The following is a 115,343-nucleotide window of genomic DNA, read 5'->3' as shown; positions in this document are numbered from 1 at the left end:
GCAGAAGGCCGAAAGAACTAACAAACTGAAAACCTTGTTGAGCGAAGCGATCAACCAAAGGGATGCAAATAGGATACGCTTTAATGTGCAACAGAGAAATATAGATAAAGCCATCGAAGCAGAAAAAATCCTTATTAAAAGTTACGAAACGGGAACTATTGATTTTAATGATGTACTCGATGTTCAGGAACTGCAATTGAAGTTCCAGATAAATCAAATCGAATCCATTAAAGGATACTATATACAATCGTCGAACATCAATTACTTAAAAAGTTAGAAATAGAATCACATAGGGTAAGGCATGAGCAACTGAACGGTTATTTTCTATTGACTGTGAACTTAAAAATTAACACCTATGAATACTAAAATAACGACACTACTGATTTCTTTGATGTCACTGGCAATCAATGCACAATTCGTAGCGAACGACACTGAAGAAAACATTGACAACTGGCCAGAACGGGTCTATGATTTGACCATTGGTTACGAAACGGTCAACTATACAGGGAAGGATGTAAAGGCGATGACTATAAATGGTGGTATTCCCGGGCCAAATCTTGAATTTAACGAAGGTGAATTCGCCATTATCAACGTGACCAACAAAATGGATGAGGAGACCTCCGTGCATTGGCACGGTTTAATTCTTCCAAACTTTTACGATGGCGTTCCTTATCTCACAACACCACCCATAAAACCGGGCGAAACCCAACAATACAAATTTGCGCTAAAGCAATCAGGTACTTACTGGTACCATTCACATACAGGTCTACAAGAACAAAGGGGCGTTTATGGCTCAATCCAAATCAATCCTAAAGATACTGATTTGGAATATGATAAAGATTTAGTGCTTGTCCTTTCCGATTGGATGGACGAAAATCCTAAAACGCAGCTTAAAAATTTAAAGCGGGGCAATGAATGGTATCTCATCAAGAAAAACCAGGTACAAAGCTGGGATAAGGTTATTGCCAAGGGTGCCGTTGGTGCCAAACTGAAAATGATGTGGCAGCGTATGCCCGATATGGCCATACTTGACAATTATTATGACCTGTTCTTTATCAACGGACGGGCAGAACAGAACTATCCCGATTTCAAACCTGGCGAAAAGGTCCGTGTACGATTTGTAAATGCCGCGGCTGCCACCTACTTCTGGCTCACGTTTGGGGGCGAGGACCCTATGCTGATTTCTGCGGACGGTTTGGACGTAGTCCCCGTAAAGAAAAATAAAACCCTTATCGGCGTTGCCGAAACCTATGACTTTATCGTAACCGTTCCCGAAAGCGGTAAATTGGAAATCCGTGTCACCTCACAAGACGGTTCCGGACAGGCTTCCGCCTATATGGGGACAGGCGATATCTTGAAGGCACCCGATGTACCCGTACCTGACCTTATAAAACAAATGCAGCAACTCATGTCAATGGATATGAAGATGGGTGCCCCTGCCGCTAAGTTGAATCCTTCAAAAAACGATTCCATTAAAAAGATGATGAAATATGCCATGAAGATGGATGGAATGCAAATGGATGGGATGAAAAAGGACAAAGATTCCACCAAAATGAAGGGCGACGGAATGGCTCATCAGGATATGAAGTTGAAGGAAGACAAAATGCAAATGGACGGTGGAATGAATATGGGCTATATGGTGCCGCAGGACAAAGTGATCGGTGATAATATGAAAACAGGTGGTAATCCAGAGTTCAACTATCATTATCTAGAAGCTCCCGGCACTACCGAGTTTGAAGAGGGTAAACCTGTGCGAGAGATGCTGTTCAACCTTACCGGGAATATGAACCGCTACGTTTGGTCAATCAACGGTGTGCCGCTTTCGGAAACCGATAAGATTAAAATCAATCAGGGCGAAGTCGTGCGCATTACACTTAACAATATGACGATGATGCACCACCCGATGCACCTGCACGGGCACTTTTTTAGGGTGCTGAATGAAAATGGTGATCGCAGTCCGTTGAAACATACGGTAAACGTCGCACCGATGCAGAAAGTAGTTATCGAATTTGACGCTGTTGAGTACGGCGACTGGTTCTTCCATTGCCACGTTCTTTACCATATGAATAGTGGTATGGCGAGAGTGTTCAGTTATGATACCCCTCGTGATGAACGCTTAACGGGCTATCCACTTTCCAACTTGACTACTGAAGCTGACCACATCTGGACGTGGGGCGAGGTAACGACGGCCAGTCACCTGAGCGAACTTTTTCTTACGGCCACCAACATTCGCAATCAGTTTATCCTTCGTGGCGAATACGGTTGGAACGAAAACTTGGAAGCTGAGTTTACATATGAACGTTGGCTCAATAGCTACTTCAGGGTGTTTGGAGGAGTAAACATGGAAAATGAGATGGAAGATAGTATGGATGAGATTTCCACAACAGGTGTCGTGGGTGTACGCTATTTGCTTCCACTGTTAATCGATTCAGATTTACGCATCGATAACAAATTGCGACCTACCATTTCATTATCTACAGCCACGATGATTTTTAGAAATGTGGCCCTCTATGGTGAATATGAATATCAAATGGATTTTGGTTGGGTCAATGACTTTGAACCAGGAACCGATTTTGAAAAAGAGGTTACCTGGCAAGTAGGCCTCGAATTTGTTTTAAGTAGGGATTTTTCGTTAATGGGAAGTTACGACAACCGCTTCGGCGCGGGTGGTGGCCTGTCATTAAGATTTTAACTAATGGCACAATACAAAAAAAATAGCCTGAGCTTGACCGGAGCTGTATCCTTGGGTACGGGTGTAATGATCGGTGCGGGAATTTTTGCCCTTTTGGGCCAAGTGGCTGAGTTATCCGGGCAATGGTTTCCCATTGCATTTTTGGTCGGTGCCATTATTTCAGGGTTTAGTGCATACTCCTATATAAAAATGTCAAATGCCTATCCATCCGCAGGTGGAATAGCCAATTACCTGAAAAAGATTTATGGTAAGAGTGCATTGACCGCTTCCGGAGCCTTATTGATGGCCTTCTCAATGGTCATTAATGAAAGTCTGGTCGCACGAACATTTGGCTCGTATACTTTACAATTGTTCGATGTGGGCGATGATAGTATTTGGGTTCCGATTTTGGGTGTTCTGCTATTGGTCGTAGCCTTTTTGATCAATATTTCAGGAAACAATGTTATTGGCAAATCATCCTTGGTCATGGCCATCTTGAAGATTGGCGGTATTTCCATTTTTGCCATTGGTGGACTTTGGGCCGCCGGATATTCTTTTGGCGAGGTACTACCATCCGGCGATTTGGGCGAGTATCCAATAACAAGTTATTTAGGGGCTTTGGCCTTATCGATTTTGGCGTACAAGGGGTTTACCACGATAACCAATAGCGGGGACGAAATTGTAAATCCAAATAAAAATGTAGGCAGGGCCATTATCATTTCTTTGGGCATTTGCACCTTGGTATACCTATTGGTCGCGTTTGCGGTATCATCTAATCTTTCCATAGAAGAAATTATAAAAGCCAAAGATTACTCATTGGCAGAAGCGTCAAAACCGGCCTTTGGCAAGTATGGTCTTTGGTTTACGGTAGGTATCGCAATTGTAGCCACGATTTCCGGAGTCGTGGCAAGTGTTTTTGCGGTATCTAGAATGACGGCCATGCTTACCGATATGGAGCTTATTCCCCATAACCATTTTGGTATGTCGGGTGGTATCCAAAGGCATATGTTGGTATACACCGTTGTCTTAGCCATCACCTTGACCGTTTTGTTCGACCTCACACGAATCGCCTCCTTGGGGGCGATCCTCTATCTGATTATGGATATCGGAATCCATTGGGGCATCTTAAAAAATCTGAAAAAGGAAATAAAGGCAAATACCTACATAATCGCAACTGCCATCTTTCTGGATTTTATCGTTCTGGGAGCTTTTCTGTATATAAAGGCATTGAGCGATATACTGGTGGTAGTCGTGGCAGCAGTACTGATGGTACTCATATTTACAGGGGAAAAATGGTTTTTGAAAAGAAAAGATTAGTCCGATATAAAATCGGACACAGTATAGAAGATTTATTAATCCAAAAAATTGGAAAACATGAAAACGACAGTAAAGATTTTAGTAGTAATCGGATTTATTGGAACAATTACGGGATGTAAATCAACTTTCAATGCTTCCGAGACCATGCAGGTCGAAGAAAATAGAAATGCCATTTACCAGGAAATTATCTCGAACCCGGTACAGTTTACAAACTTCATCAGTGAGGCTCGGAAAAACGAAGAGGCCAAAAAGATATTGATGAAGACCCATATGGAACAGATGGAGTCGGGAAATATGAAAATGATGATGGACAAGAATCCTGAAATGAAGGAAAAAATGCAGGCCCATATGCAGCAAATGATGGAAAAGAATCCTGAAATGAAAAAAAAGATGCATTCCAAAATGCTGGATAAAATGATGGAAAGCGAAAAGGGCCGCAAGATGATGATGGAAAAAATGCACAACAATGAAATGATGAAAAAGGAAATGAAGGAAAGAATGAAAAAAATGATGGAAGCAAATCCTGACATGATGGAAGAAATGATGCAGAAGATGATGGAAAAAAATCCCGGAATGATGCAAAAAATGAAAGAGAAAATGAAGAATAAAGGGCAGTAAACACCCGAATTCCATTGGAAATGAGAACAATTTATGTAACAATTAAAAGATACAGCTATGATGATGTGGTGGTGGATACTGATACCGATCATTTTGATATTGGCCATATTCCTTTTCAGAGGAGGAAGTCCGCGAAGCTCTAAAAGCAAGGAAAATCCAATGGCTATCCTTGACAACCGTTTCGCAAAGGGCGAAATGTCAAAAGAGGAATACGAAGAACAAAAACGAACGATTAATTCTAAAAACTAAGAAGATGAACTATTATTTCAATAAAACGCTGAACGAAGACTTTGACAAAGTAATCGAAAAGGTTACCGAGGAACTAAAAAACGAAGGTTTTGGTATTCTGACCGAAATCGATGTCAAGGAAACCTTGAAAAAGAAATTGGACGTCGATTTCAAAAAGTATAAAATTCTGGGTGCCTGTAACCCGCCCTACGCACATAAAGCATTGGAGGCCGAAGATAAGATAGGCACTATGCTTCCTTGCAACGTAATCGTGCAGGAAATCGAGGAATGTACGGTAGAAGTTGCCGCGGTAAACCCGATGGCCTCGATGCAAGCAGTAGAAAATGAAAAATTGACCGAGGTGGCCGATGAGATAACTTCCAGGCTTGAGCATGTGATCGGAAAACTTTAAAAACGAGAGGATGGAAAACGGCAAAGACAAAAGGGAGATTCCCAATCAAAATTATAGCGAGAGCATGAATACCCGCTATTGTGTAACAGAAAGATATAATCTCACTTTTGGGGAAGCGGTCAAGAATGTGAAGGATCAACTTGATAGGTTGGGCCTTGATATCGTGGCCGAATTCGATGTTAAGGAATATTTGGGCGTAATAATGAAAGATATGCCCAAGCATCTTATTCTCTTGGTCTGTGACCAAGATACCGCCGCTGACCTAATCGCCAACGATATTCAAATGGGCATCTTGTTTCCCTGTAACGTGACCATTAAAGAGATAGAGGATGAATCGGTGGTAGAGGTTTCAATGGAGGATACTTCGGTTACCTGGTCTTCTTCCCTTAAAAAGGATGTCGAAGAAATAGCAAAAAAAACAAAGGAAAATCTAAAAAAGGTCCTTGACAATATCGGACAAACAAATTTTAAACTGTAAATCTAAAATCAAAACCGAAAATGAAAAAAGCAAACGTAACAACCGGAATCTTGGCCATGGCAATCATAGCCCTAATGGCCACATCTTGTAAAGACAAGAATAAGGAGCAAGAAAACCAAGAAGGCCACAATACCGAACATCTGGATGACAGCGGCCACATGGACGGTACCATGGAAGACCATTCACAAATGGACCAAGATAATATGAACCAGGGCGGAATGGCTATGATGTCATCAGAAGTCGTCGCGGATTATCTAGCGCTCAAAAACGCCCTTGTATCAGATGATAAAGACGGTGCAGCAACGGCAGGGGAAAAGCTGGAAGGTAGTCTTAAGGATTTTGACACGAGCAAATTTTCAGTCCAACAACGGGCCGAGTTAGCAGACATTATTGAAGATGCCACAGAGCATGCGGAACATATAGCCAAAAGCGACATCGGGCACCAACGCGAGCACTTTGATATTTTGAGCAAAGATGTCATTGACCTATTGGCTATAACAGGTTCGGAAAGAACACTTTACCAAGCCTATTGTCCCATGTACAACAATAATAAGGGAGCACAATGGTTGAGTGCCACTGAAGAAATAAAAAACCCTTATTACGGAAGTAAAATGATGACCTGCGGTAGTGTACAAAAGCAGATCAATTAAGTGAAGGCGGTAAAGGTCACAGGATGGATTTTGCTGGTTGCATTGGTGGGCATCCAATTTGTGCCCACCGAACGCAATAAAAGCGATGTGGTACCAAAAACGGACTTTATGGTCGTAAACGAGGTGCCAAAAAATGTTGAGAGCATCATTAAGACCTCTTGTTATGACTGCCACAGTAACAATACCGACTATCCTTGGTACAACAAGGTGCAACCGGTAGCGTGGTACTTGGAAGACCATGTGGAGCATGGCAAGGAAGAATTGAATTTTAATGAATGGGATTCCTATTCATCGCGAAGAAAGAATAGCAAACTAAAATCCATTATAAGCCAAATCGAGGATGATGAAATGCCCCTTACATCGTACACCCTCATCCATAGGGATGCAAGACTTTCGGACACCGAAAAGAAAATCGTTTTGGATTGGGTATCAAAATTAAAGGACAGTCTATAATTGAATAACTTAAAAAGGGTAACAATGAAAATTTTGAAAAACGGGGTTTCAGCCGTTGTGATACTGACCCTTACTTTTTCTTACGCACAGGAAAAGATAAAGTTGAACCATGACCATAGCAAAATGGAAATGAAGCAAACGCCTGTTGAGTTCGGTAATGAGAATGTGGCCTATGCCTACGAACATTATGAGCACGTAAAAAATGATCTGGTCGGTTCAAATCCTGGAGATGCCCAAAAGGGTGCTGAGATGTTGAACGAAGCACTTGGTAAAGTTGAAGGTGCCGATGCCGCATTATCGGCATCACAAAAGATTGCCGCTACGGATATCTTAAAGGTACAGCGAAAAGCATTTTCAGAACTGAGCACTGAAATGGAAGCACTTTTGAGAGGAAAAATAACATCCGGCAAATTGTATAAGGATTTTTGTCCTATGGCCTTGAATGGGGGCGCCTATTGGTTATCCTCTGTCGAGGACATCCGTAACCCATATTACGGCGCCCAAATGCTCAGTTGTGGAAAGGTGGCGGAAGTAATCGAATAATTAAAGCCTGATATGGGAAGGGGCGATTTAGTTTGGTTGGTTAGTTGGTTAGCCCCTTCCCTTTCAGGTAATATCCGGTTGGTATTGGCCATAGAATTGAACGCCAATTTTAGTGCTACAAAAGCAGTCTAAATAGAAAATAAATGGAAGAATTAACCCTTGGCATTTTCGTTGTGCCCACCATAGTGTTGACTTTGGTCATTTTGGGCTATTTATATTTTGCGAAACAGGTAAAAGACGAAGGGGAATATAAGAGGTTTGTGTTTGCAGTGGCAGTAACGGCTTTTATGTTGAATTTTATATGGGAGCTAACTCAGGGCCCACTGTACGAAGGGTTCGAATACGATTTGAAACATATTTCCTTCTGTGCTTTGGCATCCGTCGCCGATATGTTGATGGTATTCATACTTCTTTTTGCATTCGGACTCATTTTTAAAGATGTGTATTGGATGCAAAATTGGGGGTTGAAAAGAATATTGTTCTTGGTCCTTGTCGGATTTTTCGGGGCGATCCTGGCTGAGGTTTGGCATACCGCTAGGGGTGATTGGTCCTATGCCGATGCCATGCCGCGATTGCCAATAGTAGAAGTGGGCCTGTCTCCCGTACTTCAGTTTACAATATTGCCATGGCTGATTTTTTTGATTTGCAAGAAGTTTATAAAGGAAAAAGTATAGTAAGATATAGCTCTAGGCGGGCTTGGGAAGCGTTTTTATTTGGTTAATTATTTAGCATTTCCCATTTCTGCCCAGACAATAGTGTCGATGAACAAAGTCCTGTTATGGGAAGGGAATATTTAGTAAATGGTTAGTGTTTAATGCCCTTCCCTTGACAGGCACAAAGAATGAATAGCATGAAAGATTGTTGCGATACAAGCAATAACAAACAGCAAAACAAAACAATTTCTTTTGGCCAAATTGACCCTTGCCAGTATATTTTTTCATCTTGGTTTATTGGGACGTATGTGGCCAGTATTTGGGTACATCGGCGTTCAGAGGGATTAACAGAAATGGCAAAACGTGTATTGGCATAACACGATTAATATGCCGATTGAACACTATGGTCAAGTGTCCTTGCTGCTAATCTGAAAATAATAAGCCTGTTTTGGATCAAAATGCACCGTGGATTTGAAATAGCATTGTCCGAGGCAGGACATCATGGTTCGCAGTTGGATTATATAGAAGGCTGGACTACAATGAAAGTGATAGGCATTTTAACGAATCAAGGACAATGAGAAGAGGATTTATTATTATGAGCGTTTTATTGGTTTTGGTATTGGCAGCCATGCTCATTTTGTACCCTTTATGGTGGGGTGTCGCTTTAATAATAATTCCTTTGTTGATTTTAGGACTGATCGATTATTGTCAGAAATCCAACAACATAAGGCGTACCTATCCATTATTTGGAAGAATAACCAATCTTCTGGAAAAACAACGGCATGTATTCCAAGAAATCGTTCTCCTGAACAGGGCGGAAGGAAAGCCCTTTAACTGGATACAAAAGGAAATAATCTATAAGCGTGCCGCGGATGCTAATAAAAGCCAGCCTTTTGGCACACAAATACCGTATGATAAGGTGGGTCGTGAATGGTTTACACATTCCACCTATCCGGTAAAAGAAGTAAACGATGATTTCAGGGTAACGGTGGGTAGTTCTTTGTGCACACAGCCCTATTCTTCAAGCATACTAAATCTGTCAGGAATGAGCTACGGCTCAATTAGCAAAAACGCAACCTTGGCCCTTAATGGCGGTGCTAAAATTGCTGGTTTTGCCCAGAATACGGGCGAAGGTGGTTTTACGCCTTATCACCAAGAATATGGTGCTGATATCATATTTCAAATCGGAACCGGTTACTTCGGATGCCGTACCAAAGAAGGTAATTTTGACACTGAAAAGTTTAGGGATATCGCCTTGCATGAGGTAGTAAAAATGATCGAGATCAAAATTTCACAAGGGGCCAAACCAGGATTTGGTGCGATACTACCTGCAAAGAAAAACACAGAAGAAATTGCAAAATTCAGGGTTGTTGAAAAGGGTAAACAAATTTTATCACCTCCGCATCACTCAGCCTTTGGAAGCGATGAGGAAATGATTTTTTTCATTGATAAATTGAGAAAACTTTCCAATGGCAAACCTATAGGAATAAAACTATGTATCGGGCAGAAAGATGAATTTGATAGTATGGCTCAAAGTTTGGCTAAAAATCAAAATTATCCAGACTTCATAGCCATCGATGGTGCCGAAGGAGGTACGGGCGCTGCCCATATGGAATCCCTACATTGGGCAGGGCTGCCAATAGTAGAGGCCATTCATTTTGCGCATTCTACGTTAGTAAAACACAAGATTCGCGATGAGATAAAATTAATGGCTGCAGGGAAAATCATTTCGGCTTTTGATATCTATCGAATGCTCGCACTTGGAGCAGATGCATGCTATAGTGCCAGAGGAATGATGTTTGCCCTGGGCTGTGTACAATCGTTAAAATGCAATTTGGACAAATGTCCTACGGGAATTACCACAATGGAGCCGTCGAGGGTAAAATCTTTAGTTGTGGAAGATAAGAAGGCCAAAGTGGCAAATTACCATAAAAACACGATGGAAGCTTTTAAAGAGTTACTGGGTTCAATGGGCCTTGAAAATAGGAAGGGCATACAAAAAAAATACATTGTTAGGCGTATAAACGAAACCGAGACAAAGACTTATGACGAAATTTTTGTAAACCCCTCAAAGGAGTGAGTGAAGAAAAAGATATAGAAACCACAGCTGCCTTTTATTGGCAACTTTTCAATAGTTCAAAGTACGTACTATTGATTGTGCTTCTTGCTACTGCTATCGGGCTCTATGTCCTGCCTAATATTGATGCTTCTTATGTTGTGATTATACTTTTAGCACTTACGCTAAGTAAGATAGGTTTTATAATAGCCTTATCCTTTAATCAATTGATGAAAATTATTGGTCAGAGCCATTTATTGAGCCACGTTTTGGTTTTGTTCGGATATCTAATCATACTGATAGTTTTTTCATTTGCAATAGATTACACGGCATTACACCTTATTGATTCTGCTCATTTTAAAATAAATAATAGTTCGGGAAGTAATGGACTGTTGGCATTTTTCAACATGTCCTATTTCAGTTTGATTACATTCTCATCTGTGGGATACGGCGATATAGTTCCAATAACCGTTACAGCTAAAACCTTGGTGGTCCTTGAAGTGGCCCTTAGATTTTTTGTGCTCGTCTTTGGTATTGCAAATGTGAATAGAATTCGAGTAAATAACCTTAAAACTTAAAAAGATGAGAAAATTAACTACAATCTTAACGCTTTTCGCAATAACCACGAGTCAAGTGTACTGTCAAAATGCGAAGAAGGAAAAAGAAGCTGTGCTTAAAGTAATGAAATCATATAAAGAGGCCCTACAAAACCTTACGACCGAAGGTACTTACGAGTTATTTGCAAGCGACTCAGAAGTATTTGAATCCGGTGGAGTCGAGGGCTCCTATGCGCACTACATAGAACATCACCTAGGACCAGAATTAGAGCATTTCAAAAAGTTTGATTTTTCAGATTATCAAATTGATGTAGAAGTGGACTTGCCCTACGCATTTACTACTGAAACCTACATCTACACCATCGTTCTCAACCCAAATGATAAAGGCGAGGGTAGAACGATAAAGAAAAAGGGGGTGGCAACTTCTATCCTTAAAAGGGTAGATGGTAAATGGCAGATAATAAAAACACATTCATCATCCAGAAATGCAAAATAATAAAATTTAACCTGTGAGTGAATTTTTACAACAATGGGGAGAAGCAGCCTATACGACTACCGGGTTTTTCTGGATGGCGCTTTGGGCATTCATTTTGGGCTACATCATAAGTAGTATGATACAGATATTTGTGACCGAAAAACGAATGCAGAGAACTATGGGAAAAGACGAATCCAAAAGTGTGCTGTTGGGTACGTTTTTCGGGTTCATTAGCAGCTCGTGTAGTTTTGCGGCTTTGGCAAGTGCAAAGTCTCTATTTAAGAAGGGGGCGAGCTTTGTCTCTTCTGTCGCATTCTTATTGGCATCGACCAATTTAGTTATAGAATTAGGAATTATCATTTCAATTTTTTTAGGATGGCAATTTGTGGTCGGTGAATATATGGGGGGCTTGTTATTGATATTAATTTCGTGGATTCTCATCCGTACTGTCAACCCCATAAAACTGATTGAAGAAGCACGTAAAAATCTAGAAGGGCAGGAAGATGATGAAATGTCTGACAACCAAGACTGGAAAAAGCAGATTCAGCAAGAGAATAGCTGGGCACGAGTTGCCAAGAAATACAAGATGGAATGGCAGATGGTGTGGAAAGACGTAACCGTAGGCTTTACAATTGCCGGAATAGTAGCAGCATTCGTCCCTGATTCATTTTTCCAAACACTATTCATAAATAGTGGCCAGGGAAATACCGATTTTACATTTTTGGAAATACTCGAACATGTCATCGTTGGGCCTGTCGCAGCATTTTTAACTTTCATTGGGTCTATGGGCAACATTCCTTTGGCAGCATTACTATTTGGCAAGGGCGTGAGTTTTGCTGGGGTTATGGCCTTTATTTTTAGCGACTTGGTGGTCTTTCCAGTACTGCGAATCAACGCTAAATATTACGGCTGGAAAATGTCGATTTTTATTTTATTCCTATTATTCACCGCATTAATAGTAGCCTCATTGGTGTTGCATTACTCTTTTGACCTGATGAGTATATTGCCAGACCCCTCACAGGTCAAGTTTCAGGATAAGGATCATTTCAAAATTGACTATACCTTCTATTTAAACATTTCCTTCCTCGCAATTTCAGCATTTCTGATATACTTGGGGTTTTTCAAGAGGAAGGATGTAGAGCACTCAATGAGCGAAATGGCACCGAAGAGCCCATTTCTGGAAAGCGTTCTAAAATATGCTGCTTATATCTGTTATGTGTGGTTGGTAGGTGGACTGATTGTAAAATTCTTTATAAAGTAATTATGAAACACACTTATCACATACAAGGGATGACCTGCAATGGTTGTCGTACTAGTGTTGAGGATAAGCTTTCAAAAGTAAGCGGTGTCACAAACGCATCCGTAAACCTCGAAAAGGAAGAAGCCGTTATACAAATGGATAGCTATATTGATACTGCAACATTTCAAAAAGTTCTTTCCGAAAAATATACCATTTCAGAAAAGAGGGCAGAGAAAAATGCTTTGGTGAGTACTGATAATGATGCAAATAACTTTTTCGCGAAGGGGGAGACTGAAAAATCAAAACTACAACAGCTCAAACCCTTGCTCATCATTTTAGGGTATATCGCTATTGCAACAATATTACTGAACTATCAGCGGGAAAATTGGAATAGTGCAATGCTCGACTTTATGGGGTTGTTTTTCATTGTTTTCAGCTTCTTTAAGATTTTGGACTTGAAAGGCTTTCCAGATAGTTTTAGAATGTATGACCCGCTTGCAAAAGTAGTGCCAGCCTATGCCTGGGTATATCCATTTATCGAATCAGCGCTGGGATTGATGTTCTTGATACGTTTTGAAATACCTATCGCATTGATTGCTACGCTAGTCATTTTGGGAATTACAACCGTGGGCGTTACCAAAATATTACTGGACAAAAAATCAATACAATGCGCTTGTCTGGGGACAGCACTCAAACTACCAATGACCGAAGCTACCTTTATCGAAAACGCCATTATGATTGCAATGGCAGTCGTTATGTTAACAAGAATACTTTAGGGATACACAAATTAAGAGCATCACGAATGAAAAACATGATAGTAGTATTTGGTATTTTCCTTATCGCTTCCTGCAAACAAGAATGTAAAGGGCCCAAAGAAAATGTGACGAAAGAAGTAGAAACAGTTTCTCAAGCCGCTGAATCCGATAAGAAAAAACCATTTAGTCCGCATACCGAAACAATGACTATGGTGGGCGATGCGCAAATTCCTATTGATTATTCGTCGCCAGGAGTTCGAAACCGCAAAATTTTTGGTGGTTTACTTCCCTTTAATGCAAGTGATGTTGTATTAAGGTTAAAAGTCACGCCTAAGATTACAGAAGAAATCAAGGAACATTTGGAGTATAGAATCGTTAAAGCAACAGAAACCTCTGGAACAATCTCAATGAGTTGGAAAAAAGTCACGATCGAATTTCCTTTTGATATAAAGTAGGATGGTCAGTAGAAAAACAGCAAAATGGATTAGAAAAACACACCGCTACTTGGGCCTCTTTTTAGGTGTTCAGTTTCTGATATGGACAATAAGTGGTATGTATTTCAGCTGGACAGACATAGACGAGATACACGGTGATCATTATAAAAAGGCATCACCTGTGCAGACTTCTTTTAATGATTTGCTCGGCACATCCCAACTTGCCACAAAAGAACCCGTCCAATCTTTGGAACTACTGGAAATAGCAAATGAGCCCTACTATTGGATTAATGAAGCACAGCTTTATAATGCTAGAACAGGTCGAAAGAAAAATGGAATCTCTAAAGAAGAGGCACAGCAAGTTGCAAGTAGGTATATGTTAGCCGATTTAAAAATAGCTGAAATTCAACGAATCGATACGGTAGATAAACATCACGAATATCGAGGTCGTCCACTTCCGGCTTATGAAATTTCGTATGAAACACCTCAAAATTTAAAGGCCTATGTTGCTATTGAAAATGGTGCATTTCAAACCGTAAGACACAGGGATTGGCGTTGGTTTGATTTCCTTTGGATGACTCATACAATGGATTATCAGGGAAGGGATGATTTCAACACGGTCCTATTAAGGGCATTTTCACTTTTAGGATTGATAACAGTCTTAAGTGGTTTTGTACTATGGTACATCAGTTCCCTATCAATCAGAAAACTGAAGAAGAAATTTAAATAATTAGTAATAAAATAACCAAAAAGCATGAATTCAATCGAAAACACAACTTCAGGAAAATCAAAAAATCAGTATACACGCTTTGTTGCAATGCTTTCCTGCTCCTTTTTGGCCATGTATATCACCATGTATCTGAACACCTATGAATGGGACCATGTTTGGTTTAGCCTTACGCGATTCTATATGGTTTGCCTTGGTATCGCAGCTATGGCCATCATAATGTTTGTAGCAATGCGTGGTATGTACCAAAATAAAACGAAGAATGTGGCTATAGTTCTGGGAAGTATTATCCTCTTTACAGGGGCTTTGATCTTGGTAAGGGAGCAACGTTCTACTGTCGGTGACATACTTTGGATGAAAGCGATGATACCACACCACTCTATAGCCATTTTAACAAGTGAAAGAGCCGATTTAAAAGACCCGGAAGTAAAAAAACTGGCTGAAGAAATCATTAGAGCCCAAGAGAGAGAAATTTCTGAAATGAAAGCAATGATAAATCGCCTTCAGGAAGAATAACATTGTAGAACAATACAACAAACAAGTTATGAACAAAAATATCATTTATATTGGAACGGCCCTTATCGTAGGACTCTTGGCGGGATACTTTATTTTCAGCATTTCGGCGGAGGATGAGATAGCGGTAAAGGACTTGTCAGATATGTCAGATACGCACGACCACTCTGGCGAAACGGCCGAACAAATGTGGACCTGCTCTATGCATCCACAAATTATGCAGCCAGAACCTGGCGATTGTCCTATTTGTGGAATGGATTTGATTCCAGCGGATACCGGGACCGAAGGTCTTAGTGCCAATGAAATTAGGATGACCGAAAATGCTATGGCCTTGGCCAACATACGTACTACTGTGGTCGGTGTGGGCGGCATGGATGGAAATTCCTTAAAACTTTCAGGGAAGATTAGGGAAAACGAAGAGGCCAACGCTGTACAGGCTACTTATTTTGGAGGCAGGATTGAAAGATTGTATGTAAACTATGCCGGAGAAAGGGTGGCGAAAGGAAGACTACTTGCTACAATTTATTCCCCTGAACTGGTGTCGGCACAGCAGGAATTGTTAACCGCGACATCGTTGAAAGAATCCCAGCCTGCTTTATACAAGGCCGTCCGTAACAAGCTAAAATTATGGAAGCTATCTGATAAACAAATCAATGGTATTGAGGAGTCAGGACAAGTTCAAGAAAACTTTCCCGTTTATGCCACTGTATCTGGAACGGTAACAGAAAAACTGGTCGAAGAAGGAGACTATGTTAAACAGGGCCAGCCTCTCTATAAAATAGCAAACCTGAATTCTGTCTGGGCGGTATTTGATGCCTATGAAAATCAGATAGCATCCCTAAAGACAGGTCAAATAATCAAGCTTACTACCAATGCATATCCGAACAAAGAATTTACGGCAAAGGTATCGTTTGTGGATCCACTGTTGAATTCCACTACGAGAACGGTAATGGTCCGTGCTGTACTTAACAATTCGGAAGGCCTATTAAAACCTGGGATGTTCGTAGAGGGAAGAATAGATATGCCGAACGATGAGTCGGGTAAAGTGATAAGCGTTCCCTCAACCGCGGTGATGTGGACGGGCGAACGTTCTGTCGTCTATGTAAAGACCAACCCCGACGAACCGATTTTTGAAATGAGGGAAGTCTCATTGGGAAATACCAACGGCGAAAGTTTTACCATTTTGAGCGGACTGGAAGGCGGCGATGAAATAGTGACCAACGGAACCTTTACAGTGGATGCCGCTGCCCAGTTGCAAGGAAAAAAATCGATGATGAATGCAAAAGGCGGCAAGACGATGACGGGTCACGAAGGACATTTAGGAATGCAACCAGAAAGTAGCGAAACGTCCGAACCTACTGTTGATCATGCCAAAATGGACAAGCGTTTAAAGGTTTCCAATAATTTTCAAGAGCAGCTGAAAGTTGTTTTTGAAGGGTACACGCTTTTAAAAGATGCCTTGGTCGCCGACAACGCGGGTAAAGCCCAGTCTTCTGCAAAAGAAATCGGGAAAAGCCTTGACGGGGTAGATATGAAATTACTTGAAAATGATAAGGCTCATAACCATTGGATGACTCTTCAAAAGGAAATAAGAGCCTCTGCCAATGCTATTGCAATTGCCACTGAAATTGCTGAACAAAGAAGTCATTTCAAGCATTTATCGGCCCATATGATAAGCACAATACAGCTTTTCGGCATTAATCAAACCGTTTTCAGCAATTACTGTCCAATGGCAGATAGCAACAATGGTGCATACTGGGTAAGTCTGGAAAAGGAGATTCGTAATCCGTATTACGGAGAGGAAATGTTAACCTGCGGAGAAATAACGGCCACATTACGTTAATCAAATACAGTCCAAGGGGTTATATTTTAGAAAGGTCAGGAATCCAAAAGAAGAAGATGGAAAAATTAAGAGTTATGCCAAATAACATAACTACGGCAAAAGTCGGTCTATATACCCCTCATATGTATGTGATATAAACTCTGGTAACGCTGTTTATCATGACTAATTGGAGTAAGTATAAATATTGGAGTAAGTATAAATAGTCGCATAGCGGCATTAAGTCATTTAAGATTAAGAACGACGCTGAAATCACTCTGAATTTTTAATTGTATGATGATGAGCGAGAATCGAAGGAAACGAAGAAAAAATAAAAGAAAACCCACAAAAGATGGTATTAGTAGGAAAGACAGAGTTTATGGCATACTTGCCATAGTGCTTTTGTTCTTGATAACGACAATATTGGTTTTTGTACTTGCTTTTTCCTAGAACAAGAAGTTGATTTTTTGGGAAGTCTACACCTGAATATGGATGAATATGCTTTTAAAACAATCATCGATAAAGATAACAATACCATTTTGGGCGCACATCTTATCGGGCCTCATTGTGAAGAAACCATCAATCTTTTCGCAATGGCGATAAAGACCAAGATGACCATAAGCGATTTGCGGACAATGATATTTTCATATCCTACAATGGCATCTGACCTAACCTATATGCTCTAACTATTATTTATGGAAACTACTATATTAAAATCCACGATTACCTGCCCAGAATGTGGCCACAAAAAAGAAGAAGAAATGCCAACAACGGCCTGTCAATTCTTTTATGAATGTGATAATTGCAATCAAGTATTAAAACCAAATGACGGGGATTGCTGTGTATTCTGTTCTTACGGTACTGTGGCCTGTCCACCTATTCAGCAGAACTCCTCGTGTTGTTAACTTTAGTTTATTGCGACCTCTCGATTTACCGTTGAGGTATGTGTATAAAAATACTATCCATAATCTTCATTGATATCTTACAAGATATAATATATCAAAACTCAATTCCGTAGCATCATGGGTAAGCGAAATGGTTTTGACAGCGTTCTCAATGTGAAATCAGTCAATTTGAAGAACCGGTAATTTGTCGATCGCCTCGTCTTGTAGTTTTTGCACATAATTCAGGTATTTCAAGGTACTTTGTGTTGAGCTGTGACCCATGGCATCTGCTACGGTCTTTAAATTCGCACCGTGAATAAGGAGCTGGCAGGCGAACGTGTGCCGGGCACAATAGAAGGTAATGTGCTTTTGGATCCCTGCCCGTTTCACCCAGTATTCAATTGCTTTATTTACCCCGTTGTTACTCAACTTTTGCAATTGAAAAACAAATTCATTTCGACCTTTTGGTTCACCTAAAATGATTAGGGCTGTTGGATTCAGGCGATTATTGATTATTTCTCCCGTTTTGTTTCGGTATGTAATCAAGCGGCCTTTATTGATGTTCGACCATTTCAGTAGCTTAATTTCTGCCAGGCCCAGGGAAGTATAACAGGCAAAGAGGAAAGCTCGCTTTACTTCTGAATTTCCGCAGTGAGTTGTAGCCAGAATCTGTAATTCTTTCGTATCAAGAACTTGTTTCCGGATCGTATCGTCCTTATTCGGATTCGCAAAGCGAATATCAGCCGTAGGCATTTCCCTTAAATATCCTTTAATTTTGGCCGCCTTTAAAATTTTCTTGAAACGAGTGAAATAGTTATGCGCGGTTTCGCCCGTAAGCCCGGATTCATGAATCAGATAGTCCTTAAAAGCTTCCATGACCTTAGGGGTAATTTGGGCAAAAGTCAATCTGGTATTTCCCAAAGCCACTTTGAATTTTTGAACGGCATTATGTACAATTCGAACATCCTTAAATGGATAATTGCTGAGATAATTCTCGGCAAAGTCAAAAAAGTTCAAGTTCGTAAGGTGACTTGGAATATGTCCGGTTGACTGGGAGAGGAGTTCCAATTCTCTATTAGCCCTAATTCTTTCTGCAATTCGTTTTTTCTCCGTCCGATCAGAATCCTTAGGGGAAATACGTATTTTTAAGAATTCCCTCCAACGATCGCCATGGTGGTGAATGTCCAAATAGAGACTTCTATCTCCCGATTTCAGTTTTCGACTTCTTAGATGTACGGCCATTTTCAGGTGACGGAAAAGTGACGGTTTAGGACTAAAAATAGGAAATAGAAGGAAATCAGCAGAGAACTTTAACAATTTAAAAATCTGATAAACAGATAAATAGAGGCATTTTGAGTCAAAAAAAATGAATTCATAAATCCCACCCGAGGTACGAATAAACCAAAAAAAGAGTGAAATGCGAGCGGGCTTCCAAAAAGGAAGCTCGCTTCTTTTTTGGAAGTAAGCGAAGCGTTTCTTTTTTTGGTTTTCAAAACGAGCGAGTAGGGAAGCTTGCCGTCAGGCAAGCAATCCCACCGCGAAGTTTTGACTTGTTCCTTATTGAGAATGTGTTGATGGAGCGAGCAGGGAAGCTTGCCGCCAGGCAAGCAATCCCACCGCGAAGTTTTGACTTGTTCCTTATTGAGAATGTGTTGATGGAGCGAGCAGGGAAGCTTGCCGCCAGGCAAGCAATCCCACCGCGAAGTTTTGACTTCTCCCTATTCTACTCTTTTAATACCCGGCCTGAATATGCTCCGTTTTGGGTTAACCTGCCGTCTTACCATGGTGACGCATGGGGTGTCATGTTCTATGTATTTACGGAAAACCATATCTGAAGAAACGGGAAAAATAATAACTTGAGGGAGTTCTTGCGATTTTCCAGCAGGGCATCTGTATACCCGATAAAGCGACCCACGCAGGTCGCTTCCGTTTTGCCTAAATCAGCATCTGCGAAATTCTGAAAATGGACGGGTCTGAGAACTCTTAAATGAGTCTGTTTAATTTTAAGGCATAAAAAAGCCCCCGTAGAAAGGCGAGGGCGTCCTTAGATGTTTTCACAACGGAATAATCCTTATTGTGAATTGCTTTCAGACTCTAAATCTAATAAAAGCCAACTAATAAACAAAATGAAACGAATTCTGGGATTGGATTTAGGAACTAATTCAATTGGATGGGCTTTAGTGAATGAGAAAGAAGCCAAATATGAAAATTCATCAATTGTTAAACTAGGTGTTCGGGTTAATCCGCTAACGGTAGATGAAAAGACGGATTTTGAAAAAGGAAGGCCGTTGACGACTAATGCCAGTCGCACCCTAAAAAGAAGTATGCGTAGAAATCTTCAACGATATAAACTACGTCGGAATGATTTAATAGCAATCATGAAAGAGAATGGGTGGATCAGCCGAGATACGCCCCTGACCGAAATAGGTAAAGATACAACCCACCAGACACTTGCACTTCGCGCTAAAGCGGCAAGAGAAAAAGTTGATTTGGAGGATTTAGCCAAAATCCTTCTATCAATAAACAAGAAAAGAGGATATAAGAGCAACAGAAAAGTAAAAGATGATGACCAGGGGTTATCAATAGATGGTATGGCCATTGCCAAAAAACTATATGATGAAAACCTTACGCCTGGGCAATATGTTCTGAGAGTTCTGAAAGCAGGGAGGAAGTATATTCCTGATTTTTATCGTTCCGATTTAATTACTGAATTCAATAGGGTTTGGAATAAGCAGATAGAATTCTATCCTGGTGTCATGACAAATAGTTTGTACCATGAAGTTTTAGGTAAGAATAAGAAACAAACGTGGGCTATTTGTGAGAAGCCATTCAATATCGTGGGTGTAAAAAGAAAGGGTTCATTCGCGGAGAAAAAGCTGGAGAATTTTGAGTGGAGGGTAAAGGCATTAAGCGAGGAAATCGAACTTGAGAAATTGGTGATAGTTCTTCAGGAAATAAATAATGACCTAAATAAGTCTAGCGGTTATTTGGGGGCTATATCTGACCGCAGTAAGAAGCTGTATTTCAATCGGCAAACCGTCGGGGAATATTTATATAATCAGCTTCAACAAGATCCACATACATCCTTAAAAAATCAAGTCTTCTACCGACAGGATTATTTAGATGAGTTTGAACGAATCTGGGAAACTCAAGCGCAGCACTACAGCCAACTGACGCCTAAGTTAAAAGAGGAAATACGGGATACAATTATTTTTTTCCAACGCAAACTGAAATCTCAAAAGGGACAATTAAGTTATTGTCAATTTGAAAGATGGGAGCAGCAATACGAAGACCCTGATACCGGTTCGCCTAAAAAGCGGACAATAGGACGCCCTGTTATTCCTAAAGCCTCACCACTTTTTCAAGAGTTTAAAATATGGCAGAATCTTAATTCCCTGGTTTTTTCGAACACAGAGGAAAGCCAGGAGATTAAAGTCAAAGACCTGGATTGCGAGATTCGTCAGGAGCTTTTCGACCATCTAACAATACGTGGCGCATCCAAACCGGTTGAATTATTGAGAATTTTAAAAAGGCACATAAAGCTAGGCAGGATCAGTAAGTGGAAAGCCAATTATGATAAGATAGAAGGAAACTCAACGAATGCCACATTATTTAATTGTTATCAAAGAATATCGGAAAACGAGGGATATGGAATTGATTGGAATAGTGCTGACGCTCAATCGATATTACACGAATTAAAAAACACCCTTCCTGAAATAGGAATCAATCCTTCAATATTGACTTTTGATTCTGAAAAAAAGAATATTGATAAGCAATTGAGCTATCAGTTATGGCATTTGCTGTATTCCGCGGAGGAGGATTTTAAAATTGAAGAGAAGGATAAAATCGTTTACGGTAATTCGGCCGTTTCATTGAAGAAGAAGCTCCATAATAAGTTTGGTTTTAAACCGGATTATGCCAAAATGTTGGCGAATATTTCCTTCTCACAAGACTATGGTAATCTATCGGCAAAGGCAATCCGTAAAATATTACCCTTTCTAAAGGATGGACATGTTTATTCGGAGGCCTGCAGGCTGGCGGGGTATAATCACTCGAGTAGCCTGACATCGGAGCAATTGAAAAATCGCGAATTAAAACCGCATCTTGAGCTTCTGTCAAAGAATAGCCTTCGAAACCCGGTGGTTGAGAAAATCTTGAACCAGATGGTCAATGTGGTCAATCAGATTATAGAAACTTATGGTAAACCGGATGAAGTGCGAATTGAGTTGGCACGGGAACTTAAGAAGTCTGCGAAGGAACGTGCGGAGATGGCAAAAGGCATCGGGGAGGCGACACGACGGAATGAAGATATTCGGAAATTGATTATCAAAAAGTTTGGCATACCTAGTCCCACAAAAAATGACATCGTTAGGTACCGATTATATCAAGAATTAGAATCCAGAGGGTTTAAGGAGGTGTTTACAGATCGATATATTGCGCCTGATCAAATTTTTTCAAAGGAAATAGATATTGAACACATTATTCCGAAAGCTCTTTTATTCGATGACTCGTACTCAAACAAAACACTAGCATTTAAGGAGATAAACCTAAAAAAAGGAAATAGGACAGCATTGGATTTTATCTCCGAGGAATTCAACCAGAATCTAGAGAGTTATAGGTCTAGGGTAGAAGAGCTATATAAATCAGGGAGCATTACCAAAGGGAAGAGAAATAAACTGTTGTTGGCGCAAAGCGAGATATCCGATGGGTTTATTGAACGTGATCTTCGAAATAGTCAATATATAGCACGAAAAGCAAGGGAGATGCTTTTTGAGGTTTTCGCCGACGTAACGGTAACAACAGGTAGTATAACGGAAAAGCTTCGAAAAGATTGGGATTTGGTTAATGTGATGAAAGAGTTGAACATGCCGAAGTATAAAGCAGCGGGATTGACGATATATGAGGAGCGATTGGATATCGGTACTGGAAAATTTAAGAAGTATGAAATCATCAAAGACTGGAGTAAGAGAAATGATCATCGGCACCATGCTATGGATGCTCTTACCGTAGCATTTACCACGAAAAATCACATCCAGTATATCAATAATCTAAATGCTAGAAGAGATACAAGTAAAGATAACCACCCGATAATTAGGAATATTGAAAATCAGATTACCGAAATCAATATGCGGGGTAAACGAATTTTTAGACCGCCACTCAATAATTTTAGAACTGAAGCAAAAGATCATATTGAATCAATTCTTGTAAGTTTTAAGACCAAGAACAAAGTCGTAACCAGAAACGTAAATAAGACCCAAAGGAAAAATGGTAAGTTGAATTACAAAGTCCAACTTACGCCACGCGGGCAACTTCATAAAGAAACTGTATACGGTAAGTCAAAAAGGCTCTTGGCAAAACCCACACGATTGAATAAAAGATTTTCCTTAGAGCAGGCTCAATTAATTGCTGATAAAAAGCAAAGAGAAGCCGTATTAAAACACTTGAAGGAATATGAAGGCAATTCGGAAAAAGCATTTAGCACCAATTCTTTAAAGACTAGACCTTTGTGTGTAGATGGAGAAGAGCTGAAAGAAGTATTGTGTTATGAAGAAATATTTACCATTCGAAAAGATGTTACTCCAAATAATTTCAAGAACGATAAGTTGATAGAAAAAATTATCGATCAAGGGGTACGTAATGTGATGAAAAACCGTCTTGCAGAGTATAAGGGAGATTACAAAAGAGCCTTTTCGGATCTGGATACCAACCCTATTTATCTTAATAAGACCAAAGGCATTAAAATTAAACGAGTCACCATAACAGGCGTCAGTAATGCGGAGCCTCTACATTTTGCGAATGATCATTTGGGGCGAGTATTGAAGCAAGAAAACGGTCATTTAAAACCTGTAGACTACGTGAGTACCGGGAATAACCATCATGTTGCAATTTACAAGGACGGGGACGGTAACCTTCAAGAAGAAGTGGTGTCTTTCTTTGAGGCAGTTACCCGAAAAAACCAGGGGCAAGATGTCATTCAGAGGGAACATCCGAAAGGTTGGAAATTCCTCTTTACAATGAAGCAGAATGAGATGTTTGTATTTCCCAATGAGGGCTTTAATCCTGGTGATATCGATTTACTGGATGAATCAAATGCCAAGGTTATTAGTGAAAATTTATTTCGCGTTCAGAAAATTGCAACTAAGAACTACTTTTTTAGACACCATTTAGAAACTACGGTTGAGCAGATTAAAGAACTTAAGAATTTGACATATAAACCGCAACTAGGACTCAATGCAATTCATGGTATAGTTAAGGTGAGAATTAACCATTTAGGAAAGATTATTCACGTAGGGGAGTACTGAGTATATGATCAAACGAACTCTATTTTTTGGTAACCCCGCCTACCTCAGTACTCGAAATGAGCAACTAGTTGTTAGTTTTCCAGATCAACAAGATAACGAGAAAACCATTCCTATCGAAGATTTGGGATATGTAGTTCTTGAGGATCCCCAGATAACCGTCACGAATGGCCTTTTGATGAAACTCGTTCAGAATAAGACTGCCGTGATTACATGTGACTGTCAGCACATGCCCTCAGGATTTCTACAAGCCATTGTGGGTCATACAGAGCAGACTGAACGTATGCGAGCCCAACTAAGTGCCAGTGTGCCTCTTAAAAAGCAACTGTGGCAACAGACGGTATCATCCAAAATTGGAAACCAAGCTGGGCATTTGCTGCAACTCGGCAAGAATGCTTTGAAGCTAAAACGCTGGGCCAGGGAGGTTAAAAGCGGGGATGGGGAAAATCATGAGGCCATTGCCGCGGCCTATTACTTCCAAAACCTTTTTGATATTCCCGGCTTCAGCCGGAATCAAAAAGGGATTCCTCCAAATAATCTCTTGAATTACGGCTATGCCATACTTCGGGCAGTAGCAGCCCGGGCAATTAGCAGTAGTGGGTTGTTGCCTTCATTGGGAATTTTTCATAAGAATAAGTATAACGCCTTTTGCTTGGCTGACGACATCATGGAGCCCTATCGCCCTTATGTCGATTCATTGGTTTATGATATAGTGGATTCTGGTTGTCAGATTGAAGACCTTAATAAGAATCTTAAAAGTGAGTTATTGCGCATTCCGGCGATAGATGTGATGATCGATGGTAGGCAGAGCCCGCTAATGAATGCCATGAGCCGAACAACAAATAGCCTATATACCTGTTTTGTGGGAAGCAGTCGAAAATTGCTGTATCCTGAATTCTAATAACGTGTATTGGAAAGCCTGCCCAGTTCAATATGACTGTAAATCGATTTTCTCGCTTAAACCAATACCGTAGTATGTGGGTACTTGTGTTTTTTGACTTGCCGACGGAAACGCTAACGGAACGAAAGGTAGCTGCCCGGTTTAGAAAGAATTTGTTGAATGACGGATTCGCAATGTTTCAATTCAGTATTTACATGCGTTTCTGCCCGAGTCGAGAAAATGCGGCAGTTCATATTCGAAGGACAAAAAACGCGTTGCCCAAAAAGGGGAAGGTGGGAATCATGCAAGTTACCGATAAGCAATTTGGAATGATTGAGTTATTCCATGGACAAAAAGAAGTTGAACCGGAATCGCCAAGCCAGCAATTGGAGCTTTTCTGAATTGAAAAACTTTCTAAATACCCTTAAATCAATCTTTAACATCTTTCATATTCAATAATCCTGGCGGTATATATAACAAACAGGATACCAGTCTGTTGTGGCTGGTATCCTGTGAATCATACCTAAAATTAGGATTCTGAAAGCAATTCACAACAAGAGCGGCCTTGTTCTTTTTCTTGGTTGGCCTGTGAATCATACCTAAAATTAGGATTCTGAAAGCAATTCACAACTGAACGGCATTACGAACAACAAAAAAATTCCTGTGAATCATACCTAAAATTAGGATTCTGAAAGCAATTCACAACATTGAAGCGGTGGCCGACGCTGCTGTTAATCCTGTGAATCATACCTAAAATTAGGATTCTGAAAGCAATTCACAACGATTGAATAGCTTATGAGCTTATCCACAACCTGTGAATCATACCTAAAATTAGGATTCTGAAAGCAATTCACAACGGAACCCTGCCGGTTTGATCAAACCGGAAACCTGTGAATCATACCTAAAATTAGGATTCTGAAAGCAATTCACAACTGCCATTAACCGACTGCTTTTCGCTGAATTCCTGTGAATCATACCTAAAATTAGGATTCTGAAAGCAATTCACAACGTAGCCCGTCACGGTGGTCCCGCTACGGCACCTGTGAATCATACCTAAAATTAGGATTCTGAAAGCAATTCACAACCCTACCCGCTGCAACTCCCACTCGGTATGCCTGTGAATCATACCTAAAATTAGGATTCTGAAAGCAATTCACAACAGGGGTTGCCAAAATCCTCGTACACTATTTCCTGTGAATCATACCTAAAATTAGGATTCTGAAAGCAATTCACAACGCTCTCTGAATTCATCTCTTGTCATTTTTTCCTGTGAATCATACCTAAAATTAGGATTCTGAAAGCAATTCACAACTATAAATACGATATATCGTGAGTTATTCAACCTGTGAATCATACCTAAAATTAGGATTCTGAAAGCAATTCACAACTCACTCCGGCCGAGTTCAGCCCGCCGGTTCCTGTGAATCATACCTAAAATTAGGATTCTGAAAGCAATTCACAACTATGGGCACAGCCCGGTCAGGGCGGCGCTCCTGTGAATCATACCTAAAATTAGGATTCTGAAAGCAATTCACAACTTGGCTTCATGGCTTGCGTATTGCAGGTTCCTGTGAATCATACCTAAAATTAGGATTCTGAAAGCAATTCACAACGCATCACTCATTCTTCCGATATCGGCTACGCCTGTGAATCATACCTAAAATTAGGATTCTGAAAGCAATTCACAACCTAAAAGACAGCAAGGAATGAAAGCTGAACCTGTGAATCATACCTAAAATTAGGATTCTGAAAGCAATTCACAACCTAAAAGACAGCAAGGAATGAAAGCTGAACCTGTGAATCATACCTAAAATTAGGATTCTGAAAGCAATTCACAACCATATCGAAAGATAATACGGTTTACCACTCCTGTGAATCATACCTAAAATTAGGATAGGGCCAACTCGATATATAACTTTGAGGCTAATGCGGATTCCTACTTTATTCCGTTTGTTTTCCCATCGCCCCTCAGGTTTGTTATATAATTCAAATAATTTCAGGTATTTGGGCCGAGCTATAATACATGACATTTGCTACGGTTTTAAATGTGCTCCGTTGAAACTAAGTAGGCATTCGAACGTGAGCCGGGTATACTAGGGAGTAGCGTGTTTATTGATCCCTACCCACCTAAGCTCAGTATTCAGAGTAATAGTATACCCATCGCGATTATCCAACCTCCCCAACTTTAGAATCGATCCAGCCAAAAACGAGGTTCACCACCACCACAAAGGCTGTCAGCACTACCAGCTCGGCGTACATCTGCGTCCCGGCCAGGCAACCCGCGGCAGCCGCACACCAAACTGTGGCAGCAGTGGTGAGGCCCTTAATTTTGTTGCCTTTTTGCAGGATCACCCCGCCGCCCAGAAAACCGATACCGATGACCACCTGGCTTAGCACACGGGTCATATCCACATATTCCTCCCCGGCATAATTCATGGACAGGCTCACAAAGGTACAGGCGCCCAATGCTACCAGGCCCTGGGTTTTCAAGCCGGCACTTTTGCCCTTGTATTCCCGTTCCAGACCCATTAAAAGCCCGGAAACCAGGGCAAGTCCTATTTGCATTGTGAAAATTCCGATTTCCATTTGCATTGAATTTGCAACGACACATTAATTATGAAAAAAACCAGCCTTCAGGGGCTGGTTTTATAATTGCGGGTAGCGGGGGAACTAACCCGCAGTTCTAAGTTACCAGGTTTCGATCTCCTTGCGGATTTCTTCCTTGCGCTTCCCGGTTTTTTCCTGGATGCGCCCAAGCATTTCGTCGAACTTGCCTTCTGAGAAGGTGACGTCGTCGTCCGTCAGGTTGCCATAGCGTTGCTTGAACTTGCCTTTCACCTGATTCCATTTTCCTTTCAATTCTTCATTCGTCATGATATGGGTTTTTGTTGTTATTAACTTGAATACCCATAAGATAAGATGATCACAGGGGACAGGGGTGCCCGGACGGTTCGAATATTTGCTCCAATGGATTTGCTGCCACTATTCGCTCCGATAGGGAGCATAAATAAGCCCCAACGGCATTCCGCTGGGGCTTCATTCAGATATTTGATCCGGTTTTATCCGGGGTTACAACGTCCCGGTTACGGTTACGTTCGCGCTGAGTTGCAGGGCGGCGGACAGGGTCAGTGCCCCGAGGTTCAGCCCGGTGGTGGATTCCACTTCCAGGAGGGTTGCAAAATTCACGCTGCCTTCGGTTTCCTCATAGGATGCAAAGACCAGCTCGTAAGTGCCTTCCTCCAGGAAATTCAGGCTGTAGGAATTGTCCAGGCCGCTCACCTTGCTGCTGGTCACCGCATTGGCAAATTGCACTTCGCCCTGGGTTTCAGCCTCCGCATTGAAGGTCCCTTCCGGGTAGGCGTAAACGATAATGGTTTCTGCGTAGTCCTGGGAATCGGTAACAGTACCTTCAATCTCGCCGGTTGCCTGTTCGTTAACCACGCGGATACCTGCCTCGAGCTGGCTCGTGGAGGCAAAGGCGTAATCGGCCTCCAGGGCCCCCTGCGACTTGGTGATGGTTTTCCGCAGGTCAAAATCGATGACGATTTCGTTGGCTGCACCGGCGATGACCTCAAAGCCGTCGGTCACGCGGATGGTTTCGGCCGAAGCCTCGAGCTCCTCTTTTGTCCCGTTGGCCAGGGCGATGTAATTGGCCGGGGTGTTCCCGGCCGCATCGGTTTGCGTATCCAGGACCAGTTCCAGGGAGGAATAGCTGTCCGCAGCCAGGTCGAGCTCCCCGAGTGTCAGGGTTTGCCCTTCCACCAGGGCGGAAAGTTCGATGGTGGTCTTGGAGAATCCCTCCAGGGACTGCCCGTCGACGCGGACGTCGGCCAGGGTGACAAAGACGCCTTCCACCTGGGCGTCGTCAATAGGGGCATCGGTGATTTTAAAGGTTGTCTGCGAGGTTTCCTCCGGCATGGATTCACCTCCGTCGTCGCTGCTGCATGCAGTAAAAGCGGTTACTGCCGTTGCGAGGATTACAGATTGAATCGTTCGTTTCATGTTTACTCGTTTCATGGTGTGTTGTTTTTTGGGGTTATAACAGTTATATACCCGTTTACCCTATCCGCTGGATGTTAAAATTTTTTTAAGGGTTTTCTATCTCCCTGGCGCCCAGAATTTTATTTTTTTGAGATTTTTTTCCGGGCACGCCCCTGGTTTTTTAGCACACACCCTGCCGATTTTTTCTGCTTTTGTGCTGCCCGCCCGCCCCACTTTCAACCTATAATCGGAAAAATGAAAAGTACACGATTTGTAAATTGAATAGTACACTGAAAAATACACACGCTGAGGGAGAGGATTCTACAAAACCTGGTGTATACCCTATCCTACGCGAAGATGTGAATTTGCCAGAATGTCCCATCGTAAATGCATAGGAATGCCTCTCCTACGCTTCCAATACCAAGTGAAGTGCCCTCATTTTGATCGTGGTACAAGTCAATTGTTCCTCCGCTGACAAATACCCCTCCGGTATTTGCCCGCTTAACCACATAGGTGTCGCCGACAACAGGATTCGCGGGAAGAGTGATTGTTATTGCGCTACCGGTGTTCTTCACCATCACGAAATAGTCCGTGCGTGAAAGCGTATTGTTGGTGGTAACACTCTTGATCTTATTGGTCACGCGGCCTCCGATACGAATTCCTTCGAAGTACCCACCATAGGCCGGAGCTGGATTACTCCCCTCCGTATTGTTGGCATTGCCATAGATTGCAGCTATGTATTCGGTTTGAACCGCATAACGTTGCCGGGCGCTTACGTCCGCTTCAATTCCTATTCGCTGACCCAAATAAACATCACCGCCACCCTTTGACTGGGCGCCAGTGATTCTCACATGGTCCGGGCGAATTCGTACCTCAGAGGCAGGTTGATCACTCGCAGCTGGTCGAAAGGCTCTAAATCCACCATAAACAGCATCTAATTCAATGGTATGGGCGACCCCACCAGTGGGGCTGCCCGTGGTGTTATAAACTGTGGATTCGTTGTAGAGTGTAATTTTCCCGTTGTTGCCATCTAACACCGCTTTCGGGGTACCATCTACCTCCTGTTGAGAACTGATTTTGCCTGATTTAATACGCCAATCGGCGATGTTTGCCTGCTCGGCCAAAAGCAGGTCCGTTGCCACGGAGGTAAATTGCGCTCCAAAGTTTTCCCAGTTGGATATATTGAATGTTCCGGATCCACCGTCTACCCCATTGTATAGGTAATATACCCCTGAATGTAATACGACATCCCGACGAAGGGGATTGTTGTAATATACGGCAGTTGCGCTATGGGATCCTCGATAGACGATCCCAGGTCCGTCATTTCCATCCTGGCCGTCAGCACCGTCAGCACCAGCAGGTCCCTGTGGACCTTGTGCTCCATCAGCGCCGTCTGCACCCTGCGGCAAAAAGAGTTCCCAATGGGTGCCATTGGTAGGTAGTATGCCTGTTGTGGCAGCCGTCGTGATATTGCGGTAGCTATCTCCCAGGTAGGTAACTACGTCTCCCTCGAAGTAACTGGCGGCCCCGCTGTAAGCACCGCGCAGATTAGGCAGTACGACCGGATCTCCGGCAGGAGTTTGTATGATGCTTCCTCTGATGGTCAGCCTCCCAGGGTTTGTAACATTCCAATCAAATGAATACTGGCCATCCCCTACAAATAGTTTTCCTTCAGTAAGGTTGAAATAACAGAGACCGTCAAGGCTTTTTATTGTGCCTGTGGTGATGGTATCGCCATTTATGAAAGTCATCCCGTTGGTAAAGTCAAAATCTCTACGTCCATCGGCTACTGGGTAGAGAATTCCGAGTGCGAAGTGATACTGCCCGGTAATGTCTTCCGCACCAATAGATACCTCGCTCAATTCCCAAACCCCAGTTAATGCGGCTGTGCTACATTTGGCATAGAGATAATAGGGCTTGAGAGGATCGAGACCAGCGAAATTCCTGGGATCCATCACCCAGATATATCCAAGACCTTCAATCTCAATCTCGTAATGCACCAGCTGACCGGCGGTAATGTTCAATGCATTGGGGTCGCCTCCAGCATTAGGCAAAAGGGCAACGGACATGAGTCCAAAGTTTTGGCTTTTCGCCCCTACAGAAAGCATGAGGGTCTCAATGCTCAATGGTTTGATATTGACAGGGTCGAAGTAGCCGTCCGGATCAAAAACCAAGTCCTGTAATTTTCGCAGACGGGCGGTAGAACGTCGGGCGAGCTCGGCGCGTCTTCGATCTACATTTTTGGTAAGAGTCACATTATCAACCGCAGTGGCAATAAGCCGTTCCTGGGTGGTATAGGGTATGGTGTCAGAGAACGTAGCTGCGATTTGAGATGGGTTCACCAGTGGAAAGCCAACCTCGGTAACTCGAATGTCAGCATCGACTCCAAGATCCGGGTCAGTTACATTGACAATGTCCCCAGGGCGAAGTGTAACGCCCTGCGCCTTCACGTATTTTTCATCAATGGTGATGCTATAGGTCACCCGGGGAACGCTATTCTCATCGAGATATTCCTGTGTCCTTTGCTGCAGAATAGCCTCGGCTGCATCGATGTATGTTTGCGGCATCCGAATATCAACCAATGTATACTGATCATTGATATCGGGTTTATTTAGAGCATTGGGCAATTCGTAACCGTTCTCTTCCTGGAAGGGCAGAAAGGTGATGGTTTTTGTCGCATGACTGTAACGCTCAATTTCAAACTCATATCCCGCCAAAGCACCGGTCTTGAATACAACTTTGGCCACCGTCCCTTCAATTAGGTAATCATCCAGGTCAAAATCCAGGGTGTTATCAGTGATCTCCAGGGGATCTCCTGCGTCAATTGCAGTCACCGTGCTGGTGCGCTGCGGAAAAATATCATCAAAAGTTACAGCGCCTTCCCGGATGCCGTAAAGCGCCTGATTATTCTCCAAAAATCGGTCCTCAAATACCAGGCGTGTCGCTCCATTTCGGTAACTCGTGTCGATATTCTTTCTAGCGCCAAAACCAAATACCCTTGTCAGCAACCCTTTTTCATCTACCGTTTCCCTGTTAAGGCTGTAGAGCCCTTTCCCTCGCCCGTACTCGAACGAATAGGCTGTTTGGGCCCCTACGCTCTTTTGCAAGTAAATGGCCTTCCCTGAGAGTCTGTATTCCATTTCAAAGGCCTCGGCTACTTTGGTTAATGCTTGCCGACAGGTATCATTCGCAAATGAAAGGGTTTGAGCTTCAGCCACATCAACAGCGGCTATAGACCATCCCGGTTGGATTTCAGTGATATTGGTCAAAAGCAACTGCAGAAACGCATTTGGATCTCCATGGTAGCTGAAGTCGGCCTGACCCTCATCCATGAATATCTTGTTGTAGAGGAAATAGATCTCACCCTCGAGGTCAATTAACTGGCGGTGGGTAAAGTTACTGAGCTTCTCAACGTTTGGAGCAGAATTCAGGTAGAACCGCTCAGTGCCATAATCGATGTAATCTCCGATTTGAATAGGCAATGGGCTGGGGGTCACGACCTCCATGCGAATTCGATGTTCCCCCATGAGTTTCTGAGAGTACACGGTAGTCTCATCAATAGCTACTGAAGCTACCTGTTGGCCACTTCTATGGAATACGATTGTCATTATTGATCTGTTGAATCCCGGTAGGCAATCCCTGAGATGAAGATAGGTTCATCTTCAAAGAAGACGGGGTATTTATTGATATTCCAAAGTCTCTGTCGGCCAGTCGAATCCAAAACAAATGATTTGCCTCTAAATGGCCTTTTAGTAGCGAATACAAGACTATCTCTGGACCGGAAGATTTGAGCCTGAGTTGAATCCCAAACCGCAAAATCGTTTTCGCCTAAGTAGTATTTTGGATCAATTCCATTGGGCCTTAAAAACACATCGACGAATGCTGGATTGAACCATCTCATGATATAATCATCCCCAACAACTTTTTTGGACCATTGGGGAACCGGGCTGTGGTAGGATGCCTGTACCAGGGCATTGAATTCGTAAATCGCAATGGTTTTCTCCAGCAACTCTTTACGGAGTTGGGTTATGACGGAGTCTTGGCGTTCGATTTGAACCTGTTGATCCTTTATCTGCCGATCCTGTTGGCAACTTTCAATGTTGAGAAAGAAAACAGAGATAATCAACCCCACATTTATGATCCGAAAAAGCCTTTGAGTGGGGTTATCCGGATGGGTGAATCGCCAGATCCATTTTTTAATTCCAGGTATGTTCATTCCTCCCTTCGCTTTTCGCGTATTATCTCCTCCCGGGTAGGCATCCCGGCCTTTTTCCTAAAAAGGTCTATTACGGCCATTGGTACGGCGATTAGAAGCCCGCCCAGCACTAGTGCCCCAAGGGGAACTATTAATTCGGGGGTTTCTTCCCAGCTGTCTATATGATCAAATTGCCCAAATAGGTACTGCAACAATACCCGGGTTGTAACAGCCAATCCAAATACGAATGCCACCCATTCCCATGGGCCGTATTTTGCGAATGATTCTTTGAGTTTTTTCATATTACTATTTATCCTCCCAACAAAAGGGAATTCGAGCTTTTTTTAGTTTGAGCCTCAGTGCTTGTGCCTTGGCCTGGATTGGCGGTAAATGGTATTTCATCACCGTGCAAAGTATTTCGTTCAATGACATAGGCTTCGGCGTGATTCGTGCTTCCATCACGTGGGGTGAACAAATTTGCAAACACCTTGGTCATGTCAGGGTTGGCGCTGGCATAGTGATTTACCACGCGGTTTCCCCCCGTGCTTTTGGTACCACTTACATGTCCGATGGCATAGAATCGGGCCACAGCATTTTGATTGCGAATGTCTGCGCTTTCGTCAATGGCAACAGCCCATATTTTATTATAGTACATATTGAAATCGCCGGACGTCCCAGGGTGACCACCATCTGTTCCTGTATCAACCAAAACCCATCCACGATGCAGATACCAGTTCGTTCCTACGTGGGCCGTTTCCGGCTTGCGTATCGCGCTTGACACTTCAATAAGGTTCAGCGTCTGCCCGGCAAGCGGACCCCGGAAAGGGGCAAATACGAGATTCCCCCCCTTGCGACCCACAATCCCGCAGTTCCCCTGCTGAGAAATACCGACGTCTGCGTGTCCGGTATAATCACCTACATTGGTGCCTCCAGCTGTATTGTTTTCAAAATTACCCAGGTAATTTCCAGTAGCTACATCATAGACGTGGATGGCAGCCCCAGTTCCCGACCCCTGGTCATTGTTGAACATCACGCAATCCCCTTTCGGACAAACGTCAAACTGACCGTTTCCGATAAGGAAGCCTGCCGGAGGCGTAAAGGTGCGTTCTACGGCGTCCGCCTCAATGTCGTAAAGTACGCCCACGGGCTGGTCGCTGTAAGGGTCGCTGCTGCCGCTGGTGTATTCCTCGGTGGCAAAGTATTTCATGTCCCACGAAAAGCGGTTTTCCCCACTTCGGAATATTCCACTGGCCCCATTCCCGGAAACTCGGGGGGAGGATGAGTAAATTGTCGATCCGGCACCATTGGTGTATTTTACAACTGTATTTACCTCTTCATTACCTCCTTCATCATCCCAAAAAATTGTATCCGTTACATCTACTCGTAAGGGTACATAGGTCTCAAAGAAGTGGTTTTTCAAATCATAACTATCGTCGTCCGTTCGTAGAACAATCCGGTTGGATCCAAATTCGTGAGGCTGGATATACTCGTACCCGTTGACCCTCCTTTTTGTGCGGTTTCGCTTCGGATAACCCATTGATACGCCTCTGTCGTTCCCATCTCGGGTCCGGTCGGTAATCTTCCGCTCCCGATTTCCAAATGGATTGATCCACCAGGCAAAACTACCTTGAGAAGGCTCCGTGCTGCGACGGATATTTATCCAGGGAGTATTGTCATACACTGTGGTCTCAGGTGGGAACAACCCGGTACGAGCCGATAGATGATAGCTTGGGGTAGTATTATAGTCGTTGTTGGTGGCGTTTACAGCAGTCACACGAATGTAGTAGGTGGTGTTTTCAGTCAAACCGTAGGCAATGCCATGCGTTCCGCTCACGCAAACAGTTGGTGTGTTACTGCCCTTTGAAGTGGTGGCGTTCACGCAATTTCGGGGCCATTCTGTGAACCCCCCTGTATTCGCCGCTTCGTTGTAATACCCATTGGCATCCGGCCATACCTTGCCTTCAATTATGTAACCGGTTGCTCCAGGTACGGCTTCCCAGTCGAATTCCACGTGCCATTTTCTTTCCTTATCAATGCGGAGCTCTCGCCATGGTCCGGTATACACGCCATTGGTATATTGGGCTTGGCAAAACAGCGGGAAAAGTAATAATAGTGCTAGGTACCTCATTACATGTTGTTTGCTGTTAATATTGCCTCAATTGCCGCGCGATCTGTAGCATTCGGAGCTGGACTTACTACTACAATGCGTCTGACAGTACCGCCATAGTAGCTTCCAGGATCTGATCGCGCACCAATTACAAAGTCACGAGTAGAACTATTATACCCGCCAATTGGATCGTTGTTGCCAAGAGAGCCGTTGGTATAAGTCTGTACATCAGTTGTAGAAGCCACTACTGTTAGTAGAACTGGAGCCGTCGTGCTAAGACCACTCTCAAAAACCTGATGGGTAGATGTACCGACTTGAATGATAAAATTACTCGTCCCGGTCTGTCCAATGTTCAAATCTCTGGCCGAACCTTCTCGATCTGAAAAAATCCCCGTGGTACCACCGGGGCCTGGATCTGCTCCTCGCACTACAAATACCGCGAAGGTGTCCGTTCCAATTGCTGGATCAAAATCACTTTGAGATCCTAGCGACAAGAAGTCATCAACCCCGTCAAAATCAACTGCTAAATGTCCGTCACCTTCTGTAACAACACTAGGTTGTAGCGATCCGGTGGCTTGATCTGCTGATGCGGTACCACTGCTATTGGGATCCGTCGCCCATGATGATATAGAAGCCCCATTGGTGAGATTCTCAGCATTATAATCAAGCACAACATTATATCCCTGAAGATCATATGAGTTTTCAGTGTGTTCAGTGAGTTGCCCCTGAAGAAAAAAAGTATTTGAGGCTACGGCAGATGATATCCGCTTTACGAAAATCGGTTTGCGAGCATAAGCAATGTATCCATCTGCGGACAACACACCGTCCTCAGTCTCCAATGTGTAAGATGCTCCAGGCTTTATATAAACAGAGTCCAGCCTGGATTGAATGTAAAAAGGGTGTTCATCAAGGGTTATCCCAGCCCCTAGTGTAATCGTGTCATTGGCAGTGTGATAATTCCATACTTTTTCACCATTTGCAATTCCGGCTCCTGCAACATTGCCATTGCCATAAACCACATTTGTCCCAGTATTCTCAATATTCGGAGCGTAATCACTCCCCGAATCAGATGCAGCACTAACCCCATCGATCTCGTCCTCCAATTCATCAATGGCGTTTTGAACATTAGTGGCCAGTAATCCGGACCCTGTATTGTCATAGGGAACTTCGCCGGCAATCTGATCATCTGTGCTGCCAGAGACGCCATCCAATTCATTCTGTAGTTCATTAAGGGCATCCTGGACGTTTGTTGCAACTAGATTGCCCTGGGGAGTACTAGGGACTTCAGCTGCGACCTGATCGTCTGTGCCACTTGCTGCTAATGCGAGTATCGCCTGGTAGATGCGCTGAGGCGTCCATCGATACACAGTGGTAGATGTTCCCGCCTCGGCGACCGCCTGGGAAACGATAGGAACCTGCAGGTTGTAAAAATTCTCTACTTCCGATTGAGATAACTGGGTATTATCATCTCCATCTGCGATATCAGCCGGGATGCCGGTGAGGTCTCCCCAGTCAGTCGATCCCCCACCGCCGACTACATCCACAATCCAGGTACTGCCATTCCACCGGTAATAAAACCCGTCCGAGTTTAGATACTTCTCATTGATGATCGGATTGGCAGGAGGCGTAGCCGAGGCTACATGGATTATCGATTTGACAATCGGACGTGAGGCCGGTGGATCCTGGGCAAATAAGGAGGCCGAAATCAGTAATAAAATGGCGATTAAAAGGTGCTTTTTCATTTTTTGATGCTTGTGATGAATACTCCGTCTTGGTCCCGAAATACATATCTGTCGTGATACTCCTCCCGGACGATGTGCCGCTTGCGGGCGGCGCGTATTGCGATGGCCAACGCCACCAAACTGATGGACAGGGCCACCAGGGAAATAGTTAGTACTGTCATAATTGTGAGCTTGAAGTGATAACTGTATCAGTATCCGGATCCACTACCGGTGCATTCTTAATCCATCCAGTCACCCGGTACCCCGGGTACCAATCACCGACCCCGGAAAACTCATCGTATTGTTGCCAGGTCGCCTCATCCTTGTTTCCGGCCGCTTTAGTTACACGATACCCATTGAGCACGATGGGTTCTGTTGCCAAGAAATCCCGCACATCTTGCAAGTCTGTGTATTGGGGATCCGACTGATCCTGTTTGCCCACCATCAGCTTGTCGGTGAGTAGCAGGGCCGATTTGACCCGCTTGGTCATGGTGCTCCAAAAACTTAATCCGGCCATGTTATCCTAATTTTATGGGTTGTAGTTTATCATCAAGTATGTTATAGCCCCGGTCGTCCCAGAGCTCGAGGTACTGTTTTCGGTCGATCTGAATGAAACGCCCCTGGTCATCGAGAATCCCTTGGAGTTTATTATCCAGGAGGTACTCATTGACCAACGGAGTGCCCGCAAATGCCATGAGCAACTTCACGCGGACCTGTGCCAGGCATTGGCCGGGGGCGTTGCGAATTCGAGCAACAGTAAATCCGTCAACAGCAAAACCCTCACGTTCGGTATCGTCAATATTGATGGTTCGGGTACCAGGAGCAGCTAAAAGGGCGTGTAATCGTCCAACATTGGCTTGTAGGGAAGGCATATCAGTGGCTACAAACCAAATCACCAAGTCGATCTCCGATTGTCCGATTTTGGTCAGCTGATAACCTTCCTGGTTGTAGCTAGTGAATTCAGCCGCCTTGAGCTCCGGGCGATCATACTGCCCGGAGGTATCAGCTATGAACGCTCCAAAGGCTGAAAATGGCACATAGTCGATGTGATATTGGGCGATGGTTCGCTCCTCAGGAAGGGGATCTGCCGGTAAGGGTACCACGGGTTGCTGCAGGCGCATGGTGATTTGCGCCCAGCCCTGGCCCACATATCGGACCTGAATTTTCTCTTTGAGGTAAACCTGAAAGTCCCCCCAGTCCGTAGAAAGGGTCACCAGTTCTGTGATGCGGCCAAAATCCTCGTAGAGTTCTCTCAGCTTGAGCACCGCATCCTGCTGGTTTTCCCCCGCAAGGAGTCCATAAAAGGTTATGGTTCGTCCGGCGAAGAATATTTCATCGGCCTCCACGTATGGCTCAAGGCCTTCGTCATCCAGCCAGTCATGGAAGGTTTTGCCCAAACGCTCAGGCATATCCAAAAAACCCTCCAGAGCCACATTGGACAGTGGAGCCCTGCCAGGATGGATCCCGTAGTTTACAAGCGGTATGCCGTTGAGTTTATACATTACCTTCCTATGTCCCTGGCGCTTCCGCCTCCAGGTTTTTCCGTGTTCTTATTGATTCCCTTGAGCTCTACTACTGCCAGTTGCAGTTCAGTTACTGTTGCAGCCGTATTGGCCTCAATGCGGGCTGTGGCAGTAAGCATATCTATCATGGCACTGTAGCCCTTCTCCTCCAGGAGGAAGCGTCGTTCATCGAGCTGAAAATGCTGCTTGGTGATGTCGAATTGGCCCCGGAAGAGTCCGGTGAGTTCACTGGCTGTGGTCTCTGTAAGCTCCCTTCGGATCGCTCCCTGCAGGCCACGCTGCTGGGTACCGGTATCCAGTTCGTCGAGATCGAGTACGTCGGTCAGCTGGTTGTACCTATCCAGGGCTGCCTGTACCTGGGCATTGTAAGAGTCCCGGATTGCCTGGACTTCTCTCTCTGAGAGTTCGCCTTCACTCTCGGCAAAAGCCGCGAATTCTTCAAATAGACGCTGGAGGGGCTCCTCCAGGAGTTGATATTTGATGCTGTTGAAGATTGCCTGCTGCAGGATCCGCTCGATATCCCCGGCGAAATCTTCAAAGGAGTCATAGCCGCGCTTGAGGCCCTCGATGATACTATCGGCAATGGCGTCGCTGGTGGTACCGGTAAATAATTCATTGGCCTGGCCCTCCAGGTCACCCAAAAGCCTATTGATATCTTCCCCTTCCTCGCGTAGCTGCCGCAACTGCTCGAAGAGCTCTTTGGCACGGTCCGTCAGCTGGCCACGCTCGTAGAGGCGTTCAATCTCTTCAAAGGTGAGCCCCAGAAGATCCGCATACTCATTGACCACTTTGGTCTTCCTTCCAATGCCTAAAAAGCCCCCATACTTTTCAGTCCGGCTCGAGGCGATGTACTGCTCGTTTCGGAGTTCCTGCAGGAGCAACCTTTCATCCTGGCGTAACTGTTCCTGTGCCAATTTAAGGGCTTCACGGCGGGCCTGGATGTTCTTCAGGGAAAGTTCTACCTCCTCGGCCAGTGCTATGTTACGTTCGCGCTGCAGGGCATTAAGCCTTCGCTCACCGTCTTCGGCCAGTTGTTGAAGTCGGAGTATTTCAGCTCGTGCCTTCCGGGCGCTTTCACGAGCGCGGCGACCAATTGAGAATATACCGGTAATGGCATTTATGGCAGAAGTGAACCCCCCAACAATGTCACCTGTTGAAAATTTAGTATAAGCCTGAACAGCATCGCCAGCAACTTGACCGAGTTCTCCAATTGTAGAAATGGTATCGCCCAGGCCCTGATCAAAATAGGAAACTTCATCGCCCAATCTTTGGAAGGCGTCCGAAATGGCATAAATGTCATTGGCGATTTTCTGAAGTTTATCAGAAGCATCGGAATCAATGTCCTCCTCCAGGGCGTTAATCTTCTGGTTGATTTCCTGCGCCACCTCTTCGCTGAGTTGACCAGCGGCTAAGAGGGCATTGACCATCCTTCGGGCATTCTCAACAACGGAACGGGCAGCCGTTTCGCTGAGGCCTTCCACGCCACGCATAAGGGCCTTATATTCGTCCGTCTCCTTTGCAAATGCCTCGTCCAGGGCATCCAACTCATTCTTAACCTGCTTTTTGAGTTCTTCAGCTGCAGACACAGCTCCTTCAGCCAATAGTTGATTTCGCTGGACCTGGTAATCCGACAGAATCCGATTGCGACGTTCCTCGTAGGATTGCAAGCTGGCCAGTAAATCATTGTACTTATCACGCTGGGCTCGGTTGGCGGCGGCGAGCTCCTGATCAAGCAGACGGACGCGTTCGGCCTGGGCACCAGTGGCATAATTTTCGGCTACCGCCGCGTAGCTGTCTTCATTCTCGGCAATACGTGATCGCAGGTATTCAGCATAGGTATCGAATTCTCCCAGCTGACCTTGGTACATCTCTCGGGCCTTTTCTATACCGAACTGCTTTTTGGCCTCCTCGAAGTCCTTGAAAAGGCGCTCCTGCTCCTGGAGCTCTTCCTTGAGTGCACGGGTCTGTTGTTTGAATTGCAGATCTGCTTCAGAGACGCGCTGAAGCTCCTCCAGACCAGAGAGATCGATTTGAACGTTGGCATTCTTGGGATCTTGATTGAATTCCTCCACAAGCCTTCGCACTTTGTCGAACTTGTCCCGCAGAGCCTGAAGTTCTTGCTCATCACGATCAAATTGCTTGCGGGAGTATTCCGCATCCAGGGCAGCAAGTCTTTCCAGGAGTGATTTCCGTTGTTTGAGTATTTCGGGAGAATCTGAATCACCTCCTGGGGTGAGGTCAAAGCCATAGGCTTTTGCTATTTCTGCCGCTTTACCGCTGAGTTTGGTGAAAACGTTGACGGCGTCCTCCTGAAGCTTATTCTGCTCTTCAATGAGTTCATTGATTTCTGTTTGAAGAGTTGATATCCGACCCTGGGCAGCCGTTTCTTCAATATTGGTAAAGATTCCCTGGGCCTGCTTGGAACTGCCTACTCCTTTGCGACGTGCCTCCTCAAGTTCCACTTGCTTATCGGCAATCTCTTGTTCGATTTCCAGTTGGCGCTGAGCACTTTCGGCCAGGGCTTTGGCCGCATCTGCAGAGGATTGCGCGGCTGCGGCTTTGTAGAGGGTCATCTCAATATAGGCCGGGGCATTCTTGATGAGTTCCTTTTCAGCCTGGTCCAGGGTCTCAACCTCACCGGTGGTAAGACCAAGTGTCTTGTTGTACTCCTTGAGGACGTCATCCTTATCCAATAGGCCGTCTTTTGCCAACTTAATGCTTGCCTGCAGGTCATTGACGTTCTGGATAGCCTTGATGTACTCAGTTGACTCAAAGGCTTTATTAAGAGCCTCCTGAGCCTTTTTCGTGGCATCAAGCTCATCTTTTGTTTTTACCAGATTGGATATAAGTGTAACCAGTTTTCCTCCATAGACAGTGAGAAGCGTTACCCCAAGGGTGAGGACGGTATTCCAGGAAAAGAGTCCAGAGGCTACTTGCCTCCATACGGGGATGGTGGCCTTGCCTTCAGCCGCTAGGGCAGTATTCTGAACTCGTAGGCGGGCAATTTCATCGGCCAGGATGGGAATGTTGTTTGATATGGCCAGAAAACCTGTCTGTGCGTTAAAGGCGAAGTTGGGTAGTTCCCGGGTTACCTGATTGATAGAATTCCCCAGGCTATTCCATTGGCGACCCTGACGGGCAATTGAGGCGGTGGTTTTATTCACCTCAATATCGGCATTCTTAAGGCCCCCGCTGATTTGTTGATTCACATCAGATGATACGTCCTCTGCCTCCTGAGCAATGCCCCGAAGATGCTTCTTGACCCTATCAGAATCTTTTTTGACCTGAGGTTCATTGATCAGGAATTCTACATCTATCGGATCGAATTTCTCCATCACCTGGCCTTACGGGCTTTTAAGCGTTTTGCGAGTCCTTGACCGGTATCCTCTACCACTTTTTCCTCGCCATCGGGTTTCGTTTTAAATACACTGCGGTCGGCAATCATCAGCATTATGTTGGCGCGTGACACCTTCCAGAGTATGTAATGCCAGCTCCAGCCCGTTTCTTTTACGATCTGGTAGATGACTCCCCAGGGGCTATGCATGCCGGTATGGCTTAACTCCCCTGATTTTTCGGATCGTCCTGATCCTTTTGGCCCAGATTTGGTCGGGTGATCGTCATCTGCCGTACCGATCTGGTAGTAGTCATAAAATCCTTTACTCCCCCGTAAACGAGCAGGGCTGATGCCAAGGTCATTATCTGTTGGGGAGTTGCTTTCCACCGGAGGTACCGGGCCAGAGGTCTTGTAAGGATCTTCCCGGACCAGTACCCATTCAAAATCGCTACGGCCACCGCTTTGCTGATGGACTTCCCGTGGACTTGGAGAAGGACCTGCGCCTGCTCGAAGGTGATTTTCTCCAGTTTGTCATCAGTGATCCCTGTGCTGGTGTAGTAAGCCGATACGCGCATCAAAGTGCCCATCGAGGGACACCTGAGCCTGAGCGTTATCGATTTTCGTATCCACCGGATAAACCAAGGGGCGGGAATTTTTACCTTCACGCCCCTGTGCAAAATGGTTTCTGCAGCCAGTCTTTCGACTGCAGGATTCTCACTTTTCTGACTCATCCTACACGGTAGGCTCCTTGATGTCCATCGGTGCCAGGGCGGGGAACTCAGGAGTGAGTGGCGTGAGGCTCACATCCAGGGTCCAGATGTTGTTGCGCCGGAACTGGAAGTTCTTGGCCCCTACCACCTTCGCCCGGGGAATGACCATAATGGTGCCATCGAGCAGCGTGATAGTCACATGCTTGTAGATAATTCCCTGGTTGGCGGGCTTGCTCCAGATCTTCTCCTGCCCGACGGTGTTAACCTCTCCTCCGAGGAAGAGCTTCAGACGATCAGGCGAGGTATCCATGTACTCGAAAGAGAGCGTTTCGGCCCCCGGCTCACGAAAGGCCACTTTGGGGGTGTTGTTCATCTCGGCGTAAAGGTTCGTTTCGGTACCTTCTTCTTCGGTCATGTCAAAGGTGTCCCGGAAGATATCATCGAAAATATCCACCTCGGATCCGGCCAGCGCCCCACCATTGGCCGGGTCGATATCGGCGATCACGAAAGCACTGAATCCGTATTTATACTTGGTTGCAGGCATGATTTATTGCGTTTTAATGGGTTATTGTATGGTTATACTTGCTCAGGATCGTTTACCTTCAGATCGGCCGGATCTTTCCCTCCATCACCGGACTTATTCGGATCCTCACCGCTATCGCCGGAATCCTCCTGATTGTCCTCGTTACCGGCAGCGCCAGTATCGCTAGTGGCATCCGTATCGCTTTTCTTGGTGTCGGCCCCTGCAGCAAAGTGGGCGGCAATAGCCTGCCGGTAGGCCTCCTTGGACTGTTTCCCTTCCACGGTAACCTCCAGGCGCTCGGCCAGGGCCTTAAGCAATTTGAGTTTTGTGAGGGATTCCAGGTAATTCGCCATTTCTTCCGCGCTCAAGGCATCCAAGGCCATCACCTCGGCAGACTTATTTGGCTGGGCCTCCTTTTTGGACTTGTCATCGCTTTCCTGGAAAATCGGGTCCTTCTGCTTTATCTCCTGCTCCCCGTGACGAATGTCCAGGACTTTGACCTCTTCCTTGTCTCTGCTGTGAACCTCGATTTTACCATCCTTCAAACGGGAAGCAAAGGCTTCCGCTTCGTGTTGGGTGAAAAAGGCACGGCCATCACTTGCGATGAATACCTTATCAGCTTTGGGGTTGCGGGAAAAGACGAATTCGGCTACTTTATTGATTTTGCTCATGCTAAATGGCTTTTAAATGAGTTCATAAACTGCCCGAGATTATCCGGCCGGGCAGCTTTCGTATGTATAGAAATGCCAGGAGAAAAGTCCCCACGACAAATACAATTCCCAGATAGAGAAAGGGCTTCATCCACCCGGGTATTTCCTTCTCCACCACCGTCTGAGTGGTGTCGGTCCGGGTTTCCTTCTCCCGGTAGAATTCGATGATTTCTTTGTATAGAGTAACGGCCGCTTTGAGCTCCTCGCACTCGCATTTGGCATCGATCTGATTGCCATTCCTGGAGAGTGATAGGGTAGCCCCACCGGAGGTTTTCGTTGTGGGCTTTGGTCCCAGTCGATCCAAAACCTCGGACAGACTCACTGAGTCCTTCGGACGGGCTGTAAGCACCGTATCCTTCGCCTCCATCCGGGTGCTGACTGAATCCCTTTGAGTTGTTGTAGTTTGCGTGACTGGGGGTAGGTTGCTGGCACTCTTGCAAGAGGCTAACCCCAAGGATAATGATAGCAGCAAATACCAGGTTTTCGATAAGTATTCTGACATGGGGGTTAATCTTGCATTTCATAGTGCGGTACATCTAGCTGGTGTGAAGGGAAGTTCCCGCCCCACCGGTTATCTTCGTGCAAGGACTCCCAGTAATCGCCCAGGGCCTGCAAGTCTTCTTTTCGCCAGGTGAGATCTTTGCCACCATTGATAAAGTGGTTCAGATCGATTGCCAGGCGTTTGTGATGCTGGCTATCCATGGTCCAGCTCCGTTTGCGGGTCTGCTCAAGACGAATCTGATCATCGAAAGTCAGCCCGTAGTAGTATAGGATTTGCTGATCCTTGGAGCGCCAAGCTTCCCCGAATGTGACACCGATATCGAGGGCAGCCCAGGCGTAGGCAATAAGCCTGGCCACGTTTTGGCTGAATATCTGTTGTCTCTCGCTCCTTTTCATACTTTGACCCCCGTAGGGAAGATCCGCTACCGCTTTGGCAGCGGATCCTTTTCTAACTAATCCAAATCCAAAGGGGTCCCCCCCTCAGGTCTTTTAGGCCGTCGGCTCTTCCCGTAAGAGGGCGATACCCTTGTAATCCGCCCGGCGGGCCCGGGAACCGGTCCGTGCCAGGAAGGAGTAGATATCTCCGTAGAACTCGGGATCCCTCAGGCGCTCGAAGGCTTCTACCCCGCCAAAGGCAAACTCAACAGCCTCCTTGTACCAGAACACGCTGGCCTCGCTGTCGGTGGCAGCGGCAGCTTCCCCGGGGGCCGCCACCGTGTCATCGCTCTTGGTTACCAGGGCGGCGCTGCGGGACATGATATTCCAGCCATTGGCCTTGTAGAGGATTCCCTTGCGGCGCTCCTCCTCGGTAACATTCTGGGAGTAGGTAGCCGTCACAATGCTATCGGCCGGGAACATCTCGGCCAGGGCTGTCGGCGAAAGCAGGCAATACATCATGCCATCCAACCAGCGGTCTTCCTGCATGAACTTGGTCTGCATACGCTGCAGATCGTTGCGAGTATATGCTTTCCGGTTGCCGGTTGCTCCCGGGGCTACTCCTGCCCGGGCGGCACCTGTGGTATAGACCAGGTTACCTACGGGGATGGCACTGGCAGAATAGGCTCCCACGTTCGGGGAGTTGGTCCAGTTGTACAGGGTCCAGTTGGCAATAACCTGCCGGATTTTGGCAACATCCTCGGAGAGGACACTCTGTCGTTTGTCATACGACAATTCCTTGGTATCCGCGTGCGGGATGTGAACCGGATCGGTGGTGTATTCATCCAACGGATACACGATGTCGGTATCGGTACGCTTGCGGATGGTAGCCGGTAGGGTGGTCCGGTTTTTGACAACATTGCCCGATCCTCCTGACTGCGGTATGTGGACTACTTTCGAGTTAATAACATTGTCATCCGCATTGTGGGAGGCCCGTAGGAATTCGTTGTTCTTGAATATCTCCTCCTCGATGTGATTCTGCCAGATCTCTACCTGGATAGCCCGTAGGGTACCGGCAAAGTCGCCGAATGAGAAGATTGTCCCCAGGACAAATGCCGCACCGGCCGAGGCGGCCAACACACTGACGCTGGGCTCAAAGAGCAGCGTGGCCACAAAGAAGTACACCAGGGTCAGGTACAGGAAATTCAGCGGTTTGAAGGTTAAGTTTTTCATGGGTTCTCGTGCTTTTGCTATTCGCGTTTTGATTTGTGATTTATGGCAACCTGAAGGCCCAGGGGCTATCCGGCGTACTCCGTATTGAATCGGGCCTTGTACTTCTCTTTGAAGGCTTCCGGGTTCTCGCTCTTGAGCTGAACCAGCTTGCCCGCCTTGTCAAGCTCGTCCCAGGATAGCTTCAGGAGCTCAGAGTCTCCTTCTTTACCTGCCTTGGAGGCCAGGGTCTCCGCTACGCTCTTTTGTGCGGGTTTGGCGTCCAAAATAGCTTTGACGCTATCCAGATCGGACTTGCCGAGTTTGAGATAGTGCGGCTTCTCATCGGCGGTGATCTTGTGATCCTCCACGGCCTTGTCCAGAAGACTGTTCAGGGTAACAGTGGCCTGCTCCTCCCGGAGTGTCTTCAGGTTGGTTTCCGCTGTTTCTTTGGCGGTTGAGAGCTCAGTGATCTTGGCAGCCTGATCGGTGGCCAGGGTGACCAGTTTTTGCATCACCTCGGTAGGATCCATTTCGGCCCCTTCAGAAAGGGTCAACAGTTTGGCCGCTGAGGCCGATAGTTTGATTTTAGTCATGGGTTCGATTTTTGTTGTGTCAAATTGCTCGTATGCCTGGGAAAGTGTAACCATTTCCCCTTTTTCATTGTACAGCTGTACGGCCAGGGCTTCCGGGTTGCTGCCTGCATCTACAATGCTGGCCTCAATCATCCGGCTTTTGGTAAGCCAGATCTGCCCGTCAACGTTTTCCATCTCCAGGGGCAAGAGCCCGGCGCTGGCCATTCGGATCGTGCCGTTCTCAACCTTGTTGGCAATCTTCAGAGCGAAGTCGTCCGTATCATCAAATTGCGGTACTGCTGTAATGGCCGCCCCGTCGAGTTTGATCTCTGCCCAATTCCCCAGGGGCAATACTTCATCCCGGGACTCCCCACTAGGACGCTTGTGCATCCAAAGCATAATCGGGTTGTTGTTAAACAGGGAAAGGTCAATGCCCGAAGTGCGCACACGGAAGCCCTTATCATTGAGGGCTTCGGTAGTAAGGGTAAGTCGCTTGTTGCTCTTTTTCATGCACTGGGATGATCAGGGTTCCAGACAGATTTACGAGCAAAATAAAGGGCCTTTTCACGGGCTTAAAAATTCAACTTTCTGTTTATATAAAACTTTAGGTACCCGAGGTTACTTGTTTGTTTATCAATAGAAAATTGATTTTTACCCAGTACCGTTTAAGGTGCAAATTTGCCCTATGCCGACAAAGGAGAGTATTCAGCGCAAAAAGGAGTTTGCCCGCCTGCTTTACACCATGGAGGGGGTAACCACCCAGAAGGAACTGGCCGGCCGTACTGGGGTCAGTGAGCAGACCATCAGCAAATGGGTCCGGGAGGAAAATTGGAAGCAGTTCCGGGCTTCAGTGATCATCACCAAGGAGGAAGAACTCAAGCGGCTTTACAACCAGGTAGTTGAACTCAATGACGCCATTGAGCAAAAAGAACCTGGCCAGCGTTACGCCACCAGTCGGGAAGCAGACACTATTACCAAACTCACTTCTGCCATTCGCCAGCTGGAGACTGACACCTCGGTATCCGATGCCCTTTCCGTGCTGAAGGACTTTATCATTTTCGTGCGGGAAGACGATCCGAACCAGGCCCTGGAGCTCACCTCCTGGGCCGATGCCTTTGTACGAACGCTGATTAAGTAAATGGGAAGATACGAGAACAAAAAAGCCCTGATCGATTGGGAGGAGTTCGTCGAAGAGATGAACCGGCAGGCCCCGGTAAACCTTTTGGAATCCCCTTCAGAGAAACGTGCCCGCATCGCTCGATTGGAAAAGGACGATGAGGCCTGGTTCAAATACTATTTTCCGACTTACTACACCGCTGAGCCCGCTACCTTCCACAAGCGCAGTACCCGGCGGATCATGAATAACCCGGAATTCATCGAAGTGCGCGCCTGGTCTCGGGAGCTGGCCAAATCCGGACGGACCATGATGGAGGTGCTCAAGTTGGCCCTTACCGGTAAGAAGCACACCATTATCCTGACCTCCAACTCCAAGGACAATGCTGTGCGGCTGCTCACCCCTTACAAGGTGTCCCTGGAGAAGAACAACCGAATCATTCACGACTACGGCGACCAGGTCCGGCACGGTTCCTGGAGCGATGAGGAGTTTAAAACCCGCAGTGGCGTGTCCTTCCGAGCCCTGGGAAAGGGTCAGTCCCCCCGAGGATCCCGCAATGAGGCAAAGCGGCCGGACGTACTGCTGGTAGATGACTTTGATACGGATGAGGACTGCCGCAACCCGGATATCGTCAAAAAATATTGGGATTGGCTCGAGCGTGCCTTCTATGCCACCCGGTCCATCAGCAACCCACTGCTGATGATCTTCTGTGGAAACATCATTGCCGAGGACTGCACCATTACCCGGGCCATGAAAATTGCCGACCGCGCCGAGGTCATCAATATCCGGGACCGAAAAGGGAAATCTACCTGGCCGGAGAAGAACACCGAAAAGATGATCGACCGGGTTCTCTCGAAGATATCCTACAATGCGGCCCAGGGGGAGTACTTCAATAACCCGATCACCCAGGGACAGGTATTCGACCACCTGAACTACAAAAAGCTGCCGCCACTCAGCCGCTACGCCTTTTTGGTCGTCTATACGGATCCCAGCTACAAATCAGGCAAGAAAAACGACTACAAAGCCACCATTGCGGTAGGCCGGTACAAGGACGAATACCACGTGCGGTTCGTCCGGTGTGCCCAAGGTACCACCGCTCAAATGCTTGACTGGCATTACGAGGTGATCAAAGAGGTGGCCGGAAAAACGGCCCTCTTCCATTGGATTGAATGGCCTGCTATCGATGATACATTAAAGCGGGAGATTGCCAAAGCCAATCATAGGCACCGGGTCACCCTGCCGCTCAAGGCCGATGTGCGGAAAAAACCGGATAAGTTCTTCCGGATCGAATCCCTATTGGAGCCGCTAAACCGTAACGAGAAACTCTGGTTTGATAAAAAGCTGCAGGACTCTGAGCATATGCGGGTGATGGAAGCCCAGTTTCTGGCTTTATCGCCTACAAGCCGAGCCCATGATGACGGTCCGGATGCCGTGGAAGGTGGTGTATTTATTGTAAACAAAAAGACCAGCAATAACGCCCAAAAGATTCGGGTATTATCCTCTGGTTATGTAAATCCTAAACGCTGGTAATATGCTGACCCCTGATGATTTCAATACCCACCTGTACTCCGAGCTGATCACTGCGATTGGAAGGAATGAACCTGCAGTACTTCAGGCTGCTATCGATGCGGCCAAAGGTGAGGCCGAAGGCTATCTGTCCCGGTTTGATGTTCAAAGCCTGTACGCGGAAGTAGCAGCAGACCGTGATCCGGTTCTTCTAATGCGTCTGAAGGATATTGCTGCCTGGCACTTTATCAACCTGGCTAATGCGGATATAGATCTGGAGCTTCGCAAAACACGTTACGAGGAGGCCATTAAATGGCTCAAGGATGTGCAGCGCGGAATTGTATCGATGCCCGATTGGCCGCTGCCAGTAGAGGAGGATCCTTCAGACTATGACGTTCTACGAATAAGTTCCCGCACCCGCCGCGAAACCAATTATTAACCACTCAAGTACCGCTTAAATGGCAAAAAAGACCAATATATCTGGCCTGCAACCCGAGAAGAACCCTGCCGGGGAGCCTATGCAGATTATCCTGCAGAAGATCGATGTGCGCAAACCCATGCGCACCGAACAGGATATTCCCAAATGGCGGCAGGCGCTACGTTCTGCCGAAGGAATCAACCCCAGGCGGCAATTGCTCTATTCTCTCTATGCCGATGTGGAGATCGATGGGCACGTGGAGAGTGTGGTAGGCAAGCGAAAGGATGCCGTCACAGGAGCGAACTGGCAGTTTGTAGACAAGGATGGGCAGGCGCTCGAGGAGATCAATGAACTTATTGACACTACTGGATTTGATGAATTGCTGCAGGAAATCGTCAATACGCGATTCTGGGGGTATTCCATCTTAGAGCCCAAATTTTGGAAAGGGGTGGATGATACCAATGAGATGAGTGCCGGACTTTTGCCACGGTACCACTACCGGGTGGAGAAGGGTATAATTTCCTATGATGCAATCGGGGACGAAGGTATCAATATTCGGGAGGGCATCTACCTGAAAACGGTTATGGAAGTGGGCAATGTCGCAGATTTGGGCCTCTACCTCAAGGCAGCCCCATATCAAATTCTCAAGCGCGGCGGTGTGGGAGACTGGGCCGCATTTATCCAGGTCTTTGGAAGTCCCCTGGTGGACGCTGTATGGGACGGGGTGGATGAAAAAGCCAAGAAGGCACTGCAGGATGCCCTTACCGGTCTGGGTCCCGGCGGCAGTATTATACGTCCTGCAGGTACGGAGGTGGAACTCAAAGAGAATCGGGCTAAAGATACCGGGGATGCCCACGGGAATTTCATGGCTTTCCTCAATCGGGAAATTTCCAAAGCACTGCTCGGTACCACCGAGACTACCGAGTCCAGCACGTCCTCCGGATACGCACAAAGCAAGACGCATGCCGATGAGGATGACTCCAAGCACGAGAACGATATCACCTACGTGCGTAAGGTGCTCAATTCCCGTTTTATCCGAATTCTCCAGGCGCATGGTTTTGATACCAAGGGCGGCCGTTTCATTGTCCAAGGTGAGACCCAGGAGCTTACCAAAAAAGAGAGTTTCGACATCCATAAATCCCTACGTAATGACCTGAAGCTGCCCATCGATGATGACTTTTTCTATGAGACCTACGATGTCCCACGCCCGGATAACTACGATGCTCTAAAACAGGAGATGGTTGCCCAGCGGCCTCCGGACCCAAATGCCCCGGAGCCTCCCGATAAAAAAAAGAAGACGAAATCGAAAAATCGCAAGGAGGAAAAGGAGGTCGAAGTAGAACTATCCAGTGAGACACCTTCCGATAGTTTTTGGCGTAAAACCCGGGATTCCCTGGTAAACGGCCTGGTCAATTTTTTCGTGAAAGCCCCGGCGGTGACGACCGGGGCGATTCCCATGGCATGTACCGATCACCGCATCAATCTGACAGCTAAGCAGCAGATAGACCAAGCCGGACTGATCCGACGTATTTTTGCCAGTAATGGTCAGGCTCAATTTGATGCAGAGCTTTTTTGGGACACCTCCCGGATCCTGATCAGCGGCTTCTACGCCGGATGGAAAAATCCCGAAACGCTCAACCTGGCCATTGATCCGAGTTTTGTCTATGGCGCAGAGGATCCCGCCCTGCTCACGGCCTTTGAGCAGAACCTGTTTCGGTTCTCTGCCGGGAAGACCCTGGCCCAGGTGCAGCGCCTCAATGAGATATTTAGGCAGTCCTCCAGTTTTGAAGAGTTCTACAACCAGGCGAGCCTGCAGATAGAGTCATACAACCGACACTGGCTTGAGAGCGAGTATACCACAGCGGTTCTTACGGGCCAGGCGTCCTCATTGTACAACCGCCTGAAAAAACAAACCGACGTCTTTCCTTATTGGCAATACCGCACGGCCGGGGACCACCTGGTTAGGCCCACCCATCAGCTGCTCGAAGGGCTGATCCTTCCGGCCAACGATTCCAGGTGGGACAAGATCTTCCCCCCCAATGGTTGGAACTGCCGGTGTACTATTCGGCCACGGATGGCCAATGAGGTGGACACCTCCAAGTTCCGGGAGATGCGAAGGCGTGCCGATGCCTACCTGGGATCCGTCCAGGGGCGCAAGGAGGCCGCTACCGGCTGGGGGGTCAACCGGGCCAAAGCCACCGAAGTGTTCACTGCCAACCAGCAATACGTGCGTAAATTCAAAGGGAAGGCCTCAAAGCGCCTGAATGCGCTCGGATTCTCGGACTACGGATTGGATAGCTATGCCAAGGCCAAAAAAGCCGCCACAGAGCCTGCAGTTCGTTTTGACGGGGATGCCAGGTTTTTCTACCGGGACCTTCAGGAGCACCAGGGCAAAAAGGCGCTTTTCGATTACAATCGGCGGCCGCTGAGTATCCAGGCGAAGGACTTCCAACGACATACCCGGGATGATCGCAAGCGACGTGCACATCGCACGGAGTGGCTCATGGCCATGGAACAGGCTATGAAGGCGCCAGATGAAGTGTGGCTTCAAGGCAGTGCCATGGAGGATATCATCTACCTGAGGTATTTCCAGGATGCGACCATCGTGGTGCGGGGTAAGATCGGACCATCGGGGATTCGCCTGGTGAGTTGGTTTGAACTGGCCGAGAAGAAGTCAACCATCAGCAAGATCCGGCGCGGGCTGTTGGTACATAAAAAATAAGCCCCTGAGGCGACCCCTGGAGCTTATACGGATTGTTTTCGTCTCGCTGTCTTTATCAGCCGTCAGAGCCCCCATCATCCGCAAGGTGCTGGCTCCTTCTTAACCGAGACTTTAGAGGTGTAAATGTAGTGATTAAATGAGTGATATCCAACGTATAAATGCCTGGTTTGATGGATTTGACCGGGAATTCTCCCAGATCATTCCCACGGTTGTGGCTGAAACGGCCACGGAGTATTTCCAGGAGCGATTTGTCACCCAGGAGTGGGACGGGATCCCCTGGCCGTCACTCTCACCAGGATACGCATCGCGCAAATCGCGGGGTCGAGGACGTATACTCACGGCCAGTGGCACCCTGCAGCGTTCCATCGCCCCAACTATTGTAACCCCAAACCGGGTTGTGATCTCAGCAGGGAACGCCCGAAGCCCATACGCTCGTGTTCACAACGAAGGCCTGAGGATCACAGGTGTGCGACAAGTGGGCGCATACACCAACAGCAATTTTATGGGGCGAGGCAAGCCGGTGAAAATACCGGCCCACCAACGGAGCGTTGATTTTAAAATGCCGCAGCGCCAGTTTATCGGTACCAGTAAATTCTTAAACCAGGCCATACGCGATCGACTGATTGCGGCCTATAACGCACGACAACGATGAAGACTATTTTCAAGGATATTTCCAACAGGCTCGACCTTGTGGCTTCCCTTCGATGGGTCGACAAAGACAAAGGACAAATGAACTTCGAGCGGCCGCCGATTCTCTTCCCGGCTGCCCTGATCACCCTGGGGGTAGCACAGGCGCAAAACCTGAACCGGACACTGCAGGCCGGTCAGCTCCAGGTGCGCATACGCCTTTGCTTCAACTATGGGGGGAATACCAGTTCGATTACTCCCCAGGCAGACCGGGACCAGTCCCTGGAGTATTACGACGTCTTGGATGAAGTGGTATCCCAGCTGCAGGGATTCTCAACTGGGGAATTCAATGCCCTGGAGCGGCGTTCTCAACAGCCGATCCCTCGTCCGGATACCCACACAGTGGAGGAGATCATTTTCACGGCCGACTTCCGGGAATCCATCACACCTTAGGAGGGGTGAGACTCCCGCTCCAATCGTACCAGGGATAACGCTTTTTGAGCTCGGAGGGGCTCACCTGATTCTCGACCATTTCGGTCACCATGCCCAATCGCTTGGTCAGGTGTTTGATGATTGTGGTGGGTGTAATGTCAAACTCCAGGGTCAGCTGGAGCAGGCAGTCGTCGTAGCGCAGGCGGCAAATATTTGAGAGGTAATAGTAGCGGCAAGCCATTTTGTCGTAAAAGCGAGACTTGAGCGAATTACGCAGGCGGCCGGGCTCAGTAATATCGATGCTGGTTTTGATCAGGTCCTTGTGGAGCGCCTTTTCTCCTTTCATTTGAATGGGAACTTAAAACGTTTCTCAATTCTACCCATACTCGTGTCATTTGATAGACATCTGGCTTGCCCTTTGGCTACAGATCTTGAGGGTTTGCAGGGAATTCCAAAAAATAATATACCGTGACCAGGATGCGTGATCTGGCTTACATCCCAAGGATACTCGTAGTAATCTTCGAAATTTATTTGTATCTCATCTGGCGGAAACCCTTGATGCTCCTTTTTGTAGGCCAAAATCTCCTTCCAAACGACATTCCTTAGATCATCAAAATAGCTTATTTGTGAACTCATTGCTTCAATATTATTTGAGATTCGAGGCGTCCAACTTGTGAAAAGCTTATCTCGTTAATCGGAATAGTTATCGTAGTTCCTCGAGGAATACTCTCCAAAATTTTAGCGCCATTTTCTATCGGGAGCACACACAGTATTTGAAGGATTTCCACCCTACTGATTTTCGCATACAGCTCAACGGTATTGTATTCTGTATTATTCTTGTAGATTTCCATGAGCCTGAAATAGCCCCGGGTTGCCCCGGGGGCATGATGGTTATTCAAATATACTATACTTGGTCATCAGTTAGCTCCCTGTTAAACGGAACCAGCCTAGTTTTATTCGGAAGGTAAAGTGGGTGTTTGGGACTGCCGTCTTGATTTTTACCTAGACACAATGCCTCTGGAAACATTGGGACAACAGTTTTTTCAATCGCCTTTGCTGCAGAAAAACTTCCCCAGGCATATACTATAGCATCCGACAGTTTTAGAGGTACTCCCCACCTTACAAAATTTTGAACTATCGCCTCATTTGAGTTATCGATATCGGTGGGTTTAGGGCTTACCGTGCTGAAGAGATTAATCATATACATGTGGCCATATTCGTGACGTTTGGCAAAGCCTATACACCTCCTTATTGTCGGATCATCCTCCCTTTCGTCTGCGGTTGAGGGATTCAGACCGATAAAGGTAATACAGGGTTCATTGGGGCATCCCCAAGATCTATATAGCCAGAATCTTTTTGTACGGTCCTCGTTAAACATGGCTTGACGAATCATAGACAGATGTTTTCCAGAATAAAAATGTGCTCGACTTCGCCTTCAGTATAGTCCTCAGGCTTATCGTTTCCGGGGTAGGATTCCACCAACTGGTAGACATCGCTGCCAGGGTATCGGGTATAATGACTTACATGCTCCGGGCAGGGCTCCTCTTTGGAGCAGCTGGCCAGTAGTAGCGCGAGAAGTAATAAGCGTTTCATCTGATAATTGAATTTATAAGGGTTATTGGGTGTAGGAAAAATAGTGCTCCAGGAACATTTCCCTTACCTGAGGGGGATGAATGTAGTTATGGCTTATCAAGGATGAATCGGGCACCACGACATTGCGCCATTCCCAGACCAACAAATACTCATCGGCATGCTTCACTAAAGCGTCAAGTGGCCAATTGAATCCGAATTTCGTAGCGATTAAATCCATAATCTTGTTTTCTGCCTTTCTGTATTCTGGAATTCGTTGCTTGACAGGACGGGGAATGTCCAAAAGGTATGCTTCCGAAGCATCATGCAACAACGCCTGTAGGCGATACTCTTCAGCAACTAGGTTGGCACAATGGATGGAGTGTTCCGCTACACTGTAGAATTGCAAAGTGTGACCAGCAAAACGTGGGATATGACATAGGGCATGAGCGATATCCTTGATGTCAATATCCTCGAGAACCATGTTAAACGGGTCCACATACCGGCCGGAAAACAGGCGAATTCTGTCTTTTTCGAAAAGGTTTTCTTTGTTCATTATTCAAGTTTAAAATTCATCTTCATATCGCCGGTGCTTCAGGTAGCGGATGGGGTCCACCTTGTTCTTCCAGGCATGCAGGCGCAGGTGATTGTTGTATTGTCGGATCCCGGCAAGGGCTTTAAAGCGATCTCCCGGGCTCATTTTCTTCCAGAAGCCTTCCGTCTCCTTCTTGCGGGTTTTCAGGCCGTATGCCTCCCAGAACGCTTCAAAAGTGACCTCCGGGTCTTGTTTATGGATCTCGAAATTCTTCTTCAGAATTGCCTGCCAAAGTTTCATTTGCTCTTCAGTAGTCGGAAAATTTGGAGACCGATAGAGCCAGTCACGCTGTTTAAAGTTGAGTTGCCCCTCGAGGATTTCAAAGGCCCTTAAAAAGCCTTTAAAGTCATACCTAAACACCAGGATGAACCCGTTTTTCCTGCTCTTAACCGTGTATGTTGTGAATGTCATCTTGGGAAGAGGGTTAGTTGTTCACCTGCGCGACAGTGGGCGTTGTAAAACTCTTTGGTTAAGACTGCAGATGTGCAGTACATGAATCCCCCAGGTTCAGCCAGGGAAAAGAATCCAGAATAATATTCAAGTATGCCGAGATCCTGCAGGCCCTTCAGTATTGTTCGCATTTTACGGTCTTTCTTGGATTTTCCTACAAGTGTTCGGATCGGACATATTTTGCTATCCAAGAAAACCAGTTTCTGATCTGATTTCTTTAGTAGATTTACAACTTGGGCTGTTAATAACTCATTCATGATAGTTTCTGATGTAATTGATCAGCCACCAGCTGGACGCGGTAGTCCCCGCCTTTGATCCGTATGACAAACCGCAGATACAGCTCGAGCTCGTGGGCCTCATGATACTTCACCTCAATTTTGAAAGGCTTGCTATTGCCTGGAAACTTGTCGATTTGTTTCTTGGCCAGTTTTCGGGCAACCCCCTCGAGGATGCATTGTTGAGCACGTCCTTCCCGGCCACCAAACACTTGGTACTCCAGACTGGATAGCGCCTGGTTTATTGCCCTGAGGCGCTCGAAAGTGAGGTCTATCTTAACTCCGTCCATTTCCGTTCAATTTTAGGCGCCTTGCGAACCGATTTCAGGGGTTTTCCCTGGATATTTTTATTCATCCCGCTTGCTACTTCAATCACCCGGACATCATCGCAGCCCCACTGATGGGCCCAGGGGGGCATCACCCGGATCCGCTGGATATGAACCTCCAGGCGGGCTATTTCCTTGCAAAGGGAGGTTTGTTGCTTCCGGGTAAGGACCACACCCTGGCCAGGATGCCGGAGGAACTTGATCAGCTGTCCTTGGGTCTGCTGAAGCCATTGAAGTTTTTCTCCGAGTGTCATGCGCAGTCAGTTATACTACAGAGTATTTTTCCGCAGGCCTTGCATCGCTCCTGGTAGGATTCACAGGTGACAATGGTACGAGTCACGATAATGGTGGCCTCATTGTGAGGGCAGAACTCCTGTAATATTTTCAGGTACCAGGGGGTCATGCCTTATGTCGAATTTTAAAAATAGAGGTGCGTTTATCAATTGTTCGGTGCAATAGGCCACCACTGAGCACATGTTCCTGCTTCCACCCTTTCAGCAGCAAGGTTTCTGTCATTTTTGGCCGATACCATTCCCTGTTTGGAGGAGCTAAAGGAAATAGGTCCCGCATCATTGTGGATTGACTATCACCATCACAACGAGAACACGTTGTGATAAAAGGGGTGGTACCGGTATCCCGATAGATATATATATCCACGTTTCCGCAGCTACTGCACATGTAGCTATTTCTTGACCCTTGTATTTCGGGGCCACGATATTCTTGCAGATTATCCATCATCTGTCGCCAGCGGCTACCAAATTCAATTTTGTCCATGGCCATTTTTTTTGATAAGTTGTAAGAAGGGTGAAACAACAATGAGAAGGGGCATCATCAAAAGGGCCACTCCGTAGAAGACTACACAGGCCAGGACCATCAGAATAGCGGATACACTTCCGATTATCAAAAAGCCGATATCGGTGGCGATTCTCTCGAGGCGATTCATGACTTGAACTTTTTTTGCACCATGGACTCCATGGCCACAATTATCCTGGAGAGCTCCAGACGGTTCATCTTCCGGAGGGCTTTTCGGACCGGACTCTTTTCACTCTGCAACCATTCCCCCAGGCGTTTGGTATCGGGTACCGGAAATGGGCGGCCGCTCATACGCTTGGTCCATCCAAGTTGATGGAGCAGGCTGGTGATGTACCTGTGTTGCGGGTTGGTCGTATCAAACCCGCCCCAGTACTCCGGGGTCTTCATCCTTTTCCGGATCTGTTTGAAATTGATGCTTGGTGTCATTGAACTTGGATTTAGTTAAAAATGCCGGTCTTTCCCGGCTGTCAGGCCTCTTTGCTAAACCCCCGAAGGGGCGGCTGCTTTCACGGTGTGACTTGGCGCTTCAGAAGGTTCAGTTTGCCAAACCGATCCTAATTACATGTTCGGTTTCCTCACACTCACCGAACTCGAACCCTCGTCTACTCACAGCCTCTCTCTGGAAGGGTTGGGCAGAGGCAAGGGATCGAACCTTGCTAAACCACACAACCACCCCACGTGCTGTGCTCTGCCAGTTGCCGGTCTTTCCCGGCGGTCACCGCTCCCTAAAACGGAGCCGTCTTTCCGGCTGTCATTCTTTCCATGCTTTAGGGCCTATGATGTTACCAGGCGGGGACCCCATTTATCACTTCAGGTCAATATTCTCAGAGGGAACTTGAAGTGCTTTAAAACATGGCTTTTTGCCCGAAGAAATCCGAGACCTTTTTGCCCCTACCTCCCTCACTGAAAGTTGCAGATGGCGAACTGCCCGATGGCGCTATCCGGGATGTTCAGCAGCAGCTCCGTGCAGGTCATCTTTGGGCACTGAAGTCTCTGCAGCATCGTTGTCACGAAAACCCACATCACCAGCAGGATGAGCATCCACCGGGCCATTGTTTTTGCTTTTTGTAATTCCATTGGATTTGAGTATTACTGTTTTTGCATCTACACGTACATATCTGGCTCCTGCGGCCAGTAAATCTTCTTCCCGCGCCTTGGCCTGCTCCAGCACCTTTTGTGCTGTCTCACGCCAGGCTTTTGGGTTGTTTCCTATCTCCGGGACGGTGCTCATTTTCCTGTTTTACGTATCCAGTCGTTGAGCGCGGCCTGCTCAGAAGGGAGTAACTCCTCCCGGCTGATCCAGTTCCCGTCACCGTCCAGGTAGACCTCCTTGCCATTTACCCAGATCGTTTTGTCTCCGTCATCGTAGATCTCTACGGCCATCAGCTCCTGTATTCAAGTTTGTAATACACATGGCCTTCGTTCTTGAAAGGCTCCCGGGTGAGTACCCACAAGCGGTAGGTGGTACCCTTGCGTCCCGGATGCGCATCCTTAACCTTGCGCACGTAGGGCCCATACTGCACGTAATATTCTCCCTTGTCCGATTTCTTGATTGTCTTCGGGGAAATACCGGTATCGGAAATGGACAGGTAAAAGGCCTTGGGGTCATGTGCATCGTCAAAGAAGCTGATTTTGTCCCCTTCCGCAAGTTTTAGTTTGTCAATGAGGTCACGACTGAAGCAAATCCTCCCATTGGCCTGCAGAGTTATATACTCGCCAGGCACGCTGCCGCTGGCTGCTATAAATCTTCTGGGTTTCATAGGCTGGAGAATTGAACGTTGATATCTTGCCATTGGCCTTTTTCATTCTTCATGTAGGCCCGGCAATAGGTGGCGGATCCCACTACGCGCTGGCAGTCGTCCAGCTTGTCGAACTCCTCAATAAGCGTCTGGTTGCCCAGCTCCCGGACCTGCTTACGTGCCTTGGCCAGCAGCTTCGGATCATACTCGCCTTTCGAGTTGCGAATCAGAATGTTATTGAGGATCTCGTAGAGTCCCTTGTTGCGACCGGCGAATTTTTCCTTGAAGATTTCCTGAATGGCCTGGATGTGTATCACGGCCTCATCGGTAAAGCTGAATCGCTCCTGACGTTCTACGGTCACCTTCAGGGTATCGTCTTCGTTTTTCAGGGTAAAGGATTTGACCTCCTTGGGCTCTTTCCCGTCGAGCTCATACATGCGCTCATAAAGCGCATTGGCATCGGATAGGGTTTGATGTTTGAGCCGGGTAAGTTCGCTCGATAGCTGGTGAAACTTACTGGTGGTCTGCACCAGGAAGTCCTCCTTGTCTTTGAGGTATTCCTTTTTGGCTCTGGCCTGGGATGCTTTGCGCTCTTTTTTGCGGCGCTCGAGCTCGGCCTGCAGCTCCTTGTCGGAGAGGCCCTCCAGGGAGGCGGGAGGGGCTTTGGTCTGGGTACTCATACGGGTAGTGTTAAGATGTTAAACTTGCTTTTTTCAGGAGTCTATCCTGGTACTTTTCCACGCCCTTTGCGAAAGGGTGTCCGGGGAAATGACGCAGCCACCGGTCCATTTCAGCGGCTCGCTTGAGCAATGCGCTCTTTGTGATCTCTGTCATACCTCTGGGCTTGATTGTCAATAAATTCTACCTTCTCGTTGAGCTCGGCCGGTATGCGGTAGGTAGGTACCGCTGTTTCATGTCCGAGCTCCTTGATCTTGGATACTGCCCGCATGCAGGCAGCCCGTTCCATGGTCAAACAAATGCGTTGGCCCACGGAAAGACCAATGTTATTATCCCGGGTATATCGATATACCCGAAGCAGCTTTTCGATTCTATCCTCCAGCTGGTATTTGTTCATAGCTGTGATCTGAGTTTATACCTGTTGGCGATAGCCTCCAGGATGGGTTTTGGGAAATAAGGGTCAATTTCTTCAGCGTACATAAGGAACAGGTCCTGGAAGTTTCCAAAGTCCTGGAGTCCGGCCTCCATGTATTCGTGGTGATCCATGTAAAAGGGCAGTTCGACCTTTCGCCGCCACTGATCGCAGAACCAGGCATGGAGCGCCTCAGAGCGAAGTAGATCCCGCATAGGCAATGCTCGACTTTCTGCGTAGTGCGAGCACCACCGCGCAAAGTAGTTTTCCCTGCAATTGTGATAATTCAGCAGGGTCACTCCCATGGCTTGACATATATGTTGGTCCTTGCGCATTATCCCAGTTTTTCCCAGTATTCTTCGGCGCGTTTTTGAAATATCACAAAGGGCTCGGTGCCTCCGTACCGGGTCTTGGCCGTGGCCCGGTACCCTTCTACCCATACTTTGACATAGGAGAGGTACTCAATTCGTTTCCCCACGCGACCCTCGGGCTTTTTCCCTTCCGCATGCCCGATGAAAATGAAAAGGGTTTCCGGGTGGTCGGCCAGCAGCTGCTCATACTCCTGAAAGCTGATACCGAATAGCTGCAGGGAATCGATAAAGACAAAGCGGGCCCGATTGCGGCGCGATAGTCTAAGGCGGAGCTCCTCGAGGTTGTCTTCCAGGAGGAGAAAAGGGCTCGGGGCATTTTCCATACCTGCCCGACGCAGAGCATTGACAAAGGAGAGGGAGTCCCCTTCTTCCAGACCGTTATACCAAACCGTTCCAAACTCGGTTAGGTACCGGGCCAGTTGGGTGGTATAGCTCGTCTTTCCGTGGCCAGAGTGTCCATAGACAAACCAAGAGCCTACTACTTCGGGCAGACCGATATGATCCTTCCAGGGGCCGCTAAAATCCAGTATGTCTCTCGTTCTCATGTACAGTTCGTTTACACAGGTACCTCGCCGCAATTTGGCCATTGTTCAATCAGGGCTTAAAAGATCATTAAGTGGCTACACAGGTTTCGTTTTCCTTGACTTTATCGGCTACTACCTTCTGCTTGTTCCACTTTTCAAATAGGTGCGGGATCCCGCGCCAATCAAACTGAGTATCGTTGATCAGCTCCAGGGCGGCATCGTAATCCTTCAGATGCTTTTTGTGGATAAATGTGTTGAGGATCTCCAGGGCCTCGGTGGCCACGCGTTCATTTTCCTCGGTGATTTTTTTCAGAGCATACACCTTGCGGTTAACCCGGCGCAGGTCTGCTTTACTGTCATCAATCACTTGTTTGATATAATCCCGATGCTCTACACCGTTGGCCATGCAAATGGCCACGACATCCTCGGAGGTTGGCGGGTGGATCTCCACATACTTGCGCCCCAGGCGCGAGTAGATTTCCTGGTACCCCTTTTTGTTAAACCGGATGCCCCGCTCGATGCGGTGTTCCAGGTGATGGGTTGCCGAGAGGACAATCCCGCAGTGATCCTCCAGGGAATTATAGAGGGTGATAAAAAAGCAAAGCACGTGATCGGGCAGTTTATCGGCCTCGTCGATAATCAGTAGGGGCTGGTGACGCTGTTTGAGTTGGTGCACCAAGGTCTCCATTAGCCGGGAGGTATTCATCCCGCTGGTTGAACGTCCGATCACACGCATGATCTCTCCGAGGAAGTATTTGCGGTCCCAGTATTCGGCGCAACGGATATAGAAAACCTCCTGGTTGTTGTAAGCGTAGTGCTCCAGGGCTTTGGTTTTGCCGGATCCGGCCGTGCCGATCATTCCAAAAACCTTGGCATCGGCTTGCGCATCACTCATCAGCTGCTGGATACGCTCAAAGGTGGCCGTTTGAACGATCACCCAATTTTTTCCGCTGATGCCGAGTTGGGATCCTACATTGCGCCACATATTGTCAGCGATCTGATCCCAAATCTCGTGTTCGATTTGGTGCAGCGTTGCCGAGGAGACATTCTTGAGGCTATTGGCAGCCTTGTTCTTGCTGCCGTACCGCTCGATGTGCCTAAGCACTGCCTGGTGGATTCGTTTTTTCTCTTGGTAAGGGATCATCGGATATTTGGATTTAGTTAAAAGTCTTGGTAGATAGACCGGTAGCTCTTCTGGGTGGTCTCCGCATTACTGACGGCCTTTTGGTGGGCACCGATCTCCGGATTGCGTTTGGTGCGGGATTTCGATTCGATTCCCTTCAAATGTGGGCTTACCAGTCCATTTTGCTCGGGAAGCAGCCCCTGGGTCTCAAGGATCTCGTCCATCCGATCCCGGCGCTCCACACGCTTCTCTTTGATCCGGTTGCCGATCTGGGCGATGTAGGAGCTCTCCCAATCCTGCTGTTCTTGTTTGCCCCTGGAGACCGTCACCTTGGTTTCAGCGGCGCTTACAAAGCGTAGGCCCATAGGCGTTTGCTCGTAGAGGTAAATGAGGCTTAGATCCTCCGGGTCGTACTTGATGTAGAATTTGCGGTCCACGTTTGCCTGGAGGAAGTCCAGGTCGGGCAGGCGGTCCTCCCCGTAGACCATGTAGGTGTGCTTCTGGCCTTTCTCGGTGAAGGATATGCCAAATGCGGTGCAGGTAACCGGTTTGGGGCGCTCGATCCAGAAAATATCAACCATTTCAAAGAGGGTGATCTCAGGAGCCTTCGGGTTTTCGCTATTATGGTACATGTCCAATCGCGGCTGTCCGGTTTTGTGGTGCGGCCTGCTGTTCCATTCCAGTCGTGCCTCGACATAGGCCTCAATGGCTTCCTCCAGGGTGGGTAGATTATGGGCGTTAGCCAGGATGAACTCCATATTGGCCTGACTCTCCTCGGCACGGGCAGTTATGTTTTGTCCCGTGAAATACCATAGGCGCTTGAGCACCTGAGACTGAAATCGTCCGAAGGCACTTTCAATGGTTTTGGACTTACCATTGTAGGGTTGAGTGCGAATGGCCAGGCGGGAGACTTTGGTAAGGAAATTACCGGCCTGGAGCTTCTTGTGTCCGCCCTGGTTGTCCATCCGGATCTCATAGGGCCGGTGACCGGCATTCTTAACAGCCATTTTATAGGCAAAATATTGCGCCTCAAAATCCTCTGTTGGACTCACATGGTAGCCTAGTAGTACCTCGCTGTAGGCATCCATCACTTCGTATACCTGGCAGGTGGACATCTTGCCCTTTTCGTCCTGGAAGTAAAGGTTTAACTTGGTGCCGTCGCTGTACCAAAGCGAGTCGCGCATCGAGGGCAGACTGGTAGAATGCTGGTAGGAGTATTTCTCCTTGGCTTTGAGTTCGCCATATCTATGGCCGTACCACATAGACTTGATTTCAGGGGAATAGAGGTAGTTGTAGAGGGTTTTCTCCTCTTTGATCGCTTTAAGGCCCTCCATGATGGCGTATTCGTTGTACTGGTCTAGCAGCTGCGGTAGCGAGGCCACCTTTTGAACGTGCTGAGCCCATTGTGCCAGCACCCACTGTTTGGCCTTATCGCAGAGTTTCTCACTGTTCTTGTGTCCATGCCCGCCGTGGATAAGTGACTCATATCCATGTTTTACAAAGGCGCGATACTTGCGTTGCAGGCTGCGGTAGTTTTTCGGCAAAGAGTGCGGCCAGGTGTGGCGGGGCAGTTGGTGAATGATCTCGGCTAGGCTCTTCCATGTCTTTGTCAAACCTCCGGATCCAAGAGTTCGAGTGCGAAGGATCCGATCATTGATAAGCCGGCGGGCACCGCCCAAAATAGCCGCTTCAACAGCATAACGATGTTGAATGTCCTCAGGAATAGCGGTCCCGTTTTCCAGCGTGTAATTGGCATAGAATTCGATGGCTTTAGGATCCCGCTCCAGAAAGTCCATGACTTTGATTCCATAGGACCGGTCGACCGGATCCCCGTACTTTTCAATGATTTCATCCCGGTATTTGTTGGGCAGGCTGACCCATGCGATCAGCGCAGGTTTTCGTCCGAATCCTTTACGAAGGACTTGAAAAGGGCCACGACGGACATAGTTGTCGTAGTTGACCTTGCTCATCACTTTGGCTTCGCGATAGAGCCATCCCCCATGAACACACAATGTATTTTCGTAGGTCTCAAACATGTGTCTGTTCCTTTTCGGGGTTGATACCTTCCAATACCTTGATGATTGCGTGGGCGTCTGTGAGAATGGCTCGCGCCATTTCGGTATTGGCGGCTCGTTGTCCGGACAGCACCAAACCGACGTAGGCTCGGGTGCAATTGTACTTATCTGCAAGACTCTGCTTGTTGATTTTTTTGGCTTGCTCTGTTGTGAGGCACTCCATTTTTTGTATGTTTGTTTGCATTGATTAACAAAAGAAGTGAATAATATTCACATTCGCAAGCCAACTAAGCCTTAAAAAGTGAATTTTAACAACTATTTCGCGGATAATCTTCGCTATCTCCTGAAATCAAAGGGGAAGACGCAAGGGTGGTTGGCAGAAAAAATTGGGAAGGATCGTACCAGTATTGGCGCGTACGTAAACCGAAAAAGCATTCCAGATCAGAACCTTACCATTGAAATTGCCCATATTTTGGGAGTAAGCCTGGATGATTTACTTCTCCAGGATATGACAAGTGAGCAATACTCACATATCAAAAGGCCATCTGCGCTTGAGTTCAATTTGGAAGGGGTGAAACCCGACGGCCCCGAAGTCCGAGTATTTGATGCTGTAACCAAATTGGTTGAAGAAATCGCCAAGGTCACCAATAGCGAACTCCGCAAGGAAATGGAGGATATGCGTGAACTGTTGCGCGAAGGGGTTTTAAAGAAAGCAGATCGGGAGCGCCTGGAGTACATCTACAACACGCTAAAGAAGGCAGAGCTCAGCAATGCCCTGGCGAAGACTCAGCAAAAACTACAGGGAAATTCCTAGGAAAGCAGGGGTAATATCTGCTGGAGGATTTCGTTACCTCCATACTCTTCTCTCTCCAGGCGTTCAAATTCCTTACTGACCTCTCCGCTTATAGCCTGGAGCTCCGCACTGGTGATTTCGCCATCATCGTATCTACGATTGGCTTCCTTGATGGTCAAAATAAGCCGGTCAATCGGTGTCATTGTCTCTCTTGATTTTAAAGGCGGCTTCGACCAAGTTTTCCAGTAATGTCATCCGGTCGTTTCGAGCAATTCGTGATTTATAGAGGTAGTAATGTAGCAGGGCGGCTACTAAGGTGGCCAAAATAGTGGCTCCCGCCGCATAGATGTGTAAAAGCCAGTCATCCCACCTGAGCCCCGGATCGTATATCCAATAGATCTGGATGAAATACATGTAGAAAGGAACGATATAACTGACTCGATAAGCTCTTAATTGGGCTGCAATCAGTAGGAAAATAGGGGAAAGGGTTTGGGTAAGTACCCAGATGTAGGTTTGAGTGTCTTTAAAGCCATGCGTGTTGTCCAAGGTGAAATCATCGGGAAGTATCTTGTCGGAGATAAGCATGATCCCCGACAAGACTACCACCACACTACCGATCAGGCTAATTACCGCCCTGGCTACCGGGTCGCTCCACCTTCTCTTTGTCAACACCGTCTCCTCCCTGGTCTCCAGGTCGTTCGATTTTTGTTTTGTCGACTCCTCGGATTTCATACTCGCTGTCTGTTGATTTTTCGCAAGCCGTAGCTGCCAAGCCCATTACTACCAGGGCAATAACTAAACCAATTTTGGAACTGATACGTTTCATTGTGCTAATTTTTAGGTGTTTACCCAAAATTAGAACAACGATATATCCCTGCATGAGTGAATTGGGGGAAGGTATTCACAGGGATATTAACAAAAGTGAGGTATTCTAGCATCTTTTCATGCTATAAAAACCATAATATTTCTATGGTTTTCCTGGTAAATGGGTATCTGGTTATCAAAGCTCCAGCCAGGTAAGGAAAATGTGAATCAAAATCGCGGGGAAATCATACCCGCCAAATCGTACAGGTCAGTACAAATCGTACACGACAAAATACAAATCTCCACACTCTCATATCTGTCGAAAATCGTAACTAACTGATAATCAGTGACGAGATTTTTCAATACTTCATTTCTTTAACATTTCCTTATGAAATAAGGGGGGTCGTTTTAACACTTTTCGCTGCATTTTACCCCCCATTTTAAGAAATAAGGGGGGTCGTTTTAACACTTTTCAAACACGGATTTGACTGCCCTATTGACTGCCCTATTGACTGCCCTATCCAAAAATGTAAATTGAATAGTACCAATAGGGCAGTCATTGAAAGAAACAAAACAGGGTTAATTTTGCGGCGAAATAAGACCTTTTGAGGCCCCGAAATTCAACGGATGGGGGGAATGAAGGGGGTTTCCTTTGGGATGCTCAGAGCGGATTCAAAGGTATTCAAGCAGAATGTACGATTCAATTTTCCTGGGCTGATGCCCGTTTTCGCTCGAAACGCCCGTTTTTATTGGCGTTTTCGCTTTTTTATGCTATATGTTAAAAATGTACTATTCATTTTACGGGCCCTAAACCTAACCCCCCGCCCTGCAGCGCCCCGGCATTTTTAACAATATATACTTTGGAATAATTCCATAAAAACGGAAAATATCCATAAATTAGCTTCCCTCTTTTTTTGAGAAACGCTATGCAAAAAACCATTCTACACCTGGACCTGGACACCTTTTTTGTCTCGGTGGAACGCAAGCTGGACAGTCGCCTGAAAAACAAGCCGATCCTGGTGGGCGGGCTCAGCGACCGGGGCGTGGTGGCGGCCTGCAGCTACGAGACCCGGGGGTACGGGGTGCATTCGGGCATGCCCATGCGGATGGCCCGGGAACTCTGCCCGGAGGCGGTGATCATCCGGGGCAATGCGGGTACCTACAGCAAACACTCGGACGAGGTCACGGACATCATCAGGGAACAGGTGCCCCTGTTCGAAAAGTCGAGTATCGACGAGTTCTACGCGGACCTGTCCGGCATGGACCGGTTTTTTGGTTGCTACCGCTATGCCTCCGAACTCCGGCAGCGCATCATCCGGGAATCCGGCCTGCCCATTTCCTTCGGGCTTTCGGTGAACAAGGTAGTGTCCAAGGTGGCCACGGGGGAGGCGAAGCCCAACAACCAGCTCAAGATCGATTTCGGGTACGAGAAGCCTTTCCTGGCCCCCCTGTCCATCAAGAAGATCCCGATGGTGGGGGACAAGACCTACCAGACGCTCCGCAACCTCGGGCTGCGGCAGGTCCGGACCCTGCAGGAAATGCCCCTCGATGTGGTGCAGCGGGTGCTGGGCGCCAATGGCACGGTCATCTGGAAGCGCGCCAACGGTATCGACAACCGCCCGGTCATCCCCTTCTGCGAGCGGAAGTCGATTTCCACCGAGCGCACCTTCGACCGGGACACCATCGACGTGGTGCGCCTGCGCGGCATCCTCACCGCCATGACCGAGAACCTGGCCTTCCAGCTCCGGCGGGGCGGCAAGCTCACCGCCTGCGTCACGGTCAAGCTGCGGTATTCGGACTTCAACACGTATTCCCGGCAGCTGCGCATCCCGTATACCTCTGCAGACCACATCCTGATCCCCCGGGTGATGGACCTGTTCGAAAGGCTCTACGACCGGCGGCTTTTGGTGCGCCTGATCGGGGTCCGTTTCAGCCACCTGGTGCCGGGGAATTACCAGATCGACCTGTTCGACGACACCCAGGAAGCCCTGAATTTGTACGCGGCCATGGACCGCATCCGGGAGCGCTTCGGGGACAAGAGCGTCCTGCGGGCCTCGGGGATGGGGGCCCGGACCATCGGCCGGATGCAGAACCCGTTTAACGGGCAGCCGCCGACGGTGCTGGCGCATCGGAAACAGTAGTTGATTTGAAGATTTGCCGATTTGAAGATTTGAAGATGGGGATTCGGGAGCCAGCCCGTGATTTGGAATTTGAAACATGTATTTGAACTGCCATACATACTACAGCCTCCGCTACGGCACCTTTTCCGAGGTGGACCTGCTGGAACTCGCCCGGGAAAACGGGGTGTCCTGCCTGGCGCTGACGGATATAAACAACACCTCGGCGGGGTTGAATTTTGTGCGTCGGGCACCGGAGTTCGGGGTGCGGCCCCTGCTGGGCATCGATTTTCGGAACGGGGTGGAATCCTGCTTTGTCGGGTTGGCGAAGAACAACCGGGGCTACATGGAACTCAATGCCTTCCTCTCGGACCACCTGCACGGAAAACGCCCGCTCCCGGAGCGGGCGCCGGCCTTTTCGGACGCGGTGGTCATCTACCCCTTTGAGCGGGTGCTGCTGGCAGAACTCGGGGATTTTGCACCCCACGAATACATCGGCATCTCGGTCCGGGACTTAAGAAGGCTGCCTTTCTCCCACCTGGTCGAACGCCGGGACCGGCTGGTGGTGCTGCAACCCGTCACCTTCCGCAACAAACGGGATTTTAACGCGCACCGGCTGCTCCGGGCCATCGACAACAACGCGCTGCTGAGCAAGCTGCCGGAGTCCGAACAGGCCCATCCGGAAGACTGTATGTATGCGTTGCCCAACCTGGCCGAGGTATTTGCCGAGTACGCCTTTATCCTGGAGAATACCCGGGCGCTGATGGAAAGCTGCAGCATCCACTTCGATTTCTCGGAAAACCGCCAGCCCCAGAACCTGGACACCTACACGGGCAGCCGGGAGGAGGACGAGGCGTTGCTGGAGCGGCTCTGCGAGGAGGGCATGCCTTACCGGTACAGCGCCCCCGGCCCGCAGATCCGAAAGCGGCTGGCCAAGGAGCTCGAACTGATCCGGGCCAAGGGGTTTGTCTCCTATTTCCTGATCAACTGGGACATTGTCAGCGAAGCCCGCCGCCGGGGGTTTTTCTACGTGGGGCGGGGGAGCGGGGCCAACAGCATCGTCGCCTACCTGCTGCGCATCACGGATGTGGACCCCATTGAGCTGGACCTGTATTTTGAACGGTTCATCAACCTGTTCCGCACAAACCCCCCGGATTTCGATATCGACTTTTCCTGGAGGGACCGGGAAGCGATTACCCGGTATATCTTTGACCGCTTTCAGCACGTGGCCCTGCTGGGGACGTACGTGACTTTCCGGGAACGGGGGATTATCCGCGAACTCGGGAAGGTATTCGGGCTGCCCAAGGCGGAGATCGACCAGCTCTGCGACGGGTCGTACGAGTCTTCCCGCCTGGACGGGGTGGCCCGGCTCGTGCTCCGCTACGGACAGCTGATCCGGGGGATGCCAAATTACCTGAGCGTCCACGCAGGGGGCATCCTGATCGCAGGGAAGCCGATCCACTGGTTTTCCGCCACCCACCTGCCGCCCAAGGGCTTTGCCACCACCCAGTTCGACATGGTCATTGCCGAAGATGCGGGCCTCTACAAATTCGACATCCTGGCCCAGCGCGGCCTGGCCAAGATTAAGGAAGCCCTGGAGATTGCACGGCAGAACCAGCCGGAGGCAACCCGGGGGGTGGATATCCACGATATCCGCAAAATCAAGGAAGACCCCGCGGTCAATGAGCTGATCCGGTCTGCCCAGTGCATGGGGTGCTTTTACGTGGAGTCCCCGGCCATGCGCATGTTGCTCAAAAAGCTGGAGGTGGACAACTACCTGGGGCTGGTGGCGGCGAGTTCCATCATCCGGCCCGGGGTTTCCAAAAGCGGGATGATGCGGGAATACATCCTGCGCCACCGGGATCCGGAGCGGGTGAAACAGGCCCACCCGGTTTTGCTGGACATCATGCCGGACACCTACGGGGTGATGGTCTACCAGGAGGACGTGATCAAGGTGGCCCACTACTTTGCCGGGCTCAGCCTGGGCGAGGCCGATGTGCTCCGCCGGGGCATGAGCGGGAAATTCCGCTCGCGCGAGGAGTTTGAGCGCGTCAAAGCGGCGTTTGTAGCCAATTGCCGCAGGAAGGGGTACGCCGAATCCCTGATCTCGGAAATCTGGGAGCAGGTGGCCAGTTTTGCCGGCTATGCCTTTGCCAAGGGGCATTCGGCCTCCTATGCGGTGGAGAGTTACCAGAGTTTGTTCTTGCGGGCGTATTTCCCCCTGGAGTACCTGGTGGCGGTACTCAACAACGGGGGTGGCTTCTACCGGCCGGAATGCTATGTACACGAGGCGCGGATGCTCGGGGCCCGGGTCCACCCGCCCTGTATCAACCGCTCCGGGGTGGCCAACCGGATCGAAGGGGCCGACATTTACCTGGGGCTCATGTACCTGCGGGAACTGGAGGGCCGGGTCATGGACCGGATTGTCAGGCAGCGGCAGCTCGGGGGGGCATTTTCGGACCTGGAAGATTTCCTGGACCGGGTCCCTATTTCCATCGAGCAACTCAGCATCCTGGTCCGTATCGACGCCTTCCGCAGTACAGGGGCCGAGAAGCACCGGTTGCTATGGAAGGCGCACCTGCTGCTTTCCAGGGGGGGCGTTGCGGACCACCCGCGCCTGTTTCCGCCCCAGCAGACAAAGTTCCGCATCCCCAGCCTGCACGGCACGGAACTGGAAACCGCCTTTACCCAGATGGAATTGCTGGGCTTCTGTCTCTGCAGCCCCTTTGACCTGCTGGAGGAGCCGCCGGCCAACCGGAACGGCTGCAGGCATTTCCCGGAATACATGGGGCGGTATATCGACATCTACGGGTATTTGGTGACGGTCAAGAACACAAAGACCCACAACGGGAAGCGCATGCACTTTGCCACTTTTATAGACCTGTACGGGGAGGTGTTCGACACGGTGCTGTTCCCGCCGGTGGCGGCCAGGTACCGCTTCCGGGGCCGGGGCATCTACCGCTCCTATGGCAAGGTGGTGAGCGAATTCGGGTTCCTGAGCCTCGAGGTGCTCCGGATGGAGAAGCAGGGTTACATACCGGACCCCCGCTATGCCGATATGAAGACGGCTGCCAAACGCCTCTCGCTCCGGCAGCAAGAGGACGCGTTGGCAAAAAGCGAAGGGAAAAGCCAACCGGAAAGCCAACCGGAAAGCCAGCCGGAAAGCGAACCGGGGAGGCCCCGGGCCAAAGGCTCCTGAACGGCGATGGCCCAAATTCCCAACCGCGGAATTTTACCCCCCTAAAATTACCAGTTTGACAAATTCGGGCAGCCCGCTTCCCGAACCCCGTAAAAATGAAAGGAATTTTCGCCGGCCCCCGGATTTTTATGGAACTTAACCTATCAGCACGAACCAAAACCCTGTCAAAACCGCTAATCACAACCTCATGAAACCACGTACCTTCAACCGCCGGGACTGGATGCGCACCACTGTTCTTACGGCCGGTGGGATCGGGATGATCCCGGTCTCCGGTCTCTGTGAAACGCCCCGCGCCCCACTGCAGATAAACCCGGCCGGGGAAGCCCTTTACAGTCCGTTCTTCCGGGAATACCTGCCCAAAGCGCCCCGCCCAACTGCCCTGGCAGCCAAGTTGAATGCCAACGAAAACCCCTACGGCCCGTCGGCCAAAGCCCGGGAGGCACTCGGTGCTGCCGCGGCCAACGGCAACCGCTACGCCTGGCGGGATCTCATGGGCCTGATTGACTCCATTGCGGAACTCGAAGGGGTAGCACCCGAAAATATCATTACAGGCCCTGGGTCTTCGGACCTGTTGGAGAAAACCGCCATGGTCTTCTTCCGGGACGGCGGCAACGTGGTCTCCGCCGACCCTTCCTATATGTCCCTGATCCAGGTGGCCAAAGCCTGCGGGGCGGACTGGAAGCCCGTCCCGTTGAAAACCGACTGGTCGCACGATCTGGACGCCATGGAGGCAGCCATAGACGAGCAGACCCGCCTGGTATATATCTGTAACCCGAACAATCCTACGGGAACCCTCACGCCGGCCGATGCTTTGCTCAAGTTCTGCGACCGGGTCGCTGATCAGGTTCCCGTTTTTGTCGACGAGGCCTACCTGGGCTTTTTGGAGCCGGAAGCACGGCAATCCATGGTTTCCCTGGTGGCAAAGGGCAAGAATGTGATCGTAGCCCGCACCTTTTCAAAAATCCACGGGATGGCCGGCCTGCGGGTGGGATATGCCGTGGCCCTGCCCGAAACCCTGGAACGGATCAATGCGATTACCCGAGGCGGGATGGGGATATCCGGCCCGTCCATAGCCGCGGCCGCAGCCAGCATGTCGGACGAGGCATTCCTGGCCGAATGCCGCTCCCTGAATTCCTCGGTGCGCAAACATGTATTCGAGACCTTGCAGGAACTCGGCCACCAACCGGTTCCTTCCTACACGAGTTTTATGATTTTCCCTATCGAGATGGAAGGGCGTGAATTCCTCAGCAGGATGACTGCATTGGATGTAGGGGTACGGGCATTCCGGTTTATGGACCAGAATTGGTGCCGGGTGAGTATGGGTACGCGTGCAGAAATGGACCTGTTCCTGGATGCTGTCCGGAAGACCCTTGTTTAATAGCCCCAACGCAACCGCCTGATATGGATCCAGCCCTACAACGGACCTTGGAATTGCTGCTGATTGTTGGCGTCGGCCTGTTGCTGCAGAAACGCCTGGCCGGGCGGCAGCAATTGGAAGGAATCAAACTGATCATCCTGAATGTGGCCCTGCCGGCAACCATCTTCCTGGCGCTACTAAAAGTGGAACTCAAACCCGGCCTGCTCCTCCTGCCGGGCCTGGCACTGGCCTTTAACCTGGCGATGTTCCTGGCAGTGCGGTACGCACTCCCGCTATTTGCCCCCCGACACGGGGCTCCTCAGCGGCGGACGCTGGCCCTGATGCTGCCCTCTTTGGCGCCCGGGTTGTCCTGTTACCCGTTTATTATGGCCTACATGGATGAATCGAGCCTTGCCCTGGCGGCCCTGGCGGATGTGGGCAACAAATTTTTCGGGCTGATCCTCCTCTACCTGCTGGCCATGCACTGGTACCACCAGGGGGGACGTCCCACCGACCGGAAGGCCCCGGTTGCAAAAAAGTTGAGGGGACTTTTCCTCTCATTGGTGCGAGAACCTATCAACCTCGTAATTGGCACCGCCATTATTTTGTTGATCGCAGGGCTGAATCTGGAAAGCCTGCCCGGTTTTATAGCCGCTGCCATAAATCGTTTCAGTGTGATGATGGTAGCCCTGGTGTTGCTGTTTATCGGGATGGCAGTACGCGTGAGTTTATCTGATCTGCGCACGATCGCCTTACTGCTGAGTTGGCGATCCGGGTTGGCCCTGTTGTTCTCGTCATTGATGTTGCTGCTGTTGCCGGCCCTTACCCCGGCCCTGGCATTGCTCGTCATTGTTTTTCCGCAAAGCTCCTGCAGTTTCTGGCCCTATGCGCACATGCACCTGGTGTCGGAACGGGAAAAGGCGGAAACCCGCACCCAGCCTACTTTCGACAACGGTTTTGCCGTGAACCTGCTGGCGTGCTCCCTGCCGTTCTCAAGCGGTATGATCCTGTTGCTGTTCAATTTTTCCGAAACCCTGGCGCATACCTGGGTGCTGGCCACTGCCGGGTTGACCCTCGTGGCCCTTTCACTTCTTCCGCGTATTTGGCAGGTGGCCCTGCGGAAACTGCGCAGCGCAATCCCCGAGAATGTCATGCCCTGAGGCTCCGGAAACTGATTGCCTCCAAACCTCCGGTGCAGCCCTTTTCCGGGATTTTCAGATAAATTGGTTGATAATGTTTTCGTAGAGTTCCTGCCGGCCGCTCGTCCGCGGGATATCCTGGTTCGCTCCTGCAAATTTGTGGAGGTCCTCCAGCGACAGTTTGCCCGCTTCGAATTCGGCACCCTTCCCGCTGTCAAAGGACGCGTAGCGATCCTTCCGCATTTTCAGGAAGTCCGATTGGGTCCGCACCGCATGCGCGGCCAGCAGCGCCCTTGCAAACGCATCCATCCCGCCGATGTGGGCATAGAAGATGTCTTCCAGGTCTGTGGAATTCCTGCGGATCTTGGCGTCGAAATTCACGCCTCCTCCCTGGAAGCCCCCGGCTTCGAGGATCACGAGCATCGCCTGGGTAAGTTCGTACACATCTACCGGGAACTGGTCGGTGTCCCAGCCGTTCTGGTAATCGCCCCGATTGGCATCGATACTGCCCAGCAGGCCGTTGTCCGCTGCCACCTGCAATTCGTGCTCAAAGGTGTGCTGTGCCAGGGTGGCGTGGTTCACTTCGATATTCAGCTTAAAGTCGTCCAGCAGGTCGTACTTGCTCAAAAAGGCCAGGACGGTGGCTGAGTCAAAATCGTACTGGTGTTTGGTGGGCTCCATGGGCTTCGGCTCGATAAAGAAGACCCCTTTAAAGCCCTGCTTCCGGGCATAGTCGCGGGCCATATGCAGGAACCTGGCCATGTGGTCCTGTTCCCGTTTCATGTCCGTATTGAGCAGGGACATATAGCCTTCGCGTCCCCCCCAGAACACGTAATTTTCCCCATCCAGTTTGATGGTGGCGTCCAGGGCGTTTTTAACCTGGGCCCCGGCTGCGGCCAGTACTTTGAAATCCGGGTTCGTGGCGGCCCCGTTCATGTACCGCGGGTTGCCGAAGCAATTGGCAGTGCCCCAGAGCAACTTTACCCCGGAGGCGTCCATCTTTTCCCGGGCGTAGTCCGTGATGATGTCCAGGCGACGTTCCGATTCGGCCAGGGTGGGCCCCTCGGCGATCAGGTCGTAGTCGTGAAAACAGTAATAGGGCGCGCCAATCTTGGTGATAAACTCAAAGGCCGCGTCCATTTTGTCCTTGGCCTGCTGCACGGGGTCTGAATTTTCGAGCCATGGGAATTGTTGGGTGGGCGCCCCGAATGGATCGGCCCCGAGCCCGGTGAACGTATGCCAGTAGCAAACCGCAAACCGGAAGTGTTCCTTCATGGTCTTGTCGCCGACTTTTTGGTTTTCGTCGTAGTATTTAAAGGCCAGGGGATTGTCGGACTCCTTGCCTTCGAATGGGATCTTCCCGATATTTTTGAAGTATTCTTTGTCTCCGGTGGTAATCATGGTTTGTGTTGTTTTAGGATGTTATTCAGTTCGTTTTTCCAGTCGGCATAAGCTTCCCGGTACGGCTCCGTGCCAGCCAATGGGGCGTATTCCAGTTGTACCTTGTCGGTAGCCGTGGCTTCGGACATGGAGCCGAATGCCCCGGCGGCCACTGCAGCAGCCCGCGCAGCCCCCACTGCCCCGGTAGTGGCCACCATTTGGATGGTGGCGCCCGTAAGCGTCGCGATGGTCTCAGCAAATGTCCGGGCCCGGAACAGGTTGTCGTTCCCGGCTTTTATCCTGCCCAGGCCCACCCCGTCTGCGGCCATAATTTCCATACCGTAGACAAACGAAAAGGCAATGCCTTCCAGGGCGGCCCGGTACAGGTGGCTCCGGGTGTGCGTGTTAAAATTCAGGCCCTGGATCCGCGCCCCCACCCGGGCATTGCCCAGCATGCGCTCGGCGCCGTTGCCGAACGGGTAAATGCGCAGGCCCTGGCAGCCAACGGGAATTTCGGAGGCCAGTTGGTTCATCTCCGGGTAGCTGGCATTTGGGGATACTTGCTGCTGCATCCAGCTGTACTGGATGCCCGTGCCGTTGATACAGAGGAGTTTGCCGATTCGGGGGGCCTTCCGGGTGTGGTTTACATGGGCAAAATTGTTGACCCGGTTCATCTCCCGGGTCCGGGTGGCATCTGTCACGGCGTAGACTACCCCGGACGTGCCTCCGGTGGCTGCTACATCCCCGGGCTGCATAACATCCAGGGAGAGGGCGTTGTTGGGTTGGTCCCCGGCCCGGTACAGGATGGGGATCCCCTCGGGCAGCCCGGTTTCCCGGGCACCGGCTTCGCTAAGTGTCGCCTGGACGCCGAAAGTTGGGACGATCTCGGGCAGCAAATCCGGGCTAATCCCTGCTTTTTCCAGGAGCCATCCGGCCGGCTGGTCGTCCCGGAAGTCCCACATAATGCCTTCGGACAGGCCCGATGCCGTAGTGGTCGCGTTCCCGGAGAATCGCAGGGCGATGTAATCCCCAGGCAACATGATTTTATGGATTTGACTGAATACGTCGGGTTGGTTGTCCCGTACCCAGACCAGTTTGGACAGGGTGAAATTCCCCGGGCCGTTCAGCAGGCGTTCCCTGCAGGCTTCCTCGCCTGCCAGGTCCAGGAGTTTTTCCCCGGCCCCCACCGCGCGGCTGTCGCACCAGATGATCGAAGGGCGCAACGGACGCAGGGATGCATCTACTACCACCAGACCGTGCATCTGGTAGGAGATTCCGATGCCCCGGATTGCTTTGGGGTCGATACCGGGCATTTTCAGGAGTTCTGCTGTGGCGAGGCGCACCTGCTCCCACCAGAGGTCCGGGTCCTGTTCGCCCCATCCGGGCTGGGGGGAGTCAATGGGCATTTCCTTTTTGGGATACTGGACCCGGGCCACTTCGGAACCATCGGCGTCGGAAACCAGGGCAGCTTTTACGGAAGAACTCCCGATATCATATCCAATCCAGTACATTGTTTGTGCAGGGCGTGTTTGATTATTTCCCCGGGGGAATCCCCGATTTGGCTTTTGGGCCCGTTAAAATCCGTATATAATCTGAATTCCCCAAATCCGCGGGCAAAATTTTCAATAGGGGCCGACCCTGTTTTGGGTGGATAAATCCCCCCTGGCAGACTCCGGGATAATTGCAGCAAAAATTCCTTAAATTTCGGAATTTGACAGCCCAACCCATTATGAAGTTTACCAGCATCCGACCGGCACCTCCGGTATTTACCCTCCTGATCCTTTTTTTCCTGTTTTCAGGCCAGGTCCTCCCAAAGCCCGGGGCCAGCGATTCGCGGGAACCGCACCTGGCCGATACCGCCAGGTGTTTGCCGGAACCGAACCGGGCCGTTGTGGCGTCGCCGAATCCAATCCCCTGGGGGTATGATCTCTGGCTGAATTTCGAGCCGCTGGACGATGCCCGCCTGAAGGATGCCTATCGGGAAGCCATCACAGGAATGTATATGGAGCCCGTGGGAGCTACCGGGCAAATAGTTTACCGCGAATTGACGGAAGGCCTCGGCAGCATGCTCGAACGGCCCCTGGAATCATTGCCAGCGCCTGCGGGAATGAAATCCGCAGAGGCGGGCCTGCTGCTGGTTGCCACCTGGGACAGGCTGCCCCGCTTTATCCGGGAAATAATGGATCGCCCTGAAATCCCTGCGGAAGGTTTCCTGATCCGGCAAGTCCGGGCCGGGGAGAAAAAGCACCTTGTGCTAACCTCCGGAGATGACGCCGGTTTGCTCTATGGGGCCTACCGGCTCCTCCGGCTGGTGCAAACCCACCAGCCCCTGGATGGCATAGACCTGCTGGACGCGCCGAAGACGAAACTGCGGATGCTCAATCATTGGGACAACCTGGACCGGACAGTGGAACGGGGGTATGCGGGTTTCTCCATCTTCAACTGGCATACGCTCCCGGAGCTGCGGGACCCCAGGTATGCGGATTACGCCCGGGCGAATGCCTCTGTGGGGATCAACGCCACGGCGGTGACCAATGTGAATTCGAATGCGCTCGTACTTACGGCACCGTACATCCGAAAAGCCAAAGCCCTGGCCGATATCTTTCGCCCATACGGGATCCGGCTTTATCTGACAGCGCGGTTTTCGGCCCCCATGGAGATTGGCGGGCTCGAAACTGCCGACCCGCTCGACCCCCGGGTGATTGCCTGGTGGGCGGCCAAAGCGGGAGAATTGTACGCCGAAATCCCGGATTTCGGGGGGTTCCTGGTCAAAGCGAATTCGGAGGGCCAGCCGGGGCCGCAGAATTACGGTCGCTCCCACCGGGAAGGTGCCAACATGTTGGCGGACGCCCTGGCTCCATACGGGGGGAATGTGATCTGGCGGGCCTTTGTCTATTCGGAAGAAGACCCGGACGACCGGGCAAAGCAGGCGTATACGGAGTTTGCGCCCGAGGATGGAAAATTTCGCGAAAACGTTTTGCTGCAGGTAAAAAACGGCCCGATCGACTTCCAGCCCAGGGAGCCCGTCCACCCGTTGTTCGGGGCGATGCCGGAAACCCCGATGCTTGCGGAATTCCAGATCACCAAGGAATACCTGGGCTTTGCCACCCACCTGGTTTACCTCCCCAGGCTGTTCGAGGAAGTCCTTCAAACGGATACGTACAGGGAGGGCCCGGGGTCTACGGTGGCCCGGGTAGTGGACGGCAGCCTGCACGACAAGCCGTTGAGCGGGATGGCCGGGGTAGCCAATATCGGGACGGATATCAACTGGACGGGCCACCCTTTCGGGCAGGCCGACTGGTACGGCTTCGGGAGGCTGGCCTGGGACCCCAACCTGGACAGCGGAGACATTGCCAAGGAATGGATCCGGGCAACTTTCGGGAATAACCCGTTGGTTGTAAGCCGGGTACAGGCCCTGATGATGCGCTCCCGGGAGGCCGTCGTGAATTATATGACGCCCCTGGGGCTTCATCACATATTCGACTCGAGCCACCATTACGGCCCGGGGCCCTGGGTGGACGAACATTCCCGCCCGGAATGGAACCCCGTATACTACCACCAGGCGGATTCGCTGGGTATCGGGTTCGACCGGACTTCCACAGGGAGCAATGCAGTGGCCCAGTACGCCCCGGAACTCGCGGAGCGATACGGGGACCCGGCTACCTGTCCGGAGGAATTCCTGCTGTGGTTCCACCACCTTCCCTGGGACTATAAATTGCGTGACGGACATACCCTCTGGGAGGGCCTCGGGTTGAAGTACCAGGAAGGCATCGACACGGTGTCCGGGATGCTGTCGGACTGGCAGGGGCTGAAGGGCCTGCTACCCGATGCGGCCTACCGGGATGTGGAGATGCGGCTGGGGATCCAGTTGCAGGAAGCGCGGTGGTGGAAGGATGCCTGTATGTTGTACTTCCAGACGTTTTCCGGCAGGGAGTTCCCGGAGGGGATGGAACCTCCGGCACATCCGTTGAACTATTACAAAAACCTGAAATTCCCTTATGCCCCCGGGATTCGCCCGCAATGGGATTGATGCTGGGGCCATTTTATAGATAACAGATTTTACAATATGAAACAGAAAATAGTCATTGTTACCGGCGCAACCTCCGGATTGGGGTATGCCACCGCCAAAAAGTTTTGCCAGGCAGGGCACATTTGCTATGTCCTGGGACGCAACCCGGAGAAAACGCGTAAAACCTGCAAGGAACTCGGGCCGCAAGCCCGGGAACTCGTTTTGGACCTGTCGCGCCTGGAGGATATCCCCGGGGCCGTCCGGCAGGTGCAGGAGGCAGCAGGCCGGATCGACGTCCTGGTGAACAACGCGGGGATCAATATGAAAAAACCCCTGCTGGAGGTCAGTGACGCCGAATTCAACCAAATCCTGCAAACCAACCTGCACAGCGTGTTCTCCATCAGCCGGGAAGCCGGCAAGGTGATGAAGGAACAGGGGCAGGGCAACATCGTAAATATCAGCTCCATGGCTGCCCAATATGGCCTTCCGTATGTGGTGGCGTACTCGGCCAGCAAAACGGCTATCGAGGGGTTGACGCGGGCCATGGCCGTGGAACTGGCGCCTATGGGCATCCGCGTGAATTGCGTTGCCCCGGGATTTATCAAGACCCCGATGACAGCTAAGGCGCTGGACAGCGACCCCCCGCGTAAAGACCGGGTTTTTGCCCGGACCCCGATGGGGGAAATGGGGTTGCCGGAGGACATTGCCGATACCGTGTTTTACCTGGCTTCCGAGGAAGCCCGCTTTATTACCGGGGTGGTCCTGCCTGTGGACGGAGGCAACAGTATCGGTTTCTGAACCCGGTGAATCGGGATTCAGAGTCTGGATGTATCATTAAAGAAAACAACACATGTCAAAAAGTAGCAAGGGGCTGAAAAGAGGTCCTGAGGACTATCGGATGATGCCCTGCATGCGGTGGTACGGGCCGCAGGACGGGGTGAGCCTGACCGCTATCCGACAGGCCGGGGCCGCGGGTATCGTGACTGCCCTCCATCAAATCCCGCCCGGCCAGGTCTGGGAAACCGCTGCCATCCGCGAGCGCCAACGCGTGGTGCGGGAAGCCGGGATGGAATGGGTGGTCGTTGAGAGCCTCCCGGTTTCCGAAGCGATCAAACAGCAAAAAGGCGACTACCTGGACCATATCGCCAATTACCAACAAAGCATCCGGAACCTGGCCGCCTGCGGCATCCGGGTGATCACCTACAATTTTATGCCGGTGCTGGATTGGGTGCGTACTGAACTGGAGCACCCGAACCCGGACGGCACCCGTACCCTCCGTTTTGACCGCGCGGCCTTTGCCTGGTTCGATATCCACAGCCTGGGGCGCCCCGGGGCCGATGCCGATTACGATGCCGGCGTTCGCAAACGGGCGGCAGCACTCGATGATTCGCTGGGCGAGGAGCGCCGCAACCGCATCCGGCGGTCGGTTCTGCAGGGGCTCCCGGGGAGCGACGAGCATTTTACGGAGGCCGCATTGATGGCGTTGCTGGCGGATTATGACCGGATCCCGGAATCCCGGTTGCGGAAGCACCTTATTGAGTTCCTGGAGGCCGTGGTGCCGGTAGCCGAGGCCAGCGGCGCCGTGCTGGCGGTCCACCCGGACGACCCGCCCTATCCGCTGCTGGGGCTCCCCCGTGTGGTATCCGGGCATGATCACCTCCAAAAGCTGTTCGATGCCGTACCGAGTGTTGCCAACGGCCTGTGTTTCTGTACGGGCTCCCTGGGCGCCGGTAAAACGAACGACCTGCCGTCCATGGTAGACGCCTTTGGGGAGCGGATTCATTTTCTCCACCTCAGAAACGTCGCCCACGAGGCAGACGGTGCCTTCCGGGAATCCGACCACCTGGACGGCCATGTCCCGATGGAGGAAGTGGTCTCCCGGCTCCTCCGGCTGATGGCGCGGCGGGGGCTTTCCCTGCCCATGCGGCCCGACCACGGCTTTTTACACGAGCTGGAACACGGCAGCAAGAGCTATCCGGGCTATTCCCTTATTGGACGCCTGAAAGGCCTGGCGGAACTCCGCGGATTGGAAAAGGGGCTGCTATATGCCGGGTGAAATGAAAAGGTGTAACTTGTAACGGGTAATTCTCTCATTGCCATGGAAATGAACGAGGAACAATTTATGCGTGACCGGGTGGACGACCAACTGAACTGGTACCGGAAAAAAAGCACCCGCAACAAGAAGTACCACATGCTGTTCAGCGGCATCATCATCGTTTCGGGTTCGCTGATCCCGCTAGTGGCCGGATATTCCCAGTGGAACAGCCAGTTTGACGGCCTGCTTGTGGCCTGCCTTGGGGTGTTGACGGCAATGGCTACCGGGATTGCCGCCCTCTACAAATTCCAGGAGAAGTGGCTGAGCTACCGGACCGCGGCCGAGGCGCTGCTCCGTGAAAAAATCCTCTATCAAACCCGTACACGGGCCTATGCCGGCAACCGGGAAGCCTACGCCTTGTTTGTCAGCAATGTGGAAGATATCCTCAGCAACGAGAATCGCGGCTGGAACGAAATTATGGCTTCGAGCGGGGCCTCCGAAGCGGGGGGCTGAAAATACCTCTGTAATTCGGATTAATTCATTACCTTACAGAGAACTAACCACCAAACCGTCACTCCATGGCATACGTACCCGGGTACGAGTATGACATCTTTATCAGTTATGCTCATGTAGACAATATTTGTTTTCCGGACCAGGAAGACGGATGGATCAAGCAGTTTTACCAGAACCTCAACCTGATGCTCGCCAGGCAATTCGGCCGGATGGACTCGGTTAAGATTTGGTGGGACACCAAAAAACTGGACGGCAGCGTCCTCTTTGACGACTCCATCGCCGACGGGATTCGGAAATCGGCCATTATCATCTGCCTGGATTCGCCGGGTTATAACGCCTCGGACTATTGCAAACAGGAGCTGGGTACCTTCCGCGATTCTGCCAGTGCGGATAAACTCGGACTCAAGGTGGGCGACCAGTCCCGCATCCTGCATGTGTTGCTGAACAACATTCCCCACGAGAAGTGGCTGGAGCCCCTGAACGGGACCACCGGCTTTCCCTTCCACGATGCCGAAACTGCCGACGACTTTGGCGAAACCGTAGAGACGACATCGCCCAAATTCAAGGCGCAGATGCGCCATGTAAAAAATGCCGTGGCGCGTTTGCTGGAGGCCATGAAGACCCGGTGTGAGGCTCCGGCCAAACTGGCCAGCCAAACCACGAAGCTTGCCGCCGACCCTGCCCAGGCTGAAACCGGGGACGACGATGCGTTTACGATTTTTATGAGCGAAGTCCCCGATACACTGCGCAGCCCGAGGAAGCGCCTGATTGCCGAGCTCGGAAAACGCGGGTACCGCGTGACGTGCGAGATCCCGCCCCCCGATGCATCGGAAGCCCTGAAGGCGGCCACGGAGCAAGCCCTGGCTGAAGCCGACCTGGCGGTAAACCTGCTGGATATTTACCCGGGGCGCGAATTGGTGGACCAACCCGACCTCTGGTACCCGCAGGTACAAACCGAAATATGTTTGCAGTCGCAGACCCCCCAAATGGTTTGGATTCCCAGCGATGCCGAATTTGCCGATATAGAGGAAGGGGAGTACCGGAATTTCCTGACGGCGGTGGAAGCCGGCCAACTCGTGGATAAACAATATGAGTTTATACGGGGAAGCAAAAGTTCCCTGGCCCAGCAGATTGAGGATTACGCCCGGCAGATCCAGGCTCAAAAACCAGTAGAAATGCCATCCGACGGCCGGATGCCCGTACTGTTGGATACCCACGAAAAGGACCATCTCTACGCCCTGGACCTCAGCCGGCTGCTCGTCCAGAAACAAATACTCCCATATATCAACCCCCAGGAAGACGACCCGCTGAAAAACCTCGAAATGCTCGGCAACCGGATGAGCCAGGTGCGCAAACTGATCTTTCTCTATGGGAACGTCTCCAAGGAATGGGTCAAGGAACGCGTAAACGCAGCCCTGCAGCTCATTATGAAGAACAACTATCCGGTGGAGGACTTTTTTATCTATGTGGCCCCGCCGCACAAGGAGGATTCCGATATCGGCATTAACCAGCGGCTGCTGAAGATCAACATGATTGACCAGAGCGACAACCCGAACCTCAACGACGCCGCCATTGAGGAATTCCTCAAGGAACTCAGAATGCCCGCCTGATGTTAGTAGATGTGGAAAACCCCTATGTAGGCCTCCGGCCCTACAACGACGATGAAAGCCTGTTGTTTTTTGGCAGGAAGGAACAAACTATGGACCTGTTGCAACGGCTTCATGCGCACCATTTTGTGGCCGTGGTGGGCAGTTCGGGTTGCGGGAAGTCCTCCCTGCTGCGCGCCGGGCTCATCCCGTCCCTCAAAGCCGGGTACCTGGTGGACGACAGCGACCAATGGATGATCTCCATTATGAAACCCGGGCAGGACCCGATGGGCAACCTGGCGAAATCCCTGCTGGGCGAATTGTACCAGGCCCACGACCCCGACGCCACCAACCAGCTGGTTCAAACCATCGAAGAAGAAGGGGTTGACGCGATCCTCTCCCTGCTGGAACCCCTGTTCCGCGAGCGCAGGACCAATTTTTTTATCCTGGTCGATCAATTCGAAGAACTCTTCCGATTTGCCACGGAGAAAGGGAACCGCAAACGCCGCGACAATGCCATCGATTTTGTCAATATCATCCTGGAGCTCGCCCGGCAGAAGGACCTGCCGGTTTATGTAGTGCTGACCATGCGCTCCGACTTTATCGGCGATTGTGCTGAGTTCCACGGCCTGCCGGAGGCGATGAACCAGAGCCTGTACCTGGTGCCGCGCCTGAACCGCCAACAGCTGAAAATGGTCATCGAGGGCCCCGCAAAGCTTTTTGGCGCCCGGGTAAATTCCGCCCTGAGTTCCAAGTTGCTCAATGAGATGGGGCGGGTCCAGGACGAACTCCCCCTGTTGCAGCACGCCCTGATGCGCATATGGGAATTTGAGACCCGGGAGGATGCCAATGGCGAGATGGACCTGGAGGATTACAAGGCCATCGGAGGCCTGGAAAATGCCTTGTCGAACCATGCCGATGAGGCCCTTAAGACCCTGGACAAAAATGAGTTCCAGGTGGCCAAACAAATGTTCCAGGCGCTCACCACCGTGGATGAACACGGGCGCAAAACCCGGCGCCCGGCCCACTACGGGGAATTGCTGGCACTTACCGGTGCTGAGGAAGCCGTCCTGGACAGGGTGATCCGCGTCTTTATCGAAGGCCGTCGGTCCTTCCTGATGATCGACCAGATGTCCGACAAAAAAGACAATATCATCGATATCTCCCACGAGAGCCTGATCCGGCAATGGAAGCGCCTGGACCGGTGGGTGGAAGAAGAAGGGGAGATGGCTTCCACTTACCTGAAACTCTCACAGGATTACCAGCTCTATGCTGATAAAAAGAAAGACCTGCTCAAAGGGACGGAACTGTCTCTGGCCCGGGACTGGTACGAGCGGTTCCAGCCCACGGAAGCCTGGGCCGAACGCTACAACGCGTTATTTGCGGCATGCCGCGAATATCTCAGGGATAGCGAAAAAGCGGAAAAAAGGGAAAAGAAAATTAAGCGCAACCTCAAGATCGGGATATGGTCCCTGGCAGGGGTGATGGTACTTGCCGCTGTTTATTTTTTCGTCTACCCAATCATTCGGGATTCCCTGGATACGATGAGGACCTACAACGACCTGAAAGCGCAGGCGGTGGCCAGTTTCGAACAACTCCAGGACCAGGACCCGCAGGCTTCCGATGACCCGGAGCAGGCGGGCATTTCCCCCCAGGAGCCCTATCTGAAATTGCTGGAATCCATCGAAAAACAGGGGATTTTTTACCGGGAGGATGCCGTAAGGGCTCAGATAGAAGCCCTTGGCGAAGACCCCGGGGATATCACAACCGGTGCAGAGGAAGCTGCCTACCGGCCCGGAAAAGATGTGGCCGGGAAGTTAAAGGCGGATATGAGTGAATTATGGGTCGATATCCTGGCAAAACTAAAGGACCTCGAGGCCGAACTCGATGAGGAAAACTGGGAAATTGCCGACAGCGAGGGCACGGTGGAGGCGTATACCAATTACCTCCAGGCCGTCGATAAATACAACTTCCCTGAAGTGGCCAAACACCGGGAGGCCGCCCGGGAGAAGCAGGAAGAACTCAGTCAGGACCCCGAGTGGACCCAGGCGCAAACCACCAATACGGCGAATGCGTATCTGGAATACCTGCGAACCCATATCGAAAACGCCGAAGGGAGTACCAAAGAGGACTTGTCTCCCCAGTCCAAAGAAGCCCTGGAACGCATCCGGGCGGTGAGCCGGGTTGGCTGGTTGTTTGCCGGACGCACGCTCACCGATGCGGTGGACGACAATTCCCTGCTGGGGCAGGACCGGGTGTTCGACCTGGTCTTCCGCCTGGGCGAACCGAACGTGGAAAGCAGCCGCCTACCCCGGGTAGAGGATGTGCTGGTGTCCAAAAGCAACCGGGCGGCGTACAATGAATTTACCGGTAATTCGGTCAAGGGGAAGAAAGGGGCCTTTATCCAGAATGGCAACCTGGTTTTGGTCCTGGAACGAAAAATCCTGGGAGATGTCCTGTTTTTAAAAGTTGCCTATTGAATCAGGGCCGCCGCTTTTGAAGTTGCGCCTTAGCGGACCAAATCGTAGGTCTTGCTGAATATTTCCGCATCGATAGGATACATTTCCCCATGCACCCCCACCACCAGCCAGTCGCCGGCTTTCCCCTCCATTACCCCCTCCATGGTTTCCACCCGGAAAGGAACGTCGAGTTGGACGCATCGTATGGGAATCGGTTTTTTGACCGCCTTTTGAAAATCCAAATCGGGAATTTGCCCTTTTTTAAAATATTTCATGCCTTTTGAAATGGTTCAGGAAAGGAAATGCGTTTTGAGGAAGCGGATAAATGCGTCGTCCTCCCTGCGGGTCTCGTGTAATTCGCAATACGCGGCCAGGGCATTCAGGTGGATGGATAATTTCTCCCGTATGCCGGCCTGAGCGGACGCTTTGGCGTAATGGGTTTGCGCCGCCTCCAGGTTGCCCAGGTAGAGGGCTGCCTCTCCCAGGGTGGCCGTTTTCCAGAGGGAATCCGGGGATTTTTCCGCTGCTTCCAGGGCCATCCTGGCAAACTGCTGCATGCTTTCCCGGTCTTCCTCCACCACCAGGGCCAGAAAGGCCAAGTTGATCGCCAGGTAGTAAACCTGGGGGAAATCGTTCTTTTCCCGGGCCGTGTCCAGGGCAATGCCGTAATACACCTGGGCGGTTTCCCCGTCCTTTTTGTTGGGCTTGCGCAGGTAGGCGCGTTTGTACCGGCCCCCGATAATGCCCATCAGGTCGGTGGACCGCTCCGCCTCCGGATGGGACTCCAGAAGCTTCATGGCCTCTTCCCGCCGGTCGAGTCCCTCCAGCGCAAAAACCAATTGCCTGAGCCCCTTGAGCGTCAAAGCCATCGGGTCTTCGCCCAACTCGCGCACCACGGCTTCGTACCGGCCCAAGGCAAGGTTGCGTTCCTGGGCGTCACCGAATTTCCCGAGTGCCTCCGTCCCGGTGAGGAAATCCCGGATCAGCCGGTGTGAAGGCGCATCCGGTCCCCCCGGGCGGACGATTGAGAAGTGGTCGCCATCCAGGGTCACACATGCGGTCTCCGGGAAAGGCCCGAAACAGGATTCCGGCGAAACAAAGGTATCCGAAGAGGCCCCGATGACGCTGAGCGAAAAAGGCAACTTCCCCGCAAACCGGGTTTCCCAGTCTTTCCGCAAACCAGAGATAAAGGGGCCTTCCCGCCGCATTTGCCCGTAGTCCTGGTGCCATTCCGCCTCGAATTCCTCCGGGGCGAGCCCGTTGCTCGGGCACCCCATAAGCACCAGGTGGGATACTTTTTGCAGTGCCTCTTCCCGGACGGACAACAGCGCTTTTTGGGCTACGAGCCCGCCGAGGCCATGGGCGACAATGGCAATGCGGTCGTAGTCGGCAAATTTGTATTTCACGGACGTACAGAAGTAGTCCACGATTCGGTCGATATCCCGGATCCCGCCCCAAACCTGTTTTCCGTGTTCCGGTTCGATAAACTGTGAATACCCAAAGGGTTTCATGTCCCAGCCGTCCAATTCCGGGTCTTCCATAAGCAGGTCCGGCAGGCTCCCGAACGTCCGGGATGCCTCGCCTGTAAAGCCGTGGATAAACAAGATGAGGTTGTTTGCCCCGGGGGTCTCCCGGTAGATGAGCCGGGCCTCATCGGCCTGCGGCCGGCCCGAACCCGGAGCTCCTTTTTCCATGGCGGTTTCACCCGGACCCACTCCTTCTGCGGCCGGGGCAACCTGTCCGAGTCGATTTCCGGGAACCCGGCTCAGGATGAAATTGTCGTACATTTCCAGGTTGACATACGGCTCCTGGCGGATATCGAGGGGCGGATCGCAATCCCGGGCTACCTGTTCGATCGTCTCCGGGACTACCCGCAGGAGATAGCCGGCCACCTCGAGGATGCGCACGTACGGGTCGGTGACCTCGGAAAGGTGGTTGCCTTCCAGGGCCTCCAGCAGGTATTTGGTAAATACGCTGTTTTTATCCCCGTTGAGCTGGTAGGATTCCTGTTCTTCCTTGCAGGATGCGACGATGGAAATTCCTTTTTCGTTGTCCACTTTTTGGGCGAGCCCTTCGAGTTGTTCAAAGTTTTGGCCGCCGGATTCGCCGGCATCCGACGGGGATGCAGTAATCTTAGGCTTTAAACCGCTGGAGGCAATCCCCGTGGCGTGGCAACAATCCATAAAAAAAATGAGCCTCCGGGTGGAGAGGGCGTTGATCCGATCCCGGATTTCCCCGGCCGTTACCCAGGCGGCCGTATATTCCTCGTACTCCATCCCTTCCCGGATCCCGTGGGGCACAAAATGGAATACCCCGTCCAGCACATCCCCGTGCCCCGAGTAGTAGAGGAATACGGATGATTGTTCGTCGGTTCGCTCCGCCAGCGCCTCCAGCGCCTCCAGGATTCCGCTTCGGTCTGCCTTTGCACCCGTTAACAGGGTAACTTGTTCAGGGGGATAGCCGCACCGATCCGGGTCTTTCAGTATACGGGCAACGTCTTCTGCATCCCCGATGGTATCCAGGCCGTCTTCGTAGGCAATACCGATAAGCAGGGCGTGGGCGTTTTTAAGGAGGTCCATAATTTATGTGCTTGGCAGGCAATTCAATGCCAGAAGGTTTGTATCCTGGAAAAGGTGTCCGTATTGATGTAATCCTTGAGCAGCGGGTCGTTCCGGAATGCGCCCGTTTCATACCAATGCCCTTCGGCTATTGCGCGCAGCAGGTGCTGGTAGGCTTTCTGTGCATCGCCGGTAATGGCGTAATACTGCCCGATGGAATAGGGGACTTCCCCGAACTGATAGGGTCCTTTGCGAGATTTCAGGTCGGCAATCAGCGCCGCAGCCTGTTGGGTCTGGCCATTTTTATGATAGCAGGCAGCAAGCAGGCTCGTAAAATAAAAATCCGCATCCCCCCTGCCGGTGAGTTGCTCCAGGACGGTTTCCGCCTCCTGGTAGTCTCCCTTGTAAAAAAGGCTTTCGGCAATTACGGGTAAGGCCGTGGAATCCGTCGGGACCTTTCGGTAACCCCGGCCAGTGAGAATCGCGGAGAGTTCTGCGTCCGCCAGGTCCTGCCGCCCGGTTATGATGAATTCTTTAGCGGCAAAAAGCCGTAAGTCTGAAAGTTGGGCGGGGTCGAATAGATCCGCGTATCGGGAAAGGAGCGATCGGGCTTTCGCGAAGTCCCCTTTGCGGATATGGGCGCGCAGCAGGATTTTCTTCAGGATCCCAAAATCCACCCCATCCTCAAACTGTTGTAACAACGCGATGGCAGCGGGGTAGTCTCCCAGTTCGATATCCGACATCGCCTTGATCTTGTATCGCTCGGTGCAAAAGTCGCACTGGGAAAGGTCCATTTCTCCCATTTCCACTTCCCGGAATATGGAGTCCACGCCCTGTGGTTTGTTTACCAATTGCAACGTGAATACCATCATGTTTGAATTGGTCTCCAGATGCAGGGGGGTTATATTGTACTCTTCTTTTTGATAGCGGTAGGCATTCCGATGGTTTCCCTGCAACAGGGCATTGTATACATTCAATAAGTTCAGCTGCCTGGGGAACATGCCGGCGGTGAGTTTAATCCGGGTCAGCAGGCTGTCTGCGGTACGGTAAGCCCCCCGGTTGAAGTAGTGCATGAACCGGTAAATTTTCGGTTCAAAAAAGGTGGTGTCTGCGGCAATGGCCTGGTTGAGCAGGTCCAGATACTTCCGGTCATCCTCATAGCGCCACTGTTTCGCCCGATTGAATAATTCGTAAGCCTCGTATTTGGGCGGGTGTTCCTCCAGGCTTTCCTCTTTGCGCTCCACATTGACAAAATAGCCCTGGATCCGCTGGTTCAGTGCCTCGATACAATCCAGGGGGGAACCCGGGTCGCAGGAAACGGGTTCGAAGGAGATCAATGTCCGGTTCATGGACCCGTCCATAATCGCACACTGGAATATCAGCTGGCCGTCCGCCAAATAGTATTCCCCCTCCACAATTCGGGAGGGCTTCAGGTAATTGTTGAAAAGCCGGTTGTCTTCTGTCGGGATCAGGCTCGCCCGCAGCACCTTGGAGTAATCTGCGATGATTTCCGGAGAGATTACCTGGCCCAGCCTGTTCCGGGTCACCCCGTGGATGATCCAGTCGACGGCCATCTTTCCAACCAGGTCGTTCTCCGGGTCGCCGGTGAGGTTCTTAAATTCAAGGACGGCAATTTTATCGTCGGAATCCAGGGATGGGAGGTCCATGGAACGAATAAAATTTGTGTTGACGATAAACAGGGCGATCCCCAGGCATATCAGGCTGATGAGCGCCAGGAAGAAAAAGTAGATCTTCTGGAATCCGCTTCGCCGGAATTTTCCGGGAACCGGCTCGCCTTCTGTATCGGTTACAGGCTTCCGCTTGATGGAATTGGCCAGCTTGTATTTCCAAATTCCAAAGATGTATAGCGGCAGGCCAATGAGCAGCAGGATGAGCACATAGGCTACCACCTGATTTGAAAAGCCGAGGGGCTCTGCAATGAGGTCGATAACCTGGAGCAAAACCCAACTGGAAACAACGTAAATAGACAGGTTTTTCAGGACATTGTGCTCCTGGCATTCCTTGATAAACTTATTGAACTTCATATGCCGTAACCGGTTGTTTTTGAGAGGGAAATACCGGCGGAAATCCTTGGATTAGATGGTTATTTTAACTAATATAGTGAATAAACTAACTACTAAAGAACAAAGCCATGTCCGATGCAATGAATCCAAATTCCCCGCTGTCGCCAAAGAGCGGCCCGGGGGTGAAGTCCAAGACGGGGCCCGGGGTAAAGTCCAAGACCGGCCCGGGAGTGAAATCCAAGACGGGGCCCGGGGTAAAGTCCAAAACCGGCCCGGGGGTTAAGTCCAAGACGGGGCCCGGGGTAAAGTCCAAAACCGGCCCGGGGGTGAAATCCAAGACAGGGCCCGGGGTAAAATCCAAAACCGGCCCTGGGGTGAAATCCAAGACAGGGCCCGGGGTAAAATCCAAATCCTGAACCTGCCCGGTTCGGGGAGGCCTTAACACAAGAAGGCATCAATTTAACTAATCGGATTCGTGTGAAATACAACCTTGTCGAACAACTGGCCGTCATCAAGGCCCTGGATGAAGTAATCCTGGCGGATAAACTCGTATATGAGGAGGAAGCCTCTTTTATTGCGCATCTCGCCCAGGTACTCGGGTTTAAAATGGAATTGATCCGAAAGGCCCGTAAAGTTGAGGCCGCCCAGGCCATGGCCGTTCTAAAACTCATGTCCGAAAACAAAAAGCACGCCCTGTCGGTGCTGCTGCGCGAGGCTGCAGGGGCAGACGGCCGGATCACCGATGCCGAACTCGAACTGATTCAGGGCATCCTCCAGGAGATTGAAACCAGCTGACAGTCAATCCTTTCCGAGGGCATCTTCCGGAGTGTGCTTGTGTTCCAGCAACCATTCAAACTCCAGGATTTCCAGGGCTTTCCGGTGGGTTGCTTCCAGGATGACCGGGGGTGCATTCCCTTCCCCGTAGGCCTCCTTCCAGCGGGAGGCGCACAGGCACCAGCTATCCCCGGGCCGCAGCCCCGGAAAATTAAAATAGGGCATCGGCGTGCTCAGGTCGTTTCCCCGGGAACGCGTAAACTGCAGAAATTCTTTCGTCATTATAGCACATACCACGTGGGTACCCGTATCGCCAGGCCCCGTCCTGCAATTCCCATCCCGGTAAAAGCCGGTAAGCGGGTCCCGGCTGCAGGGGATGAGTTTTGTACCCAGTACGTTGAGATTTTCTTCCATAGTACCCTAAAAATACATCCCCTGTGCCGTCTGGCAGTCAAATTCCGGAATTATTTGGTGATGCGGCAGGCGGGGCGTAGGCGCCAAGGAAATATCTTCCTATCTTTTCCCCTGCAAATCAGCAGCGGCAAAAATTGCAATTAGCTGCAGGTAAAATCCTCGGAATGCCCTTTAACTTAATGGAAAAACTGGCCGTCCTCAAGACCATTGACGAAGTCATCCAGATGGATGAGGAGATCAAAGACGGCGAAATCGATTTTATGAACCGCCTGTCCGATACGCTGGATATCGATCCCGACCTGGTCCTGGAGGCTCGGAATTCAGAGCCAGCCGAGGCCCTGGCGGTACTTCGTGCCATGCCGGATGAACAGAAACAACTTCTGGCGCGCCTGCTCAATGAAGCGGCTAATTCGGACGGGGAGGTGGATGAGCGTGAAATCCAGTTCATCTACCGGGTGTTGACCGCTGCCGGGATCCGGTTGGCCGGTTGAGTTCCCCGGATAATCACTGGATTACCCGGTAGGTAATCCGGCGGTTGGTTATTGCCTGGGGTACCTGGACCGTGAGACGGGCTTCCTGGGTTTGGACCTGGGAACATGACGGATTGAACGGAGAAATGACGGCACGGTACAATCGCCCGGACTGCGCCAGGGTCAAGGAAGAAAGGTTTAGGTTGGCAGACTGGGCGCCAATTACCCCGGGTCCGTTATTGAGGTCGGTAAAAGTAATCCCGTTGTCGGTGCTTTCCTGCCATTGATATGAGGCTGCGCCGGTAGCGCTTACCATAAACCCGGCAGCCCCCCCGACAAAAGCGGTTTGACTGACAGGTTGGGAGTCGATTTCAGCACCTGGGTTCACTACCGCTTCCACGGATTCGCTGAATGTATACCCGGAGGCATCCCGAATGGTAACCGTATAAGTATACGTGCCGGCCCCCAATCCGGTGATAACCGGGTTTTCATCCGTCCCGCTATATATGTAGCCCAATGGCCCTGTCCCAAACCAGCTAAACGTGGCGCCGACAGAGCCAGCACCGGAAGGGTTGGCATACAGATTCAGGGCCTCCCCCTCACAGATCGGGCTATCTGCCGATGGCGCAACGGCCAGGGACCCTCCCTGGTCGTTAAGTTCTTCGAAACTGTAATCCGCTCCGGCGCCCCCGTTGCAGGTAGAATACATCCTCGTGCCAATCACCAGGCGCTTGGCGGCGCTGCAGGGTTTCCCGTCGTCCAGGACACCCCCTGAAACCCTGAAGGCAGCCCCTGCCGGCAGGTAGAGGGTAACATTGCTTGTCCATACGGCGAAACCGCCAGACAGGATATCGATCAGAGGCGTCGGTAAAACGGCATTGCCATTGACTGCGAAAGTGTCTGTTGCGCCCAAGCCATCCCCAACGAACAAGGCGTTGATGGTATTCGGGACACTGGTGTTCAGGCTGATGGTATTGCCACCCTGGATATAGACATTGTTGGTGCCGGCCGTGGCCCCCGGATAGGTGGTGGCCGCTACCCAGGAAGTTCCGTTGTATGTTTCCCACACCAGCGGGTTTGTCCAGGTGCCGGTCCCCACAGAACGGAAATCGCCAGTCTGTTGGGCATAAGCGAAGCATCCCACCAGCAGGAAGGCAAGGGTAATCCATCCGGTACGCACCCGTTCAACCATACAGCGATTTTATGAAATCTAGCAAGATCCCGGATGCCATTCAAAAGAATGTTGTGAAGCCCGGCCTCCCTGTGGTCTGTATGCGAAAACTGAAGCAGTAACTACATGCGGGAAGGGCTTCCATCCCATTCGGGGGGACAGGGGGGGTCGGCTTGGTTCTTGGGCTGTTGTAGGCCGCAGCCCAACGCGGGTGTAGTTGTTCTTTCCGCTTTGTACAGGCGTAGCCGGTTTGTAAGAGGAACCCGAATCGACCCCCTGCAATTGCCCGGCCGATCCCGGGACCGATGATTCCAAAATTCCCTTGAAGATACGTTGGAAAATAAAAAGCATTCGCGCCCTAAGTTTTTGTATCTTAAGAAGATAGAGAACCAATTAAAACCGATTAATTATGAAAGCAATTAAATGGATGCTGTCGCTTCTGGCAGTCATTGTCCTTGCAGCGTGCGGGCAGCAAGCGGAACCTGAAATGGCGGAAACGGCGGAAGCCAAACCGGATTACGAGGCCTTCCAGAAACAGGTGGGCATCATCGAAAATCTATTTGCCGCCCATGCCGCCGAAAACCTGGAGGGCATAGACGCGCTGCTGGCAGACACGCTCCAGTACAGCCCGCCCGCCTACAACGGCGGTCAATGGGTGGGGAAGGCGGAATTCCTGGCGGGCATCCGGGGATACCACGAGAACTTTGACAACATCCAATGGCATGGGGGGATCGTCATGCCGGACTCCACAGTGGGGGCCTTCTGGTCGGGCTCGGTATTCCCCGCATCCACAGCGAGCGATGTTCCGGATGTGATTCGCGTCTACGGTACCTGGCACGCTACCCATACAGAAACCGGGAAGGATATCGGGGTCAAATTTTTCAGCCTGATCACCTTGAACGATTCGGGGAAGATTTCCCAGGTTTCCGAATATTTCGACGTGAACGGCCTGGCCGTCCAGATAGCGGAGGAGTAGAATTACCTGCCGGCGATAATTTGGATGCCCCGGGAGGCACTGGGCCTGCCGCGTCGGTTCTTCCCGCGGAACAACTCGATGACCACCCCGACTGTAACGCCCCCGGCGACGGTTGCGGCCAGATCGCCGTTGTCCCATACCCCGTACCGGTTTTTGTCGATGGCCTCTTTGGCCATCCCGGCGATGAGGCTGCCCCCGACGGCCCCGGTAAGCGTCCACCAGCGGTTGCCGCCGGAGATTTCGTGTGCGATAAAGGCGCCGGCTGCCCCGGAGGCTACGCCGGCTCCGTAGTGCAGGAATTTGTCCTGCTCAATCTGGGCGCAAAGCGGGTACCCCATTAACAGGAAAAACAAGATCGGGCCAAGGACTTGCGGCCGTGCAGATTTCATTGCGGTGCGGAATTTATTAACGTCTAACTGCCCGCAAGATACAAATTGGCTTATTCCGAGAGGTGCGCTTCCACTTCAATCTCGATCATCAGTTCCGGCTCTTTCATCATGAAGGCGATTGGTTGACAAAATTAAGATCTATGAATCGCAGGTAAGTTTAGCAAATTAGGCTTCGCATTGTATTCGGGATTGCTGATTTCTGCAGGGATCCCTTTGGCAATTCAGTGGGGGAGTACAAGGATTTCTACACGGCGGTTTTTCTGTCGGTTCTCATCCGTGTCGTTCGGGGCTACGGGTTGGCTGTCGCCATGTCCGTAGCTTTTCCACTCAAAATTTTTCGAAAGACCACCCAGGTGGGATACCAGATGCTTCCTAACGCTTTCTGCCCGTCTTTCAGAGAGGACGCGATTTGAGGGGCCATTGCCTACATTGTCCGTATGGCCTTCAATGATGAGGGTCCCCCCTCCCAGTTCCTCGATCCTGGGGATAATGGCAGCCAGGGTGGATGCTGCCTCCGGTTTCAATTCGTGCCGGCCAAATTCAAAAAGGACGGAACTGTCTAATTGGAGCCGTACGGCTCCCCCGATAGCGGCTATGGCGTCCACATCGGCACCCGGCACCATACTCCAGGTATTCAGGTCGGTGAGCCGGACATAGGTAAAGGTTTCGCCTGCCCGGACGTAAGGCGCGATGTCCACCATGGCGGTCCCTCCTTCAATTTTTCCAATTTCCGTCCAGTTGACCCCGTCTTTGGACAGGGCTAATTTTGTCGGTTCTATCTTCCCGGTTTCAAAGATGTAGAGGTCGGGGCCATTGACGTCTGTAAGGGCATTATCCAGAAACTGGACGGTCAGGGAACCCAGGACTCCGATATTGCAGATGGTGGGCCTCGGTTTCACAAAGTTGGATTGCCGGGTATCGGGTTCCCCGAGCGCGCCCTCCGGGTACAAACCTTCCTCCCCCGGGTCGTAGGAAACAACTTCATCCGCAAAGGAGCGACACCCCAGGGGCAGGTAGATGAAGGTATTGCGTGAATCCCTGTAGGTCATGCCCAGGGTTGAATCGTTGTGGTGCCATCCGGGGTTGCGTTCGTAAAACGCTTCCCTGGCCTGTCGGGCACCGCGAAAAAATTGCTCAGCTTTGAGCTGTAGCCCGGAATGCCGCTTTTTCAGGATTTCTTTTAAGTTTTCCGAGAGCGTGTCCGGGCGGGTGCCGGGGTAGGCGGTGCCATTTGCAGGGTCCATGAATTGCCGTGCCTGCCTTTCGTTCAGGAAGTCTGGTTTTGCCTCAATGGAGGCCAGCAGGGCTACTTCCTCCGGGCGGATGCCGTAATGATCTGCCAGCAATTCTTTCGCCTTCTCCGGGCTGGCAACCCCGAGCTTGTTATACAACTCGTTGTTTTTCAATGTTGCAAAAAATGAGAACCCGGTTAGGTTTTCCTCTATAAACGACCCCTCAAAGGGGTTGTTTTCTACACTTTCCGGATTTCTGTCGGCCCCGGTGCGGCCGCTGGTGTCGGAGGCCTGTTTACCGAGCAGGGACTGGAGGTCATTAAGTAACCCTTCGGGTGTCTTCGTGGCCGCAGTATTCCGTCCCCGCTCCGATCCCGGGGTCGCTGATTCAGACGCGTCTGTTGGGCCACCCAACCGGTCCATGGAGGGATTTTTGTCCTCTTTACAGGACAGGCACAGGGCAATGGCGCCCATGAGCAACGCATTAAGGATTTTTTCCGGCATGTTTGTGATTCCTGGGGATGTCTGCTATTCGGCTATCCTGTCAATCTTTATCTGTTCAATCTCCAGGGGCTCATATTTTACATAATAGCTCTCTGTTCCGGCGATTATCGGGCTGATTTTGATTTCCCTGCTGGCTGCAATAAAATCAAAAAGGATCTCATTGAACTGGTAGTTGATCATCCAGACATCGTTGTGGGACCCGGTAACGTTGGTCATCACTTTCTTGTTTCGGTATTGTCCGGGTTTTAGTTTGATGGTTGCCCGGTATCGTTTGCCCATTTCCGGATTGAACCGGATAACCAGGTACCGCATTTCCGGCATAAAACCGGGTGCCCCGTTATTCAGGCGGGGGTAGTATTTATTTTCAGGGTAGATGCTGATATACCGGGCGTTCTGCTCGTAGGTCCCGAAATATTCCACCACCTGCATATCCTTGTCGCGAAGGCGGCGGGGCCCAATTTCCCAGGAATCGTTGAACTTGAGCCGGAGCAAGGCTTCCCGATCTGCCGACGCGGCGGGGAGCTGGGCAATCTGGGCGGGCCGCAACCGGTCGAATTCCCGGATGGATATCCGTTTGGGGACGGCCAGCGTTTTTCCTTTCAGGTCGATCCGGGTCGAAATATTGGCGGTTTTTTTGTTTTTAACCGGAGCAAATTGCGCCGAAGCGGCCAGCGGGCCGAAACAGCATATTAACAGGCAGATAATTTTGAAGGGTTTCATATTGTAATGATTTAATTAATGGATTCGCGTCATGTAGTTACTACACGGGTCCGAGCTATTGTCGGAGTATTCGTTATTCTGGATGGTTATTGCTACGGTTTTCCAGGTTTCACTTCCCTGTGTGTTTTGCCATTTAACCTTTCCCTCATAGGTTCCCGGGGTTTTTTCCCGTATTCGGTAGCCCACTTCGTCCTGTGTAAAGCGATACCTTTCCAGCCCACCGAGTTCCGAATAGCGACCCAAAATTTCGCCGCCCGGCCCCCTGCGAAATGTTATCACCCTTCCATCACAACCCTCCCAGGATCCCAGAATGCTGGTTTCAGCAGCCGAAGGGAGATGTACACTTGATGTCGATTTACAGCTGAAGGTCGCGCAGCATACAAAGGAGATCATGCAAAATTTAAAGGTGTTCAATTTCATGCTCAGTCTTTTCGCCGGTATTTGTCTTTGATGAATTCAAAGTACATATACCCAAAGCGGTCAAACCAGTCCTCCACCCCGTATCGGGCTTCGCATTCGCTGAGTTCCAGCATGGACCGGGACAGGCTGTTTAACAATTCCGCATACTTTCTGTCGTAGGCGGTTTCGAGTTCGGCAATCGACTTCTCAATATTCCGGCGCTGTGTTTGCCAGGCCATGCCTGAAACGGCGTGTATCCCCGAGGCATTATCCCCGAAAGAGAGTGCCGCATTGGAAAAGTCTTTTGTGCATTTATAGATCGTGGCCAACTGCTCAAAGAGGTACCTCACCTCGTTAAAGCTTTGGCGGGCTTCCAGAAAACAACCGGCGCAGCTGTTTTCGTCATCGAAGCCGTCGTCGTTAAAGGGCACATCGCAGAAAGAAGGGATGCGCGGTTCGCCGGGGATGGGTGTGGAATTGATGCAACTTCCCAGTCCAGTATAACTGTTATAGAGGTTTACTGCGTTATCCAGGAATTCCCGAATGCTCTTTAATTTGTCATTCAGGTCATCGAGATCATCCGAAGGATCGTAACCGTCGCCCATTTCTTTCTCCAGCTCCTCTTCAAATTTGCCGTTGTCCAGATCCTCCCCATTGTAATAGCGGTCTTTATAGAAAAACCCGGGGGTGGCAGTTCCCTGACCGGCGGCCTGGAAGGAGAAGGAGATTAGCAGGACAATCACCGCAGCGGATTTCTTCCCCATGAGTTTACCGGCCAGTAAGCCGATTACCAGCAAGGCCACCCCCAGGGCGATATAGAGAAAAGTATTTCCTCCGGAACTGCTATCCGCCCCGGACTCGGATATCTCGGCCGCGGCCACAACCCCGTCCGAATCGGCGATTTTGACAAACGGGTTGCCCAGGTAGGTTTTTTGGGGCGCACTGGCACTGGCCATAATGGTGAAGTTGATGGTTTCGCCCGAAGGGGAATCGATCTTCAGCCCGATATCGCCGTAGGCCCGGACCTTAAAATGCAGGATGCCGTCTTCAGCGCTGGCTGAGGACTGTTTCTCGATGACGTCCTTCCAGTTATCGTATACCAGGGAAGCCTCAAGGGGGGCAGTATTTCCGAAACCTTTCACCAGGATGTCCACAAAGCGGAACATGTCGTGGCCCTTGATATAGTAATAGCGGGTCGAGTCGACGCTGCTCAGGGTAGCCAGGAATTTGGCGTTTTTGCGACCCTGTCGGGTATCGTCCTGCAGGGCGAGTTCAACGGGCCGGATCCGGTCGTTCAGGGTAAACGGCTGGGCGTGTGCCCGGATGACGGGTAACAGCAGGAAGAGGAGAAGCCATGCGGCGTTGGTCCATTTCATAGACGGTTATTTTTGGTAGTGGGCGATCAGGTAATTCGCAATTTTATAGGTGTTCTGCCGGATTGCCTCCTTTTGTGCCTCCGTCGGCCTGGGGCCGTCGGGGTTGAGGTAATTGTAGCTGATCTTTACGGGATTCCCGTAATTGGGGTTCAGCAGGAGTAAGAATCCCTGGGCAGGATGCCTGGAAATATAGGTGTCGCCGGTTTCACTGACCCGGATATCGTACAGCTCATCCTCCATCGCCGAACGGATGTTGTCCCTTACAATGTCCTGCGGCCACATTTCATTGCCTATCTGGTACCGGACGGTCAGGCCGTCGTCGTGCATGGCGGAATAGGCGCACAACCCATTGTAATTGCTTTTTTCCTCTGCGCGCCCGGCTTCGACCCCCAGGGCTTCGGCGAGTTGTGCGCTGGTGAGCTTGCAGGTGCCCTGGGCAGCATATAAATCCGTGTAATCCGCTTTTTGCTCCAGGGAAATATCCCCGGACGGTGCGGCAGCAGAAGGGGTGCTGTCTGCACCTGCAGGGCCTTCCTTCTTCCCGGATTCGCCACAGGCTACAAAAAACATGAGGCACGGGCTGATCAGCAGAAATATTCGCATCCGGTATATCCAAGGTGTCTCCATCTTATATTTTTTAGTTTCCTTTTTTCAGGGTAACAACTGCCCCGCTCATCGCGTCGCGGATCACCAGTTTCTCCGAAGAGTATTCCAGGATGGTTTGTGTACTGGTAACCTTTGTCCGGCTCACTTCGTCTCGGGTCTCGCCCACCACGGTCATGGTAGTCCCCTCTAATTCGTAGGTCCCTCCGCTATCTGTCAGCAGGTTGCACTCCTCGTCGTAGAATTGCGTGTGATAGGTAGTGCCCGAATAGGTGATGTTGGATTTTCGATTGCACTCGTTCAGGGTTTCGTACCCCGGGAGGCCTTCGAGGGACTCGTAATACCAGGTGCCCTCAAGGACTATTGTTTCCTCAGGTTCCGGATCGGATTTCTGTTTAACCTTGCTGGGTACGCCAAAAATCGCGTCGATGGCCTGGTCTGTTTTATCCTCGGCCTTTTGCTGGACCTTGCGCTCAACAGTTTGTTCCACTCCCCGGGCCGCGGCCTCTTCCGCTTTTTTCCCCAGCTTTTTGAGGAATTGGGCGTTTCCGTGACCGATGGCCCCCAGGAAGAAAATCCCGGCCAGCATGCGAATCATTATCCAATTTTTCATGACACTTGTGGTTTACTCTTTGCTGAAATGCGTTTTTTGAACCAGTTTCTCCTGGTTGACAATATTCAACTCGTAATGCCCCTTTTTCATGTGCACGATATTCAGGTAAATTTTGCCATCGGGGACTGGGGGGAGGAGTCCCTTATAGTGCTTGGGTTCGGGCATTGGTAGTCTACTTTCAAGGATGAAATTACCCGATGCGGGTGAGAAGGCCGGGGAGGTATGTAACAGCCTTAGGGCGAAATGTAACACGCGCCGCCAGGTCCCTGGGGACGGGGCGTTTCAACGATTGTTCCGGTGGGGGGGAGGTCAGTTGGCCCCCCGGTACTCGGAAGGCGGAACCCCGAAGAGGTTCTTGAAGCTTTTGGAAAAATAACCGACGTCGTTAAACCCTACGGAGTACGCAACCTCCGAGACGGAGTGCCCCGATTTGCTCAGGATTTCCGCGGCGGCTTTCAGCCGTTCATTCCGGATAAATTCGGTTGCAGAAACCCCCAGGAGGGATTTGAGTTTGCGGTGCAATTGCATCCGGCTCAGGTTCATTTTCCCGGCAAATGACTCGGCGGAGAACCCCGTGTTTGCCAATTCGTCGGCAAGAACCTCCTCCAAACGCGCCAGAAACTTTTCGTCGGCCGAACTCAGGGAAATTTCCATTGGCTTGAGCACCAATTCCCGACTGTAGCGTTCCCGCCATTTCCGGCGTTCCTCCAGCAACTGGCCAATCTTGGACTGCAATATCTCGTGGTTGAAAGGCTTGGTCAGGTAGGCATTGGCTGCGTGTTCCAGTGCAGCCAAATGGTCTTCGTCCGATGAGCGCGCCGTGAGAATCAAAACGGGGATCAGGGAGGTAAGCTCATCGTTTCGCAACGCTTCCACCAATTCAAAACCATCCATCTTCGGCATCATCACGTCGGTAATCACCATATCGGGTATTTCCTGCCGGGCAAGGTCAAATGCCTCCCGGCCGTCCCGGGCCTCCAGGATTCGGAAATCATCCTGGAAAATACTTCCTACAATCGCCCGGATATCCGCGTTGTCATCGGCTATCAGCAGAACAGGCGATTCCTGTTCGCCTGTGTCCGGGAGGTCCGTTACGGGGTATTCCCGTCCCGAAGGCTTTTCATCCACAACCAGGGCATTTTTAAGGTCCCTGCCCAGGGGGATGCCCACCGTAAATAGCACTTTTTCATTTTCCAGCCGGGCCTGGAGCTGGCCTTCATAGAGGTCCACCAGGTCCCTGACCAGTGCCAGCCCGATACCGTGACCCGGCAGGTGATGGTCTTTTCGGTAGAAGCGTTCAAACAGGTTTCGGATATCCTGCTGGTTGAGCTGCTTGTTAAAATTGGTTATTTCCAGTTGCAGCGGCCCCGACAGACCGGCATGGGCCCTGAAAGTCACCGGTGTACCCGCATCCCGGTATTTAAAGGCATTCGATAGCAGGTTGACCACAATTTTGGTCAGGATATCCCGGTCCAGGTAAACCGGTTCACCGGGTACATCGAAATGGGTTTCAAAGGGCACCCCTTCGTTTTCTGCCTTCATTTTAAACGGCTCGGTAAGGGTGTGCAACAAGGAGGAAATCGCTTCTTTTTTCAACAAGATCCGCAAGCTGCCTTCTTCGAGTCGCGACAATTCCATCAGTTGGTCCACCAGTTCCAACATCCGGTCCGCGTTTTGGTCTATAAGCTGCAGTTGTTTTCTGTTTTCTTCTTTGGCGAGGTCGCGGGAGAGCTGCCTTACCGGGCTCTTGATCAGCGTGAGCGGCGTGCGGAATTCATGGGAGATATTGGCGAAAAACCGGGACTTCATGGCGTCCAGTTCCCGGATTTTCCGGGCAGTGCGCAACCTGTTCCTGTAAAGTAAAAATAAGGTTCCCGAACCCAGGAGCAGCAGTGCCAGCGCCCCGGCATAATAATAATTCTGACTTTTCCTCCGTTGTTCGGAAAGTTGGTTCCGGGCCGTGAGCAGGGCGATTTCCTGTTCTTTTTTCTCCGTTTGGAATTCCGTCTCCAGCGCGTAGATTTCTTTGTTTTTATCGATGCTGTCCCGGACGTTGCGTACTTCGATATAGCGCTCATAAGTGCGAACCAGCGAATCCAGGTTCCCAGTGCGTTTGTACATCTCAATCAGGTTGTCGTAGGCCGTGCTGATCGTCTGATAATCGCCTTGGGCCTCTGCCATTTTAATCGTTTGGTCATAGTACCTGTACGCTTCCTCGAAATTGCCGGTTTCGTAATAGAAGTATGCCATATAGCTGATAGCCCAGAGTTGGAGGCGTTTATTTTCCCCGGAGAACGCCAGGTCGTAGTATTTTTTGTAATCCGTTTCGGCTTCCCCAAAGCGCTTCATTTGCAGCAGCAGATAGCCCCTGCAGATAATGGCGTACGAATAGGAATTCTTATGTGTCAGATTGTTTTGCTCGTGGTAGGCAATCGCTTCATTTAGCAACGGCAGGGCTTTGTCGAATTGTTTGGACGAAGTGTAGGCCTGGGACAGCCCGATATGGACCTCGTTGATGCCGAGCTCATTGCCGATTTGCTGAAATACTTCCAGTGCCTGGCGGTAATATTGAACGGCTTTTTCGTAGTCATGGGTTAAACGAACCGAATAACCCATGTAGTTCAATGCCTGGCCGCGCGGTTCGGATACCCTGAGCGCCTCGTTTTGTCGGCACACCGAATCTGCCCGGGAGTAATACAGAAAGGCCTTCGGGTAGTCAAAATCGTAGAAATAGACGTTGCCGATGCTGATAAAAGTCTCCGCATTCAGCGTATCGTTCCGGGTAGGGGAGATGACCTGGAACAGGGAATCCAAATCGCTCTTGTCCTGGGCGCGGCCATTCCACGGGTTGAGGAGGGAAAATACCCCTGCAAATACCAGCAGGGCGGGAATGGACAATTTCTTATGGTACGGGCAACAGGCCAAGACGCTGGATTAAGTGACCGGATTATTTCCTATTGAAATTTAAGAAATTGCCCTGGTATTCCGGCAATCCCCACATCATAGCCGGGGAATAATTGCCGGGAAAATCTACGAATCCGGATGCATGCCTATCTCGCAGCCCCGGTATCCCGGTTATAATCTTCGACCAGGCGCAGGAAGGCCGCCTCGTATTCCTTACCTACGTAGATGCCCATTTTGTGTTCCGCCGAGAACTGGTTGCGCAGGCCGTAGTGGTTGCTGTCGTAGTTTTCCTTGACGCGGGCATTGTCGCCGATATAGTTGAGCAGGTTGATCTGCTGGACGTTTTTCGGGTGCTTGGTGTGTTTGTGGATCAGCAGCTGAAAATTGTTCTGGATGTAATGGATGAGTTCATCCCGGTTGCCCATCACATAGTCCGCCAGTTCGTGGTTGATTTTCCCGGTGGTCCGGCTGTAGAGCTTGTACATCTTAATCGGCCCATCGGCAATCCGCTCCAGGGTCATCCGTTTGGGGATCATCTTAATGGCCCGTCCGGTGAGGTCCGTATACCAGATGGTTTCAAATACCCGCCCGTCTTCCAGGGAGAAACTTTCAAAATGCTTGGGCTCCATCTTCTGCTTCATCTTTCCCTTGAGCTTGCCAGTTTTTTGGTATTTGGCCCAGTCCTTGGGCTCCACGTAGGTGATCCCCTGCTGGAATCGTTGGGGGAAGCCGAAGTCAATTTCTATATATACTTCCTTCTCCTTGCCTTTTTTAAGGTGCAGGGTACCCTTGTGGTAGAGGCCCTGGGCGATTGCCCCTGAGGTGCACAACAGGATAAAGAACCCGGCAAGGAATGTATTTGCGTATTTCATAATATTGACAATTAGGTAATTGCGGAATATTAGAACGCTTCACAGGCCGGGATATTGTCGGAGGTTTTAAACCGGAGCCCTTTTTGCCTTTGAAACCGGACCCCCATTATTCTTACGAAGCCGCCCGGCCTTCCGGACGGTTTCGCTAAAGGGTACATTCCGGTCGTCATCCCCGTGGATCAGGAGCACCGGGTATCTCCGCCTGCCGTTAAAACTGATCCAGGCCTGTTTGCCAGTCGATGGAGCCATCCTTTACCAGATTGAGCAACAGGTTCTGAAGGTCTGCATCGAAAGCCGGCAGGTCGGATCGGCGGTAGTTCAACAGGATGGTTGCGCTGACCCCGTTGTTCCCGATCATAAACCAACTGCGGTTGCCGGGCAGGCTCCCGGTGAAATAATACAAATCCTGCTGCTCCCAAAAGGCCAGTCCCCGGGTAATATTCGATTGGAGGGAGGAGGGCCGGATCATTTGTTGCCGGGCAGTGGCGCTCAGAATATCCGGGCGGATGTTCATTCCGTCAATTGCACAAAGAAAGCGCAAAAGGTCCGGCGCGCTGATAACAACGCCTCCATCCCCGTCCCTGCGGGAGGCGATGGAATAGATATAGGGAGCATCGGCGGCCGTGCCATAGTATTCCACCTCGTTGGGTTCCCGGTCGGATTCCCGAAAAGTGGTGGTTTTAAATGAAGTTATCCCGATAGGGGAGAGCAGGTTTTCCAGATACGCCTCATAGGACTGGCCACTGGCCACTTCAATGATCCGCGCCAAAAGCCAGTACCCCGTATTGCTGTAACTGAACGCCTCTCCGGGGGCATGGCTGAGGTCCCAGTTATTGAGCAGGTATTCTATAAACTGACTGTTCCCCAATTCGGGTTGATAGTCGATGGGGTCGCCTCCTGAAGAAACGCCCCACCCCCCCAGTTCATGCGTCAACAGGTGGTCGATGGTTATGTCGAGCTCGTCGGCCGTCAATTGGGCGGTCCCGAAATCCTCACCCAGGATTCCCTGGGAGCCGAATACTTTGTCTTCGGGATGGAGGGTGCCTGCATCGATGAGCTTCCAGACAGCAGCAGCCGTAAATACTTTTGAGATGCTCGCGATTCGAAAAACATCATCCGCCCGGACAGGTGTCTGAGTGGCTACATCGGCAAGCCCGTATCCCTTGGTATAGACCAGGCGCTCATCGACGCTAACAGCCAGGGCAGCACCGGGCACATCGTAGGTTTCCAGAAAGGAGCGCACCGAGGCATCTACATCGGGAAGGTCGGTTTGGGATTGCGGGTCCGGGTCCGGGTCCGGATCCGGATCGGGGTCGGAATCCGTGTTGGGGTTTTCAATGGGGTCCGGCGTTTGGTCGGGGTCCGGGCCTGCACTGTCTTTACTGCACGAGAGACCGATTAACAGGATTAAACAGGCCAGGAGCCGAGCCAGGGTAGGGATGAGCTGATTTTTCATTGGACATAGGGATTGGTGGTTCTAATGGGATATCGAAAGGGGATGAAAATGTCATCACAAATATTTTTATGATGACATATGGCCGGGAATTCGATGTATTGATAAAGCAACCACCATGAAACACTTTAAGATTTTTTCCCTTCTCCTGACCCTGCTCGTTTTTGGATGCAGCAAGGACGATGCCGGAACTGCGATTGTCCAGGGTGCCAATTCGCAGATTTGTGCAAACGTCAACGGACCCTCCGCCATTTACTGGGATTTTGCACATTCCATTCCGGCCCCATTGACCGAGGTACCCCTTATTGCGAACCCCGGCCAACAATTTGTACACAGCCAGATGCCCTTGCTGGGTTTTGTCATTCCCCAGGGCTTTACGGCATTCGAGATTACCGAGCCGCAAACCGCCACACTGGGTGTCAATGTCATACGCAACGACAATGCTGTGGTCTTCCGTTATATTCCCAACACCCAGGCTCCCGGTCAGGTTTCGGCCACGGCGATTATCGCCAATGAAATTAACGCCTTGTTTAATTTTTACGGATTCAACGGGACCCCGGAAGTGGTGTGTACCACCTCTGCCAGCAATGTTTTTGAGGGCATACCTTCCCAGTTTACCGCACGTCTGCTCCGGTTCAATGGAATCACTGCCCAGGTTTGGGTGCGATCGACATTCCTGGCCGGGGGGACATTTTCAGCCATTTCGGTTACCTCCGCGCCCTCGGCGGAATACGAATCCCAGGTGATGAACACCTTCTTTCCGATCAACTTCCAAATGTTTGTCGGCCGGGATGGGGGGTTTGTAGACAACGACGGTGATGGCTTCCCGGCTCATGAGGACCCGGATGACAATAACCCGGATGTTCCGGTCCCGAGGGGGTAGCCTAAATCCTTCCCGATAAAACCTCCGGATCCTAGCGGGATTCGGGGGTTTTTCGTCTGAGGGTATAATAAGTGAATAACACGGCAGCCGCCACCAGCAACCCTATCAGCCAACTCTGCCAACCCGAGTCTGCAGTCAAAGGAATCGGTTCGGTATCGCCCATCAGGATAAGCCCTGCCCAGTACTGGGGGTGTCGCATGCGGCCTTCGGCATTTTCCAGGTAGGCCATCTTGGCCAGCCGAAGGGCCTCGTCCTTCGCCTTACCTGCCTCCAGGAATTCATAGAAATACGTGAGAATCTGTGTGCTGGATTGCTCGTCAACCTGCCAGAGGCTCGTCAGGATGCTTTCACTGCCCGCATAATTGAACGCATGGGCAAGGGAGATCATCCCCTCTCCCGGCTGGTAACCCGGCTTTCCGGTCTCACAGGCCGTCAGCACAGCCAGGTTGGCATTCAGGTTTTGGTTGTAGATTTCATAGGTGTAGAGGTAGTTGTCGTTCAGGTTCCCGGAATCCCGCACATTTTTGGCAAATACGAGACGGGACAATTCCGGGCTTACATTATTGCTCTCCGCATGGGTGCCGACATGGATAATCTTGTGCTCGGCGGCATTTCCGGTAAACAACTGCTTGGATGCTTCGGTATTGAGAAATGTATTCCCCCGGAATCTTCGCCCGAGCTTGCGGACCAAATCTGAGCTGAAAGGCTGTGGCAACAGGGAAAGGTAGGCCTGGTCCTTCTCCAGGGAATCCTTCAGGGCCATTACATACTGCTTTTTCATGGAGGTATCGAATTCCGGGGCGAAGGCTATAAAATCACCCTGAAATTCCAGGGTTTTCCTGAGCGGATCCAGGAGCATGAAGCTGTAATTGTACGATATGGTATGCCGGGCCATCAGGCTCTTGGTTTTCAGGTCGCTATATCCGCTGATTGGGTCGCCCGTGAGCAGTTCAAAACTCAGGTTATACAATTCTCGGTCCGGGATAATGACGATGCGCCGTGTATTTATAAAGGCTTCCAGGGGCCTCCAGAGCTGCCCGTACAGGTCCGCGAGCAAGCCGAAATACACCTCGGGTTCTTCCCGGAGATTCGTAAGCCTGTTAATCTTGTCCAGAAGATCCTTACCGTCTAAGGAAATCAACCGCTCCTCCCGCCCATCGCTCAGGTAGGCATACAGGTCTTTTTCGATATAGAAGTAGCGTAATACCGATGTTTCCGGGGGGATCATCTGGCTCGGTTCCGGAATTCGCTCTTCCAGGGACCCATAGCGCATCTCGTAGTACTCCGGGTACAGCGCAGCCAGAGAATCCTGGAAAGCTTCCCATTCCCGGTTGCGGGCAATAAAGGTGGCGGGGCCCTCTGTCCCGAGATGGTCCAGGGAATTTGCCATGGATTTCCGCAGGGATTTTTCCCGCGCCTGTATTTCCGGAGGAAGCCCGGTAAAGGAAATCGCTTTCATATTCAGGCGCGTGCGAATCCGCGAATAAACCGCAGATTCGATGGTCGAAAGGAGTTGAGCGAGGTATTTGCGATTCCGGGTAAGCTGGTAAAGTTCGTTTTCGAGTTGGGATTTGAACGAAAAAATATCCCGGTTTTCCTCCATCAGCAAAGAGAGGTCTTCATAGGACTTCAGAATACTCTTGCGCTGCCGAAGTACGCCGATAGCCTTATCCAGGCTGTCTCGCAAGTTGTCGAGAAATATTTCGCTTTTCTCCGGTTCGAGCTGATACCGGCTTTTGGCCCAGAGCAACAGGTTCTTGGGTCGGAGGAAAAAAATGCGGATCGAATCCTTTTTCGCCTCGCTCCCCTGGAATTCATGCGAAAATTTAAGACCGTCCGCCGCCATTCGAAGTGCCTGGCGATAGTCCCCAAGATTAAAATACACCTCCGCCCGGGCGAGCAGCATGGCGTAATGCTGCAGGCTTCCCTCAAAAGCTCCCGTCGAGACAAAATCATAAACCTCATTCCCGAGCTTCTTGGCTTTTTCCGGCTGTTCATTCCGGGAATAAAACAGGGCCATATCGGCCAATTCGTCCAGAAAGTCCTTGGTGTAATCCCCTTTCATGGCTGCCCGGAAGGAGGCTTCTCCTTTCTGGTAGAATGCCGCGGCCTGATCCGTTTCACCCAATGCTTCCAGGGTGCTTCCCAAACTCGTTTGAGCAAAAGCCAGGTAGTAGGTATTCGGACGGGAGGTGTTTTTGAGGCGTTCAATAGCGCGGGTAAAATTCTGGCGGGCCTCCTCGAGTTTGCGCGTGCCCATCTGCGCCTGGCCCAGGAGCATGAGGGAGATAGCCAGGTTGATGTCGTCCGGGGCGTAATTTTTCTTCTTTTCGGCAAAGGAATGGGCGATTAGTTTTTCGGCCCGCGCGTATTCGCCGATGCTGTTGTAATAAGCGCCCAGGTTGTCGAAGGAAATAAGTTTTTGCTTTAGCGCGTCGAGTTTTTGGCCTTCGTTGGTAGATTCCTTTGCGAATTGACGGAGCCACAAAATGGCTTCCTGCGTGGTTTCGATGGCCTGCTCCACCTCCCCCTGGGCCTGTAACAGGATGGCGATGTTTCCATTGAGCAGGGCGGGGCGGAACAGTTGGTTCCAGGGGGTGGAATCCAGCTTCCTGACCGAAGCCTTTGCCGCCCGGAAATAGTACATGGCACTATCCGGCTGGCCCGAGAACCACATGAGCCGGCCCATGGTGTTATACGTAAAATAGTACATTTCATGGTCCTGGTCCCCGCTTTTTTCCCGTAAGGCGAGGTTTCGCAACTGATGCTTTTTGGACAGGGCGATGTCGCCCATGTTGTACGCCTTCGTTCCCAGGGTGTAGTGAACGCCTTCCAGGTCGGCTTTCACCGGATCCTCAATGGCGCCGGCCAGCTCCAGCGCCAACAGGGCCTTTTCATAGGCGGTTTTCGGGTCGCCTTTGTCATCGTACAGGTTGGCGAGTTCAAGGTAGGCGTTTTTCAGGGCTACGGTGTCTCCCGCATCCCTGATACGGGCAATGAATTGCTCCGCATTTTTAACTGCCAGCTCCCAGTCGTTGCCGGCCAGGATCCGGCTGCCTACCAGGGGCAGGTAGGCTGGCAAACTGTCGAACAATGCTTCCCGGAAATAATAGCTGGTCTGTTGCCGGATTTCTTCCCGGGCCTGTTGGTTTTCCCCCCTGGAAATGAGGCTGTCGATATACTCCCTCCCTCTGGGCAGCGCTGTACCTGACTGGGCGCATATTCGAGGCCCGCAGATGATTGAAAAAATAAAAAGGATGTACGTAACCCGGCGCCTCATGTCTTAGTCATTCAGTTCCCGAAGCAAATCGTTCGCCCGGGGGTTGGAGGATTTTGACAGGTACTGTTTCGCCTGCGGCAGGTTGCCCAATTTTAAGTGTGCCATTCCGAGGTAGAAGTACGCATCGTCCCTGAAATACGAGTTTTCCGATTGAATCGCGACCTGGAAATACGCAAGGGATTCGCGGGGGTTCTCACGGGCCAGCTCTGCGGCCCCCAGAAAATAATTCAGCGTGTCATTTTCCGGCCTCGCTTTGTAAAGCGGCTCCCATTTCCCGATTGCCTCCCGGTAATTCCCGCGCTTATAGTCCACCATAGCCTCATAAAAATCATATTCGCCTGCATGGCCCATGACCGTCGGCAGGCCCGGGTCCGGAACAAAATGTTCGCGGAATAATTTTTCATTCGGAGATTGCCTGGTGAGCAACCATGCACCCACAGACAGGAAGACTGCCAGGCTGGCCGCAATCATATAAGCCTTTCGTCGCCACGTGCGGGCCGGGGGCGTGCCTCCCCGGGAACCGACTTGCCCGTGATAGGACTCCAGAGCTTCCCGAAGGTTGAGTTCCTCCACGAGTTCCGCGTACTCGCGAAATTCGGCAAATTGCCGGGCCCACTCGGTTTCCCCGGCGAGTTTTGCTTCGAATTCCTGGCGTTCGTCCGGTTGCATGCGCTGGAAAAGGTACCTTTCGAAAACCTCCAGTCGTTCTTGCGGTATGGATTCCGGTTTACTCATTATTGTTGATTTGGTAGCTGATAGCTCGCAGCTTTTCCATACATCGGTACTTCTGATTCCGAGCCGAATTGGCTGCGATCCCCATAGCCTCCGCAATCTGCTCCATGGACTTTTTTTCAAAATAAAACAGCCGGAGCAGCCTGCGGCAATTCTCCCCCAGCTGGGTCATGGCGGTTTGCACGGCCAGACGCTTATCTGCCAGGTCCTGGGCAGCCTCCGGGTCTGATTCTTCCTCTCCCACAACTTGAAGGTGGGAGAGTGAATTGGACGAAGCTCTTTTAAATGCCGGAGAGCGCAGGTAGTCGATCCATTTGTTGCGTGCGATGGAATAGAGGTACCCCTGCAGGTTGCCTTTGACAAACCGCTCCTCCCTGACGTGCTTCCAGCAGGTTATAAAGGCTTCCTGAAATACGTCTTTGGCCTGTTGCTCACTGCCGCTATTCTTTAAAACATACGTTCGGACCCTGGGATACATCTCAACATAGACTTTTTGGAGAACTGCCTCCTCGTTTGCTTTGAAAGCCGCTATGGTTTTTAATGATTCCCCCATACTTGCAGAAAGTATAGGGGAATTTACATTTTTTAACGATTACGCCTGCTTTCTATCGACCAGGTATCAATTTTTTGGTTTTAGGTAAACCGTCACCTGTGCAAAGCCTTTGGCCGTTGCGTAACGCGCAAGCGTCGAACTCAACCAGGCAGACACATTCCCGCTGTTTGGGCCGGAAATGGCCGAGACCGGGCATCTTAATTCCAACTCCATGCCTTCGCCCACCTCTTCGGGGAACCAGGTGTCGCTGGTCCGGGAACAGGAAGGAATCACATCCGGGATCCGCTCCATGATATGCATGGAATACTTTTCCACCTCGTAGCCTTCGGGGATATCCGCTGTGGCATTATTTGTATGCCAGGCAAATTTGCTCCAAACCTGGGCGTTGTGGAAAATACCTGACTGATCCCGGTGGCTGCCCACATCTATGGGCACGTAATACCTCAGGATATCCTCTTTGTTTTGGATATTGATGGTTGCCTCGATTTCGTCATAGAGCTCATATTCCGAAAGCGTCCCGTTCTCATCGATTTCCGAGGCATAGTATATGGTGGCGGTCACATTTTCAACACCCTCCTCGGATTCCTTATCAAAACAGTGGTATTCCACTGTAAATCCATTCCCGTCCTCCAGGGTGAGCGTATTGGTGTGGCCGTTGAGTTTCCCGAATTCGCCGCCGATTTCCCAATGGACCTTGTAGGTCAGGCCAAAGTCCGTGCGGCTCATCGCCTGGCCATCCAGGTCGTAGAGACCCATGGACAGTTTGTCATCACCTTCGACGGTGATTCCGTTGGGCCGGATTACAAACTCCTTATCGCTGATGTTGATGGTCGCCGAATCCTTGCCCACTGCGACCCCCTCCCTGAAAACCTCCACACGGATGATTTCTTTGGCATCGGCGGGCAGGGATTCGATATTTCCATCACTTTGATAGGTGATTTCTTCGGTGGTGGAGGCCGTTTCGAAATCCCCGTACAACCCCTCGGTAGACCAGTTAAAGGTGTATTCCCCGGGGGTAATTTCTTCATCGTCCAGAAGATCGGCCTTCAGGCCGACTTTCTTGCCTTTGAGGATTCCTTTGTACCTCGGGTTGATGCGCACGGTGCCTTTGGAGACGGTAAAGTCGAAAAATTCAAGTTTTTGCGACGTCTGCATGTCGTAAACTACGCGGGCAATATCCGATGAGGTGATAATGGCGTTGGCGATGGCCAGCGGGCCGGAAAGCTTCCCGATCACCTTTTCAAAACGACTTGCTGTTAAGTTGGTTACACCTGCCTTTTGGAACAGGCCAATGATTCCCTTCCAGAAGAGTTCGGAGCCTGCTCCATTTTCTAAAGCCGCCCACAGGAATTCAATAGCTGCCGTTTTGAGATCCCCGCTTTCAAGCGCATTGTATGCAGCCGGGGAGCTCGACAGGATCAGGTTGGCGCTTTCCTGCAGGGTCGTTATTGCATTATCGTTATCGATTGCATCCGCAGCACTTACTCCATTTGAAATAATCGGGATCACCGCATCCAACAATAAGGTTTCCAGGTTGAGTTTGATAACTTCGCTGCGTTCCTCATCCGTAAGATTGTGATCCCGTTTCCCAGGGCCTACCACCCGTACCCGGTATTTGGCAGCCTCTTCCTGGCCTGTCAAGGGCAGATTAACGGGGCCATTCTTTGTGAAACCAAGGGTAGCGCCGTTCCCGCGAGCCAATTCAATCAGGTTGCCCTGGGCGGAGGTGACCCCGGTGGTGGGTGAAATAAAGATGTCCTTCTCGGCGGGCCGGTCGGCATCCGGGATACCGCGGGGGTTGTAGATTTCCTCAAATTCCGATTCCCCGGACATCCGCCTGGCGTACTTGTAGAAATAAGCCCGGGCCCTGCGCCTTTTGAAATTCAGGACGTTTACTGCAAAAATATTCGTCTCGTCGGAGGTGATGGCCACACCGCTTTTGATTTTTGTATCTTCCAACAGGATCGCATTGGTGACATCGATGACCTCTTTGTTGCCTACCAAATCCCGGGCCTTTTCAGTGGCCCATACGGGGAATTGCCCGGATTGTACGAATGTTGGATCCGCCGCTATTTCCGCCTCGAGTGCCGCCACCAGCTCAGCGGTTTCCGGCAGACCCCGGAATTCTCCAAAATATTTTTCGCGGATTTCCGGCAACTGGAAAACGGTTCCCAGCGCATAGTACATGGCAAATTCCAGGGTAGCCTCGGCGTCCAGCCTGGGGTAGTCGCGACTCACAAATCCCATCAGGACAATATCGCCATTGGCGTCGGTGAGATAAGCAAAACTCCTGTTGTCTTTTACGAGGGATGCCGTTGCCTGACCCCCGGAACTGACATCAAAAGTTTCAAAAAGCACGTTCAGCGTAGTGGTGCCCAGGTCCAGGTCCGACCCGGCAGGCATCTCAACCTGGAGTTCGACGGACTCAAAGGTTAATTCGGAGTCTCCTCCCGGATCATCGTCGGTTGCGTTTCCGTCGTCGTCGTCGGTCTGAGAGACGTCGTCAACCATATCCGTAATATCGTCACTCTTACTGCATCCCGGTGCCATTGCGAATACCAACAGGGCCAGGATTAAAAATGTATAGAAGGATCTCATTGCTTCTCGTTTGGTTTGTTTATAGTCGGATTGCTTCTTTTGGGAATAAGGCCATCAAAAGGCTCGCTTAACCCGGACCCATTCCCGGTTGTTGAGGTTGATATCTCCGTTGGGGGTGTAGAACAGGTCGTCGTTTCGGATGTAATTGCCTTCGCTGTCCATCCAGTACTCCGTGGACCCGGCGTTTACCTGGTAGTTTTGGCCGGTCTGGGGGTTGTAGACCGTCTCCTCCTCGTGGATCATGTTCACGAATTGTCGTTGGCCTGTATCGCTCCCGGCTCCGAAGTTCCGGTTCATAAAGGAGGCGTGGTTCGCGTCCTGGGCAGCCCAGATGCCTTGCATTTTTTCCTGGTGGGCATTGAAGGCGGCCCAGCGCGCATTCATGCGGTTTTGATGTTGTTGGGCTGCTAACCGGGCCCTTTGTTCGTTTTTCATCTGCCTTTGCCGGGCCAGCTGAGCCACATATTGTTCCCATTGCGGGTTCTCGATGGTACTCCGGATGGCTTGTTGCATCTCGGTCAGCGTTTGTTCAAAGGAGGCTTCTTCGGCAAAGGTGTAACTGATACTATAGAACCAAACTTGCATGGACCCGGAAATGGCGGGCTGTTGCATGCTGACTATGGAAATACCGGCAAGGGCCTTCCGGCCTTTTCCGTCGGCCCATTCCGTATTGTAGGTGATCAGCCGGGTTTGGGCTTTAGACTTCGCGGCTATTTTATATCTTAAGAACCGGTCTGTTTCGGGGAATGACCGCTCGCCAAGGAGGTGGAAACCGCTGTTTTCCATACGGTCTCTGACTTCCTCCGCAAACAGCTCCTTTGGGTGCGGCAGGGGCCGGAGCAATTTTGCCATCGGGCTGGATAGCATGTACTGGGACATTTGGGGATCGCTATAGGCTACGTGGAATTTGATCGGTGTGTTGAAGTTTTTCAATCCGCCCGGCCCGGTAATCTGGATCAGAAAGGTTGGAAGTTTTTGATCCGTGGTGTAGATGGGTTTTGAAATAACCCGCCAGTCAGACGGATATGCGGTAGTTTGCACAATTAACCCTGTACGGGCATCCCGGAATTCATGCTGTTTGATTCCGGATTCCCGGGAGTAAGAAACTTCGGCAGCTTCCGCTCCCGGGTTTACCGGGGCGGCAACGCTTTCCGAAAAGGTGTTTAATTCCGGGTCGTCACCGGTTCCGGCGGATTCCTGGTTTGCAAAGCCGCAGCCTGCCAGGATTATCATGTTCAGAAGGTACAAGAAGGGATTTTTCATGAGGATAGGATTTTGTCGCTTTCCTATCTATCGGATTATCCGGGAAGATGTCATCAGGGAGGTAAAAACCGTAAAGGTTTATCCGTTTTTACGCCGGATTGAATAAAATCGGATATTTTGCCGGGTGCGAAAACCACGTTCCATGAATCGAAACAGCAAATTACCTCTGGCGGGCAAGCCGTGGCTTTGGCCTGGTCTGCTGGTGCTCCTGTGCCTTTGGGCGACGCCGGTAATTGCCCAGGCTGGAAATTTTTTAGAGTTGCCCGGGGCCACGCTCCATTATCGGGATTTCGGGAAAGGCCTGCCTATTTTGGTGATTAACGGCGGCCCTGGAATGAGCAGTGAGGGGTTTATCCCGTTAGCCTGGAAACTCGCCGAGAATAATCGGGTAATCCTCTACGACCAGCGGGGGACCGGAATGTCGGAACTGGAAGTCGTCAATGATTCAACGGTGACCATGGACCTGATGGTCTCGGATATCGAAGCGCTTCGCCGGCATTTGGGGATCGACAGGTGGGTGGTGATGGGGCATTCTTTCGGGGGCATCCTTGCGTATTATTATGGATCGCAACATCCTGGCAAGCTGCTGGGCATGATTCAGTCCTCCTCCGGGGGTATGGATTTGGCGCTGTTGGGCACCCTGAATATTCCCGGTAGCCTGACGCAGACGGAACGGGATTCCCTGGGGTATTATAACCGAAGGATCCGACGTGGCGATACCGCATATGCGACCCGATTAAAACGAGGGGAATTCCTGGCCCCGGCCTATGTATACCACCGGGAGCATATACCGGTTGTGGCCGAGAGGTTGACCCAGGGGAATAGCGCGATCAACCGGCTCGTCTGGCAGGACCTCCGGCGGATGGGCTATGATGTGAAAGCCCGCATGGGCAAGCTGGCCTACCCGGTACTCATCCTGCACGGCCGCGAGGATATCGTGAGCCCGGAACTTGCCGAAAGGGCACACCGGATTCTGCCAAATTCCCGATTGGTAGTCCTTGAAGAGAGCAAACACTACGGTTGGCTGGATAATCCGGATAAGTATTTTGAGGCGATAGAGGGTTTTCTGGGGATGCTGGAAGACAGGTGATCATAGACTCGATGGGATTCTTTTCTCGCTGCGCTCGAAAAGGGCCCAGGGAGGGGGGCCTGCTGTAAAGCAAAACCCTTCCGGCTGCTGCGCATCCGGCGGGAGTTTTTCCATTTGTCCGAATTTGAGAGCAAGCTCAGGAGCTTTTTTGGTAATCGGTCTTTGGGCCGGGATTGCTTTCTCACTTCGTTCGAAAGCGGCCCATGGGGGTGGGCCTGCTGTAAAGCAAAACCCTTCCGGCTGCTGCGCATCCGGCGGGAGTTTTT

The 115,343-nt window shown here is 50.3% G+C and carries 112 protein-coding genes and 1 CRISPR repeat array (1 of these 113 only partly in view); of the genes, 48 read left to right on the top strand and 64 right to left on the bottom strand.

Annotation, left to right across the window (positions count from 1 at the left end):
- The 22 genes from AC3DKS_RS04315 to AC3DKS_RS04210 all read left to right on the top strand — a co-directional run.
- Window positions 1–277 carry the 3' end of a TolC family protein gene (locus AC3DKS_RS04315; RefSeq protein WP_272606739.1) on the top strand. It extends 941 nt beyond the left edge of the window, so the window shows 277 of its 1,218 coding nt (coding positions 942–1,218); its start codon lies off the left edge, out of view; its stop codon occupies window positions 275–277.
- Between the two features lie 78 nt (window positions 278–355).
- Entirely contained in the window at window positions 356–2,692 is a 2,337-nt protein-coding gene (locus AC3DKS_RS04310) for a multicopper oxidase domain-containing protein (protein WP_272606738.1), read from the top strand.
- A 3-nt stretch (window positions 2,693–2,695) separates the two neighbouring features.
- The gene (locus AC3DKS_RS04305; protein WP_015752932.1) at window positions 2,696–3,988 is read left to right on the top strand and encodes an APC family permease; all 1,293 of its coding nucleotides are present in this window, start codon (window positions 2,696–2,698) and stop codon (window positions 3,986–3,988) included.
- A gap of 57 nt (window positions 3,989–4,045) precedes the next feature.
- Entirely contained in the window at window positions 4,046–4,606 is a 561-nt protein-coding gene (locus AC3DKS_RS04300) for a hypothetical protein (RefSeq protein WP_238528088.1), read from the top strand.
- 57 nt (window positions 4,607–4,663) lie between these two features.
- On the top strand, window positions 4,664–4,855 hold the full coding sequence (locus AC3DKS_RS04295) for an SHOCT domain-containing protein (RefSeq protein WP_015752930.1): 192 nt from the start codon (window positions 4,664–4,666) through the stop codon (window positions 4,853–4,855).
- Window positions 4,856–4,859: 4 nt separating this feature from the next.
- Complete coding sequence (locus AC3DKS_RS04290) at window positions 4,860–5,246, top strand: DUF302 domain-containing protein (RefSeq protein WP_015752929.1); 387 nt, start codon at window positions 4,860–4,862, stop codon at window positions 5,244–5,246.
- Window positions 5,247–5,256: 10 nt separating this feature from the next.
- Window positions 5,257–5,724 carry a DUF302 domain-containing protein gene (locus AC3DKS_RS04285; RefSeq protein WP_015752928.1) on the top strand — a complete coding sequence of 156 codons (468 nt, stop codon included), beginning with the start codon at window positions 5,257–5,259 and terminating at the stop codon, window positions 5,722–5,724.
- A 20-nt stretch (window positions 5,725–5,744) separates the two neighbouring features.
- A complete protein-coding gene (locus AC3DKS_RS04280) occupies window positions 5,745–6,374 on the top strand; it encodes a DUF3347 domain-containing protein (protein WP_015752927.1) in 630 nt (209 codons plus the stop codon).
- Window positions 6,375–6,827, top strand: a complete 453-nt coding sequence (locus AC3DKS_RS04275) for a heme-binding domain-containing protein (RefSeq protein WP_015752926.1) — start codon at window positions 6,375–6,377, stop codon at window positions 6,825–6,827.
- Between the two features lie 24 nt (window positions 6,828–6,851).
- Complete coding sequence (locus AC3DKS_RS04270; RefSeq protein ID WP_015752925.1) at window positions 6,852–7,370, top strand: DUF3347 domain-containing protein; 519 nt, start codon at window positions 6,852–6,854, stop codon at window positions 7,368–7,370.
- 143 nt (window positions 7,371–7,513) lie between these two features.
- Entirely contained in the window at window positions 7,514–8,044 is a 531-nt protein-coding gene (locus tag AC3DKS_RS04265; RefSeq protein ID WP_015752924.1) for a hypothetical protein, read from the top strand.
- Between the two features lie 553 nt (window positions 8,045–8,597).
- Window positions 8,598–10,103, top strand: a complete 1,506-nt coding sequence (locus AC3DKS_RS04260; protein WP_015752923.1) for an FMN-binding glutamate synthase family protein — start codon at window positions 8,598–8,600, stop codon at window positions 10,101–10,103.
- Entirely contained in the window at window positions 10,100–10,657 is a 558-nt protein-coding gene (locus AC3DKS_RS04255; RefSeq protein ID WP_015752922.1) for an ion channel, read from the top strand. Before AC3DKS_RS04260 ends, AC3DKS_RS04255 begins: the two co-directional genes overlap by 4 nt.
- A 4-nt stretch (window positions 10,658–10,661) precedes the next feature.
- Window positions 10,662–11,132 carry a YybH family protein gene (locus AC3DKS_RS04250; RefSeq protein WP_015752921.1) on the top strand — a complete coding sequence of 157 codons (471 nt, stop codon included), beginning with the start codon at window positions 10,662–10,664 and terminating at the stop codon, window positions 11,130–11,132.
- 13 nt (window positions 11,133–11,145) lie between these two features.
- Window positions 11,146–12,372, top strand: a complete 1,227-nt coding sequence (locus tag AC3DKS_RS04245) for a permease (RefSeq protein WP_041326885.1) — start codon at window positions 11,146–11,148, stop codon at window positions 12,370–12,372.
- Between the two features lie 2 nt (window positions 12,373–12,374).
- Window positions 12,375–13,127, top strand: coding sequence for a heavy-metal-associated domain-containing protein (locus tag AC3DKS_RS04240; protein ID WP_015752919.1), 753 nt, complete (start codon window positions 12,375–12,377; stop codon window positions 13,125–13,127).
- 35 nt (window positions 13,128–13,162) lie between these two features.
- The gene (locus AC3DKS_RS04235) at window positions 13,163–13,561 is read left to right on the top strand and encodes a DUF2911 domain-containing protein (RefSeq protein WP_488072523.1); all 399 of its coding nucleotides are present in this window, start codon (window positions 13,163–13,165) and stop codon (window positions 13,559–13,561) included.
- Window position 13,562: 1 nt separating this feature from the next.
- Window positions 13,563–14,270 carry a PepSY domain-containing protein gene (locus AC3DKS_RS04230; RefSeq protein ID WP_272606736.1) on the top strand — a complete coding sequence of 236 codons (708 nt, stop codon included), beginning with the start codon at window positions 13,563–13,565 and terminating at the stop codon, window positions 14,268–14,270.
- 24 nt (window positions 14,271–14,294) lie between these two features.
- Window positions 14,295–14,783 (top strand): DUF305 domain-containing protein, encoded by a 489-nt coding sequence (locus tag AC3DKS_RS04225; RefSeq protein WP_148214265.1) that lies wholly within the window; start codon window positions 14,295–14,297, stop codon window positions 14,781–14,783.
- Between the two features lie 28 nt (window positions 14,784–14,811).
- Entirely contained in the window at window positions 14,812–16,623 is a 1,812-nt protein-coding gene (locus AC3DKS_RS04220; protein ID WP_012813851.1) for an efflux RND transporter periplasmic adaptor subunit, read from the top strand.
- A 464-nt stretch (window positions 16,624–17,087) separates the two neighbouring features.
- The gene (locus tag AC3DKS_RS04215; RefSeq protein ID WP_012813850.1) at window positions 17,088–17,285 is read left to right on the top strand and encodes a hypothetical protein; all 198 of its coding nucleotides are present in this window, start codon (window positions 17,088–17,090) and stop codon (window positions 17,283–17,285) included.
- A 9-nt stretch (window positions 17,286–17,294) separates the two neighbouring features.
- Window positions 17,295–17,504 carry a GDCCVxC domain-containing (seleno)protein gene (locus tag AC3DKS_RS04210; protein WP_474730860.1) on the top strand — a complete coding sequence of 70 codons (210 nt, stop codon included), beginning with the start codon at window positions 17,295–17,297 and terminating at the stop codon, window positions 17,502–17,504.
- Between the two features lie 159 nt (window positions 17,505–17,663).
- Here the strand turns inward: AC3DKS_RS04210 and AC3DKS_RS04205 are convergent, their stop codons facing one another.
- Window positions 17,664–18,725 (bottom strand): site-specific integrase, encoded by a 1,062-nt coding sequence (locus AC3DKS_RS04205; protein WP_012813849.1) that lies wholly within the window; start codon window positions 18,723–18,725, stop codon window positions 17,664–17,666.
- A gap of 170 nt (window positions 18,726–18,895) precedes the next feature.
- Between AC3DKS_RS04205 and AC3DKS_RS04200 the strand changes: the two genes are divergently transcribed.
- The 4 genes from AC3DKS_RS04200 to cas2 all read left to right on the top strand — a co-directional run bounded on the left by AC3DKS_RS04200 (window position 18,896) and on the right by cas2 (window position 25,063).
- Window positions 18,896–19,318, top strand: a complete 423-nt coding sequence (locus AC3DKS_RS04200; protein ID WP_272606735.1) for a hypothetical protein — start codon at window positions 18,896–18,898, stop codon at window positions 19,316–19,318.
- A 291-nt stretch (window positions 19,319–19,609) separates the two neighbouring features.
- Entirely contained in the window at window positions 19,610–23,785 is a 4,176-nt protein-coding gene (cas9, locus tag AC3DKS_RS04195) for a type II CRISPR RNA-guided endonuclease Cas9 (protein ID WP_272606734.1), read from the top strand.
- Window positions 23,786–23,789: 4 nt separating this feature from the next.
- Window positions 23,790–24,683, top strand: coding sequence for a type II CRISPR-associated endonuclease Cas1 (gene cas1, locus AC3DKS_RS04190; RefSeq protein ID WP_272606733.1), 894 nt, complete (start codon window positions 23,790–23,792; stop codon window positions 24,681–24,683).
- A 74-nt stretch (window positions 24,684–24,757) separates the two neighbouring features.
- Window positions 24,758–25,063: a CRISPR-associated endonuclease Cas2 gene (cas2, locus tag AC3DKS_RS04185; protein WP_272606732.1), complete on the top strand. Its 306-nt coding sequence runs from the start codon at window positions 24,758–24,760 to the stop codon at window positions 25,061–25,063.
- Window positions 25,064–25,171: 108 nt separating this feature from the next.
- Window positions 25,172–26,501: direct repeats of the CRISPR family, unit length 46 nt; unit sequence CCTGTGAATCATACCTAAAATTAGGATTCTGAAAGCAATTCACAAC.
- Between the two features lie 327 nt (window positions 26,502–26,828).
- Here the strand turns inward: cas2 and AC3DKS_RS04180 are convergent.
- The 19 genes from AC3DKS_RS04180 to AC3DKS_RS04090 form a co-directional block, all read right to left on the bottom strand.
- Window positions 26,829–27,227, bottom strand: a complete 399-nt coding sequence (locus AC3DKS_RS04180) for an MgtC/SapB family protein (protein ID WP_272606731.1) — start codon at window positions 27,225–27,227, stop codon at window positions 26,829–26,831.
- A 123-nt stretch (window positions 27,228–27,350) separates the two neighbouring features.
- Window positions 27,351–27,536 (bottom strand): CsbD family protein, encoded by a 186-nt coding sequence (locus AC3DKS_RS04175; protein ID WP_272606730.1) that lies wholly within the window; start codon window positions 27,534–27,536, stop codon window positions 27,351–27,353.
- 195 nt (window positions 27,537–27,731) lie between these two features.
- Window positions 27,732–28,679 (bottom strand): DUF4382 domain-containing protein, encoded by a 948-nt coding sequence (locus AC3DKS_RS04170; RefSeq protein WP_422019259.1) that lies wholly within the window; start codon window positions 28,677–28,679, stop codon window positions 27,732–27,734.
- A gap of 311 nt (window positions 28,680–28,990) precedes the next feature.
- Window positions 28,991–32,149 carry a hypothetical protein gene (locus tag AC3DKS_RS04165; RefSeq protein ID WP_488072522.1) on the bottom strand — a complete coding sequence of 1,053 codons (3,159 nt, stop codon included), beginning with the start codon at window positions 32,147–32,149 and terminating at the stop codon, window positions 28,991–28,993.
- Window positions 32,150–32,250: 101 nt separating this feature from the next.
- A complete protein-coding gene (locus AC3DKS_RS04160; protein ID WP_474730851.1) occupies window positions 32,251–32,859 on the bottom strand; it encodes a PAS domain-containing protein in 609 nt (202 codons plus the stop codon).
- The gene (locus tag AC3DKS_RS04155; protein ID WP_474730848.1) at window positions 32,856–33,140 is read right to left on the bottom strand and encodes a hypothetical protein; all 285 of its coding nucleotides are present in this window, start codon (window positions 33,138–33,140) and stop codon (window positions 32,856–32,858) included. The genes AC3DKS_RS04160 and AC3DKS_RS04155 overlap by 4 nt, the downstream gene beginning before the upstream one ends.
- 8 nt (window positions 33,141–33,148) lie before the next feature.
- Window positions 33,149–34,966 carry a fibronectin type III domain-containing protein gene (locus AC3DKS_RS04150; RefSeq protein ID WP_474730847.1) on the bottom strand — a complete coding sequence of 606 codons (1,818 nt, stop codon included), beginning with the start codon at window positions 34,964–34,966 and terminating at the stop codon, window positions 33,149–33,151.
- Complete coding sequence (locus tag AC3DKS_RS04145; RefSeq protein ID WP_474730844.1) at window positions 34,966–36,687, bottom strand: hypothetical protein; 1,722 nt, start codon at window positions 36,685–36,687, stop codon at window positions 34,966–34,968. The genes AC3DKS_RS04150 and AC3DKS_RS04145 overlap by 1 nt, the downstream gene beginning before the upstream one ends.
- A complete protein-coding gene (locus AC3DKS_RS04140; RefSeq protein ID WP_474730842.1) occupies window positions 36,684–36,848 on the bottom strand; it encodes a hypothetical protein in 165 nt (54 codons plus the stop codon). The genes AC3DKS_RS04145 and AC3DKS_RS04140 overlap by 4 nt, the downstream gene beginning before the upstream one ends.
- Window positions 36,845–37,183 (bottom strand): hypothetical protein, encoded by a 339-nt coding sequence (locus AC3DKS_RS04135; protein ID WP_474730839.1) that lies wholly within the window; start codon window positions 37,181–37,183, stop codon window positions 36,845–36,847. The genes AC3DKS_RS04140 and AC3DKS_RS04135 overlap by 4 nt, the downstream gene beginning before the upstream one ends.
- Before the next feature lies 1 nt (window position 37,184).
- Window positions 37,185–38,168 carry a hypothetical protein gene (locus AC3DKS_RS04130; RefSeq protein WP_474730837.1) on the bottom strand — a complete coding sequence of 328 codons (984 nt, stop codon included), beginning with the start codon at window positions 38,166–38,168 and terminating at the stop codon, window positions 37,185–37,187.
- Complete coding sequence (locus tag AC3DKS_RS04125) at window positions 38,168–41,524, bottom strand: coiled-coil domain-containing protein (RefSeq protein WP_474730835.1); 3,357 nt, start codon at window positions 41,522–41,524, stop codon at window positions 38,168–38,170. Before AC3DKS_RS04125 ends, AC3DKS_RS04130 begins: the two co-directional genes overlap by 1 nt.
- 220 nt (window positions 41,525–41,744) lie before the next feature.
- Window positions 41,745–42,254 (bottom strand): hypothetical protein, encoded by a 510-nt coding sequence (locus AC3DKS_RS04120; RefSeq protein WP_474730832.1) that lies wholly within the window; start codon window positions 42,252–42,254, stop codon window positions 41,745–41,747.
- 1 nt (window position 42,255) lies between these two features.
- The gene (locus AC3DKS_RS04115; RefSeq protein ID WP_474730829.1) at window positions 42,256–42,777 is read right to left on the bottom strand and encodes a hypothetical protein; all 522 of its coding nucleotides are present in this window, start codon (window positions 42,775–42,777) and stop codon (window positions 42,256–42,258) included.
- Window positions 42,778–42,809: 32 nt separating this feature from the next.
- Window positions 42,810–43,427: a hypothetical protein gene (locus AC3DKS_RS04110; protein WP_474730826.1), complete on the bottom strand. Its 618-nt coding sequence runs from the start codon at window positions 43,425–43,427 to the stop codon at window positions 42,810–42,812.
- Window positions 43,428–43,449: 22 nt separating this feature from the next.
- Entirely contained in the window at window positions 43,450–43,770 is a 321-nt protein-coding gene (locus AC3DKS_RS04105) for a hypothetical protein (RefSeq protein ID WP_474730824.1), read from the bottom strand.
- A gap of 203 nt (window positions 43,771–43,973) precedes the next feature.
- On the bottom strand, window positions 43,974–44,363 hold the full coding sequence (locus AC3DKS_RS04100) for a M15 family metallopeptidase (protein WP_474730821.1): 390 nt from the start codon (window positions 44,361–44,363) through the stop codon (window positions 43,974–43,976).
- 93 nt (window positions 44,364–44,456) lie between these two features.
- Window positions 44,457–45,575 carry a hypothetical protein gene (locus AC3DKS_RS04095; RefSeq protein ID WP_474730819.1) on the bottom strand — a complete coding sequence of 373 codons (1,119 nt, stop codon included), beginning with the start codon at window positions 45,573–45,575 and terminating at the stop codon, window positions 44,457–44,459.
- Window positions 45,576–45,640: 65 nt separating this feature from the next.
- Window positions 45,641–46,636 carry a phage protease gene (locus AC3DKS_RS04090; protein ID WP_474730816.1) on the bottom strand — a complete coding sequence of 332 codons (996 nt, stop codon included), beginning with the start codon at window positions 46,634–46,636 and terminating at the stop codon, window positions 45,641–45,643.
- A 175-nt stretch (window positions 46,637–46,811) separates the two neighbouring features.
- Here AC3DKS_RS04090 and AC3DKS_RS04085 point away from each other — a divergent pair, with 175 nt between their 5' ends.
- The 6 genes from AC3DKS_RS04085 (at window position 46,812) to AC3DKS_RS04060 (ending at window position 52,966) form a co-directional block, all read left to right on the top strand.
- Complete coding sequence (locus AC3DKS_RS04085; protein WP_474730814.1) at window positions 46,812–47,264, top strand: YfeC-like transcriptional regulator; 453 nt, start codon at window positions 46,812–46,814, stop codon at window positions 47,262–47,264.
- Window positions 47,265–48,770, top strand: coding sequence for a hypothetical protein (locus AC3DKS_RS04080; protein WP_474730813.1), 1,506 nt, complete (start codon window positions 47,265–47,267; stop codon window positions 48,768–48,770). It abuts the gene before it with no gap.
- A 1-nt stretch (window position 48,771) separates the two neighbouring features.
- The gene (locus AC3DKS_RS04075) at window positions 48,772–49,185 is read left to right on the top strand and encodes a phage protein Gp36 family protein (RefSeq protein ID WP_474730810.1); all 414 of its coding nucleotides are present in this window, start codon (window positions 48,772–48,774) and stop codon (window positions 49,183–49,185) included.
- 19 nt (window positions 49,186–49,204) lie between these two features.
- On the top strand, window positions 49,205–51,886 hold the full coding sequence (locus AC3DKS_RS04070; RefSeq protein ID WP_474730808.1) for a phage portal protein family protein: 2,682 nt from the start codon (window positions 49,205–49,207) through the stop codon (window positions 51,884–51,886).
- A 136-nt stretch (window positions 51,887–52,022) separates the two neighbouring features.
- Window positions 52,023–52,538: a phage virion morphogenesis family protein gene (locus AC3DKS_RS04065; protein WP_474730807.1), complete on the top strand. Its 516-nt coding sequence runs from the start codon at window positions 52,023–52,025 to the stop codon at window positions 52,536–52,538.
- Window positions 52,535–52,966 carry a hypothetical protein gene (locus tag AC3DKS_RS04060; protein ID WP_474730805.1) on the top strand — a complete coding sequence of 144 codons (432 nt, stop codon included), beginning with the start codon at window positions 52,535–52,537 and terminating at the stop codon, window positions 52,964–52,966. The genes AC3DKS_RS04065 and AC3DKS_RS04060 overlap by 4 nt, the downstream gene beginning before the upstream one ends.
- On the opposite strand, the gene AC3DKS_RS04055 is transcribed toward AC3DKS_RS04060, so the two are convergent.
- The 19 genes from AC3DKS_RS04055 to AC3DKS_RS03965 form a co-directional block, all read right to left on the bottom strand.
- A complete protein-coding gene (locus AC3DKS_RS04055) occupies window positions 52,956–53,291 on the bottom strand; it encodes a hypothetical protein (RefSeq protein ID WP_474730801.1) in 336 nt (111 codons plus the stop codon). The two genes, AC3DKS_RS04060 and AC3DKS_RS04055, sit on opposite strands and share 11 nt — an antisense overlap.
- Window positions 53,292–53,849: 558 nt before the next feature.
- Window positions 53,850–54,338 carry a DUF1643 domain-containing protein gene (locus tag AC3DKS_RS04050; protein ID WP_474730798.1) on the bottom strand — a complete coding sequence of 163 codons (489 nt, stop codon included), beginning with the start codon at window positions 54,336–54,338 and terminating at the stop codon, window positions 53,850–53,852.
- A 222-nt stretch (window positions 54,339–54,560) separates the two neighbouring features.
- Window positions 54,561–55,070, bottom strand: a complete 510-nt coding sequence (locus tag AC3DKS_RS04045) for a hypothetical protein (protein WP_474730796.1) — start codon at window positions 55,068–55,070, stop codon at window positions 54,561–54,563.
- A gap of 9 nt (window positions 55,071–55,079) precedes the next feature.
- Window positions 55,080–55,520, bottom strand: a complete 441-nt coding sequence (locus AC3DKS_RS04040) for a hypothetical protein (protein WP_474730794.1) — start codon at window positions 55,518–55,520, stop codon at window positions 55,080–55,082.
- Complete coding sequence (locus AC3DKS_RS04035) at window positions 55,517–55,816, bottom strand: hypothetical protein (protein ID WP_474730791.1); 300 nt, start codon at window positions 55,814–55,816, stop codon at window positions 55,517–55,519. Before AC3DKS_RS04035 ends, AC3DKS_RS04040 begins: the two co-directional genes overlap by 4 nt.
- Window positions 55,813–56,124 carry a hypothetical protein gene (locus tag AC3DKS_RS04030; protein ID WP_474730789.1) on the bottom strand — a complete coding sequence of 104 codons (312 nt, stop codon included), beginning with the start codon at window positions 56,122–56,124 and terminating at the stop codon, window positions 55,813–55,815. Before AC3DKS_RS04030 ends, AC3DKS_RS04035 begins: the two co-directional genes overlap by 4 nt.
- The gene (locus tag AC3DKS_RS04025; protein WP_474730786.1) at window positions 56,106–56,414 is read right to left on the bottom strand and encodes a hypothetical protein; all 309 of its coding nucleotides are present in this window, start codon (window positions 56,412–56,414) and stop codon (window positions 56,106–56,108) included. The genes AC3DKS_RS04030 and AC3DKS_RS04025 overlap by 19 nt, the downstream gene beginning before the upstream one ends.
- Window positions 56,415–56,559: 145 nt before the next feature.
- Window positions 56,560–56,934, bottom strand: a complete 375-nt coding sequence (locus AC3DKS_RS04020; protein ID WP_474730783.1) for a hypothetical protein — start codon at window positions 56,932–56,934, stop codon at window positions 56,560–56,562.
- Window positions 56,935–57,099: 165 nt separating this feature from the next.
- Window positions 57,100–57,399 (bottom strand): hypothetical protein, encoded by a 300-nt coding sequence (locus AC3DKS_RS04015; RefSeq protein WP_474730780.1) that lies wholly within the window; start codon window positions 57,397–57,399, stop codon window positions 57,100–57,102.
- A gap of 511 nt (window positions 57,400–57,910) precedes the next feature.
- Window positions 57,911–58,204, bottom strand: coding sequence for a hypothetical protein (locus AC3DKS_RS04010; RefSeq protein WP_474730778.1), 294 nt, complete (start codon window positions 58,202–58,204; stop codon window positions 57,911–57,913).
- Window positions 58,201–58,356, bottom strand: coding sequence for a hypothetical protein (locus tag AC3DKS_RS04005; protein ID WP_474730775.1), 156 nt, complete (start codon window positions 58,354–58,356; stop codon window positions 58,201–58,203). The genes AC3DKS_RS04010 and AC3DKS_RS04005 overlap by 4 nt, the downstream gene beginning before the upstream one ends.
- Window positions 58,356–58,733, bottom strand: coding sequence for a hypothetical protein (locus AC3DKS_RS04000; RefSeq protein ID WP_474730772.1), 378 nt, complete (start codon window positions 58,731–58,733; stop codon window positions 58,356–58,358). The genes AC3DKS_RS04005 and AC3DKS_RS04000 overlap by 1 nt, the downstream gene beginning before the upstream one ends.
- Window positions 58,730–59,392, bottom strand: a complete 663-nt coding sequence (locus AC3DKS_RS03995) for a DUF3164 family protein (protein ID WP_474730770.1) — start codon at window positions 59,390–59,392, stop codon at window positions 58,730–58,732. Before AC3DKS_RS03995 ends, AC3DKS_RS04000 begins: the two co-directional genes overlap by 4 nt.
- 110 nt (window positions 59,393–59,502) lie before the next feature.
- Window positions 59,503–59,787 carry a hypothetical protein gene (locus AC3DKS_RS03990; protein ID WP_474730768.1) on the bottom strand — a complete coding sequence of 95 codons (285 nt, stop codon included), beginning with the start codon at window positions 59,785–59,787 and terminating at the stop codon, window positions 59,503–59,505.
- Complete coding sequence (locus AC3DKS_RS03985) at window positions 59,784–60,017, bottom strand: hypothetical protein (protein WP_474730765.1); 234 nt, start codon at window positions 60,015–60,017, stop codon at window positions 59,784–59,786. The genes AC3DKS_RS03990 and AC3DKS_RS03985 overlap by 4 nt, the downstream gene beginning before the upstream one ends.
- A 119-nt stretch (window positions 60,018–60,136) precedes the next feature.
- On the bottom strand, window positions 60,137–60,718 hold the full coding sequence (locus AC3DKS_RS03980) for a hypothetical protein (RefSeq protein WP_474730762.1): 582 nt from the start codon (window positions 60,716–60,718) through the stop codon (window positions 60,137–60,139).
- Window positions 60,719–60,785: 67 nt separating this feature from the next.
- Complete coding sequence (locus AC3DKS_RS03975) at window positions 60,786–61,841, bottom strand: AAA family ATPase (protein WP_474730759.1); 1,056 nt, start codon at window positions 61,839–61,841, stop codon at window positions 60,786–60,788.
- Window positions 61,842–61,858: 17 nt separating this feature from the next.
- A complete protein-coding gene (locus AC3DKS_RS03970) occupies window positions 61,859–63,832 on the bottom strand; it encodes a hypothetical protein (RefSeq protein WP_488072521.1) in 1,974 nt (657 codons plus the stop codon).
- Window positions 63,833–63,848: 16 nt separating this feature from the next.
- Window positions 63,849–64,058, bottom strand: coding sequence for a hypothetical protein (locus AC3DKS_RS03965; protein ID WP_474730754.1), 210 nt, complete (start codon window positions 64,056–64,058; stop codon window positions 63,849–63,851).
- Between the two features lie 78 nt (window positions 64,059–64,136).
- Here AC3DKS_RS03965 and AC3DKS_RS03960 point away from each other — a divergent pair, with 78 nt between their 5' ends.
- A complete protein-coding gene (locus tag AC3DKS_RS03960; protein ID WP_474730752.1) occupies window positions 64,137–64,649 on the top strand; it encodes a helix-turn-helix transcriptional regulator in 513 nt (170 codons plus the stop codon).
- On the opposite strand, the gene AC3DKS_RS03955 is transcribed toward AC3DKS_RS03960, so the two are convergent.
- A complete protein-coding gene (locus AC3DKS_RS03955; protein WP_474730749.1) occupies window positions 64,646–64,831 on the bottom strand; it encodes a hypothetical protein in 186 nt (61 codons plus the stop codon). The genes AC3DKS_RS03960 and AC3DKS_RS03955 overlap by 4 nt on opposite strands.
- Window positions 64,818–65,360 carry a hypothetical protein gene (locus AC3DKS_RS03950; protein WP_474730746.1) on the bottom strand — a complete coding sequence of 181 codons (543 nt, stop codon included), beginning with the start codon at window positions 65,358–65,360 and terminating at the stop codon, window positions 64,818–64,820. Before AC3DKS_RS03950 ends, AC3DKS_RS03955 begins: the two co-directional genes overlap by 14 nt.
- A 998-nt stretch (window positions 65,361–66,358) precedes the next feature.
- Here AC3DKS_RS03950 and dinB point away from each other — a divergent pair.
- The 4 genes from dinB (at window position 66,359) to AC3DKS_RS03930 (ending at window position 73,265) form a co-directional block, all read left to right on the top strand.
- Window positions 66,359–67,573, top strand: a complete 1,215-nt coding sequence (dinB, locus tag AC3DKS_RS03945) for a DNA polymerase IV (protein ID WP_272606728.1) — start codon at window positions 66,359–66,361, stop codon at window positions 67,571–67,573.
- 76 nt (window positions 67,574–67,649) lie between these two features.
- A complete protein-coding gene (locus AC3DKS_RS03940) occupies window positions 67,650–70,748 on the top strand; it encodes a DNA polymerase III subunit alpha (RefSeq protein ID WP_272606727.1) in 3,099 nt (1,032 codons plus the stop codon).
- Between the two features lie 187 nt (window positions 70,749–70,935).
- Window positions 70,936–72,126 carry a pyridoxal phosphate-dependent aminotransferase gene (locus AC3DKS_RS03935; protein WP_272606726.1) on the top strand — a complete coding sequence of 397 codons (1,191 nt, stop codon included), beginning with the start codon at window positions 70,936–70,938 and terminating at the stop codon, window positions 72,124–72,126.
- A 23-nt stretch (window positions 72,127–72,149) separates the two neighbouring features.
- Window positions 72,150–73,265 (top strand): AEC family transporter, encoded by a 1,116-nt coding sequence (locus AC3DKS_RS03930; RefSeq protein WP_272606725.1) that lies wholly within the window; start codon window positions 72,150–72,152, stop codon window positions 73,263–73,265.
- Window positions 73,266–73,319: 54 nt separating this feature from the next.
- On the opposite strand, the gene xylA is transcribed toward AC3DKS_RS03930, so the two are convergent.
- The gene (gene xylA, locus AC3DKS_RS03925) at window positions 73,320–74,645 is read right to left on the bottom strand and encodes a xylose isomerase (protein ID WP_272606724.1); all 1,326 of its coding nucleotides are present in this window, start codon (window positions 74,643–74,645) and stop codon (window positions 73,320–73,322) included.
- The gene (locus tag AC3DKS_RS03920) at window positions 74,642–76,135 is read right to left on the bottom strand and encodes a xylulokinase (RefSeq protein WP_012813830.1); all 1,494 of its coding nucleotides are present in this window, start codon (window positions 76,133–76,135) and stop codon (window positions 74,642–74,644) included. The genes xylA and AC3DKS_RS03920 overlap by 4 nt, the downstream gene beginning before the upstream one ends.
- 218 nt (window positions 76,136–76,353) lie before the next feature.
- On the opposite strand from AC3DKS_RS03920, the gene AC3DKS_RS03915 reads away from it, so the two are divergent.
- The 6 genes from AC3DKS_RS03915 to AC3DKS_RS03890 all read left to right on the top strand — a co-directional run bounded on the left by AC3DKS_RS03915 (window position 76,354) and on the right by AC3DKS_RS03890 (window position 85,247).
- Complete coding sequence (locus AC3DKS_RS03915) at window positions 76,354–78,654, top strand: alpha-glucuronidase family glycosyl hydrolase (protein WP_272606723.1); 2,301 nt, start codon at window positions 76,354–76,356, stop codon at window positions 78,652–78,654.
- A 36-nt stretch (window positions 78,655–78,690) separates the two neighbouring features.
- On the top strand, window positions 78,691–79,431 hold the full coding sequence (locus AC3DKS_RS03910; protein WP_012813828.1) for an SDR family NAD(P)-dependent oxidoreductase: 741 nt from the start codon (window positions 78,691–78,693) through the stop codon (window positions 79,429–79,431).
- A gap of 52 nt (window positions 79,432–79,483) precedes the next feature.
- Window positions 79,484–80,689, top strand: coding sequence for a mannonate dehydratase (uxuA, locus tag AC3DKS_RS03905; RefSeq protein WP_272606722.1), 1,206 nt, complete (start codon window positions 79,484–79,486; stop codon window positions 80,687–80,689).
- Window positions 80,690–80,731: 42 nt separating this feature from the next.
- Window positions 80,732–81,181 carry a DUF4231 domain-containing protein gene (locus AC3DKS_RS03900; protein ID WP_272606721.1) on the top strand — a complete coding sequence of 150 codons (450 nt, stop codon included), beginning with the start codon at window positions 80,732–80,734 and terminating at the stop codon, window positions 81,179–81,181.
- 65 nt (window positions 81,182–81,246) lie between these two features.
- Entirely contained in the window at window positions 81,247–82,791 is a 1,545-nt protein-coding gene (locus tag AC3DKS_RS03895) for a toll/interleukin-1 receptor domain-containing protein (RefSeq protein WP_272606720.1), read from the top strand.
- The gene (locus AC3DKS_RS03890; protein ID WP_272606719.1) at window positions 82,791–85,247 is read left to right on the top strand and encodes an nSTAND1 domain-containing NTPase; all 2,457 of its coding nucleotides are present in this window, start codon (window positions 82,791–82,793) and stop codon (window positions 85,245–85,247) included. The genes AC3DKS_RS03895 and AC3DKS_RS03890 overlap by 1 nt, the downstream gene beginning before the upstream one ends.
- Before the next feature lie 29 nt (window positions 85,248–85,276).
- Here the strand turns inward: AC3DKS_RS03890 and AC3DKS_RS03885 are convergent, their stop codons facing one another.
- From AC3DKS_RS03885 to AC3DKS_RS03875, 3 genes are read right to left on the bottom strand one after another with little or no spacing between them, the layout of a single operon-like run.
- Window positions 85,277–85,468: a hypothetical protein gene (locus AC3DKS_RS03885; RefSeq protein ID WP_041327374.1), complete on the bottom strand. Its 192-nt coding sequence runs from the start codon at window positions 85,466–85,468 to the stop codon at window positions 85,277–85,279.
- A 48-nt stretch (window positions 85,469–85,516) separates the two neighbouring features.
- Window positions 85,517–87,805, bottom strand: coding sequence for a caspase family protein (locus AC3DKS_RS03880; RefSeq protein ID WP_272606717.1), 2,289 nt, complete (start codon window positions 87,803–87,805; stop codon window positions 85,517–85,519).
- Between the two features lie 23 nt (window positions 87,806–87,828).
- Entirely contained in the window at window positions 87,829–89,829 is a 2,001-nt protein-coding gene (locus AC3DKS_RS03875) for a tetratricopeptide repeat protein (RefSeq protein WP_272606716.1), read from the bottom strand.
- Window positions 89,830–90,285: 456 nt separating this feature from the next.
- Between AC3DKS_RS03875 and AC3DKS_RS03870 the strand changes: the two genes are divergently transcribed.
- Window positions 90,286–90,603 (top strand): TerB family tellurite resistance protein, encoded by a 318-nt coding sequence (locus tag AC3DKS_RS03870; RefSeq protein WP_272606715.1) that lies wholly within the window; start codon window positions 90,286–90,288, stop codon window positions 90,601–90,603.
- 3 nt (window positions 90,604–90,606) lie between these two features.
- Here the strand turns inward: AC3DKS_RS03870 and AC3DKS_RS03865 are convergent, their stop codons facing one another.
- Window positions 90,607–90,996, bottom strand: coding sequence for a DUF2237 family protein (locus AC3DKS_RS03865; RefSeq protein ID WP_272606714.1), 390 nt, complete (start codon window positions 90,994–90,996; stop codon window positions 90,607–90,609).
- Window positions 90,997–91,160: 164 nt separating this feature from the next.
- Between AC3DKS_RS03865 and AC3DKS_RS03860 the strand changes: the two genes are divergently transcribed.
- On the top strand, window positions 91,161–91,487 hold the full coding sequence (locus tag AC3DKS_RS03860; protein ID WP_272606713.1) for a TerB family tellurite resistance protein: 327 nt from the start codon (window positions 91,161–91,163) through the stop codon (window positions 91,485–91,487).
- A gap of 13 nt (window positions 91,488–91,500) precedes the next feature.
- Here the strand turns inward: AC3DKS_RS03860 and AC3DKS_RS03855 are convergent, their stop codons facing one another.
- Entirely contained in the window at window positions 91,501–92,658 is a 1,158-nt protein-coding gene (locus AC3DKS_RS03855) for a hypothetical protein (protein WP_474730735.1), read from the bottom strand.
- Between the two features lie 388 nt (window positions 92,659–93,046).
- On the opposite strand from AC3DKS_RS03855, the gene AC3DKS_RS03850 reads away from it, so the two are divergent.
- Window positions 93,047–93,613, top strand: a complete 567-nt coding sequence (locus tag AC3DKS_RS03850; RefSeq protein ID WP_272606711.1) for a nuclear transport factor 2 family protein — start codon at window positions 93,047–93,049, stop codon at window positions 93,611–93,613.
- A gap of 2 nt (window positions 93,614–93,615) precedes the next feature.
- Here the strand turns inward: AC3DKS_RS03850 and AC3DKS_RS03845 are convergent, their stop codons facing one another.
- The 10 genes from AC3DKS_RS03845 to AC3DKS_RS03800 form a co-directional block, all read right to left on the bottom strand.
- Window positions 93,616–94,002: a hypothetical protein gene (locus tag AC3DKS_RS03845; RefSeq protein WP_272606710.1), complete on the bottom strand. Its 387-nt coding sequence runs from the start codon at window positions 94,000–94,002 to the stop codon at window positions 93,616–93,618.
- 221 nt (window positions 94,003–94,223) lie between these two features.
- Entirely contained in the window at window positions 94,224–95,738 is a 1,515-nt protein-coding gene (locus tag AC3DKS_RS03840) for an OmpA family protein (protein ID WP_474730731.1), read from the bottom strand.
- Between the two features lie 24 nt (window positions 95,739–95,762).
- Entirely contained in the window at window positions 95,763–96,458 is a 696-nt protein-coding gene (locus AC3DKS_RS03835; RefSeq protein ID WP_272606708.1) for a hypothetical protein, read from the bottom strand.
- A 422-nt stretch (window positions 96,459–96,880) separates the two neighbouring features.
- Window positions 96,881–98,233, bottom strand: coding sequence for a hypothetical protein (locus tag AC3DKS_RS03830; RefSeq protein WP_474730727.1), 1,353 nt, complete (start codon window positions 98,231–98,233; stop codon window positions 96,881–96,883).
- A gap of 6 nt (window positions 98,234–98,239) precedes the next feature.
- Complete coding sequence (locus AC3DKS_RS03825; RefSeq protein ID WP_474730724.1) at window positions 98,240–98,860, bottom strand: hypothetical protein; 621 nt, start codon at window positions 98,858–98,860, stop codon at window positions 98,240–98,242.
- Window positions 98,861–98,870: 10 nt separating this feature from the next.
- Complete coding sequence (locus AC3DKS_RS03820; RefSeq protein WP_474730721.1) at window positions 98,871–99,449, bottom strand: lipocalin-like domain-containing protein; 579 nt, start codon at window positions 99,447–99,449, stop codon at window positions 98,871–98,873.
- A gap of 12 nt (window positions 99,450–99,461) precedes the next feature.
- Complete coding sequence (locus tag AC3DKS_RS03815; protein WP_272606704.1) at window positions 99,462–99,614, bottom strand: hypothetical protein; 153 nt, start codon at window positions 99,612–99,614, stop codon at window positions 99,462–99,464.
- A gap of 144 nt (window positions 99,615–99,758) precedes the next feature.
- The gene (locus AC3DKS_RS03810) at window positions 99,759–102,347 is read right to left on the bottom strand and encodes a response regulator (RefSeq protein ID WP_488072520.1); all 2,589 of its coding nucleotides are present in this window, start codon (window positions 102,345–102,347) and stop codon (window positions 99,759–99,761) included.
- Between the two features lie 152 nt (window positions 102,348–102,499).
- Window positions 102,500–103,225, bottom strand: coding sequence for a hypothetical protein (locus tag AC3DKS_RS03805; RefSeq protein WP_272606702.1), 726 nt, complete (start codon window positions 103,223–103,225; stop codon window positions 102,500–102,502).
- Window positions 103,226–103,433: 208 nt separating this feature from the next.
- On the bottom strand, window positions 103,434–104,681 hold the full coding sequence (locus AC3DKS_RS03800) for a serine hydrolase domain-containing protein (RefSeq protein ID WP_272606701.1): 1,248 nt from the start codon (window positions 104,679–104,681) through the stop codon (window positions 103,434–103,436).
- A gap of 115 nt (window positions 104,682–104,796) precedes the next feature.
- Here AC3DKS_RS03800 and AC3DKS_RS03795 point away from each other — a divergent pair, with 115 nt between their 5' ends.
- Complete coding sequence (locus AC3DKS_RS03795) at window positions 104,797–105,561, top strand: hypothetical protein (protein ID WP_272606700.1); 765 nt, start codon at window positions 104,797–104,799, stop codon at window positions 105,559–105,561.
- 31 nt (window positions 105,562–105,592) lie between these two features.
- Here AC3DKS_RS03795 and AC3DKS_RS03790 read toward each other — a convergent pair whose 3' ends face one another.
- The 5 genes from AC3DKS_RS03790 to AC3DKS_RS03770 form a co-directional block, all read right to left on the bottom strand.
- Window positions 105,593–108,841, bottom strand: coding sequence for a CHAT domain-containing protein (locus tag AC3DKS_RS03790; RefSeq protein WP_272606699.1), 3,249 nt, complete (start codon window positions 108,839–108,841; stop codon window positions 105,593–105,595).
- Between the two features lie 3 nt (window positions 108,842–108,844).
- Window positions 108,845–109,576, bottom strand: a complete 732-nt coding sequence (locus AC3DKS_RS03785) for a tetratricopeptide repeat protein (protein WP_272606698.1) — start codon at window positions 109,574–109,576, stop codon at window positions 108,845–108,847.
- Window positions 109,569–110,126: an RNA polymerase sigma factor gene (locus tag AC3DKS_RS03780; protein ID WP_272606697.1), complete on the bottom strand. Its 558-nt coding sequence runs from the start codon at window positions 110,124–110,126 to the stop codon at window positions 109,569–109,571. Before AC3DKS_RS03780 ends, AC3DKS_RS03785 begins: the two co-directional genes overlap by 8 nt.
- A gap of 66 nt (window positions 110,127–110,192) precedes the next feature.
- Window positions 110,193–112,724, bottom strand: coding sequence for a hypothetical protein (locus AC3DKS_RS03775; protein ID WP_272606696.1), 2,532 nt, complete (start codon window positions 112,722–112,724; stop codon window positions 110,193–110,195).
- Between the two features lie 54 nt (window positions 112,725–112,778).
- Entirely contained in the window at window positions 112,779–113,987 is a 1,209-nt protein-coding gene (locus AC3DKS_RS03770; protein WP_272606695.1) for a hypothetical protein, read from the bottom strand.
- A 142-nt stretch (window positions 113,988–114,129) separates the two neighbouring features.
- Between AC3DKS_RS03770 and AC3DKS_RS03765 the strand changes: the two genes are divergently transcribed.
- A complete protein-coding gene (locus AC3DKS_RS03765) occupies window positions 114,130–115,077 on the top strand; it encodes an alpha/beta fold hydrolase (RefSeq protein ID WP_272606694.1) in 948 nt (315 codons plus the stop codon).
- Here the strand turns inward: AC3DKS_RS03765 and AC3DKS_RS03760 are convergent.
- Window positions 115,078–115,343 (bottom strand): hypothetical protein (locus tag AC3DKS_RS03760; protein WP_474730712.1); only part of this gene is annotated, 266 nt, incomplete at its 5' end.

It is taken from the genome of Robiginitalea sp., assembly GCF_982776155.1.
This window is presented reverse-complemented; position numbering and strand designations above follow the sequence as displayed.

Coding starts and splice junctions, on each gene's coding strand:
- AC3DKS_RS04310 (WP_272606738.1), top strand. CDS start 356: ATGAATACTAAAATAACGACACTACTGATTTCTTTGATGTCACTGGCA.
- AC3DKS_RS04305 (WP_015752932.1), top strand. CDS start 2,696: ATGGCACAATACAAAAAAAATAGCCTGAGCTTGACCGGAGCTGTATCC.
- AC3DKS_RS04300 (WP_238528088.1), top strand. CDS start 4,046: ATGAAAACGACAGTAAAGATTTTAGTAGTAATCGGATTTATTGGAACA.
- AC3DKS_RS04295 (WP_015752930.1), top strand. CDS start 4,664: ATGATGATGTGGTGGTGGATACTGATACCGATCATTTTGATATTGGCC.
- AC3DKS_RS04290 (WP_015752929.1), top strand. CDS start 4,860: ATGAACTATTATTTCAATAAAACGCTGAACGAAGACTTTGACAAAGTA.
- AC3DKS_RS04285 (WP_015752928.1), top strand. CDS start 5,257: ATGGAAAACGGCAAAGACAAAAGGGAGATTCCCAATCAAAATTATAGC.
- AC3DKS_RS04280 (WP_015752927.1), top strand. CDS start 5,745: ATGAAAAAAGCAAACGTAACAACCGGAATCTTGGCCATGGCAATCATA.
- AC3DKS_RS04270 (WP_015752925.1), top strand. CDS start 6,852: ATGAAAATTTTGAAAAACGGGGTTTCAGCCGTTGTGATACTGACCCTT.
- AC3DKS_RS04265 (WP_015752924.1), top strand. CDS start 7,514: ATGGAAGAATTAACCCTTGGCATTTTCGTTGTGCCCACCATAGTGTTG.
- AC3DKS_RS04260 (WP_015752923.1), top strand. CDS start 8,598: ATGAGAAGAGGATTTATTATTATGAGCGTTTTATTGGTTTTGGTATTG.
- AC3DKS_RS04250 (WP_015752921.1), top strand. CDS start 10,662: ATGAGAAAATTAACTACAATCTTAACGCTTTTCGCAATAACCACGAGT.
- AC3DKS_RS04240 (WP_015752919.1), top strand. CDS start 12,375: ATGAAACACACTTATCACATACAAGGGATGACCTGCAATGGTTGTCGT.
- AC3DKS_RS04235 (WP_488072523.1), top strand. CDS start 13,163: ATGATAGTAGTATTTGGTATTTTCCTTATCGCTTCCTGCAAACAAGAA.
- AC3DKS_RS04230 (WP_272606736.1), top strand. CDS start 13,563: ATGGTCAGTAGAAAAACAGCAAAATGGATTAGAAAAACACACCGCTAC.
- AC3DKS_RS04225 (WP_148214265.1), top strand. CDS start 14,295: ATGAATTCAATCGAAAACACAACTTCAGGAAAATCAAAAAATCAGTAT.
- AC3DKS_RS04220 (WP_012813851.1), top strand. CDS start 14,812: ATGAACAAAAATATCATTTATATTGGAACGGCCCTTATCGTAGGACTC.
- AC3DKS_RS04215 (WP_012813850.1), top strand. CDS start 17,088: ATGGATGAATATGCTTTTAAAACAATCATCGATAAAGATAACAATACC.
- AC3DKS_RS04210 (WP_474730860.1), top strand. CDS start 17,295: ATGGAAACTACTATATTAAAATCCACGATTACCTGCCCAGAATGTGGC.
- AC3DKS_RS04205 (WP_012813849.1), bottom strand. CDS start 18,725: ATGGCCGTACATCTAAGAAGTCGAAAACTGAAATCGGGAGATAGAAGT.
- cas9 (WP_272606734.1), top strand. CDS start 19,610: ATGAAACGAATTCTGGGATTGGATTTAGGAACTAATTCAATTGGATGG.
- cas1 (WP_272606733.1), top strand. CDS start 23,790: ATGATCAAACGAACTCTATTTTTTGGTAACCCCGCCTACCTCAGTACT.
- cas2 (WP_272606732.1), top strand. CDS start 24,758: ATGTGGGTACTTGTGTTTTTTGACTTGCCGACGGAAACGCTAACGGAA.
- AC3DKS_RS04180 (WP_272606731.1), bottom strand. CDS start 27,227: ATGCAAATAGGACTTGCCCTGGTTTCCGGGCTTTTAATGGGTCTGGAA.
- AC3DKS_RS04175 (WP_272606730.1), bottom strand. CDS start 27,536: ATGACGAATGAAGAATTGAAAGGAAAATGGAATCAGGTGAAAGGCAAG.
- AC3DKS_RS04170 (WP_422019259.1), bottom strand. CDS start 28,679: ATGAAACGAGTAAACATGAAACGAACGATTCAATCTGTAATCCTCGCA.
- AC3DKS_RS04165 (WP_488072522.1), bottom strand. CDS start 32,149: ATGGAGGTCGTGACCCCCAGCCCATTGCCTATTCAAATCGGAGATTAC.
- AC3DKS_RS04160 (WP_474730851.1), bottom strand. CDS start 32,859: ATGAACATACCTGGAATTAAAAAATGGATCTGGCGATTCACCCATCCG.
- AC3DKS_RS04155 (WP_474730848.1), bottom strand. CDS start 33,140: ATGAAAAAACTCAAAGAATCATTCGCAAAATACGGCCCATGGGAATGG.
- AC3DKS_RS04150 (WP_474730847.1), bottom strand. CDS start 34,966: ATGAGGTACCTAGCACTATTATTACTTTTCCCGCTGTTTTGCCAAGCC.
- AC3DKS_RS04145 (WP_474730844.1), bottom strand. CDS start 36,687: ATGAAAAAGCACCTTTTAATCGCCATTTTATTACTGATTTCGGCCTCC.
- AC3DKS_RS04140 (WP_474730842.1), bottom strand. CDS start 36,848: ATGACAGTACTAACTATTTCCCTGGTGGCCCTGTCCATCAGTTTGGTG.
- AC3DKS_RS04135 (WP_474730839.1), bottom strand. CDS start 37,183: ATGGCCGGATTAAGTTTTTGGAGCACCATGACCAAGCGGGTCAAATCG.
- AC3DKS_RS04130 (WP_474730837.1), bottom strand. CDS start 38,168: ATGTATAAACTCAACGGCATACCGCTTGTAAACTACGGGATCCATCCT.
- AC3DKS_RS04125 (WP_474730835.1), bottom strand. CDS start 41,524: ATGGAGAAATTCGATCCGATAGATGTAGAATTCCTGATCAATGAACCT.
- AC3DKS_RS04120 (WP_474730832.1), bottom strand. CDS start 42,254: ATGAGTCAGAAAAGTGAGAATCCTGCAGTCGAAAGACTGGCTGCAGAA.
- AC3DKS_RS04115 (WP_474730829.1), bottom strand. CDS start 42,777: ATGCCTGCAACCAAGTATAAATACGGATTCAGTGCTTTCGTGATCGCC.
- AC3DKS_RS04110 (WP_474730826.1), bottom strand. CDS start 43,427: ATGAGCAAAATCAATAAAGTAGCCGAATTCGTCTTTTCCCGCAACCCC.
- AC3DKS_RS04100 (WP_474730821.1), bottom strand. CDS start 44,363: ATGAAAAGGAGCGAGAGACAACAGATATTCAGCCAAAACGTGGCCAGG.
- AC3DKS_RS04095 (WP_474730819.1), bottom strand. CDS start 45,575: ATGAAAAACTTAACCTTCAAACCGCTGAATTTCCTGTACCTGACCCTG.
- AC3DKS_RS04090 (WP_474730816.1), bottom strand. CDS start 46,636: ATGAAAAAGAGCAACAAGCGACTTACCCTTACTACCGAAGCCCTCAAT.
- AC3DKS_RS04085 (WP_474730814.1), top strand. CDS start 46,812: ATGCCGACAAAGGAGAGTATTCAGCGCAAAAAGGAGTTTGCCCGCCTG.
- AC3DKS_RS04080 (WP_474730813.1), top strand. CDS start 47,265: ATGGGAAGATACGAGAACAAAAAAGCCCTGATCGATTGGGAGGAGTTC.
- AC3DKS_RS04075 (WP_474730810.1), top strand. CDS start 48,772: ATGCTGACCCCTGATGATTTCAATACCCACCTGTACTCCGAGCTGATC.
- AC3DKS_RS04070 (WP_474730808.1), top strand. CDS start 49,205: ATGGCAAAAAAGACCAATATATCTGGCCTGCAACCCGAGAAGAACCCT.
- AC3DKS_RS04065 (WP_474730807.1), top strand. CDS start 52,023: ATGAGTGATATCCAACGTATAAATGCCTGGTTTGATGGATTTGACCGG.
- AC3DKS_RS04060 (WP_474730805.1), top strand. CDS start 52,535: ATGAAGACTATTTTCAAGGATATTTCCAACAGGCTCGACCTTGTGGCT.
- AC3DKS_RS04055 (WP_474730801.1), bottom strand. CDS start 53,291: ATGAAAGGAGAAAAGGCGCTCCACAAGGACCTGATCAAAACCAGCATC.
- AC3DKS_RS04050 (WP_474730798.1), bottom strand. CDS start 54,338: ATGATTCGTCAAGCCATGTTTAACGAGGACCGTACAAAAAGATTCTGG.
- AC3DKS_RS04045 (WP_474730796.1), bottom strand. CDS start 55,070: ATGAACAAAGAAAACCTTTTCGAAAAAGACAGAATTCGCCTGTTTTCC.
- AC3DKS_RS04040 (WP_474730794.1), bottom strand. CDS start 55,520: ATGACATTCACAACATACACGGTTAAGAGCAGGAAAAACGGGTTCATC.
- AC3DKS_RS04035 (WP_474730791.1), bottom strand. CDS start 55,816: ATGAATGAGTTATTAACAGCCCAAGTTGTAAATCTACTAAAGAAATCA.
- AC3DKS_RS04030 (WP_474730789.1), bottom strand. CDS start 56,124: ATGGACGGAGTTAAGATAGACCTCACTTTCGAGCGCCTCAGGGCAATA.
- AC3DKS_RS04025 (WP_474730786.1), bottom strand. CDS start 56,414: ATGACACTCGGAGAAAAACTTCAATGGCTTCAGCAGACCCAAGGACAG.
- AC3DKS_RS04020 (WP_474730783.1), bottom strand. CDS start 56,934: ATGGACAAAATTGAATTTGGTAGCCGCTGGCGACAGATGATGGATAAT.
- AC3DKS_RS04015 (WP_474730780.1), bottom strand. CDS start 57,399: ATGACACCAAGCATCAATTTCAAACAGATCCGGAAAAGGATGAAGACC.
- AC3DKS_RS04010 (WP_474730778.1), bottom strand. CDS start 58,204: ATGAGCACCGTCCCGGAGATAGGAAACAACCCAAAAGCCTGGCGTGAG.
- AC3DKS_RS04005 (WP_474730775.1), bottom strand. CDS start 58,356: ATGGCCGTAGAGATCTACGATGACGGAGACAAAACGATCTGGGTAAAT.
- AC3DKS_RS04000 (WP_474730772.1), bottom strand. CDS start 58,733: ATGAAACCCAGAAGATTTATAGCAGCCAGCGGCAGCGTGCCTGGCGAG.
- AC3DKS_RS03995 (WP_474730770.1), bottom strand. CDS start 59,392: ATGAGTACCCAGACCAAAGCCCCTCCCGCCTCCCTGGAGGGCCTCTCC.
- AC3DKS_RS03990 (WP_474730768.1), bottom strand. CDS start 59,787: ATGAACAAATACCAGCTGGAGGATAGAATCGAAAAGCTGCTTCGGGTA.
- AC3DKS_RS03985 (WP_474730765.1), bottom strand. CDS start 60,017: ATGCGGGATCTACTTCGCTCTGAGGCGCTCCATGCCTGGTTCTGCGAT.
- AC3DKS_RS03980 (WP_474730762.1), bottom strand. CDS start 60,718: ATGAGAACGAGAGACATACTGGATTTTAGCGGCCCCTGGAAGGATCAT.
- AC3DKS_RS03975 (WP_474730759.1), bottom strand. CDS start 61,841: ATGATCCCTTACCAAGAGAAAAAACGAATCCACCAGGCAGTGCTTAGG.
- AC3DKS_RS03965 (WP_474730754.1), bottom strand. CDS start 64,058: ATGGAGTGCCTCACAACAGAGCAAGCCAAAAAAATCAACAAGCAGAGT.
- AC3DKS_RS03955 (WP_474730749.1), bottom strand. CDS start 64,831: ATGACACCGATTGACCGGCTTATTTTGACCATCAAGGAAGCCAATCGT.
- AC3DKS_RS03950 (WP_474730746.1), bottom strand. CDS start 65,360: ATGAAATCCGAGGAGTCGACAAAACAAAAATCGAACGACCTGGAGACC.
- dinB (WP_272606728.1), top strand. CDS start 66,359: ATGCAAAAAACCATTCTACACCTGGACCTGGACACCTTTTTTGTCTCG.
- AC3DKS_RS03940 (WP_272606727.1), top strand. CDS start 67,650: ATGTATTTGAACTGCCATACATACTACAGCCTCCGCTACGGCACCTTT.
- AC3DKS_RS03935 (WP_272606726.1), top strand. CDS start 70,936: ATGAAACCACGTACCTTCAACCGCCGGGACTGGATGCGCACCACTGTT.
- AC3DKS_RS03930 (WP_272606725.1), top strand. CDS start 72,150: ATGGATCCAGCCCTACAACGGACCTTGGAATTGCTGCTGATTGTTGGC.
- xylA (WP_272606724.1), bottom strand. CDS start 74,645: ATGATTACCACCGGAGACAAAGAATACTTCAAAAATATCGGGAAGATC.
- AC3DKS_RS03920 (WP_012813830.1), bottom strand. CDS start 76,135: ATGTACTGGATTGGATATGATATCGGGAGTTCTTCCGTAAAAGCTGCC.
- AC3DKS_RS03915 (WP_272606723.1), top strand. CDS start 76,354: ATGAAGTTTACCAGCATCCGACCGGCACCTCCGGTATTTACCCTCCTG.
- AC3DKS_RS03910 (WP_012813828.1), top strand. CDS start 78,691: ATGAAACAGAAAATAGTCATTGTTACCGGCGCAACCTCCGGATTGGGG.
- uxuA (WP_272606722.1), top strand. CDS start 79,484: ATGTCAAAAAGTAGCAAGGGGCTGAAAAGAGGTCCTGAGGACTATCGG.
- AC3DKS_RS03900 (WP_272606721.1), top strand. CDS start 80,732: ATGGAAATGAACGAGGAACAATTTATGCGTGACCGGGTGGACGACCAA.
- AC3DKS_RS03895 (WP_272606720.1), top strand. CDS start 81,247: ATGGCATACGTACCCGGGTACGAGTATGACATCTTTATCAGTTATGCT.
- AC3DKS_RS03890 (WP_272606719.1), top strand. CDS start 82,791: ATGTTAGTAGATGTGGAAAACCCCTATGTAGGCCTCCGGCCCTACAAC.
- AC3DKS_RS03880 (WP_272606717.1), bottom strand. CDS start 87,805: ATGGACCTCCTTAAAAACGCCCACGCCCTGCTTATCGGTATTGCCTAC.
- AC3DKS_RS03875 (WP_272606716.1), bottom strand. CDS start 89,829: ATGAAGTTCAATAAGTTTATCAAGGAATGCCAGGAGCACAATGTCCTG.
- AC3DKS_RS03865 (WP_272606714.1), bottom strand. CDS start 90,996: ATGGAAGAAAATCTCAACGTACTGGGTACAAAACTCATCCCCTGCAGC.
- AC3DKS_RS03860 (WP_272606713.1), top strand. CDS start 91,161: ATGCCCTTTAACTTAATGGAAAAACTGGCCGTCCTCAAGACCATTGAC.
- AC3DKS_RS03855 (WP_474730735.1), bottom strand. CDS start 92,658: ATGGTTGAACGGGTGCGTACCGGATGGATTACCCTTGCCTTCCTGCTG.
- AC3DKS_RS03850 (WP_272606711.1), top strand. CDS start 93,047: ATGAAAGCAATTAAATGGATGCTGTCGCTTCTGGCAGTCATTGTCCTT.
- AC3DKS_RS03845 (WP_272606710.1), bottom strand. CDS start 94,002: ATGAAATCTGCACGGCCGCAAGTCCTTGGCCCGATCTTGTTTTTCCTG.
- AC3DKS_RS03840 (WP_474730731.1), bottom strand. CDS start 95,738: ATGCCGGAAAAAATCCTTAATGCGTTGCTCATGGGCGCCATTGCCCTG.
- AC3DKS_RS03835 (WP_272606708.1), bottom strand. CDS start 96,458: ATGAAACCCTTCAAAATTATCTGCCTGTTAATATGCTGTTTCGGCCCG.
- AC3DKS_RS03830 (WP_474730727.1), bottom strand. CDS start 98,233: ATGAAATGGACCAACGCCGCATGGCTTCTCCTCTTCCTGCTGTTACCC.
- AC3DKS_RS03825 (WP_474730724.1), bottom strand. CDS start 98,860: ATGGAGACACCTTGGATATACCGGATGCGAATATTTCTGCTGATCAGC.
- AC3DKS_RS03820 (WP_474730721.1), bottom strand. CDS start 99,449: ATGAAAAATTGGATAATGATTCGCATGCTGGCCGGGATTTTCTTCCTG.
- AC3DKS_RS03815 (WP_272606704.1), bottom strand. CDS start 99,614: ATGCCCGAACCCAAGCACTATAAGGGACTCCTCCCCCCAGTCCCCGAT.
- AC3DKS_RS03805 (WP_272606702.1), bottom strand. CDS start 103,225: ATGAAATACGCAAATACATTCCTTGCCGGGTTCTTTATCCTGTTGTGC.
- AC3DKS_RS03800 (WP_272606701.1), bottom strand. CDS start 104,681: ATGAAAAATCAGCTCATCCCTACCCTGGCTCGGCTCCTGGCCTGTTTA.
- AC3DKS_RS03795 (WP_272606700.1), top strand. CDS start 104,797: ATGAAACACTTTAAGATTTTTTCCCTTCTCCTGACCCTGCTCGTTTTT.
- AC3DKS_RS03790 (WP_272606699.1), bottom strand. CDS start 108,841: ATGAGGCGCCGGGTTACGTACATCCTTTTTATTTTTTCAATCATCTGC.
- AC3DKS_RS03785 (WP_272606698.1), bottom strand. CDS start 109,576: ATGAGTAAACCGGAATCCATACCGCAAGAACGACTGGAGGTTTTCGAA.
- AC3DKS_RS03780 (WP_272606697.1), bottom strand. CDS start 110,126: ATGGGGGAATCATTAAAAACCATAGCGGCTTTCAAAGCAAACGAGGAG.
- AC3DKS_RS03775 (WP_272606696.1), bottom strand. CDS start 112,724: ATGAGATCCTTCTATACATTTTTAATCCTGGCCCTGTTGGTATTCGCA.
- AC3DKS_RS03770 (WP_272606695.1), bottom strand. CDS start 113,987: ATGAAAAATCCCTTCTTGTACCTTCTGAACATGATAATCCTGGCAGGC.
- AC3DKS_RS03765 (WP_272606694.1), top strand. CDS start 114,130: ATGAATCGAAACAGCAAATTACCTCTGGCGGGCAAGCCGTGGCTTTGG.